Here is a 115,343-nt window from a genome sequence, read left to right on the forward strand (position 1 = left end):
GGGCTCGCCTCGGCGGAGGCCAGCGGAGCCGCGGTGATCGGCGTACAGGCGAAGGTGGCGATCCCCGCCGCCGCGGGCCGTAGCCGGCTGCCGGACCTCGAGGGCGTGACCGTGGCCGACCTCCGGCGGGTGCTGGCCGGTGACGTCATGGACCGGCTCGCCGATGGCTGAACGAACGCCGCCTCGCCCGCGCACCGGGCCGGCCACCCGCGGCTGGCGCATCGGCAGCGTGGGCGGCGCTCCGGTGATCGTCACCGCCGGGTGGCTACTCATCGCCGCCGTCCTGGTGGCGCTGGTCGGTCCGCAGCTGCAGCAGCTCACCGGGGCGGGAGTCCTCGCCTACCTGTGGGCGCTGGCGGTACCGGCCCTGCTGTTCGTCTCGGTCCTCGCCCACGAGCTCGCCCACGGCTGGGCGGCGCGCTCGCGCAGGGTGGCCGTCCGGGAGTACGTCGTCACCCTCTGGGGCGGCCACACCTCCTTCGATCACGGCATGCGCAGCCCTGCCGACTCGGCGATCGTCTCCGTGGCCGGGCCGGCGGCCAATCTTGTGCTCGCCGCCGCGGCGTGGTTCCTCGGGGACGGGTTGCCGGGGCTGCCCGGTCTGGCGATGGGTGCGTTCACCTACACGAACGCCTTCGTGGGCGTGTTCAACCTGCTGCCCGCGCTGCCGCTCGACGGCGGCAAGCTGCTGGAGGCCGCCGTCTGGGCGGTACGCAAGGACCGCATCCTCGGAACGATCGTGGCGGGGCGAGCCGGACAGGTGCTCGCGGTGGCCGTCCTGGCCGGCAGCCTGCTCGTGCCGCTATTGCGCGGGGAGCGTCCCAGCGTCGTCACCGCGGTCTGGGCCGCCCTGGTCGCCGGTGTGCTCTGGACCGGTGCCCAGGCCTCCCTGCGCCAGGCCCGGGCCCAGCGCACGGCGCACGCCGTGGACCTCGCAGCAATTGCCACCGGTGCGCATCTGTTGCGCGCCCGCGGCACCGTGGCCGACGCCGATCGCGTGCTCAGCGCCACGCCCTCGGTGGGGATCGTGCTCGTCGACGATCACGGCAGGCCCGTGGCGCTCGTGGACCGGCAGGCCCTGAGCGCCGTACCGGAGGCCGATCGGCAGCACGTACCCCTGAGCGCTGTCGCTCACGCCGTGCCGGCGGCGGCGCTGGTCACCCGGACCCGCGGACCGGAGGCCGTCGCGCAGGTGGCCCGTGCCGCGCAGGCAGGGGCCGCCGTCGTGGTGCTCGTGGGTCCGCAGGACCCCGCCGGCGACACCCAGGGAGGCCCCCGGACGGCGCAGGTGCTGGGCCTGGTGCCCGTCGCCCAGGTGGTGGAGCTGCTCAACCGGCGGCGCGCGTAGACTGCCCACCCGTGACTTCCGATGCCTCCACCGACCAGCCGACCGGGTCCGAGATGCGCCGGGGGCCGCTGCGCCCGGGCGACAAGGTCCAGCTGACCGACCCCAAGGGCCGGCTGGCGACGATCACCCTCACCGACGGAGGCGTTTACCACACCCACCGCGGATCCTTCGGTCACGACGAGCTGATCGGCGCCCCGGAGGGCACCGTGGTGAGCACGACGGCGGGGATCGAGTACCTCGCGCTGCGGCCGCTGCTCGCGGATTTCGTGCTGTCGATGCCCCGCGGTGCCGCCGTGATCTATCCCAAGGACGCCGGCCAGATCATCACCCAGGCCGACATCTTCCCCGGTGCACGCGTGGTGGAGGCGGGCGTCGGCTCGGGCGCGTTGTCGCTCTCGCTGCTGCGGGCCGTCGGCGATGCCGGCTCGCTGCTCTCGGTCGAGCGTCGCGAGGACTTCGCCGAGATCGCGCGCGGGAACATCGAGGACTTCTTCGGCGGCCCGCACCCGGCGTGGGAGCTGCGCCTGGGTGACCTCGCCGACGTCCTGCCCGAGGCGGCCGGACCCGGCAGCGTCGACCGGATCATCCTGGACATGCTCGCGCCCTGGGAGAACCTGGACGCCGCGGCCCGGGCCCTGGCCCCGGGCGGGGTGCTGCTGGCCTACGTGGCCACCGCCACCCAGCTCTCCCGGTTCGCCGAGGACGCCAAGGCGGACGGGCGCTTCACCGAGCCCGTGGCCTGGGAGTCGATGGTGCGGGGCTGGCACCTCGAGGGTCTGGCGGTGCGTCCCGAGCACCGCATGATCGGCCACACGGGCTTCCTGGTGACGACCCGGCGGATGGCGCCGGACGTCCCGGCCCCGCTGCGCCGGCGCCGGCCCGCCCCCGGGGCCTATGCCGAGGAGGGGGTGAACGTCGATGCGGACGCCCTCGCCGCCGACCTCCGGGAGCGGGAGGTCTCGGCGAAGAAGCTGCGTAAGCTGCGCCGCTCCTTCGACGCCCGCCGCGAGGCCCGCGAGGGCGGCGGCAACGCCGGTGGGCCCGGCCCCGACGCGCACCCCGGTGACCCTGACCTAGAGTAGGCAGGACCGCGCGAGAGGTGCAGGAGGGATGCAGCGATGGCCGAGAACACCACTGCACGGGAGCGCGAGCTCCAGGAGGAGTCGGTCTCGCTGGCGGCGAAGAACGAACGCCTCGTCAGTGCCCTGACCACGGCGCGCTCCCAGCTGGTCGAGATGCGTGCGCAGCTGGAGGAGATGAGCCGGCCGCCGGCCAGCTTCGCCGTCCTCGTGCGCGCCCACACCGACCGCACGGTCGAGGTGATCTCCTCCGGCCGCAAGCTGCGCGTGGGCACGTCCCCGCACGTGAACGTGGACGCGCTGCGGCCCGGACAGGAGGTCCAGCTCAACGAGGCCATGATCGTGGTCGATGCCGCCGGCTTCGAGACCGTCGGTGAGCTGGTCACCGTCAAGGAGATGCTCGACGAGGGGCGGGCGCTGGTGCTCGGCCGCGCCGAGGAGGAGCGCGTGGTCCGCCTCGCCGGACCGCTGGTCGGATCCGGCCTGCGGGTGGGTGACGCGCTCACGGTCGACACCCGCACGGGGTTCGCGTTCGAGAAGATCCCGCGTTCGGAGGTCGAGGACCTGATGCTCGAGGAGGTCCCCGACGTCGCCTACACCGACATCGGCGGCCTGGCACGCCAGATCGAGCAGATCCGGGACGCCGTCGAGCTGCCGTTCGGGCACCCCGACCTCTTCCGCGAGCACGGCCTCAAGCCCCCGAAGGGTCTGCTGCTGTACGGCCCGCCCGGCTGCGGGAAGACCCTGATCGCGAAGGCCGTCGCCACCTCGCTGGCAGAGACCGCCGGCGGCGAAGCGGGCTCGGGCCCCGTGCGCAGCTACTTCCTCAACATCAAGGGTCCCGAGCTGCTCAACAAGTTCGTGGGCGAGACCGAACGTCACATCCGGCTGATCTTCGCCCGCGCCAGGGAGAAGGCCTCGCAGGGGGTACCGGTGGTGGTGTTCTTCGACGAGATGGAATCCCTCTTCCGCACCCGCGGGACCGGCGTCTCCTCGGACGTGGAGACGACGATCGTGCCCCAGCTGCTCGCGGAGATCGACGGTGTGGAACGCCTCGAGAACGTCATCGTCATCGGAGCCTCCAACCGGGAGGACATGATCGATCCGGCGATCCTGCGGCCCGGCCGGCTGGACGTGAAGATCAAGATCGAGCGCCCCGACGCCGAGTCGGCCCGGGACATCTTCAGCAAGTACCTCACGGCCGACCTGCCCATCCACCCCGACGACCTCGCCGAGCACGGCGGTGACGCCGACGCCGCGGTCGCCGCGATGATCGAGCGCACGGTGGGCCGGATGTACGCCGAGGACCCGGAGAACGAGTTCCTCGAGGTCACCTACGCCAGCGGTGACAAGGAGGTCCTCTACTTCAAGGACTTCAACTCCGGCGCGATGGTGGCCAATATCGTCGACCGCGCGAAGAAGGCCGCCATCAAGGATCTGCTCGCCACCGGTGTCCGGGGGATCAGGGTGGAGCACCTGCTCGGCGGGCTGGTCGAGGAGTTCCAGGAGAACGAGGACCTGCCCAACACCACCAACCCCGACGACTGGGCCCGGGTCTCGGGCAAGAAGGGCGAGCGGATCGTCTTCATCCGCACGATCGTCCAGCACAAGAACGCACCGGCGAGCAGTCGCACGATCGAGACCCTCAACCCCACCGGGCAGTACCTGTAGCGCAACACCTAGGCTGGCGTCGTGAGCGTGCGGCGTGTGATGGGCATCGAGACCGAGTACGGGCTGCTGGGCGTGGGCGACCCCGGGGCGAATCCGATGGTCATGTCGGCCCAGCTCGTCACCGCCTACGCCAACGAGGGGATGCCCGGTGCGGCCCGTGCCCGGTGGGACTACCAGGACGAGGATCCGCTGGCCGATGCGCGCGGGTTCCGGCTCGACCGCCGGGCGGCGGACCCGAGCCTGCTCACCGACGACCCCGCACACCCGGCCCCCGAGTCGGGCCTGGATCGCATCACGCAGCGGCGCCGCCCGGGCCGGCAAGCGGAAACGGCCACGGTGGCCAACGTCATCCTCCCCAACGGGGGGCGCTACTACGTCGACCATGCCCATCCCGAGTACTCCAGCCCGGAGGTCACCTCCCCGCGGGATGCGGTGCTCTGGGACCGCGCCGGCGATGAGGTCCTCCTGCGCTCGTCCAGGCTGCTCGCACAGATCGCCGGTATGCCGGACGTGGCGCTGTACAAGAACAACACCGACGGCAAGGGCGCCAGCTACGGCACACACGAGAACTACCTGGTCGAGCGCCGGGTCCCGTTCGAGGACCTCGTCACCGCCCTGACACCGTTCCTGGTGACCAGGCCGGTGATCTGCGGGGCGGGGCGCGTCGGCCGGGGCCAGCGCAACGAGGCGCCCGGCTACCAGCTCAGCCAGCGCGCCGACTTCCTCGAGGCCGAGGTGGGGCTGGAAACCACGCTGCGCCGCCCGATCATCAACACCCGGGACGAGCCGCACGCCGACGCCGACCGCTACCGCCGGCTGCACGTCATCGTGGGCGACGCCAACCGGCTCGAGGTGTCCACCTACCTCAAGGTGGGCACCACCGCGCTGCTGCTGTGGCTGCTCGAGCGGGGTGGCGTGCCGATGGAGCTGGCCGCGTTACGCCTGGCCGATCCCGTGCAGGCCGCCCGGGAGGTCAGCCACGACCTGAGCCTGACCCGCCGGCTCGACCTGGAGGACGGGCGACGGCTCACCGCACTGGAGATCCAGCGCGTCTACTGCGAGGTGATCACCGCCGCTGTCCGGGAGGCGAGGCAGTCCGGCGCCGTCGCGGACCTGCACCAGGAGCAGACGGCGGACGTGCTGGCCCGCTGGTCGGGCCTGCTGAGCGCACTCGCGGAGGATCCCCGCTCCTGCGCCCGGGAGGTGGAGTGGGTGGCGAAGTTGCGGGTGCTGGAGGCGATGCGGAGCCGGGACCGGCTGGGCTGGGATGCGCCGCGGCTCGCCGCGCTCGACCTGCAGTGGTCCGACCTGCGCCCCGAGCGCAGCGTCTACGCCCGCCTCGCGGCGGCCGGCGCCGTCGAGCGGCTGGTCACGGACGAGGAGGTCGACGCCGCGGTCCGCCACCCACCCGAGGACACCCGCGCCTACTTCCGCGGTGAGGCGGTGCGCCGCTATCCGCACGCGGTCACCGCGGCGAGCTGGGACGCCGTCATCTTCGACATCGACGAGGCACCGGCGCTGCAACGTGTGCCGATGAGCGAACCGTTGCGCGGCACCCGTGAACACGTCGGAGCCCTGCTGGACCAGCACCCCGACGCGGCCGACCTGCTGGCTGCGCTCGGCGGGCCGCCGGCCGCGCCGCAGACGTAGGATCGCCACGAGCACCCGTCCGCGCCGACCCACGGAGCCTGCGATGTCGCCACGACAGTTCGACCAGCCCCACCCCGACCGCCGACCGGACGAGGACCCGGCGCCGCCCCCGACCGGTGGCGGGCAGTCCCGCGACACCGAGGTCGACTCGCTGCTGGACGAGATCGACGACGTGCTCGAGACCAATGCCGAGTCGTTCGTGCGCGGATTCGTGCAGAAGGGCGGCCAGTGACCTCGGCCGAGCAGCGCTACCCCGACCGGCTCCCGGCCGCGTTCACCCGGCCGGGGAGCGCGTCGTTCGTGGACTTCCTCTCGGCGCACGCGCCGGAGCTCCTGCCCGCCGGCGCGGCCGCCGGAGACGGTGGCCAGGCCCTGGCGCCCCCGCACGCCACCACGATCGTGGCCGTGGCGGTGGAAGGCGGCATGGTGATGGCCGGTGATCGCCGGGCGACGATGGGATCGACCATCGCGCACCGGCACATGGAGAAGGTCTTCGCCGCGGACGAGTTCTCGGCCATCGGCATCGCCGGCACGGCGGGTGTGGCGGTCGACCTCGTGCGGCTCTTCCAGCTCGAGCTCGAGCACTACGAGAAGATCGAGGGCGCGCGGCTGTCGCTGGAGGGTAAGGCGAACCGGCTCGGGGCGATGGTCCGCGGCAACCTCGGCATGGCGTTGCGAGGGCTGGTCGCCCTGCCGTTGTTCGGCGGTTACGACCCCGGCACCGGGGCGGGCCGGATCTTCTCCTACGACGTCGTGGGCGGTCGCTACGAGGAGATCGAGTACCACAGCATCGGTTCCGGCTCGGTGCACGCCCGCGGGTCGCTGAAGAAGCTCTGGCGCCCTGCCCTGGGCATCGCCGACGGCGTCGAGGTGGTCGTGCACGCGCTCATGGACGCTGCGGACGAGGACTCCGCCACCGGTGGCCCCGACGTCGAGCGTGGCATCTACCCGATCGTGGCGCGCATCGGCTCCGGCGGCTACGAGCGGGTGCCCGACGCCGAGCTGGCGGACGTGGTCGCCAGGCTGCGTGGGCTCCCCGAGCGAAGGAGACAGGCATGACGCAGCCGTTCTACGTCTCGCCCGAGCAGCTGATGAAGGACCGGGCCGATTTCGCCCGCAAGGGGATCGCCCGTGGCCGCTCGGTGGTTGTCCTCGGCTACGACGGCGGAATCGCGTTCGTCACGGAGAACCCGTCCCGGGCGCTGCACAAGATCAGCGAGATCTACGACCGGATCGGCTTCGCCGCCGTGGGCAAGTACAACGAGTTCGAGAACCTACGGGTGGCGGGTATCCGGTATGCCGACCTGCGCGGGTACTCCTACGACCGCAGCGACGTCTCCGCCCGGGGCCTGGCCAACGCCTACGCCCAGACCCTGGGGTCGGTGTTCACCACCGAGTCCAAGCCGCTCGAGGTGGAGATCGCCGTGGCCGAGGTGGGCACGGACCAGGGCAGCGACCAGATCTACCGGCTGGGCTACGACGGCTCCGTCGCAGACGAGTCCGGTTTCGTCGTCATGGGTGGCGCCGCCGATCAGCTCGGCGGCCGTATCGCTGCCGCGTGGCGGCCCGCACTGACACTGGCGGACGCCCTCGTGCTCGCCGTCAGCACCCTCGGCACCGACACCGACGGCGTCCGCCGGCGCATCCCGGCCGCAGACCTGGAGGCGGCCGTGCTCGACCGCACCCGCGGGCGGCGCACCTTCCGCCGGCTCGATGCGGACGCGCTCGACGGCCTGCTGCAGCGGGGCGACGCCGGGTCCGGCGCCGACGCATGAGCCGGCGGATCTTCGGTCTCGAGACCGAGTTCGGGGTCACCTGCGCCGCCCCCGAGGGGCGGGGGCTCTCGGCCGAGGAGGTGGCCCGCTATCTGTTCCGCAAGGTGGTCGCCTGGGGGCGTTCGTCCAACGTCTTCCTCGGCAACGGTGCCCGGCTCTACCTCGACGTCGGCTCCCACCCCGAGTACGCCACGGCCGAGTGCGACGACCTGGCCCAGCTGGTCGCTCACGACCAGGCCGGCATGCGCATCCTCGAGGGGCTCGTGGCCGATGCCCAGGAGCGGCTGGAGGCCGAGGGCATCGAGGGCAGGGTGCACCTGTTCAAGAACAACCTCGACTCCGCCGGGAACTCCTTCGGCTGTCACGAGAACTACCTGATCCGCCGCCGCGGGGACTTCGCCCGCCTCGCCGACGCGCTCGTGCCCTTCCTGATCACGCGGCAGGTGCTCACCGGCGCCGGGCACGTCCAGGTCACCTCCCGGGGTCCGGTCTACTGCTTCTCCCAGCGTGCGGACCACCTCTGGGAGGCGACGAGCTCGGCCACCACCCGTTCGCGGCCCATCATCAACACCCGCGACGAGCCGCACGCAGACGCGGAGCGCTACCGGCGCCTGCATGTGATCTCGGGCGACTCCTCGATGTCGGAGACGACCACCTACCTCAAGGTCGGGATGACCGACCTGCTGCTGCGCATGCTCGAGGCCGGCCGCGTCGTTCCCGACCTCAGCCTGGAGAACCCGGTCCGGGCGTTGCGCGACATCTCCCACGACATCACGGCCACGGCTCCGGTCGCGTTGGCCAGCGGCGCCCGGTACACGGCCGTGGAGGTGCAGCAGGTCTACCTCGACCGGGTCCGTGACTTCCTGTCCGGCACGGACAAGCAGCCGCACGACGACCGCGTGCTCGAGCTGTGGGCCCGCGGCCTGAAGGCCCTGCGCACGCAGGACACCACCCTCGTCGACCGCGATCTGGACTGGGCCATCAAGCAGCGGCTGCTGGACCGCTACGCCGGCGCCCACGGTGTGTCGCTGTCCGACCCGCGGGTGCTCCGCCTCGACCTGGCCTACCACGACATCTCCCGCACGGACGGTCTGTTCGCCCGCCTGGGCGAGCGCGGGCTGGTCACCCGCGTGGTCACCGAGCAGCAGGTCGCCGCGGCGGTCGAGCAACCGCCGCAGACCACCCGGGCCAAGCTCCGCGGGGAGTTCGTGCAGGCGGCGACTGCGCGGCGGCGCGACTACACCGTGGACTGGGTCCACCTCAAGCTCAACGACAGCGCCGGCCGGACGGTGCTGTGCAAGGACCCGTTCCGCTCCGAGGACGAGCGTGTAGCGCGGTTGATCGCGAGCATGGACGGCTCGGGCGGGGGGACGCCCGGGCCGAGCGCGTAGGATCGGCCCTCGTGTTCGCCTGCCGCTCCCGCCCTTCCGTGCCCCCGGCATCGCTCCCGGTGCTCTCGATACCCCGCGCGCTGCTGGCGGGCCTGGCCCTGATGCTGCTGGCCGGATGCACCGAGCCCGACGCCGAACCCGCCCCGCCCGCGGCCGAGCAGGTGGAGGTGGCCGGTGAGCTCGGGGCCCGCCCGAACGTGCAGTTCGAGGCGCCGCTGGAGGTCACCGAGACCTCGACGCGCACCGTGGTCGAGGGAACCGGGCCGGAGCTCGCCGAGGGCGACCTCGCCCTCGTGTCCTTCCTGGCGGTCGACGCCGAGACCGGCGAGGTGGAGTCGAGCAACTTCGGGTCCCAGCCGCAGACGATCATGATCACCGAGAACGACGCCGGGCCGCTGTACGAGGACCTGCTCGGGACCCCCGAGGGCTCCCGGCTGCTGCGGGTCGAGCTCGGGACCGACGAGCGACCGGCGCCCGCGGTGCTCGTCTACGACGTGCGCCACACCCGGGCCTGGGGGGAGCCGGTCGAACCACCGCCCGGTGCCCCCGCGGTGACGCTGGACGAGACCGGCGCGCCGACGGTGGAGATCCCCGACGACGACCCGCCCTCCGAGCTGGAGGTCGTGACGCTCAAGCGCGGGGACGGGCCGCAGGTGCAGGCCGAGCTCGCCGTCACCGTCCGCTACACGGCGGTCTCGTGGGAGACCGGCGAGGTCGTCGACGGCACGTGGGCGAGCGGGGAGGGTCCGACGACGATCGCGTTCACCGGGCTGATCGAGGGCTGGCAGAACGGACTGGTCGATGCTCCCGTGGGCTCGCAGGTGATGCTCATCGTCCCGCCGTCGCAGGCGTTCGGGGAGGATACCCTCGTGTACGTGATCGATGTGCTCGCTGTCTCCGCGCTGGACGGGACCGAGGGGTCGGCGGGTGCCGACCCCGGTGCCAGGGCGGAGGAGTCGTGACCGTCGCGATCCGGGTGGTGCCGTGCCTGGACGTCGACGCCGGCCGCGTGGTCAAGGGCGTCAACTTCGAGAACCTCCGTGACGCCGGGGACCCGGTCGAGCTGGCCCGCAGCTACGACGCCGCGACGGCGGATGAGGTCACCTTCCTCGACGTCAGCGCCTCCACCCAGGGTCGGGCGACGACGCTGGAGATGGTCTCGCGCACCGCGGAGCAGGTCTTCGTCCCGCTCACCGTGGGCGGCGGGGTGCGCAGCGTCGCGGACGTCGATGCCCTGCTGCGTGCGGGCGCGGACAAGGTCGGCGTGAACACCGCCGCGATCGCCCGTCCGGAGCTGATCCGGGAGGTCGCCGAGCGGTTCGGTTCGCAGGTGCTGGTGCTCTCGGTCGACGCGCGTCGCACCCGCGAGGGCACCACCACCGACTCCGGCTTCGAGGTCACCACCCACGGCGGCCGCCGGGGGACCGGCCTGGACGCGCTCGCGTGGGTACGCCAGGCCGAGGATCTCGGCGTGGGCGAGGTGCTCCTGAACTCGATCGACGCCGACGGCACCACCGCCGGCTTCGACCTGGAGATGATCACCCGCGTCCGCGAGCAGGTCGGCGTCCCGCTGATCGCCAGCGGGGGCGCCGGGACCGTCGAGCACTTCGTGGCCGCCGCGCGCGCCGGAGCGGACGCGTTGCTGGCGGCGAGCGTGTTCCACTTCGCCACCCTGACCATCGGGCAGGTCAAGGACGCGCTGCGGGCCGAGGGGCTGCCCGTCCGCTAGGTCCGCTGGGCCCCGCTAGACCCCGCGGGCCCAGTCCTGCATCCGCGCGACCGAGTGTGCCTCACCCTCGAGGCGGATGTCGGCGTGGTCGCGACGCCCGAACGCCCACAGCGCCTGCTCCACCGGCGCGCCGACCAGGACGACGCTGTCACTGTCACGGCGGACCTGGGCGCGCCTGCCTCCGGGCCACAGGAGCACCACACCCACCGGCGCCCTGCGGTAGGCGAGCCGGCCCAGCTGCACCACCGAGTCCCAGATCGCTCGCTCCTGCGCGGCGTCGAGCTCTCGTGGCCCGGCCGGGGCGTCCCCGCCGCGGCGCACGTCCTCGTGGTGGACGAGGTACTCGAGATGGTTGGCGGTGTCGTCGAGGCGCGCACCGACCAGCGGTAGCGCCGGCAGTCCGGACAGGCCCGGGCCGCGACCGGCGAAGTCGGCCAGCACTCTCTCGTAGGCGTCGGCCCCGGTGAGCGTGTCCGCGAGCTCGTCGGTGGCGGCGTCTGCGCCCCGCGCCAGTGCCCACGGCCGGTGACCACGCAGGTACAGGTGCGCGGCGAGGTGGCGCGTCAGCCATCCCTCGCAGAGGGTCGGTGCCTCGGGCCCGGCGGCTCGCATCGTCGCCAGGAGGTCACGCTGTTCACGTTGTGCCCACATGGCCTCAGCCTGGCACACCGGCGCCGGGCGCCGTGGGGAGCGTCACCTGGGACCGTTTTCACACGGCCGGTGGCGTATGGAAGGATTGGCGCGTCCGTCCCCGCCGGGCGCTCCGTCGCCGAGCGGCCCCAGCCTGCATCCCCCGAGGGAGTCGTTCCTGCATGCCCACCGTGCCTCCCGGCCCGGCCCGCACCCCTCCCGATCGGCCCCACACCCTCACCGGCGGCGCCGTACGTCGTTCCTTCCTGCTGCTGGGCCGTGGGCTGAGGACCCAGCCGCGCGCGTTCGCGATCGCGATCGGCGCCAGCGTCGGCTACGGCCTGGCCATGGTCGCCTCCGGGTGGGCCCTGGGTCAGGTCACCGACCGGGTGATCGTGCCCGCGCTGAGCGGGGGCGAGGTACCCACGGGAGCCGTCTGGCGGGCAGGGCTGGCGCTGCTCGCGATCGCTGCCGCCACGGCGGTCGGGGTGGCGCTGCGCCGGACCTTTGCCGGCGTGGCGGCCCTCGGCGTGCAGGCGGGACATCGCCGCGCCGTCACCCGGCAGTACCTGCGGCTGCCGATGACCTGGCACCGCCGGCACCCGGCGGGTCAGCTGCTCTCGAACGCCAACGCCGACGCGGAGACGGCCGGGTTCGTCTTCGGTCCGCTGCCGTTCGCGCTCGGCGTGGTCGCGATGATCCTGGTGGCCAGCGGCGCGATGCTCGCAGCCGACCCCGTGCTGGGGGCCATCGGCGTCAGCATGCTCCCGGTGATCCTGCTGGTCAATGCGGTCTACCGCCGCCGGATGGCGCCGGCGGTGACGCGGGTCCAGCACGAGCGCGCCGTGGTCTCCGACGTCGCGCACGAGAGCTTCGAGGCGGCCGCCGTCGTGAAGTCGCTGGGAACGGTCGAGGTCGAGGAGGAGCGGTTCGCGGCCGCGGCCGACCGGCTGCGTGCCGCCAACGTCGGTGTGGGCCGGATCCGCTCGGTGTTCGACCCGGTGATCGATCTCCTCCCCGCCCTGGCGACCCTGCTCGTGCTCGCGCTCGGAGCTGCCCGGGTGGCGGCCGGCCACATCGAGACCGGTGACGTGGTCACCGCCTCCTACCTCCTCACGGTCCTGGCCATCCCGGTGCGTGCCATCGGCTTCGTGCTCGGCGACCTCCCGCGGTCCCTGGTCGGTCACGACCGGATCTCGCGCGTGATCGATGCGCGGGGTTATCTGCCCGACGGGGCGTTCCCGCTGCCCGGCACCTCCGGGCTGGCGGTGCAGGTGCGCGCGGCCACCCTGCGCGTGCCCGACGCCGACTCCCCGGAGGGCCACCGCACGATCCTGCGGGACGTGAGCCTCGACGTGCCGGCCGGTCGGACCCTGGCCGTGGTCGGTTCCACCGGCTCCGGGAAGTCCAGCCTGGTGGACCTGCTGGCCCGGCTGCGGGACCCCTCGGAGGGGGTGGTGCGCTACGACGGTGTCGACGTCACGCAGTTGAGCGGTGCCCAGCGCACGGCCGGCGTCGCCCTGGTGTCCCAGCAGGCGTTCGTGTTCGAGGACAGCGTCCGCGACAACGTCACCCTGGGGGAGGGCGCCGCGAGCGACTTCTCCGACGAGGAGGTGTGGACGGCGCTGCGCATCGCCTGCGCGGACGGCTTCGTGGACGCACTCCCGCACGGTCTCGACACCGTCATCGGCGAGCGCGGTGCCTCCCTGTCCGGGGGCCAGCGGCAGCGTCTGGCGATCGCTCGCGCCCTGATCCGGCGCCCCCGGTTGCTCCTGCTCGACGACGCGACCTCGGCCCTGGACCCGGTGGTGGAGCAGTCGATCCTGACGGGGCTGCGGGAGCTGGCCACCGGGGTGACGGTGGTGATGGTCGCCTACCGCAACGCCACGATCGCCCTCGCCGATACGGTGCTGCACCTGGACCGCGGTCAGGTCACCGGCGTGGGCCCGCACGCCCGGCTGCTCGCCGAGGATCCCGGCTATCGCCAGCTGGTGACCGCCTACCAGCGCGGTCGCGACGAGCGTGCGGAGGTGGGGCCGTGAACCGCGAGAGCGCGCAGATCGAGCAGACCTCCTCGCTCGGGGTCCTGGCCACCGTCCGCGAAGGGATCCGCCTGTCCCCGGCCATCAAGAACGGCATCGTCGTCTCCGCTCTGCTGGCGATCGTCGCGACCGCCGGCAAGGTGATCGTGCCGATGGCCGTCCAGCTCACGACCGATCGCGGGCTGTTCGCCGACGGCGGTGTGGATGTGGCCCTCGCGGTCCAGCTGTGCGCGGTGGCCGCCGTCGGCCTCGTGCTCACCTCCGCCTGCACCACCTGGGTCAACGTCCGGCTCTTCCGCGCCGCGGAGGCCGGTCTGGCCCAGTTGCGGGTGAAGGCATTCCGGCACGTGCACGACCTGTCCGTGCTGACGCAGAACTCCGAGCGTCGCGGAGCCCTCGTCGCGCGGGTCACCTCCGACGTCGACACCATCTCGATGTTCGTGCAGTGGGGCGGCATGATGTTGCTGCTCTCCTCGCTGCAGATCGTGGCTGCCACCGTGGCGATGGCGATCTACTCCTGGCAGCTGGCGCTGGTGGTCTGGCTGGCGATGGCACCGATGCTGATCCTCGCCCCGCGTGCGCAACGGCACCTGAGCCGTGCCTACGGCGGGGTCCGTGAGCGCGTCGGCCTCATGCTGGGTCGGATCTCGGAGGCCGTGGTCGGGGCGCAGACGATCCGTGCCTACGGCGCCGGCGAGCGCACCCAGCGCCGCCTCGACTCCGCGATCGAGGATCATCGCGCCGCAGCCGTGCGCGCGCAGACGCTGGCGGCCCTGGCCTTCTCCACCGGGGTTCTGTTGTCGGGCCTGGCGCTCAGCGCGGTCGTCGTCCTGGGCACCATGCTCGGCCTGGCCGGCGAGATCACGGTCGGTGAGCTGCTCGCGTTCCTCTTCCTGGTCCAGCTCTTCGTCGGGCCGGTGCAGTCGGCCACCGAGGTGCTCAACGAGATGCAGAACGCGGTCGCCGGCTGGCGCCGGGTGATCAGTGTGCTCCACACGCCGCTGGACGTGACCGACCCGGACAGCCCGGAGCCGGCGGGCCCCCGCGGCCCCGCACGGCTGCACTTCCAGGACGTCTCCTTCGCCTACCCGGGCACCGAGCGCGTCCTCAAGGACGTGACGCTGACGATCGAGCCCGGGACGCGGGTCGCCGTCGTGGGCGAGACCGGGTCGGGCAAGACCACCCTTGCCAAGCTCCTCACCCGGATGATGGATCCGGCCGCCGGGTCGGTGCGGCTGAACGACACCGACCTGCGCGACCTCGCCCTTGCGGAGCTGCGGGACCGCGTCGTGATGGTGCCCCAGGAGGGTTTCCTGTTCGAGGGCACCATCGAGCAGAACATCGCCTACGGTGCACGGCGCCGGTCCGGATCCGGTTCCGACGCCGTCGACGAGCTCGATGTCGAGGAGGTGCTGCGCACCCTCGGGGTCCAGGACTGGGTCCGGACCCTCCCGGGCGGGGTCGGCACGCAGGTCGGGCAGCGCGGGGAGGCGCTCTCGGCGGGGGAGCGCCAGCTGGTCGCGATCGCCCGCGCCTACCTGGCCGACGCCGACGTCCTGGTCCTGGACGAGGCGACCTCCGCCGTCGATCCGGCGACCGAGCAGCGCATCAGCACCGCGCTGGCACGGCTCACCGAGGGCCGCACCTCGGTCGCGATCGCCCACCGCCTCTCCACCGCCGAGGCCGCGGATCTGGTCGTGGTGGTCGATGCGGGCCGGGTGGTCGAGGTCGGGCCGCACGCAGACCTGGTCGGTGCGGGGGGCACCTACGCGCGGATGCACGCCTCGTGGATCGTGGCGAGCGCGTGAGCCCGGCGCCGCGGACGTGGCAGGATCGAGGGGTGTTGGATGCGAGTCTCACCCTGGATCCCGAGGTCGCCGAGCGGCTGGCGCGCAACGAGCAGGGCCTCGTGTGCGTCGTCGTGCAGGACGATGACAACGACGAGGTGCTGATGGTGGCGTGGATGGACGACGAGGCGCTGCGCCGCACGCTCACCGAGGGCCGGGTGACGTACTGGTCCCGGTCACGGCAGGAGTACTGGCGCAAGGGCGATACGTCGGGCCACGTGCAGCACGTGCGCTCGGCGTCGATCGACTGTGACGGCGACGCGCTGCTGCTGCGGGTCGAGCAGATCGGCCCCGCGTGTCACACCGGGGCCCGCAGCTGCTTCCGGGCCGGCGGGCTGCTGCCGCTGGGGCGGCCGGAATGACCGCGACCCCCGCCGCTCCCGAGCTCACCGGTCCGCCCGAGTGGGGGACCACCTGGCCGTCGCTGGAGCAGTTCCGCCGGATGGCCCCGGACCGGCGCGTGATCCCCGTGGTCCGGCGCCTCCTCGCCGACGACGTGACGCCGGTGGGCCTGTACCGGCAGTTGTCCTCGGGCAGGCCCGGCACCTTTGTGCTCGAGTCCGCCTCCGACGGCGCATGGTCACGCTGGTCGTTCATCGGCGTCTCCGCCCGGGCGATCCTCACCGAGCGCGACGGCCGGGCGCACTGGTCCGGTGATGTGCCGGTCTCGGTCCCCACCGACGGTGACGTGCTCGAGGTGCTGCGCCGGACGCTGGCGGTGCTGCACACGCCGGCCCTGCCCCATCTGCCCCCGCTCACCGGCGGACTGGTCGGCTCCCTGGGCTGGGACGTGGTGCATCACTGGGAGCCGACGCTCCCGTCGGTGCCACCGGACGAGCTCGACGTCCCCGACGTGGCGCTGTGCCTGGTCGGCGACATGGCGGCCATCGACCACCACACCGGCGACGTGTGGCTGATCGCCAACGCGATCAACGGTGACGACAGCGACCAACGCGTGGACCAGGCCCACCACGACGCGCTCGCCCGCCTCGACGAGATGGAGCGCCGGCTGGTGGCGCCGGCCCGCTCGCGCGCGCTGCGGCTGACGCAGGCCGAGCAGCCCGAGCTGCAGTTCCGGACCACCCGCGAGGACTACGCGGCCGGGGTGCAGGCCGCCAAGGAGGCCATCCGGGACGGTGAGGTGTTCCAGGTGGTGCTCTCCCAGCGGCTCGACCTGGAGTGCCCAGCCGACCCGCTCGACGTCTACCGGGTGCTGCGCACGATCAACCCGAGCCCATACATGTACTTCCTGCACCTGGCCGATGCCGACGGCGGGGAGTTCCACGTGGTCGGCTCGAGCCCGGAGACCCTGGTGAAGGTGAGCGGGAGGGAGGTGCAGAGCTTCCCGATCGCCGGTTCCCGTCCGCGGGGCCAGAACCCGGCCGAGGACCGGGCGCACGCGGAAGAGCTGCTCGCCGACCCGAAGGAGCGCGCCGAGCACCTGATGCTGGTCGACCTCGCCCGCAACGACCTCGGCCGGGTGTGCGAGGCGGGCTCGGTGGCCGTCGTCGAGTTCATGGAGATCAAGCGCTTCAGCCACATCATGCACATGAGCTCCACGGTGGTGGGGACCGTGCGGGCCGGTACCAGCGCCGTCGACGTCTTCACCGCGACCTTCCCGGCCGGCACGCTCTCGGGGGCACCCAAGCCACGGGCCATCGCCCTGATCGACGAGCTGGAGCCGGCCAGGCGCGGGATCTACGGCGGGACGGTCGGATACTTCGACCTCGCCGGCGATCTCGACATGGCGATCGCGATCCGGACCGCGCTCATCCGCGGCGGGCGTGCGAGCGTGCAGGCCGGGGGCGGCCTCGTCGCCGACTCCGACCCGGAAGCCGAGTACTGGGAGACGCGGAACAAGGCAGCAGCAGCGGTGCGCGCCGTCCAGGTCGCCGCCCGCGTGGGCGAGGTGGAGTGAGCCGATGAGCGGTGACTCCACCGGCGACCGGCAGGCACCCGCCAGCGGAGTGGGGAGGCGCTCGGCCGTGCTGTCCCTGCTCGTGGGTGGCGCCCTGCTGCTCGTGCTCAGCCTGCCGACGTGGGCGCAGGCGCCGGTGCGCACCGCGATCGGTTCCGGGGGCACGGCCTCGATCTCCGGGGCCGACGGCGCCCCGCTCGTGCCCAGCCTGGCGCTCCTCGTCGTCGTGGCGGGACTGGCGATCGGTCTCGCGGGCCGGGTGGCCCGCGTGGTCGCGGCGTTCGCTGCCGCGCTCGGAGGCCTCGGAGCCGTGGCTGCGATCGTGATCTTCCTGCGCGACCCGCAGACATCGCTGCAGTCCGTGGCGGCGGAGATGACCGGTGTCCGCGAGCTCGGCGGTGCGGTCTCGACCACGTTCTGGCCCTGGCCCGCGATCGCTGCGGCCGCCGCTGTGGCGGTGCTGGGCGCGGTGCTGCCCTGGCGGATGGGACGGTGGCAGCCGGCCGCGCGCCGCTACGAGCGTGGATCCTCCGGGCAGGCGGCGGACGCAGGCGGGCGTGAGGGTGGCGGCGCCGAGCCGGGCTCGCGGACGACGCGGATGTCGGACTGGGACGCGCTGAGCCGCGGTGAGGATCCGTCCGACCGGTAGGCTGACCCCAGATCGTCGGACGGAACGAAGGGCACGAACATGACCACCTCTGGACACCCCGGTGCGGCACAGTCCGCTGCGGTGACCGGGCCGGCGGACCGGATCCGCCCGCTCGCCTCCCCGCCCCAGAACCACGGCCGCACCGTGGCCGCGTGGGCGTTCTTCTGGGGCGGCGTGATCGCGGCCACGCTGGCCGGTGTCGGTGTCGTCCTGGTCTCCGTGCCTCTGATGGTGGGTGGTGGGGCGGCTCTCGTCGTCGGTGCCGTCGTGAGCCTCTGCCTCCGGGCCGTCGGCCTGGGCCAGGTGCGGCGCTCGCGCTGATGAGCGACCTGGGCACCGATGCCGGCCACGCAGCCGGCGCCGGCGCGCCCCGCCTGGCCAGGGACCGGGTCTCGCCGGCGGTGATCGGTGCCGTGACGGCTGCGGCCACCGCCGTGGTGGTGATGCTCCGGCCGGGGGCGGGGGGACCGGTGCTCTGCCCGCTGCTGGCGGTGACGGGCCTGTACTGCCCCATGTGTGGCGGGCTGCGCACCACGGCTGCCCTCGCCGGCGGTGACCTCGCGGCTGCGTGGTCGGTCAACCCCCTGCTCACCCTGCTGCTCCCGGCGGCAGCGCTCGCCTGGCTCGTGTGGATGGTGCGGTCCTGGCGAGGCCAGCGCCCGCTGCGGATCCCGGGCGCGCTGTTCCCGGCCCTCGCGTCCGCCATCCTCGTCTTCGGCGTGCTTCGCAACGTGCCTGTTCTGTCCACCTATCTGGCCCCGTAATCAGGAGCGAACGTGACTGGTCCCGGCAATCCCTACGGCCCCTACTCCGAGCGCCCCGGCGGCTTCGACGACTCATCCACCCCGACCTCCGGGCAGGAGCCCTACGGGCACCAGCAGCCCGGGTCGAGTCCCTGGAGTGCGCCCTACGGCGAGCCCGCCCCCTACGGCGGGACGCCCTCCTACGGCGGACCGCCGTCCTACGGTGGCACGCCCGGCGTGCCGGGCCCGCCCGCGGCACCCGCGGGCCCCTACGACCAGCCGCCGAGCGGCTACGGCCCGCCTGGGGGCTACGGCGCTCCGGGCGACCATCGCGCCCAGGTCGGTGGGTACGGGGCCTACCCGGCACTCACCGGTCCCGACAACACTCTCGGTGGCTGGTCGCTGGGACTGGGGATCGGCGCGATCGTGCTGAGCTGCGTCTGGATCGGCTGGCTGGTCGGCATCGGCGCGGTGGTCACCGGGTTCATGGCACGCAAGGCGGTCGCCCAGGGCCGTGCCACCAACGGGGGCATGGCGCTCGCCGGCCTCATCCTGGGCTTCGCCTCGATCGCGATCGCCATCGGGCTGCTGGCGCTCCTGATCGGCGGCGCCTTCTTCTCGGAGTCGATGTACGCCTTCTGACGTGTCCGCCGTGACCGGGCACCGCCGCGCAGGTCCTACGATGGTGCTCGAACCGAGGAGAGGCGGATCGTGACCGTTCTGGAAGACATCGTCGCCGGTGTCCGCGAGGACCTGGCCGCCCGGGAGGCCGCCATCCCGCTGGACGACCTCAGACGCCAGGCCGAGGCGCGTACCGGTGCCCTCAACGCCGTCGACGCGCTGCGGCGCGAGGACGCGGTGACCGTCATCGGCGAGGTGAAGCGCTCGAGCCCGTCCAAGGGCGCGCTCGCCGAGATCGCCGATCCCGCCGGGCTCGCCGCCGACTACGAGGCCGGCGGTGCCAGCGTCATCAGCGTGCTGACCGAGCGGCGCCGTTTCGGCGGCTCGCTCGAGGACCTCGCCGACGTCCGGGCCCGCGTCGACATCCCGGTACTGCGCAAGGACTTCGTCGTCACGCCGTACCAGGTCTGGGAGGCTCGCGCCCACGGCGCCGACCTCGTGCTGCTCATCGTGGCGGCGCTGGAGCAGACGGTGCTCACCTCGCTGGTCGAACGCATCCACTCCCTGGGGATGACGGCCCTGGTGGAGGCCCACACCGCCGAGGAGGTGGCGCGGGCTGCCGACGCCGGTGCGCGCGTGATCGGCGTGAACGCCCGGGACCTGCACACCCTGGAGGTGCATCGAGGGGTCTTCGCCGAGCTGGCGCCGCGCGTGCCTGCCGGTGTGGTGACCGTGGCCGAATCGGGGGTGCGCGGTCCGCACGACGTGCTCGAGTACGCCCGCGCGGGCGCCGACGCCGTGCTGGTCGGCGAGGCACTGGTCACCCAGCGTGACCCCCGCGTCGCGGTGGCGGACATGGTCGCGGCCGGGGCCCACCCGGCGCTGCGGGCGGTGCGTTCGCGATGACCGCCAGCAGCCGGCGCCTACGCGAGCAGCTCGGACCCTACTTCGGCGAGTTCGGCGGACGGTTCGTCCCCGAGGCACTGATCGCCGCGCTGGACGACCTGACGGCCGCCTGGGAGAAGGCGCGCACGGACCCGGAGTTCACCGATCGCCTCGCGGCGCTGCACCGCGACTACACCGGCCGGCCCAGCCCGATCACCGAGGTGCCGCGATTCGCCGCGCACGCCGGCGGCGTGAGGATCCTGCTCAAGCGCGAGGACCTCAACCACACCGGCTCGCACAAGATCAACAACGTCCTGGGCCAGGCGCTGCTGACGCAACTCGTGGGCAAGACGCGCGTCATCGCCGAGACCGGCGCCGGCCAGCACGGGGTGGCGACGGCGACGGCGGCGGCGCTCTTCGGGCTCGAGTGCACGATCTACATGGGCGCCGAGGACACCCGGCGGCAGGCGCTGAACGTCGCGCGGATGCGGTTGCTCGGCGCCGAGGTGGTCCCCGTCGAGACCGGTTCGCAGACCCTCAAGGACGCCATCAACGAGGCGTTCCGCGACTGGGTCGCCAACGTCGACACCACGAACTACGTGTTCGGGACCGTCGCCGGGCCCCACCCCTTCCCGACGCTCGTACGCGACCTACAGAAGATCATCGGCGAGGAGGCGCGCGGACAGGTCCTCGATCGCATCGGCCGGCTGCCGGACGTCGCGGTGGCCTGCGTAGGCGGCGGGTCGAACGCGATGGGCCTCTTCCACGCCTTCCTCGACGACGACGTCCGCCTCGTCGGGTGCGAGGCAGCCGGTGACGGCGTCGAGACCGGGCGCCACGCGGCCACGATCACGGCCGGTGACCCGGGCGTGCTCCACGGCGCGCGCTCGTACCTGCTCCAGGACGAGGACGGCCAGACGATCGAGTCCCACTCCATCTCCGCCGGCCTGGACTACCCCGGTGTCGGCCCCGAACACTCGTGGCTGGCGAGCATCGGACGGGCCGAGTACTGGCCGGTCACCGATGCCGAGGCGATGGAGGCCTTCCGGCTGCTGTGCCGCACCGAGGGCATCATCCCGGCGATCGAGAGCGCCCACGCCCTCGCCGGCGCGCTGCGCCTGGGCCACCAGCTGCTGGCCTCGGCGCCCGCGGGCAGCGACCCGACCGAGACGGTGCTGCTGGTCTCGCTGTCCGGCCGCGGGGACAAGGACGTAGCCACCGCCGCGAGCTGGTTCGATCTGGTCGACGCCGAGGAGCTGCGCGAGGAGGGGACCTCATGACCGAGGCGATCGCCTCACGGACCGCCCAGGTCATCGATGCGGCGCGGGCCGAGGGGCGCGCCGTGCTGGTGGCCTACCTCCCGGTGGGCTATCCCGACGTCGACTCCTCGATCGCCGCGGCCCAGGCCGCGGTCGAGGCGGGCGCGGACATCATCGAGCTGGGTCTGCCCTACTCCGATCCCGGCATGGACGGGCCGGTCATCCAGGACGCCGTCCAGGCGGCCCTGGATCAGGGCACGCGCACCGCCGACGTGCTGCGCGCGGTGGGCGAGGTCGCCGCGACCGGTGCGCCGACGCTCGTGATGACCTACATCAACCCCGTGCTGCGCTACGGGGTCGAACGGTTCGCCGCCGCGCTCGCCCACGCGGGCGGCGCCGGCCTGATCACGCCGGACCTCATCCCCGACGAGGCGGGGGAGTGGATCGCCGCGGCCGACCGGCACGGCCTCGACAAGGTCTTCCTGGTCGCACCCAGCTCGACCACCGAGCGGCTCCACCTCACGGCCTCGGCAGCGCGCGGTTTCGTCTATGCGGCCTCCACGATGGGCGTCACCGGAGCGCGCGCGAGCGTCGGCGAGAAGGCCCGCGATCTCGTGGCGGCCACCCGGACCGCCGGAGCCGAGCGGGTCTGCGTCGGCCTCGGCGTCTCGACCGCCGAGCAGGCGCGGGAGGTGGCCGGCTATGCCGACGGCGTCATCGTCGGCTCGGCGCTGGTGCGGACCCTGCAGCGCCCGGACGGGGACCGCGAGGCGGCGCTGGCGTCCCTGCGCGGCCTGACGCGTGAGCTCGCGGCGGGCGTCCGCGGCGCCCGCGACGTCGAGAGCGGCACCGCGTGAGCGCCTGGGCGGTGGCGGCCGACCCGTCGGCGTGGGGTACGGTGGCCGCCGGGATCCCGAGCCCCTCGCAGGGGACCTGGGAGCTGGGGCCGATCCCGGTCCGGGCCTATGCCCTCGCCATCCTGTCCGGGATCGCGATCGCGACCTGGATCTCGGTCCGGCGCTACCGCGACCGAGGTGGTCCGACCGGCGTCCTGATGGACGCGGTCTTCCTCGCGGTGCCACTGGGCATCATCGGGGCGCGCATCTACCACGTCTTCTCGTCCCCGGATGCCTACTTCGGCCCCGAGGGTAATCCGTGGAACGCCTTCGCGATCTGGAACGGGGGCCTGGGCATCTGGGGGGCGATCCCGGCCGGGGCGCTCGGGGCGTGGATCGTGCTGCGTCGTGCAGGCCTGCGGCTGTCGACGGTGGCCGACGCGATGGCGCCGGCCATCCTGGTCGCCCAGGCCGTGGGCCGGCTCGGCAACTACTTCAACCAGGAGCTCTTCGGCGCGCCGACGGATCTGCCCTGGGGTCTGCAGATTGATCCGGCGGTGGTCGCCGCCCAGGGCCTGGATTACCCCGACGGCACGCTGTTCCACCCGACGTTCCTGTACGAACTGGTCTGGAACCTCGCCCTCGCCGGGCTCCTGGTCTGGCTCGACCGGCGCTACCGCCTCGGTCACGGGCGCGTCTTCTGGCTGTACGTGCTGGGATACACCCTCGGCCGGGTGTGGATCGAGATGCTGCGCATCGACGAGGCCGAGACGGTCCTGGGTCTGCGCCTCAACGTGTGGACCTCCATCCTCGTCGGGGTCGCCGCACTGGTGATCTTCCTCGTGCTCTCGCGGCGCCATCCGCAGCGGGAGGACTCGCCGTGGCTGCCGGGCCGCGAACCGTCCGAGGCCGCGGGACAGGAAGCCCCGGGGCCGGCTGAGCCGGAGACCACGGCGGCCCCCGCGGCGGCGGAGGAGGACGACCCCGGGGACGGCGCGGCGCAGGAGCGGGAGCCCGGCTCCACGTTCGACAGGTGAGATCGCCGGGCCCGAGCGGCCCGGTTCGCCGCTCCCGCGGCGACAGTACGCTATCGTCCCCGATGCACCGGCGCCGCGCACCTGCCGTCACCCTCATGGCCCCGGCCGCTTTTCGTGCCTGGGTCGCGACACGGTAAACTGAAGGTAGTACGTGGGTCGACGGCGTCCCAGCAGAACGCAATCGATGCCGCAGGATCTCCCCCGAAGTCCTTGCGGTGGTGAGGATGGTCGGATGAACGGCACCCCCCAGGGCGGGAGCCCCTACCAGCGCTTCAGCGCAGCCCCTGCCAAGCACGGGCTGTACGACCCGGCGCAGGACAAGGATGCCTGCGGTGTCGCCTTCGTCGCCACGATGCGCGGGACCCCCGGGCGCGACATCGTCGACGCCGCGCTGACGGCACTGGCGAACCTCGACCACCGTGGCGCGGTCGGGGCCGAGGAGAACTCCGGGGACGGTGCGGGGATCCTGACGCAGATCCCGGACGCCTTCCTGCGCGACGTGGTCGATGCCGAGTTGCCCGCCCCCGGCCACTACGCCATCGGGCTGACGTTTCTGCCGGCCGATGAGCAGGAGGCAGCACAGGCGGCTCGCCTGATCGGCGAGATCGCGGCCGAGGAGCAGCTCGAGGTGCTCGCCTGGCGGGACGTGCCGGTCACCACCGAGCTCGTGGGCCAGATGGCACGTGACTGCATGCCCATCTTCCGCCAGCTGGTCGTGGCGGCACCCGGACGCGACGTCGCGGACGTGGAGCTGGACCGCCGCGCCTACCGGCTGCGCAAGCGCGCCGAGCACACCGCAGGCGTGTACTTCGCCTCGTTGTCGAGCCGGACCCTCGTCTACAAGGGCATGCTCACCACCGGCCAGCTCGAGCCGTTCTTCCCCGACCTGTCCGACCCGCGCTTCGCGAGCGAGCTGGCGCTGGTGCACTCACGCTTCTCGACGAACACCTTCCCGTCGTGGCCGCTGGCCCATCCGTTCCGGATGGTGGCCCACAACGGTGAGATCAACACCGTGCGCGGCAACCGGAACTGGATGGCCGCCCGCCAGGGAACGATCTCCTCGGACGTGCTCGGTGAGTTGGCGCCGCTCCTGCCCATCTGTGATGAGGAGCAGAGCGACTCGGCGAGCTTCGACGAGGTCCTCGAGCTGCTGCACCTGGGTGGTCGTTCGCTGCCGCACGCCGTGCTGATGATGATCCCGGAGGCCTGGGAGAACCACGGCTCGATGGACGCCAAGCGCAGGGCGTTCTACGAGTACAACTCGACCATCATGGAGCCGTGGGACGGCCCGGCCGCGATGTGCTTCACCGACGGCCGCTACATCGGCGCCGTGCTCGACCGCAACGGCCTGCGCCCGGGGCGCTACTGGATCACCGACGACGGCCTGGTGGTGCTCGCCAGCGAGGCGGGCGTGCTGGACCTGGAGCCGGCCCGTATCGCCCGCAAGGGCAGGCTCGCACCGGGCAAGATGTTCCTCGTCGACACCGGTTCGGGCCGAGTGGTCGAGGACGCCCAGATCAAGAGCCAGCTCTCCGACGCCTACCCGTACAGCCAATGGCTCGAGGACAACCTCGTGCGCCTCGAGGACCTGCCCGCGCGCGAGCACGTGGACCACTCCCGCAACTCGGTCGCCCGGCGTCAGCAGACGTTCGGCTACACCGAGGAGGAGCTGCGGATCCTGCTGCGCCCGATGGCCGCCACCGGCGCCGAGGCGCTGGGCTCGATGGGGACCGACACCCCGATCGCGGTCCTCTCCTCGCGTCCGCGCATGCTCTTCGACTACTTCATCCAGATGTTCGCCCAGGTGACCAACCCCCCGCTGGACGCCATCCGCGAAGAGCTCGTCACCTCCCTCGGTGGGGCCATCGGCCCCGAGCCGAACCTGCTCTCGGACATCCCCGACCACGCGCGCAAGCTCATCGTGCCCTTCCCCACGATCGACAACGACGATCTGGCGAAGATCAAGCACATCCACCGCACCCGCGGGCCGGGCAAGGAGTTCAAGTCCGTCACCATCCGCGGTCTGTACCGCGTGGCCGGCGGGGCCCAGGCGCTGGAGGAGCGGCTGGAGGAGATCTTCGCCGAGGTGGACGCCGCGATCGCCGACGGCGCGAGCTTCATCGTGCTCTCCGATCGTGAGTCCGACTCCGAGCTCGCCCCGATCCCGTCGCTGCTGCTCACCGGTGCGGTGCACCACCACACCATCCGCCGGCAGACCAGGACGCGGATCTCGCTGCTGGTCGAGGCCGGGGACGTACGCGAGGTGCACCATGTCGCACTGCTCATCGGCTACGGGGCGGCCGCCGTCAACCCGTACCTGGCGATGGAGAGCGTCGAGGAGCTGGTGCGCTCCGGCGTCGTGGAGGGCGTCACGCCCGAGCAGGCCGTGAAGAACCTCATCAAGGGCCTGGGCAAGGGGGTGCTCAAGGTGATGAGCAAGATGGGCATCTCCACGGTGCACTCCTACCGGGGTGCCCAGGTGTTCCAGGCGATCGGCCTCTCGCAGCGCCTCGTCGACAGGTACTTCACCGCCACGGCCAGCCCGCTCGGGGGCGTCGACCTCGACGTCATCGCGGCGGAGGCGGCCGCGCGGCACGCCACCGCGTACCCGCCGAGCGGGATCGCCCCGGCACACCGCCGGCTGGAGGTGGGCGGCGAGTACCAGTGGCGCCGTGAGGGTGACCCGCACCTGTTCGACCCGGAGACGGTCTTCCGACTCCAGCACTCCACCCGCAACCGCCGCTTCGATGTCTTCCGCGACTACACCTCCCGCGTGGACGAGCAGGCACGGCGGCTGATGACGTTGCGTGGGCTGTTCGAGTTCAAGCAGGGCGCGCGTGCGCCGATCCCCATCGAGGAGGTGGAGCCGGCTAGCGAGATCGTCAAGCGGTTCTCCACCGGTGCGATGAGCTACGGCTCGATCTCCGTGGAGGCCCACGAGACGCTCGCCATCGCGATGAACCAGCTCGGCGCCAAGTCGAACACGGGTGAGGGCGGCGAGGACGAGGACCGGCTGTACGACCCGCGGCGCCGCAGTGCCATCAAGCAGGTCGCCTCCGGCCGGTTCGGTGTGACCTCGGACTACCTGGTCAACGCCGACGACATCCAGATCAAGATGGCCCAGGGCGCCAAGCCCGGTGAGGGCGGGCAGCTGCCCGGCGCGAAGGTCTACCCGTGGGTGGCCAAGACCCGGCACGCCACCCCGGGCGTCGGGCTCATCTCCCCACCGCCGCACCACGACATCTACTCGATTGAGGACATCGCTCAGCTCATCCACGACCTGAAGAACGCCAACCCGCAGGCGCGGGTGCACGTGAAGCTGGTCTCCGAGGTCGGGGTCGGCACCGTGGCCACCGGTGTGTCCAAGGCGCACGCGGATGTCGTGCTGATCTCGGGCCACGACGGCGGAACGGGCGCCAGCCCGCTCACCTCGCTCAAGCACGCGGGCGGGCCCTGGGAGATCGGCCTCGCCGAGACCCAGCAGACGCTGGTGGCCAACAACCTGCGCGACCGGATCGTGGTCCAGACCGACGGCCAGCTGAAGACGGGGCGCGACGTCATCATCGCCGCCCTGCTGGGCGCGGAGGAGTACGGCTTCGCGACCGCCCCGCTGGTGGTCTCCGGCTGCGTGATGATGCGGGTGTGCCACATGGACACCTGTCCGGTGGGTGTGGCCACCCAGAACCCCGAGCTCCGGTCCCGTTTCTCGGGTAAGGCCGAGTACGTGGTGACCTTCTTCGAGTACATCGCCGAGGAGGTGCGCGAGTACCTTGCGCAGCTCGGGTTCCGGTCCCTGGACGAGGCGATCGGCGCCGTCGACGCGCTCGACACCCGCGCGGCCGTCGAGCACTGGAAGGCCTCGGGCCTGGACCTGTCCCCGATCCTGGTCAAGCCGACCTTGCCGGCGGGATCGGCGCCGCGCCAGGTCAAGGCCCAGGACCACGCCCTGGACCGGGCGCTGGACAACGTGCTCATCGCCCAGGCGCAGGGCGCCATCGACAGTGGCGAACCCGTCACGATCGAGGAGAACGTGCGCAACGTCAACCGCACGGTCGGGACGATGCTCGGCAACGCCGTCACCCGCTCCCGGGGTGCCGCCGGACTGCCCGACGGCACCATCGACGTCACGCTGCACGGATCAGCCGGTCAGTCCTTCGCCGCGTTCGTCCCTCGCGGGGTGACGCTGCGGCTGCTGGGTGACGCCAACGACTACGTCGGCAAGGGACTCTCCGGCGGCCGCGTGATCGTGCGGCCGGACGCGGCAGCCACGTTCGAGGCGGGCGAGAACGTCATCGCCGGCAACGTCATCGGCTACGGCGCCACCGCGGGCGAGATCTACCTGCGTGGCATCGTCGGCGAGCGCTTCTGCGTGCGCAACTCCGGTGCGACCGCCGTCGTGGAAGGCGTCGGGGACCACGGGTGTGAGTACATGACCGGCGGAACCGTGCTGGTGCTCGGACCGACCGGGCGCAACTTCGGCGCGGGGATGTCCGGCGGGACCGCCTACGTGCTCGACCTGGACCCGGATCTGGTCAACGCCGCCGCCCTGGCGACCGGTGATCTCTCCCTCGACCGGATGGACGAGGAGGACCTGAACATCGTCATGGACCTGCTGGCCCGCCACCACGAGCACACCGGCTCACGTGTGGCCGAGGCGCTGCTGGCCGACCGCGAGCAGGTGCGGCGCCGGATGACCCGCGTGCTGCCGCCGGCCTACGCCCGCGTCAACGCCGTGCTCTCCCAGGCACGAGCCGACGGCGTGGACGTGGCCGAACCCGATGTGTGGAACCGAGTGATGGAGGCGACCCGTGGCTGATCCCAAGGGATTCCTGAAGGTCCGGGAACGCGAGCTGCCCACCAGGCGGCCCGTCCCGGTGCGGATCATGGACTGGAGCGAGGTCTACGAGAAGCGCGAGGAGGACGCAGCGGCGCTGGAGCGCCAGGCGGGACGCTGCATGGACTGCGGCATCCCGTTCTGCCACAACGGCTGCCCGCTGGGCAACCTGATCCCCGAGTGGAACGACCTCACCCGGACCGGTCGGTGGGACGAGGCGATCGAGCGCCTCCACGCGACGAACAACTTCCCGGACTTCACCGGCCGGCTCTGCCCGGCTCCGTGCGAGACCTCCTGCGTGCTCGGTATCAACCAGCCCCCGGTCACCATCAAGAACATCGAGCTGTCGATCATCGACGAGGCCTTCGAACGTGGCCTCGTCACCCCGCTGGTCCCGGAGCGACTGACCGGTCAGACCGTGGCCGTGATCGGATCCGGCCCGGCCGGTCTGGCGACGGCGCAGCAGCTCACCCGCGCCGGGCACACCGTCGCCGTGTTCGAGCGTGACGACCGGATCGGCGGGCTGCTGCGCTATGGCATCCCGGAGTTCAAGATGGAGAAGCGGCACCTGGATGCCCGACTGCAGCAGATGGAGGCCGAGGGCACCCGCTTCCGCCCCGGCGTCGAGATCGGCGCCGACGGCCAGCTGACCGGTTCCGAGCTGCTGGAGCGGTACGACGCCGTCGTGCTGGCGACCGGTGCGACGATCCGGCGTGAGCTGCCGGTGACCGGCCGGGAGCTGGTGGGGATCCACCAGGCGATGGACTACCTGCCGCAGGGCAACCGTGCGGCGCTCGGCGAGCACGTCCCCGACCAGATCACGGCGGAGGGCAAGGACGTCGTCGTCATCGGTGGCGGCGACACCGGCGCTGACTGCCTCGGCACGGCGCTGCGGCAGGGTGCGAAGAACGTGATCCAGCTCGAGATCATGCCTCGTCCCACCGAGGAGCGCCCCGCCGGCCAGCCGTGGCCGACCTACCCGATGACCTACCGGGTCTCCTCGGCGCACGAGGAGGGCGGCGAGCGTGTCTACGCCACCTCCACGGTCGAGTTCGTCGGTGACGAGAACGGGGCCGTCAAGGAGCTCCGCGTCGTCGAGGTGGACATGTCGGGTGGTCGCCCGGAGCCGATCGAGGGCACCGAGCGGGTCATCCCCGCTCAGCTCGTGCTCCTCGCGATGGGCTTCACCAGCGTCCAGGCGGATGGGCTGGTCGAGCAGCTGGGGCTCGAGGTCGACCAGCGTGGTCGCCTGGTGCGCAGCAGCGAGTTCCAGACCTCCAACGAGCAGGTCTTCGTGGCCGGTGACGCCGGGCGCGGTCAGTCCCTGATCGTGTGGGCGATCGCCGAGGGACGGTCCGCCGCGGCTGCGGTGGACCAGTACCTGCGGGGGGAGACGGAGCTGCCCGCCCCGATCGAGCCGACCACGGTCTCGATCACCGTCTGAGAGCAGATGCCCGCGTTCCGGCGCGGTGCGCGAGGCTCGAGAAGCAAGCCATCCGGGCGAACGGATGGGTAATCGAGGACGAACATCCGGCGAGCGGTGGCGGGTGCGGAGTCCTCCGGTGGCCGTGATGCGCCTGCGCGACGGTCGGAAGGCATAAGGTTTGAGACATGCGTAGAGCCAAGATTGTGTGCACGTTGGGACCGGCCACGGAGTCCCCGGAGATGGTCCAGGCGTTGGTCGACGCCGGGATGGACGTAGCGCGGATCAACCGCAGCCACGGTGACGCGGACGCGCACGCCGCGGTGATCCGCCGCGTGCGTGAGGCGGCCGAGGCCTCCGGACGCGCGGTCGCGGTGCTCGTGGACCTGCAGGGCCCGAAGATCCGGCTGGGCCGCTTCGTCGACGGCAAGCACTACCTCGCCGAGGGGGACACCTTCACCATCACCACCGAGGACGTGGAGGGCACCAAGGAACTCGTCTCCACGACGTTCAAGGGCCTGCCGCAGGACGTCAACCCGGGCGATGCGATCCTCATCGACGACGGCCGCGTCACCGTCCGCGTGACCGCCGTCGAGGGACCGCGGGTGGTCACCCGCGTCGAGGTCCCCGGCCCGGTCTCGAACAACAAGGGCCTGAACCTGCCCGGCGTGGCGGTGAACGTCCCGGCGCTGTCGGAGAAGGATGGCGAGGACCTGCGCTGGGCACTCGCCCAGGGTGCGGACTTCATCGCCCTGTCCTTCGTGCGTAGCGCCGAGGACTACGAGGACGTGGCGCGGATCATGGACGAGGAGGGACGGCGCGTCCCGGTCGTGGCCAAGATCGAGAAGCCCCAGGCGGTCGACAACCTGCCCGAGATCGTCGATGCCTTCGACGGCATCATGGTCGCGCGCGGTGACCTCGGGGTGGAGCTCCCGCTGGAGGAGGTCCCGCTCGTGCAGAAGCGCGCGACCGAGCTGGCCCTGCGCAACGCCAAGCCGGTCATCGTCGCCACGCAGGTGCTGGAGTCGATGATCAGCTCACCCCGCCCGACGCGCGCCGAGGCCTCCGACTGCGCCAACGCGGTGCTCGACGGTGCCGACGCGGTGATGCTCTCCGGTGAGACCAGCGTGGGGGAGTACCCGATCGAGTGCGTGCGGACCATGGCACGGATCATCGAGAACACCGAGGAGCACGGTCTCGACCGGATCGCCAAGCTCCGTGCCACCCCGCACACGCGCGGCGGTGTGATCACCAAGGCGGCGGCACAGATCGGTGAGACGCTCGGCGTGAAGTACCTCGCCTGCTTCACCCAGTCCGGCGACTCGGCCCGGCGGATGTCCCGGCTGCGCTCGGCCATCCCGCTGCTCGCGTTCACCCCGATGCCCGAGGTGCGCAACCAGCTCGCCCTCAGCTGGGGTGTGCAGACCTACACGGTGCCGCGCGTGCACCACACCGACGACATGATCAACCAGGTCGACGTGGTCCTCAAGGGTGCCGATCAGGTCGAGGAGGGCGACAGCCTCGTCGTCGTGGCGGGCATGCCCCCGGGCGTCTCCGGCAGCACGAACTCGATCCGCGTGCACGCCGTCGGCGAGGAGCTGGGCGGCTGAGCCCAGCACGCCCGCTCGGTGAGGGCGCCCGTCCCGCCGCGTGCGGGGCGGGCGCCTCGTCGTCCGCCCGGCCCAGGCGCGGTAGCGTTCGCCCAGGACGAGTCCGCAGACAGGAGTGATGGCGGTGCGCATGGGGATCACGCGAGCAGTACCGGTGCTCGCTCTCGCTCTGGTCGCGGCGACGGGGTGCCAGCCCGATGGCGGCGGTGACGGCGCGGGTGGCAGCGACGGATCTGGTTCACCGGGCTCGTCGGGTTCGTCCTCGGACGGCTCCGGACCCGGTGGGCCGGCGACCATTCCGCCACAGCTGCTGGAGTGCGGTGACCCGTCGGCCGACAGCAAGGACGACGGCGGCAAGGACGGTACGGACGCGCAGAACCTGTTGCTCACCGACACGGACCTGACGCAGGCGACCTGGACCATGCCGGAGGGCTTCGAGGAGGCGTTCGGTTACGTGGAGGACAACCCGGTCGAGACCCTCGAGCAGATCTGGGTGGCTGAGCCGGCCGGCGACGCGGCCCCCTCCCTGAACGTGATCAACGTGGTCGTCTACAGCGGTCTCGACTGGGGAGCGCTCTCGCAGGAGTGCGCGCAGGTGCCGCTGTCGGCTGTCGAGGAACGCCTCGCGGGCTATCGTGAGCAGATCGACGCCGAACCGCTGACCGACGCCGAGATGACCGAGGTGGCGGGTCTGCCCGCGATCACCCAACAGGTGGGCCTGTCCGACTACGACTACCTCGGGTACTGGCTCTTCTCACGATCGGATCTGGTGCATGTGTACTGCCAGTGGACGGCGCCGGAGCACCGGTCCGTGATCGAGGACGGCTGCGCCGACCTCGTCGCCAGCGTGAGGCTCGGATGAGCGGCGGACGTGGCCGGCGCCTCGGGACGGCGCTCGTACTCGCCACGGTGCTGAGCGGATGCCAGGTGCTCGGCGGGGGCCCCGACGGGCCCGGACTGCCGACCGGGCCGGGTGGTACCGACAGCCCGACCGGCACCGACGGTACCGGCCAGGAGCCGCCGCGCACCATCCCGCCACAGTTGCTGGAGTGCGGCGATCCGCAGGCCCGTGAGAAGGGCGGCGACGGCGAACAGGTCGATCTCACCGAGATCGCGGTCGCGTCCGAGGCGACGTGGACGGTGCCGGCCGGCTACATGGACGCCGATGGCTACTACGACGATCTGGCCTACGAGACGCAGACCTTCATGGTCACGCTCGTGCCGCAGGACCCCTCCTACGACACCCTCGACCTGCTCGGTGTTCTCGGCTACGAGGGCCTGGACTGGGGTGAGCTCGCGCGCGAGTGCGGCGAGGTGCCGGTGGAGGCGATGCTCGAGCGGGTGCAGCAGTACCAGGAGGCGCTCGGTTCACAGGCACTGGGTGAGGCCGAGCTCACCGAGGTCGCCGGGCTGCCTGCGGTCACGCAGGAGATGCGGATACCGCGCTACGACTTCCGTGGGTACTGGTTGTTCTCGCAGACCGAGCTGTTGTTCATCGGTTGCCAGTGGACCTCACCAGGGGCCCGGACGGAGATCATCCGGGCGTGCGAGGAGCTGGTCGCGGGCGTGCAGGTGGACTGAGCCCGCAACCGCACGTGGCACAGTGGAGCGAGGTGCCGAGCGACGAAGGAGACGGTGTGGACGGATCGCAGCTCGTGGTCGGGGTGGACATCGACGACGTCCTCTACGACTGGTCGGGACAGGCCCATCAGCTCACCGTGCAGGCAGGACTGGCGGGGAGCGTGCAGGCGGTCACCTCCTGGGCGCCGCACCAGGAGTACGGATGCACCGCGGAGCAGTGGTGGAGCGTGATCGAGGGCTGTATCCACGACGGCCGGCTGTTCGGGGCACCGCCCATCGACGGAGCGCTCGAGGCCCTGGATCGCCTGCGCAGTGCCGGCCACCACATCCATCTCGTCACGGCCCGCGGCAGCGGCGGCTTCAGCCCCTACGAGGCGGCGGTCCAGGAGCAGACCCACGCGTGGGTGAGCCGACACGGCGTGCCGCACGACGAGTTGACCTTCACCGCCGACAAGGCGCTCGTCCGCACGGACTACTTCGTCGACGACAGCGCCGAGAACGTGGTGGCCATCCGCCGCACGGGATCACGCGTGTACCTGATGGACCGGCCCTGGAACGCCCACCTGGACCACCCGGACCGCGTGCAGCACGTGCGGGAGTTCGCTGCGGCCGTCCTCGCGGGATGAGCATCGCCCACGGGGTGCACTCCGAGGTCGGCAGGCTGCGCAAGGTCCTCGTCTGCGCACCGGGGCGTGCGCACGAACGACTGACGCCCTCGACGGCCGATGACCTGCTCTTCGACGATGTGATGTGGGTGCAGGCGGCCCAGCGCGATCACGCCGACTTCGTCGAGCAGCTGAGCGACCGGGGTGTGGAGGTGGTCGAGCTGCGCCGCCTGCTGGGCGAGACGTTGCAGATCCCCTCGGCCCGGGAGTGGCTGCTCGAGCGCACGATCGTCCCCAATCGCGTGGGTCTGGGCCTGGTCGCCGACACCCGCGCGTATCTGGCCACCGTCCCCGCCGGTGTGCTCGCCGACCATGTCATCGGCGGCCTGGCCACAGCGGATCTGCCGGCCGAGTTCCGCCCTCACTATGTCGCGCTGGCCGAGGTGAACGGCTCACCGCGCTCGGAGTACCTGCTGCCGCCACTGCCGAACATGCTCTACACGCGCGACACCACCAGCTGGCTGTACGGAGGCCTCACGCTGAACCCGCTGTCCTGGGGTGCCCGGCGCGAGGAGACGCTGCTGATGAAGGCGATCTACACCTTCCATCCGGACTATCGCGGGAGCCGGCGGTGGTGGGGCGACCCGGAACTGGACTGGGGGCAGGCCACGCTCGAGGGTGGGGACGTGATGCCGGTCGGTGACGGTGTCGTGCTGCTCGGGATGGGCGAGCGCACGTCCCGGCAGGCGATCACCCAGCTCGCCGCCGTGCTGTTCGAGGCCGGGGCGGCGCGCCAGGTCGTCGTGGCCGGGATGCCGAAGCTGCGGTCGGCGATGCATCTGGACACCGTCTTCACCTTCGCCGACCGCGACGTCGTGACGGTCTACCCGGCCATCGTCGACGGTATCCGGACGTTCACCCTGCATCCCAGCGACCGTCCGCCCGGCCTCGAGGTGGTGGACGAGGGGATCGGGACGTTCACCGAGGTCGTGGCGCGGGCGATGGGCCTGCCGCGGCTGCGCACCATCGAGACCGGCGGCGACTCCTACGCGTCCGAGCGTCAGCAGTGGGACAGCGCCAACAATGCGGTGGCCGTGGAGCCGGGTGTGGTCTTCACCTACGACCGCAACACGGTGACGAACTCGCTCCTGCGCGAGGCGGGGATCGAGGTGCTGGAGATCCGTGGCGGCGAGCTGGGGCGCGGCCGTGGGGGAGGTCACTGCATGACCTGCCCGCTCATCCGTGACCCGGTCCGGGACTGAGGTGGCGGTGCACGGGCGTGCCCGTGGATCGCGCTACCATGGCTGGTCGCGGCCCGGGCACGGGCCGGCGCCCCGTTGGCGGAATAGGCAGACGCGGTCGGCTCAAACCCGGCTGCCCTCACGGGCGTCCCGGTTCGAGTCCGGGACGGGGCACGAGGAATGCAGGTGCATCGGCGTCCTGTCCACGCGCGTTAGGATCGCCTCGTGAGCACGGACGAGACCACCGGCGGGACGCCGGAGACGCCTGACAGCCTGCTGGACCTCGATATGCCCGAGGCCGCACCCGAGGAGAAGCCCGAGCACGGCCGGGCCCGCCGGGCCGTGGTGGCCGAGGACGAGGCGCTCATCCGCCTCGACGTCGTCGAGACCCTGGCCGAGGCCGGGTATGACGTCGTGGGGGAGGCCGGGGACGGCGAGACCGCGATCCGGCTCGCCACCGAGCTCAAGCCCGACGTGGTCGTCATGGACGTGAAGATGCCCGTGCTCGACGGCATCTCGGCGGCCGAGAAGATCACGAAGGAGCGAATCGCCCCGGTCGTGCTCCTCACCGCCTTCTCCCAGACCGAGCTCGTCGAGCGTGCCAGGGACGCCGGTGCGATGGCCTACGTCGTCAAGCCCTTCACCCCGGGCGACCTGCTCCCGGCCCTGGAGATCGCGATCTCGCGGCACCAGGAGATCTCCGCGCTGGAGTCGGAGGTGGCCGACCTGACCGACCGGTTCGAGACCCGCAAGCGGGTGGATCGGGCCAAGGGACTGCTGATGACGAAGATGGGTCTGTCCGAGCCGGAGGCGTTCCGATGGATCCAGAAGACCTCGATGGACCGGCGCCTGACGATGCGCGAGGTCGCCGACGCCGTGATCGATCAGGTCGGCGCCAAGTAAGGTCTACGCTGGGCCCACGTCGGTGACGTGGCAGTCACGGCTCATGCGGATGTGAGCGAGACCTCAGACCGTGGGAGGAGGGTGATGACGGTGAGTTTCGCGACCGTGCGTGCCCGCCTCGCGGCGGTCGAGGACCTGCCGTCGGTCCTGCCCGTGCTGCGGTCGGCCCGGGAGGACTCCCCGCTCGGCCCGCAGTTCGTCGCGCCCGAGGTGGCCGGCCTCGACAGCCACCTCGCGGCCTGGTTCGAGATGCCGGAGAGCCGGCTGGTGCTCGCCGAGTCCGACGGCGTCACGGTCGGGGTGGCGCTCATGCAGTGCCTGCCGCCGGGACTGCTGTGTGACGTCGCCTACGCGCGCATCGAGGCCGTCTACGTCGATGCCGCGCACCGGCGTCGCGGGGTCGGGCGGGCGCTCCTGCACCAGGGGGCGATCGAGGCGGCCCGGTGCGGGGCGGAGCGGATCGTCACCTCACCGCTGACCGGTGCGCGCAGTGAGCAGCGATTCCTGGCCGGACTGGGTTTCCTGCCCGCGGGAGCGCGGCGCGTGGCCGAGACCGCCTCGCTGCTGCGGCGGATCGATCCGGCGGCCACACCTGTGCGCGCCCGGCGCCCGCGTGGCCTGGAGGAACTGATCGCGCGCCGTCGGCGTAGCCGGGGGCTCCCCGAGACACCGGCCCGCGGGGTGGACCTGGGCGCCCTGGTCGAGCGGTCTCAGGCCGAGTCCAGGAGCAGGCAGGTCAGCCGCGCGGTGCAGACCCGCCGGCCGGACTCCTCCTCGAGCACCGCGATCTCGTAGGCCGCGGTGGTCCGCCCGAGGTGGATCGCCCGTGCCTCACCGCGCACCCATCCCTGCCGGACGCCGCGGTGATGCGTCGCGTTGAGATCGAGGCCGACGGCGGACCGGCCCGGGCCGGCATGCAGCATCGCCGCGATCGAGGCGAGCGTCTCCGCCAGGGCGGCCGAGGCTCCGCCGTGCAGCAGACCCGCCGGCTGGGTGTTGCCCTCGACCGGCATGCGGCCGGTGGTGCGTTCGGGGCCCTGGTCGAGCAGTTCGATGCCCAGGCGCTCGATCAGGGTGCCGGTCAGGGTGATCGCCGGGCCGTTCCCGCTCGATCCGGGACGGGTGCCCGCAGTGTCGGTCATGCGTCCTAGGCTGTCAGGTGTGAGTGACACTGCGCGACCCCGCCTCCTGCTCATCGACGGACACTCGATGGCCTACCGTGCCTTCTTCGCCCTTCCGGCGGAGAACTTCTCCACCTCCACGGGCCAGACCACGAATGCCGTGTACGGCTTCACCTCGATGCTGATCAACCTGCTGCGGGACGAAGACCCCACGCACGTGGCCGTGGCCTTCGACGTCTCCAGCCAGACGTTCCGCAAGGAGACCTACGCCGAGTACAAGGGCACGCGGGAGGAGACCCCGCAGGAGTTCCGTGGGCAGATTCCGCTCATCGAGGAGGTGCTCGCGGCGCTGGACGTGACCACGCTGGGTCGCGAGGGCTTCGAGGCGGACGACATCCTCGCCACGCTGGCGACGCAGGCCTCCGCCGCCGGCTACGAGGTGCTGATCTGTTCCGGCGACCGGGACACCTATCAGCTCGTCAACCCTGGCGTCACCGTGCTCTACCCCCGCAAGGGCGTCTCGGATCTGGTGCGCATGACGCCCACGGCCGTGGAGGAGAAGTACGGTGTCCGGCCCGACCAGTACAGCGATCTCGCGGCGCTGGTGGGGGAGAGCAGCGACAACCTGCCCGGCGTGCCGGGCGTGGGTCCGAAGACGGCCGCGAAGTGGATCCTCGCCCACGGCGGTCTCGAGGGGATCGTCGCCCAGGCGCCGGCCCTGACGGGCAAAGCCGGCCAGTCGCTGCGCGACCACCTCGACCAGGTGCTGCTCAACCGTCAGCTGAACGAGCTCCTGCGGGACATGGAGCTGCCGGTCGGTCCGGACGATCTCGCCCGCCGGCCGTTCGAGCGCGAGCGGGTGCACCAGGTCTTCGACGCGCTCGAGTTCCGGGTACTACGGGACCGGCTGTTCGAGATGGACCCGCAGGACACCGAGTCCGCCACCGCGGCGGCCTTCGATCTCTCGATCACGCCCCTGCAACCGGGTGCGCTCGGCGACTGGCTGGACGAGCGCCGCGGTGATCGACTGGGCGTGGACGTACGGGGCAGCGTGAGTGAGGGCTCCGGTGACGCCTGGGGGATGGCGATCGCGGCGCCCGGCGGCGATGTGCTGACCCTGGACCTCACCGACCTCGCGCCCCAGGACGAGGTCGCGCTGGCCTCCTGGCTCACGGACGAGGCCAGCGAGAAGGTCCTGCACGACGCCAAGACCGCCTGGCACGCGTTGGACGGACGCGGTCTCGCGCTGGCCGGCGTCACCTTCGACACGGCGACCGCCGCGTACCTGTGCCACCCCGACCAGCGCTCGTACGCCCTGTCCGACCTCACCCTGCGCTTCCTCGGACGCGAGCTCAAGGCCGGGGACGAGGCCGAGGGGTCGGGGCAGCAGATGCTGATCCTGGACGGCCCCGACGAAGCCGAGCTCTCCGCCGTCCGGGCGGCCGCCGCGGCCGAGCTGGCGCAGGTGCTGACCGAGCAGCTCCAGGAGCGCGCGTCGGTGGCCCTCCTGAGCGATCTCGAGCTTCCCGTCGCCGGCGTCCTGGCGGGCATGGAGAAGGTGGGGATCGCCGCGGACGAGCCGTACCTGCGCGACCTCGAGCGGCAGTTCGACGAGCACGTGCGGGCAGCGGCGGCCCAGGCCTACGAGGTGATCGGGCGGGAGGTGAACCTCAGCTCGCCCAAGCAGCTGCAGGAGGTGCTCTTCACCGAGCTGGAGATGCCGAAGACCCGCAAGACGAAGACGGGCTACACCACCGACGCCGAGGCGCTCGCCGACCTCTACACCAAGACCGAGCACCCCTTCCTGGAGCATCTGCTCACCCACCGCGACCAGATCAGGCTGCGTCAGACGGTCGAGGGCCTGCTGCGGACCGTGGCCGCGGACGGGCGGATCCACACCACGTACTCCCAGACGATCGCGGCCACGGGGCGCCTGTCCTCCTCCGACCCCAACCTGCAGAACATCCCGATCCGCACCGAGGAAGGGCACCGCATCCGGGCCGCCTTCGTGGTCGGCGGTGGGTACGAGTCGCTCCTGACGGCCGACTACTCCCAGATCGAGATGCGGATCATGGCCCACCTCTCCGAGGACGCGGGCCTGATCGAGGCATTCCGCTCGGGGGAGGACCTGCACTCCTTCGTGGGTTCGCGCGTCTTCGACGTGGAGCCGGCCCAGGTCACCGCGACCATGCGCTCGAAGATCAAGGCGATGTCCTACGGCCTGGCCTACGGGCTGAGCGCCTTCGGCCTCTCCCGGCAGCTGACGATCCCCACCGCGGAGGCCAAGGAACTGATGGAGGAGTACTTCCAGCGGTTCGGCGGCGTCCGCGACTACCTGGGCTCCGTGGTCGACCAGGCGCGGGTGCAGGGATACACCCAGACCATCCTCGGGCGCCGGCGCTACCTGCCCGACCTGACCAGTGACAACCGTCAGCGGCGCGAGATGGCCGAGCGGATGGCGTTGAACGCTCCGATCCAGGGCAGCGCCGCCGACCTCATCAAGGTCGCCATGATCGGGGTGCAACGCCAGTTCTCCGAGCGGCGGCTGCGATCGCGGATGCTGCTGCAGGTCCACGACGAGCTCGTCGTCGAGGTGGCCCCGGGGGAGGCGGCCGAGGCCGAGAGCATCCTGCGCGAGCAGATGGCTGCGGCCGCGGACCTGACCGTCCCCCTGGAGGTCAGCGTCGGGACCGGCGCGAACTGGCGCGACGCCGGCCACTGAGCCTCACGCTGTGCCTGATCCTGGTCACCGCAACTCGGCCACCAGGATCATCGTGCCGGGCAGCAGGGCGCCACGTTCGGGGCCCCAGCCGCCCCACACGTGGGTGTTGCCCGGCTGCCACTCCGGCTCGACCAGGTCCACCACGGTGAATCCGGCAGCGACCAGGTCGCGGACGTGGTCGCCGACCGTCCGGTGGAACTCGGCGTACAGCGGCCGGCCGGAGGCATCGAGCTCGGCGTACGGGGTCCGGTCGAAGTACGGGCGGACCACGGTCAGTCCCGCCGAGGTGGGATCGTCCGGGAAGGCCCATCGCATCGGGTGGACCACGGCGCACACCCACCTCCCACCGGGGCGGAGCACCCGCGCCGCCTCGGCATGCACCCGATGGGCGTCGGGGACGAACGGGATCGCGCCGAAGGCGGTGAAGACGACGTCGACGGAGCCATCGCGCAGCGGGAGAGCGCGCGCATCGGCCACCACATAGGGCACCGGAACGCCGGTACGCCGATCGAGTTCCGCTGCCGCGCGCGCCATCCCCGGCGCCACGTCCGAGGCGGTCACCTCGACGCCGCGTGAGCGCAGCCACCGTGAACACTGCGCCGCCCCGGCGCCGATCTCGAGCACCCGGGACGCCCGGAGCGAGGCGAGATCGCCCAGTAGCGCGGCCTCGGACTCGCGCAGCCCCTCCGGGCACCACCGGAAGTCGGCATCCCCGAGGAAATCGCCGTGCTCACCCAGATAGTCCGCGGCCTCCTCGGACCACCAGCGGGCGTTCGCCCCGGCCGCGGCCGCGGGATCGACCACCTCGTACCCGGCCCGCGTGGCGCCCTGGCGGCCCTCGCGATCGTGCTCGCTCATGCGCCCATCATCGCCTTTGCCACCACTTCCGATGTCGGGGTAGGATTGACGCGGTTATTCGTGCGTTCGTGCGCCCTGGGCGCATGTCGCGAGGGTAGCCACCGCGAGCGGCTTGTTCCGGACGAACCGCTCGTTGCTGTCCTGTGTCCGACCCACTATCCCTGTCCGCATCGGAGTCCAACACTCAATGACTATCACCAGCCCGGCCTCGACGAACACACCGCAGGTCGCGATCAACGACATCGGCTCGGAAGAGGACTTCCTCGCAGCCGTCGACGCGACCATCAAGTACTTCAATGACGGTGACATCGTCGAGGGCACGGTCGTCAAGGTCGACCGAGACGAGGTTCTCCTCGACATCGGTTACAAGACCGAAGGCGTCATCCTCTCGCGCGAGCTCTCCATCAAGCACGACGTCGACCCCGACGAGGTCGTCGCCGTCGGGGACGCCGTCGAGGCTCTCGTCCTCCAGAAGGAGGACAAGGAGGGCCGTCTACTGCTGTCCAAGAAGCGCGCCCAGTACGAGCGCGCCTGGGGCACCATCGAGAAGGTCAAGGAAGAGGACGGGGTCGTCACCGGCACCGTCATCGAGGTCGTCAAGGGCGGCCTGATCCTCGACATCGGCCTGCGCGGCTTCCTGCCCGCCTCCCTGGTCGAGATGCGCCGCGTGCGCGACCTGCAGCCGTACATCGGCCAGGAGATCGAGGCCAAGATCATCGAGCTCGACAAGAACCGCAACAACGTCGTGCTCTCCCGCCGCGCCTGGCTCGAGCAGACCCAGTCGGAGGTGCGCTCGACCTTCCTGCAGACGCTGCAGAAGGGCCAGGTGCGCCCCGGTGTGGTCTCCTCGATCGTCAACTTCGGTGCGTTCGTGGACCTGGGCGGCGTGGACGGCCTCGTGCACGTCTCCGAGCTGTCCTGGAAGCACATCGACCACCCGAACGAGATCGTGGAGGTCGGCCAGGAGGTCACCGTCGAGGTGCTCGACGTGGACTTCGACCGCGAGCGTGTCTCCCTCTCGCTCAAGGCCACCCAGGAGGACCCGTGGCAGGCCTTCGCCCGCACGCACGCCATCGGGCAGGTCGTGCCGGGTAAGGTCACCAAGCTCGTTCCTTTCGGTGCGTTCGTGCGCGTCGAGGACGGTATCGAGGGTCTGGTGCACATCTCCGAGCTGGCCCAGCGCCACGTCGAGGTGCCCGAGCAGGTCGCCAAGGTCGACGACGAGGTCTTCGTCAAGGTCATCGACATCGACCTGGAGCGTCGCCGGATCTCGCTGTCGCTGAAGCAGGCGAACGAGGGCTTCGACCCGACCAGCGACGACTTCGACCCGTCGCTGTACGGGATGGCCGCCGAGTACGACGAGCAGGGGAACTACAAGTACCCCGAGGGCTTCGACCCCGAGACCAACGAATGGCTCGAGGGCTACGAGACCCAGCGCGAGGCCTGGGAGGGCCAGTACGCGGCCGCCCACGAGCGCTGGGAGGCGCACAAGGCTCAGGTGCTGCGGGCCATCGAGGCCGACGCCGAGTCGGCGACGTCCTCGTCCTCCAGCTCGTCCTCGTCCAGCTCGAGCAGCAGTGCGGTGGAGTCCCCGGATTCCTCCTACACCTCGGCCCCGGTCGAGGCAGGCGGCACGCTGGCCTCCGACGAGGCGCTCGCCGCGCTGCGGGAGAAGCTCACCGGCAACTGATCGCCCCGATCGCCGGCGCATCCGGCCCGTCGCCTCTCCCGAGGCGGCGGGCCGGTCCGCGTCCGGGCCCCGAAGGGCCGGGCTACGGGCATCGAGTTACGCTGATTCGGTGACCGACGCCCCCGCCACGGTGCTGCTGACCGGCTTCGAACCCTTCGACGGCGCCGCCTCCAATCCGTCGATGGAGGCGGTACGGCTCGTGGCCGGCGCGTGGGAGCGGCCCGAAGCGCTCGTCGTGGCCGAGCTCCCGGTCTCCTACCGGCGCGCCGGGCAGGACCTGGACAAGCTGCTCCATGTGCACCGGCCGCAGGTCGCACTCGCCACCGGACTGGCGGCGGGCAGGAGCGAACTGAGCCTGGAACGGCTCGCCGTCAATCTCCGGGACGCGCGCATCCCCGACAACGACGGCGAGCAGCCCGTCGACACACCGGTCCAGGACGGGCCTGCCGCACGCTGGGCGACGCTGCCCCTCAAGCGCGCGCTGGCGGCGCTGACCGGCGCCGGTATCCCCGCCGCGCTGTCGATGACAGCCGGCACCTACGTGTGCAACGCCGTGGCCTACCGGCTGGCGGCGTGGGCGCAGCAGCGCCTCCCGGCGGCCGGCACCGCGCCACAGGCCGGGTTCGTGCACGTGCCCGGCGCCGACGTGCTCGCCCCCGCCACGGTGGCCGCCGGGCTCCGGATCGTGCTCGAGACCGCCCTGGCGGGCGGTCCCGACCTCGCGACGCCGGCGGGGAGCACATCGTGACGGCGCACGGGGTGCTGAGCGTGGGCCTGACCGGAGGAATCGGGGCAGGCAAGTCCACGGTGACGCGCATGCTCGAGGCGAGGGGCGCCGTCGTGATCGATGCCGACCTCCTCGCCCGGGAGGTCCTGGCACCCGGTACCCCGGGACTGGACGAGGTCTTCGCGACGTTCGGGGAGGCGGTGCGGGCCGGCGACGGCAGCCTGGACCGTGCCGCGCTCGCGCGGGTGGTCTTCGGCGACGAGGACGCGCGGCAGCGCCTGAACGCCATCGTGCACCCCCGCGTGCGCAGTGCCGCTGCCGAACGTGAGGCCACCCTGGGGCCCGGTGCGGTGGTGGTGCACGACATCCCGCTGCTGGTGGAGAACGATCTGGCTGCCGATCACCACCTCGTGATCGTCGTCGGGGCGCCGCAACGGGTACGGCTCGAGCGGCTCGGCGCGCGCGGGATGCCTGCCGAGGACGCGCGCGCTCGCATGGCCGCGCAGGCCGACGACACCGAGCGCCGGCGCGTGGCCGACGTATGGATCGACAACGGCGGTGCGCAGGATGAGACCGAGCGGCAGGTGGCCGAGCTGTGGGTGCACCGGATCGACACCTACGCCCACAACCTCCAGATGGCTGCCCTCGCCGAGCGACCCGTCGGTGCCACGCCGGTCCCCGACCCCGGCGGGCCACGCTCGTGGGCGGCCCAGGCGGCGGTGCTCGGCGAGCGGATACGCCGGGCCGGTGGCCCGCACATCCTCACGGTGGAGCACATCGGTTCCACGGCGGTCCCGGCGCTGGAGGCCAAGGACGTCCTGGACCTGCAGGTGGGCGTCGCCGACCTCGCCACGGCCCACGCCCTCGCCGGCCGGCTCACGGACGCCGGCTTCCCACCGGTACCGGGCGAGTGGTCCGATCGGCCCGAGGCGGGGGCCGATGACGAGGCGAGCGCCTGGACGAAGCTGTTGCACGCCAACGCCGACCCCGGCCGTCACGTCAACGCGCACGTGCGCGTGGCCGACGGCCCGGGCTGGCGGTACGCGCTGCTCTTCCGGGACTGGTTGCGCGCCGTCCCGTCCGAGCGGGAGGAGTACGCGCGCCTGAAGCGCTCGCTCGCGGCCCGGACCGCCACCACCGGCGCCTACGCCGAGGCGAAGGAGCCCTGGTTCGATCGGGCGTGGCCGCGGATGCAGGCATGGGCGCAGGCGACCGGGTGGCATCCGCCGACGCGCTAGGTGCACCTCGCCGGCGTCGGTGCCGAGCACCGACGTTGGCGGGCCGGGCCGCGTGCGAGGGTCTGCGGCTCAGGCGGCGAGGGTGGCGGCGAGCGTGATCGGGGTGGCCTTGAGGGCCTGGGAGACCGGGCAGCCCTCCTTCGCGGCGGCTGCGATGCGCTGGAAGTCCTCCTCCGTGATCCCCACCACCACGGCCGAGACCGTCAGCGCGATGCCGGTGATGCCGGTTCCCGGCTCGAAGGTGACCTCGGCGGCCGTGCTGACCGACTCCGGCGGTGTGCCGTGGCCGGCGAGCTCGTGGGAGAAGGCCATCGAGAAGCAGGAGGCGTGCGCGGCGGCGATGAGCTCCTCCGGGGTGGTGGTGCCGGCGCCGGGCTCGGTCCGGGCCTTCCAGGACACGTCGAACGTGCCGAGCCCCGAGGTCTCGAAGGTGGTCCGGCCGGAGCCGTTGGCCAGGTCCCCGGTCCAGGCGGTGGTGGCGTTGCTGACGACTGCCATGATCTCTCCTCAGGTGGTGCGGGTGGTCACCCCCATCCTGCCTCCTGGGTGCTCACCCGCGCAGGTGGCGCTCCAGGAATTCCGCGACGGCGGCCACCTCGACCGGTGAGACACCGTGTCCGAGACCGGGGTACCGGGTCACGGTCAGGTCGGTGTGGGCGGTGAGGAACGCCGTCGTGGTCTCGAACACCTCGGGCGGCAGCAACGGGTCGGCGGAGCCGTAACCGGAGAAGACCGGAGGGCGGATCTGTGCCAGCGCCTCATCGCCTGCCACCAGGCCGGGCACGAGGAAACCCGAGAGCACCACACCGCAGGCGAACAGCTCCGGATGGTGGCGCAGCAGCTGGGTCACCATCGCCCCACCCTGGGAGAAGCCGAGGAGTCCGACCGGGCCGGGCGTGCGCGCCAGCGCCTGCACCCCCTCCAGCCACCGCATCACCCCGGCGGTGGCGGCGGCCGCGATGCCCGGGTCCGGCGACCCGGCGCGGGCGATGTCCTCGATCGGGAACCACGCGTAGCCCGGATGGGCGGGCAGCGGGGCGCGCACGCTGGCCACGACGGCGTCCGGTGCCACCTGCGGTGCCAGGCCCGCCAGGTCGTGCTCGTCCGCCCCGTATCCGTGCAGGAGCACGAGCAGCGGACGCCGGTCGATGGCCTCGGCGCGCTCCTGCGGGGAGTACGGCGCAGGCAGGTGCCAGCGGACGGCATCGTCGTCGATCGGCAGACGGGTCGGTCGCGCGGAGGAGGCCACGGGGGCACCATGTCACACCCTGCGCGTACCGTAGTCCCCATGCGTCCCGTGACCGATCTGCAGCGCATCGTCGCCCCCTTCGAGGTGATCTCCGAGTACTCCCCGGCCGGGGATCAGCCCGCCGCCATCGCCGACCTGACCCAGCGGTTGCAGGCAGGCGAGAAGGACGTCGTGCTGCTGGGCGCCACCGGCACCGGGAAGTCGGCCACGACCGCCTGGCTGATCGAGCAGGTGCAGCGGCCGACGCTGGTGATGGCACCGAACAAGACCCTCGCTGCGCAGCTGGCCACGGAGTTCCGTGAGCTGCTGCCGAACAACGCGGTCGAGTACTTCGTCTCCTACTACGACTACTACCAGCCCGAGGCCTACGTCCCGCAGACCGATACCTATATCGAGAAGGACTCCTCCATCAACGACGAGGTGGAGCGGCTGCGTCACTCGGCCACCAACAACCTGCTGACCCGCCGGGACGTCGTGGTGGTCGCCTCGGTCTCCTGCATCTACGGCCTCGGGACCCCGCAGGAGTACGTGGACCGGATGGTGCCGCTGCGGGTGGGGGATCAGATGGAGCGGGACGACCTGCTCCGTCAGTTCGTCACGATGCAGTACACCCGCAACGACATGGCCTTCACGCGTGGCACCTTCCGGGTGCGCGGGGACACCATCGAGATCATCCCGGTCTACGAGGAGATGGCCGTCCGGATCGAGATGTTCGGGGACGAGATCGAATCCCTGGCCACGTTGCACCCGCTCACCGGCGAGGTGGTGCGTACCGAGTCCGAGCTCTACCTGTTCCCCGCCACCCACTACGTCGCGGGTCCCGAGCGGATGGAACGCGCGATCACCACGATCGAGGCCGAGCTGGAGGAGCGCCTGGCCGAGCTGGAGCGGCAGAACAAGCTGCTGGAGGCCCAGCGGCTGCGGATGCGCACCACCTACGACATCGAGATGATGCGCGAGATCGGCTCGTGCTCGGGCATCGAGAACTACTCCCGGCACATCGACGGGCGCGAGGGCGGCACGGCTCCGCACACGTTGCTGGACTACTTCCCCGAGGACTTCCTGCTCGTCATCGACGAGTCGCACGTGACCGTGCCGCAGATCGGTGCGATGTACGAGGGCGACATGTCGCGCAAGCGCACCCTCGTCGATCACGGGTTCCGTCTTCCCAGCGCGATGGACAACCGGCCGCTGCGCTGGGAGGAGTTCCTCGAGCGGATCGGCCAGACCGTGTACCTGTCCGCCACGCCGGGCAACTACGAACTCGGCCAGTCCGACGGCGTGGTCGAGCAGATCATCCGGCCGACCGGACTCATCGATCCGGAGGTCGTGGTCAAGCCCACCCAGGGTCAGATCGACGACCTGCTCGCCGAGATCACCGAGCGCACGCAGCGTGATGAGCGCGTGCTCGTGACCACCCTGACGAAGAAGATGTCCGAGGACCTCACCGACTACCTGCTCGAGCGCGGGGTGCAGGTGCGCTACCTGCACTCCGAGGTCGACACCCTCCGGCGCGTCGAGCTGCTCCGGGAGCTGCGGATGGGGACATTCGACGTGCTGGTCGGCATCAACCTGCTGCGGGAGGGGCTTGACCTGCCGGAGGTCTCGCTGGTCAGCATCCTGGACGCGGACAAGGAGGGGTTCCTGCGCTCGGGAACCTCGCTGATCCAGACCATCGGCCGGGCGGCGCGCAACGTCTCCGGGCAGGTGCACATGTACGCGGACACGATCACCGCCTCGATGCAGCACGCGATCGAGGAGACCAATCGTAGGCGGGACAAGCAGCTGGCCTACAACGCCGAGATGGGGATCGACCCGACGCCGTTGCGCAAGCGCATCGGCGACATCACCGACATGCTCACCCGCGAGGACATCGACACCAAGGAACTCCTCGAGGGTGGCTACCGGCAGGCCAAGGGCGGCAGGAAGCAGGCGGGCGCGGGCGGAGCCCGGGAGAAGCTGGCCGGTGCCGCCGCCAGCGACCTGGCGGACCTGATCCAGCAGCTGAACGAGCAGATGCTGTCCGCGGCGGACGAGCTGCAGTTCGAGCTGGCCGCCCGGCTGCGGGACGAGATCTCCGACCTGAAGAAGGAGCTGCGGCAGATGACCCAGGCCACCGCCTGAGCGAGGGCCGGCTGATCGGCCCCCGCCGCCACCGTCAGCGGCGGGCGCCCACCGTCTCGGTCAACCGGTCGAAGACGGGCTCGGTGACCGTGACCCCACCGCGGCGCAGGGCGAGATTGGCCGCGCCGACCAGCCCGTCGGAGGTGAGGAGCGGCTCCTGCTCCGGCAGCGCCGCGCCGACGAGCGCCGCGACGGCCGGCTGCTGGACCAGCACACTGCCACCGAAGACGACGGGGCCGGGGATGTCCTCGACCAGCATCGCCTCGAGCGCTGCACGCAGCGCCGTCCCCGCCTCCTCCACGATGGCGGCCGCCGTCGCGTCCCCCGCCGTCGCGGCCTCGAAGGCGAGCGGTGCCAGGCGTGCCAGCTCGACCGGGCGCCAGGTGTAGAGCACGTCGACCGCGTGCTGGATCGCTCCCGGGCGTCCCTCCACCTCGGCGGGGGCAGCGGGGTCGACCTCGAGGGCGTCGAAGAGGGCAGCGGTGAGGGTGGTCGGCGCGGCCCGGCCGTCCAGCGCGGCCAGGCCGGCGCGCACGACCTGGTGCCCGACCCAGAATCCCGAACCGGCATCGCCTAGGAGCCAGCCGAGACCGTCGGTGACCGACTCGAGCTCGAAGCCGCGCACCCGCACCGCGACGGCGCCGGTCCCGGCGACCACCCCGTACCCGTCCGGCTGCGGAGTGGCCGAAAGGAAGGCGGCGAGCAGGTCAGGCTCGAGCGACAGCGAGATCCCGATGCCCGCCTCGTGCAGCGGGCCATTCAGCCAGTCGACCCGCCGCGCGACGCGACCGCCGGCCATCGCTGCGATCCCGCCGGCGAGCGTCCCGGCGCCGAGCTCGGCGTCGGCCAGCGCCGCGCGGGTCGCGGCCAGCACGTTCTGGGCGGCCAGCTCGGGCCCGGCGCTGATCGGGTTGCCCGTTCCGGCGCGGCCGAGGCCGAGGCATGTCCCATCCGCGAGCACCAGTGCCGCACGTGTGGACGTACCCCCGGCATCGATGCCGAGATAACAGTTGGTCACGATTCCTCCGAGACGCTTGACGAAGCTCGAACCTGAGAATACCTTTCACGTACTTCAGCGGACAAGCGAGAGGGATTTTCAGTGGCGAGCACGGTGACCGAGGTCGACCGGAACCTCCGCGTGACCGAGCGTATCCATGCCAACCGGGCATTGATGTCGGTGGCGATGCGCAAGATCGCCGATGTCGTGCTGGCCGACCCCACCGCACCGCTGGAGCTCTCGATCACCGAGCTGGCCGATCGCGCGGGTACCTCCCCGGCGACCGTCACCCGATTCTGCCGCCAGCTCGGGTACCCCGGCTACGTGCAGTTCCGCGTCGGCGTGGCCACCGACTCCGGTCGCGGTGAGGATCCCGACGCCGAGACCTGGCGCCTGGAGATGGGACGCACGCTCGACCCGGACGACTCTCCTGACGACGTGCTGCGCGCGCTGCTCAATGCGCACGTGCGGTCGTTGCGCGCCACGGCGGACGTGCTCGACCTCGCACGGGTCACCGAGGTCGCCCGGCGGATCACCGGCGCGGCGCACCTCGACATCTATGGCACCGGCGGGAGCTTCTCGATGGCCGACGAGATGCGCACCCGGCTCTACCGCATCGGCGTCAACGCCCACTCCTGGGGAGACGTGCACGCCGGCCTGGCGAGCGCCTCGATCCAGGGGCCGCGGACCACCGCGATCGGGATCTCGAACAGCGGCCGTACCCGCGAGACGATCGACATGCTCGCGCGCGCCCAGCGTTCGGGGGCGTTCACGGTGGCCATCACCAGTTTCCCGTCCTCGCCGCTGGCACAGCTCGCCGACGTGAGCCTGCTCGCCTCGGTCCCGGAGCAATACCTGCACCCGGCGGATCTGTCCGCCAAGCACTCCCAGCTGTTCGTCCTCGATGTGCTCTATCTCATCGTGGCTCAGCAGGACTACAGCGGTGCGGCGGCGAAGATCGCGGCCTCGGCCGACGCCGTGGCGGCACGGCGACGCCCCGACTGACCCAGGCCACCTGACGACCCCCGACCACGACCGAGAGGAACCCGATGATCGACACCGTGTCCGACTTCCACCGAGAGGTGACCGGCCGGCTGGACACCCTGGCCCAGCGTGCTGCCGACGGCGCATTCGACCCCGCCGTCGACCTGCTGGTCTCCTCGCTCGACGCCGGTGGTGTGATCCAGGCCTTCGGCACGGGGCACTCCGAGGCGTTCGCGATGGAGATCGCCGGCCGCGCCGGCGGCCTCATCCCGACCACCCGGATCTCGTTGCGCGATGTCGTGCTGCACGGTGACCGCCCGGTGGCCGATCTCGAGGGCGCGACCATGGAGCGCGACCCCGACGTCGTGTCCGAGCTGCTGGCGGCCTCGCCGCTGCACCCGGAGGACATCTTCGTCATCGCGTCGAACTCGGGTGTGAACGGCTCCATCGTCGGGTTGGCCCTGGCGGTCAAGGAGCGCGGGCACAAGGTCATCGCGGTCACGAGCATGGAGCACACCATGGCGGTGCCCGTGAAGCACCCGAGCGGGCAGCGCCTCGCCGACGTGGCCGACGTGGTCATCGACAACCTGGCCCCGTTCGGTGACGCGACGCTCACTCTCGGTGAGACCTACGGCGTCGGCGCGGTCTCCTCGCTGACCGCCGCGTTCATCGCCCAGGCACTCACGCTCGGCGTCACGGAGCGGATGCTGGCGGCGGGTTCGGTACCGCCGCTGTACATCTCGGCGAACTCCCCTGGAGGTGACGAGCACAACCATGCACTCGAGGAGCGATACCGCGGCCGGATCCGGCGTGCCGGCTGACCAGGCCCCGACCCATGCACTTCCCCCCACCCCCACCACAGAAAGGTCGATGACGACATGAACACCAAGCTGACCACCACCACCACCACCGACCGCCGGACCGTGCTCCGCGGCGGACTCATCACGGCCGCCAGCCTCCCGCTCGGCGTCACCCTGGCCTCGTGCGCCACCGGCGGTGGCGACGAGGAGGAGACCACCGACGGCGGCGAGGAGCCGGGCGGCGAGACCTCGGCGGACAACCCGTTCGGCATGGCGGCGGACACCACCGTCGACGCCGTCATCTTCGACGGCGGCTACGGGGTCGACTACGTCGAGTTCGCGGCCGAGATCTTCGCCGAGAACCACGAGGGCTCCTCCGTGGAGGTCTCCCCGTCCACCCAGATCGCCACCGAGCTGCAGCCGCGGTTCGTCGGCGGGAACCCGCCCGACCTGGTCGACAACTCCGGGGCCGGCTCCATCGGCTTCAACGCCATCCTGGACCAGCTCGAGGACCTCAACGCGGTCATCGACGCGCCGAACCTCGAGGGCACCACGATCCGGGACACCCTCTACGATGGCGTGCTGGCCCCCAGCACCTACGGTGACAAGCTCGCCGCGATCAACTACGTGCTGACCGTCTACGGCGTCTGGTACTCCGCCAGCCTGTTCGAGGAGAACGGCTGGACCCCGCCCACTACGTGGGACGAGGCGCTGGAGCTCGGTGCCGCGGCGCAGGAGCAGGATCTGTACCTGTTCGGCTGGGGTACCGAGGCCTCCACCTACTACCAGACGCTGGCGATCGAGTCGGCGATCAAGGAGGGTGGCGACGAGGTCCGCCTGGCGCTGGAGAACCTGGAGCCCGACTGCTGGTCGCAGGAGGCGGTCCAGGGTGTGTTCTCGGCGATGAAGGAGGCCGTGGACGCCGGGTACTTCAAGCCCGGTGGCTCGGGCACACAGTTCACCGCGGCGCAGGCGCAGTGGTCCAACACCCAAGAGTTCCTGCTCTACCCCTCCGGGTCCTGGATCGAGAACGAGATGCGCGACCAGACCACCGAAGGCTTCGAGATGATGGGCATCTCGTCGATGAGCCTCACCTCCGACCCGGCCCTGGGCCCCGACGCGCTGCACTCCACCGCGGGCGAGCCGTTCATCGTCCCCTCCGACGGCAACACCGCCGCCGGGATGGAGCTCCTGCGGACCATGCTGTCGAAGGAGTCGGCGGAGAACTTCGCCGCCACCAAGCTCGCCCCGACCATCGTGCGTGACACGGTCCCCGAGGACGGCTTCGGCTCCACCGCGCTGGTGTCCCAGACCGACCTGCTCTCGGCGGCGGGGGAGAACATCTTCACGTTCAACTTCGTCAACACCTACGGGATGAACCCCGAGCAGCTGCCGATCTGGAACTCCTTCCTCGACGGCAGCAAGTCCGTCGAGGACCTGACCAGCGAGCTCCAGGCCATCACCGACCGGATCCGGGAGGATGACACGATCGACAAGGTCGAGGTCTCATGACCCTCTCCGGCTCCGTCATCGACGGGCAGCCGCCGAACCAGACCACTCCGACGGGGCCCGTTCCCGGGCCCCGTCGGGGGCGCAAGAAGTGGACGCTGGACCGCGTCAGCTTCTTCGTGGTCTTCCTCGGACTGCCGCTGGCGCTCTTCCTCGTCTTCGTCATCAACCCGTTCATCCAGGCGGGGTACTACTCGCTGACGAACTGGTCGGGCTTCTCACCGGAGCAGGAGTTCGTCGGGCTGCAGAACTTCATCACCCTCGCCCAGGATCCGCGGTTCACCAACGCCGTGGGCAACAGCGTGGTGCTCGGCCTGGTGGTGCCCTTCGTGACGCTCTCGATCGCGCTGATCTTCGCAATCCTCATCACCATCGGTGGTGCCGGCCGCGGCCAGATCCGGGGTGTCAAGGGCGCCGGGTTCTACCGGGTGGTCTCGCTGTTTCCGTATGTGATCCCCGGCATCGCGATCGGCCTGATCTGGCGGTTGATCCTCGATCCCAGCAGCGGGCTGGTCAACGGCGTCCTGACAGGCCTGGGGCTGGACCAGTTCCAGTCCTTCGCCTGGCTCGGCAACATCACAACGGCGATGCCCGCCTCGATCTTCGTGATCGTGTGGGGCTTCGTGGGCTTCTACATGCTGCTGTTCATCGCCGCGATCAAGGGCATCCCGGCCGAGACCTACGAGGCGGCCCGTCTCGACGGCGCCGGCCGGGCGCGGATGAGTTGGTCGATCACGCTGCCGCTCATCCGTGACAACGTGCAGACGGCCTACATCTACATCGGCATCATGGCCCTGGACGCCTATGTGTACATGCAGGCGCTGAACCCCCAGGGTGGGCCCGACAGCTCGACGCTGGTGATGTCCCAGCAGCTGTTCCGCACGGCCTTTGCCGAGAGCAAGTTCGGCTACGCGAGCGCGATGGGTGTGGTGATCGCACTGGTCACCCTGGTGTTCGCCGCCCTGGTGTTCACCGTGAACCGGCTCACCGGTGGTCGAGACAGGGGAGGTGCCTCATGAGTGCGACAACCGCGCAGCGACCGAGCCGGAAGGTGGTGCCCGCCAAGGGTGACCGCCCGGTCGCGGCAGCCTCGCACGGGGCACTGGTGCTCTGGTGCGTGCTCGTCATCGCACCGATGCTGTGGACCCTGCTCAGTTCGTTCAAGACCTCGAGCGAGATCTTCGCCTCGCCGTTCGGGCTGCCGGCGGAGTGGAGCTTCACCAACTACGCCAACGCGTGGGTGGACTCCGGCCTCGGCGATGCGTTCATCAACACCGTCATCGTCGTCGGCACCGCCCTGGTGCTGGTGATGCTGCTGGGCTCGATGTGCGCCTACGTGCTCGGGCGGTTCGAGTTCTTCGGGCGCCGGGCGATCTACTACCTGATGCTCGCCGGCCTCACCTTCCCGGTGTTCCTGGCGATCGTGCCGCTGTTCTTCGTGCTGCAGAACCTCGGCCTGCTGGGCACGTTGCCCGGCCTGATCGTCACCTATGTCTCCTTCGCCCTGCCGTTCACGGTCTTCTTCCTCTACTCCTTCTTCCGGGGTCTGCCGGATGAGATCAGCGAGGCGGCGGCGATCGACGGCGCGGGGGAGTGGCGCACCTTCTTCCAGGTGATGTTGCCGATGGCACGCCCGGGCATGGCCTCGGTGGCGATCTTCAACTTCCTCGGGCTGTGGAACCAGTTCCTGCTGCCGGTGGCGCTGAACACCGACCGGGACAACTGGGTGCTCGCGCAGGTGCTGGCGAGCTTCATCTCCTCGGCAGGCTACGCCGTCGACTTCGGGGCGATGTTCGCCGCCGCCGTGGTGACGATCGTGCCGGTGCTGATCGCCTACATCGTCTTCCAGCGTCAGCTCCAGGGCTCGGTGAGCCAGGGAACGATGAAGTAGCAGCAACGAACCAGCACTGCACCACGCAGTGATTCTCATCTGACCCACCTGGGGCAGACCGAACCACCACCGGTGATCGGTCAGACCGTCCCAGGTGGGTCAGGTGCGTGTGGGGCGTGAACGAGGCGGGCCTGTTACGCTCGGCCGTTGGAGGGGAGTACCCCTTAAGCGGTGACGTCGTCAGTACAGACGAGCCAGTTCGTCTCGGTGTCATCGGCCCACCAGTGGTGGGGGAGACCTCCGGTGTACACCCACACTCACCGGAGGTTTTTCGCATGGACGTTCCCCTGTGGGCATGGATCGCCACGGTCGGCCTGATCGTCGTGATGCTCGCCGTCGACTTCGTCGGCCACGTGCGCAAGGCGCACGCACCGTCGCTGAAGGAGGCGGGCCTGTGGTCGGCCGGCTACGTGCTGATCGCCCTGCTCTTCGGCGTCTTCGTGCTGCTGGAGTGGGGATCGGACTACGGGCTGCAGTACTTCTCCGGCTACATCACCGAGAAGTCGCTCTCGGTGGACAACCTCTTCGTCTTCGTGCTGATCATGGCGAGCTTCCGGGTACCCCGGAAGTACCAGCAGAAGGTGCTGCTGATCGGCATCGTGATCGCGCTCGTGCTCCGCACGCTCTTCATCGTGGCCGGCGCGGCGATCGTCAACCAGTTCGCGTGGATCTTCTACATCTTCGGTGCGTTCCTCATCTACACCGCGATCACGCAGCTCAAGAAGACCGACGACGACGAGGAGTTCAAGGAGAACGCCGTGCTCCGGCTCGTGCGTCGCATCTTCCCGACGACCGAGGGTTACGTCGAGGACAAGATGTTCACCCGCGCCGCCGGCCGGATGCACGTGACGCCGATGTTCATCGTGATCCTCGCGATCGGCAGCGCTGACATCCTCTTCGCGGTCGATTCGATCCCGGCCATCTTCGGGCTGACCCAGGAGGTCTTCCTGATCTTCGCCGCAAACGCGTTCTCGCTGCTGGGGCTGCGCCAGCTGTACTTCCTCATCGACGGTCTGCTCGATCGTCTCGTCTACCTCAACTACGGGCTGGCGGCGATCCTGGCGTTCATCGGGGCCAAGCTGGTCATCCACGCCCTGCACGAGAACGACGTCTGGTTCATCAACTCCGGCGAGGAATGGCACGTGATCCCCGAGGTGGGGACCTACGTCTCGCTGATCGTGATCGTGGGGATCCTCACGATCACGACGGTGACGTCCCTGCTGGCCGGGCGGCGCAGCCACCAGGTGGACCCGGCCGCCCTGCCGCCGACGCAGGAGGACGACGACGAGCGGCGCGACTCCCTCGGCGACCTGTACCGCTGAGCCTGCTCAGGTGCGGTCGGCGAAGGCCCCGAGCACCGGGTTCCACGCCCGCACGGAACGGTGCGAGATCAGGTGGGCCCGGTGGAAGGGGTCCTCGTCGAGGATCTTCTTGACCTCGGTGTCGTTCTCGGCGGACACGAGCAGCAGCGCCCCCGGGGCGGCGTTGTCCAGCCACGGCCCGGAGGCCAGCACGGTGCCCTGCTCCGCCAGCTCGCCCAGGAAGGCGCGATGGTCGGGCCGGAGAGCGTCGATGTCGGCGGTCCGGGAGATGTCGTAGACGTACTCGACGGCGAAGGTACTCATGAGCGCACCCTACCGGGATGCCCGTTCACCAGCCCCGCTCCCGCCAGGCCGGCAGCTGCGGGCGCTGCGTGCCGAGGATCGTGCTGTCGCCGTGGCCCGGGTGGACGAGCGTGGAGTCCGGATGCATATCGAAGACCCGGGCGGTGACGTCCGCGAGCAGCTGCTCGAAGTCCTCCTGGGACCGGGTCTTGCCGACCCCGCCGGGGAACAGGCTGTCACCGGTGAACAACCAGGTGACCCCCTGCGGATCCCGCCACGCCAGCGCGATCGATCCGCGGGTGTGCCCGCGCAGGGCGATCACCTCGAACCGGTGCGAGCCGAGGTCGACCACGTCCTGGTGCACCAGGCGCCGGGTGGCGCGCGTCGGCAGCTCGCCGGCGTCGGGCGCACCGGCCAGCACGTCGGCGCCGGTGGCAGCCACCACCTCGGTGAGCGCTCGGTGATGGTCCCAGTGTCGGTGCGTCGTCACCACGGCGGTGAGCCGCCCGTGTGGATGGCACGCGTGCAGGAGCTCCAGCAGCCGGGGGGCGTCGTCGGCGGCATCGATCAGCAACTGATCGCCGCTCACGGCGTCGGTGAGCAGGTAGGCGTTGTTGTCCTGCGAGGAGACGCTCATCTTGGACAGCTGCAGGTCGCCCCGCCGCCAGTGCAGCGCTGGCCCGCCGGCCTCCACATGGGCCGGCACCACCGCGGGCTCGTCGTGGCGGCCAGGCACGGCGGGGCCGGTCATGGCAGCAAACTCTCACCGAGCGCCGTGGGATTGACGGCGATCTCCCACCGGAAGCCGTCGGGGTCGACGGCGTAGCCGGAGTACCCGCCCCAGGTGCGCCACGACGCCGTCCCCACCTGACCTCCGGCCGCGGCTGCGAGCTCGAGCACGGCATCGACCTGGGCCGGTTCGGTGACGTTGTGGGCGAGGGTGAGCGGGGGAGCGCCGCCCGCCGAGACGGGGCCGATCTCGGCCTCGGCGTGCTCGCGCTGCCACAGCGAGAGCAGCAACCGTTCGCCGACGCGGATCATCAGGACCTCCCCGGGCACGTCGACCTCGGCCGTCCAGCCGAGACCGTCGATGTAGAAGGCGCGGGAGCGGTCGAGATCGGTGACGACGAGGGTGACGAGACTGAGTCGCTGATCCATACCGAGAGTGTGGCATCCGCCACCGACGTGTTCGCCGTCGGCAGAGTCGAACGCTTGTACGAGGTCGGTGTCCGGCTTACGATGGCGGGCGTGAGTGACTCCCTCCTCGTGCGCGGTGCCCGCGAGCACAACCTCAAGAACGTCAGTATCGATCTCCCCCGTGACGGTCTCGTCGTCTTCACCGGCCTGTCCGGCTCCGGGAAATCCTCGCTGGCGTTCGACACGATCTTCGCCGAGGGCCAGCGCCGCTACGTGGAGTCGTTGTCGGCCTACGCGCGCCAGTTCCTCGGCCAGATGGACAAGCCCGATGTCGACTTCATCGAAGGGCTCTCTCCGGCGGTCTCCATCGACCAGAAGTCGACCAACCGCAACCCGCGATCGACGGTCGGCACGATCACCGAGGTGTACGACTACCTGCGGCTGCTGTTCGCGCGGGCCGGGATCCAGCACTGCCCGCAGTGCGGGGAGCGGATCGTGGCCCAGACGCCGCAGCAGATCGTCGACCGGCTGCGGGCGATGCCCGAGGGCACGCGGTTCCAGGTCCTCGCTCCGGTGGTGCGCGGCCGCAAGGGGGAGTACGCCGACCTGTTCAAGGACCTGCAGTCCCGCGGGTTCGCGCGAGCCCTGGTCGACGGCGAGCTCGTGCAGCTCAGCGAGCCGCCGGTGCTGGAGAAGAAGCTCAAGCACACCATCAGCGTCGTGGTGGACCGGCTGGTGGTGCGCGAGAACATCCGCCAGCGCCTGACCGACTCCGTCGAGACGGCGCTCGGACTGGCCGACGGCCTCGTCGTGGCCGACTTCGTCGACCTGGAGGCCGACGATCCCGAGCGCACGCGCCGGTTCTCCGAGAAACGTGCCTGCCCCAACGACCACCCGCTCGCGCTGGAGGAGATGGAGCCACGCACCTTCTCCTTCAACGCCCCGTACGGCGCCTGCCCGGACTGCAGCGGTATCGGTACCCGGCTCGAGGTCGACCCCGAACTGGTCATCCCCGACGACGACCTCAGCCTCGTCGAGGGGGCGGTGGCTCCGTGGGCCGGAGCGAACGCCCAGTACTTCGACCGCGTGCTGGTCGCACTGGGGGAGGAGCTGGGCTTCTCGGTCGAGGTGCCCTGGCGGGCACTGCCGCAGCGCGCCAAGGAGGCCGTGCTGCACGGCAAGGACCACAAGGTGCACGTGCGGTACAAGAACCGCTGGGGGCGCGAGCGCGCCTACTCCACCGGTTTCGAGGGCGTCATCTCCTTCCTGCAGCGCCGTCACTCCGAGACTGAGTCGGAGTGGTCGCGCGAGAAGTACGAGGAGTACATGCGCCAGGTGCCGTGCCCCACCTGCCAGGGCGCACGGCTCAAGCCCGAGGTGCTGGCGGTCACGGTGGGCGGCAAGTCGATCGCGGACGTGTGCTTCCTCGCCATCGACGAGGCGAAGCGCTTCCTCGACGGTCTCGAGCTCGGTGAGCGCGAGGCCGCGATCGCCGGGCAGGTGCTCAAGGAGATCCACGCCCGGCTCGGGTTCCTGCTCGACGTCGGACTGGACTACCTCTCCCTGGCCCGCCCCGCCGGCACACTCTCCGGCGGTGAGGCACAGCGGATCCGCCTCGCCACCCAGATCGGCTCCGGCCTGGTCGGTGTGCTGTACGTGCTCGACGAGCCCAGCATCGGCCTCCACCAGCGCGACAACCGCCGTCTGATCGAGACCCTCACCCGGCTGCGCGACCTCGGCAACACGCTCATCGTGGTCGAGCACGACGAAGACACCATCCGCTCGGCCGACTGGATCGTCGACATCGGACCCGGCGCCGGCGAGCACGGCGGTCACATCGTGCACTCCGGTGACTACGCCGGTCTGCTGGAGGCCCCGGACTCCCTCACCGGCGCCTACCTGGCCGGCCGGCGCAGCATCCCGATCCCGGCCGAGCGACGCCAGCCGGAGAAGGGGCGCTGGGTGACCGTGCACCGGGCGCGCGAGAACAACCTTCGCAGCGTCGACGTCTCGTTCCCGCTGGGGACGCTGACCGCCGTGACCGGCGTCTCCGGATCGGGGAAGTCGACGCTGGTCAACGGCATCCTCTACAACGTGCTCGCGAACGAGCTGAACGGCGCCAAGCACGTGCCGGGCCGGCACAAGCGGGTGACGGGGCTGGAGCAGCTGGACAAGGTCGTACACGTCGACCAGAGCCCGATCGGGCGCACGCCGCGCTCCAATCCGGCCACCTACACCGGTGTGTGGGACCACATGCGCAAGCTGTTCGCCCAGACGCAGGAGGCGAAGGTGCGTGGCTACACGCCCGGGCGCTTCTCCTTCAACGTCAAGGGCGGGCGCTGCGAGGCGTGCTCGGGCGACGGCACGCTGAAGATCGAGATGAACTTCCTTCCCGACGTCTACGTCCCGTGCGAGGTCTGCCACGGCGCGCGGTACAACCGCGAGACGCTCGAGGTGCACTACAAGGGCAGGACGGTCGCCGAGGTCCTCGACATGCCGATCTCGGAGGCGGCCGAGTTCTTCGCAGCCGTGCCCGCGATCGCGCGCCACCTGCGGACCCTGGTCGACGTCGGCCTTGGCTACGTCCGGCTCGGGCAGCCCGCGCCCACGCTCTCCGGCGGTGAGGCACAGCGCGTCAAGCTCGCCTCCGAACTGCAGAAGCGCTCCACCGGGCGCACGGTCTACGTGCTGGACGAACCGACCACCGGGCTGCACTTCGAGGACATCAGCCGGCTGATGATCGTGCTGCAGGGACTGGCGGAGAAGGGCAACACGGTCATCGTGATCGAGCACAACCTCGACGTGATCAAGAACGCGGACTGGGTGATCGACATGGGTCCGGAGGGCGGGTCCGGCGGTGGCCTCGTGGTCGCCGAGGGCACCCCGGAGGAGGTGGCGCGCGTCGAGGCCTCGCACACGGGCCGCTTCCTCGCCGAGATCCTCGGGACCGACGCCGTGGCCGATCTGCGTCCGGTGACGGCGGTCGCCCCCCTGAACGCCCCGAAGGCACGATCGGCGCGCCGCTCCGCGCGGGTGGCGAAGGCCAAGAAGGAGAGTGCCTAGGCCTTGTCGGCGGCGGTCGGCGTCCCCGTCCTAGCGAGGCGAGCCGATGCGCAGCAGGTTGCCGCTGGGGTCGACGAGGGCGAACTCCCGCATGCCGTAGGCGGTGTCCTGCGGTGGCGCCAGCCTGCTGCCGGTCACGGGATCGGTCACGACCCCGACGGCCTTCCACTCCGCGAAGAGGGCGTCGGCACCGGTGACGTAGAGGTAGCACGAGGACGCCGTCCGCAACGGGTCGACGTCGGGCGAGTGATGCAGGTGCAACTCGATCCCGCCCCGCCCGATGATCGCGTAGCCGCTGTTCGGCGGCGGGTCGGCGCGCGCGGTGAAACCCAGCGGGGCGTAGAAGGCCATCAGCTCGGCGACGCTGCGTGCCGGAAGCACCGGCACGCTGCGCTCCGCGGGTGGGGTCACGGGGCAGGTGAGGCGACCTGGGTGGTCGCCGGCACGCACCGGACCGGGAAGTTCACCGAGCGGGCGATGTAGCAGTGGTCGTGTGCCTGCTGGTGCAGGTCGGCGATCGTCTCCTGGGCGATCTCCTCGGCGACGCTCACCTTCGGATGCAGCGCGACCTCGGTGAACTGGCCGACGCCGGCCGCCTCCACCCGCATGGTGCCCGTCGCCCGGTCGGAGTATCCGGTCACGACGACCCCGGCGACCGCAGCCCGGTGCAGGAACCACAGCATGTGGCACTGCGCGAGCGCGGCCACGAACAGCTCCTCCGGGGAGTACCCGTGCTCATCACCGCGGAAGGCGGGATCGGCCGACCCGGGCAGGGCGGGTTTGCCGTCGATGACAACCACGTGATCGCGCCCATAGGAGGTGTACGACTCGGTGCCCTTCGTACCGGCTCCGGTCCAGTCGACGCTGACTTGGTACGTATGCAGGGGTCCCATGAACCCACGCTAGCGCGAACTAGGCTGGAGGACATGGCCGACCCCTCCACGTATCGCCCCAAGCCGGGGGAGATCCCGACCTCGCCGGGGGTGTACCGGTTCCGGGACGCCCACCGGCGCGTGATCTACGTGGGCAAGGCGAAGAACCTGCGGGCCCGGCTGAGCAACTACTTCCAGAACGTCGCGGCCCTGCACCCGCGCACCGCGCAGATGGTGACCACCGCGGCCTCGGTGGAGTGGACGGTCGTGGCCACCGAGGTGGAGTCGCTCGCGCTGGAGTACTCCTGGATCAAGGAGTACGACCCTCGGTTCAACGTCAAGTACCGCGACGACAAGTCCTACCCCTACCTCGCCGTCACGATGTCGGAGGAGATCCCGCGGGTGCAGGTCATGCGTGGACAGAAGCGCAAGGGCAACCGCTACTTCGGGCCGTACTCCCACGCCTGGGCCATCCGGGAGACCGTGGACCTGCTGCTGCGGGTCTTCCCGATCCGCTCCTGTTCCAAGGGTGTCTACCGCCGCGCCCAGCAGACCGGCCGGCCGTGCCTGCTCGGCTACATCGACAAGTGCGCGGCCCCCTGCGTCGACCGGATCAGTGCCGAGGACCATCGCGACCTGGCCGAGGACCTGTGCGCGTTCATGGCGGGGGAGACCGGTCAGGCGGTCAAGCGCCTCGAGCGGGAGATGAAGCAGGCCTCCGCCGAGCTGGACTTCGAGCGCGCGGCCCGGCTGCGTGACGATCTCGGCGCGCTGCGGCGGGTCGTGGAGAAGAACGCCGTCGTGCTGCCCGACGGGACGAACGCGGACGTCTTCGCCATGGCCGCGGACGAGCTCGAGGCCTCCGTGCAGGTCTTCCACGTGCGGGGTGGACGCATCCGCGGCCAGCGCGGCTGGGTCACCGAACGGGTCGAGGACGTCACCGATGCCGAGCTGGTGGAACGGCTGCTCGAGCAGGTCTACGGCGATCTGACCGAGGACGAGGATGCCGGCACCGACGCCGTGCCGAAGGAGATCGTGGTGCCGGTCCTGCCGGAGAACCTCTCCGAGATCGAGGCGTGGCTGCGCGGGATCCGGGGGGCGGCGGTGCGCATCCACGTCGCCCAGCGGGGGGACAAGCGCGCCCTCGCCGAGACCGTGGAGCAGAACGCCAAGCAGGCGCTGGCGCTGCACAAGACGCGACGCGCCGGCGACCTCACCGCCCGCTCGGCCGCGCTCTCGGAACTGACCGAGCACCTGGGCCTGGCGGAGTCGCCGCTGCGGATCGAGTGCTACGACATCTCCCACACCTCCGGGACCGAACAGGTGGGCTCGATGGTCGTCTTCGAAGACGGGATACCGCGCAAGAGCGAGTACCGGCACTTCGTGGTGCGGGGCCCGGACGGCACCGGCGCCCGCGACGACACGGAGGCGATGAACGAGGTGCTCACGCGCCGGTTCCGGCGCTACCTGGCCGAACGGGACGGGATGAGCGCGGACGAGCTCGACGCCGTCGAGGACGGTGAGCAGGTCGGCGGGCCCGTCCCTGCCACCCGTGAGAAGCGCCGGTTCGCCTACCCGCCCCAGCTCGTGGTCGTCGACGGCGGAGCCCCCCAGGTCGCGGCGGCCCACCAGGCCCTGGCCGACCTCGGCATCACCGATGTGGCCGTGGTCGGGCTCGCGAAGCGGCTCGAGGAGGTCTGGCTGCCGGGCGAGGACTTCCCGGCGGTGCTTCCCCGCACCAGCGACGGGCTCTTTTTGCTGCAGCGGCTGCGCGATGAGGCACACCGGTTCGCGATCACCCATCACCGCAAGCGGCGTGGCAAGGGCATGACGCGCTCCGCGCTGGACGCCGTGCCAGGCCTGGGACCCAGCCGGCAGGCCTCGCTGCTGAAGGAGTTCGGCTCCGTCCGCGCCCTGCGTGAGGCCGAGGTGGAGGAGATCGCCCGGGTGAAGGGCATCGGGCCGGCTCTCGCGGCCTCGGTCGCCGCGCACCTGGGCGAGCGGTAGCACGTCCGTGCGCCGCCGCCGTCTGCCATCCTTGCACCATGAGCTCGAGTGATCCGGACCAGCCCACCACGGTGCCCTACGGCATCCCGCTGCTGGAGGAGTCCTCGCCACCGCCGGCCGACGACCGGCCCGAGATCCTGCTCATCACCGGCATGTCCGGCGCCGGGCGCAGCCGGACCGCGGCGGTGCTGGAGGACCTCGACTGGTACGTGGTCGACAACCTCCCACCCAAGATGCTGCTGGCCCTGGCGGGCATGATGACCCAGGCCGACGGCGGCGTACGCCGGCTGGCCGCCGTCGTGGACGTGCGCTCGCGCGAGTTCTTCTCCGACCTGGTGCAGGTGCTCGAAGATCTGCGCCGGGCGCAGATCACCTATCGGATCGTCTTCCTCGATGCCTCCGACGAGGTGCTGGTGCGCCGGTTCGAGCAGGTCCGGCGGCCCCACCCGCTGCAGGGGGATGGGCGCATGCTCGACGGGATCGCGCAGGAGCGGCGGCTTCTGAGCCATCTGCGGTCGCGGGCCGACGTGACCCTGGACAGCAGCGACCTCTCGGTTCACGATCTCGCCCGTGCCGTGCGGGATGTGGTGGCCAGCGATGCGGAGACCGATCTGCGCATCACCACCGTCTCGTTCGGCTTCAAGTACGGGCTGCCGCTGGACGCCGACCACGTCGTCGACGTGCGGTTCCTGAAGAACCCCTACTGGGTCAACGAGCTGCGGCATCTCACCGGCAAGGACGCGCCGGTCAGCGAGTACGTGCTCGGCCTTCCCGGGGCGGAGGAGTTCGTCGAGCGCTGGGTCGCCGCGATCGAGCCCGTCCTGGACGGCTACCTCCAGGAGCAGAAACCGTACGTGACCATCGCCGTCGGGTGCACCGGCGGTAAGCACCGCTCGGTCGCGCTGTCGGAGGCGATCGCCACCCGGTTGCGCAGCCAGGGCCGCGTCGTGCGGACCATCCACCGGGACCTGGGCCGCGAATGAACGCGCTGACGCCTCCCATGGGTTGGCTGCCCACCGGCGGCTACGGCGGGCGTGAGCGCCGGCCCCGGGTGGTCGCGCTCGGCGGCGGGCACGGACTGGCCGCCACGCTGGGCGCGTTGCGCCACGTCACCACGGCACTGACGGCGGTCGTGACCGTCGCCGACGACGGCGGCTCCTCGGGCCGGCTGCGCCAGGAGCTCGGGGTCCTTCCCCCGGGTGACCTGCGGATGGCCCTGTCGGCGCTGTGCGACGAGTCCGACTGGGGCCACACCTGGCGTGACGTGCTCCAGCACCGGTTCACCTCGTCCGGATCGCTGGACGGTCACGCCGTCGGCAACCTGCTGATCGCGACCGTCTGGGAGCTGCTCGGCGACCAGGTCGCGGGCCTCGATCTCGTCGGTCAGCTGCTCGGTGCCAAGGGACGGGTGCTGCCGATGGCCGCCGTGCCGCTGGACATCGAGGCCGACGTCGCGCACGGCGACGGCGAGACCGCCCAGCGCAGCCTGGTCCGCGGGCAGAGCCGGGTGGCCGTCACCGCGGGCCGGGTCGAGCGCCTCCGGCTGCTCCCGGCTGAGCCGCCGGCCCATCCGGAGGCGATCGCGGCCGTCCGGGAGGCGGACTGGGTGATCCTCGGGCCGGGCTCCTGGTACACCTCGGTGATGCCGCATCTGCTGGTGCCCGAGCTCGCCGAGGCCCTCCACACCACACCGGCACGCCGGGCACTCACGCTGAATCTGTCCGCCCAGCTGGGGGAGACGTCCGGATTCAGCGCCGCCGACCACCTACGGTCGCTGCACGAGCTCGCCCCCGACCTCCGCCTGGACGTGGTGATCGCCGACCCGAGCGCCGTCGAGGACATCGACGACCTCTCCAGCTGTGCGGGTACGGTCGGCGCCGACCTGGTGCTGCGCCAGGTCAGTGAGGGCGACGGGACGCCGCGCCATGACACGCTGCGCCTCGCCGGCGCCTACCGGGACGCCTTCGAGCGCTTCCTCGGCGACGTCGGGGAGAAGGCGTGATGGGTGGCAGGATGGCGCTCATGTCTCTGACCGCCGATGTGAAGGACGAGCTCGCCCGACTCAAGGTCGACAAGCTCTCCGCCAGGAAGGCCGAAGTCGCCGCGACCCTCCGGTTCGCCGGCGGGCTGCACATCATCGCCGGGCGACCGGTGGTGGAGGCGGAGGTCGATGCCGGGATCACCGCCCGCCGGCTGCGGCAGGCGATCCACGAGGTCTACGGCCACACCAGCGAGGTCATCGTCGTCTCCGGCGGCGGACTGCGGCGGGGGAACCGCTACGTGGTGCGGGTCGTGGCCGGAGGTGAGCAGCTCGCACGCCAGACCGGTCTGCTGGACAACCGCGGCCGGCCGGTGCGCGGGCTCCCGCCCCACGTGGTCAACTCCACGATCGCCGACGCCGTGGCCGCCTGGCGCGGCGCCTTCCTCGCCCACGGCTCGCTCACCGAGCCGGGACGGTCCTCGGCGCTGGAGGTCACGTGCCCCGGGCCCGAGGCCGCACTGGCGCTCGTCGGTGCGGCGCGGCGGCTGGGCATCCAGGCCAAGGCGCGGGAGGTGCGGGGCATCGACCGGGTCGTGATCCGGGACGGCGACGCCATCAGCGCGATGCTCACGCGGATGGGCGCCCACGACGCCGTCATGGCGTGGGAGGAGCGCCGGATGCGCCGCGAGGTGCGCGGCACCGCCAACCGGCTCGCCAACTTCGACGACGCCAACCTGCGCCGCTCCGCGCAGGCGGCGGTCGCGGCCGGGGCCCGGGTCGAGCGGGCGTTCGAGATCCTCGGTGAGGAGATGCCCGACCATCTGCGTCAGGCCGGACGGCTGCGGCTCGAGCACAAGCAGGCCAGCCTCGAGGAGCTCGGCCAGCTCTCCGACCCCCAGCTCACCAAGGACGCGGTGGCCGGCCGGATCCGGCGACTGCTCGCCATGGCCGACAAGCGCGCCGGCGAGCTCGGGATCCCGGACACCGAGAGCAACCTCACCCAGGACATGCTCGACATGTGAGGAGGGGGCGCCTCCGGCCCGAGCGGGCCACCCTTTGCCCGTGGCGGGTGTACCGTTGACTACTGGCGAGGAACGCGCCCGCACGTCGGGACCGGACCTCCCCGGTCGCCTCGGTGCGACCGACCTCGCGACACGCGAATCCCCGACACCCCAGACGCTATGCGCGCAGCGAGCGCGCCAGGAGGAAAACGTGACCATCCGCGTCGGTATCAACGGCTTCGGCCGCATCGGACGAAACTTCTTTCGTGCCGTCCTCGCCAGTGGCGCAGACATCGAGATCGTCGGTGTCAACGACCTGACGAGCAACGAGTCCCTGGCCCACCTGCTCAAGTACGACTCCATCCTCGGCAAGCTCGCCGAGGACGTCACCTTCGACGAGACGTCGATCACGGTGGGCAAGCAGACCTTCAAGGCCCTCGCCGAGCGCGACCCGGCCGCGCTCCCGTGGGGCGAGCTCGGCGCCGACATCGTGATCGAGTCCACCGGCATCTTCACCGACGGGACCAAGGCGAAGGCCCACCTGGACGCCGGTGCCAAGAAGGTCATCATCTCCGCTCCGGCGAAGAACGAGGACGCCACCTTCGTCATCGGTGTGAACCACACCGACTACGACCCGGCCAACCACCACATCATCTCCAACGCCTCCTGCACCACGAACTGCCTCGCCCCGCTGGCCAAGGTGCTGGACGAGAAGTTCGGGATCGTGCGCGGCCTGATGACCACGGTCCACGCCTACACGGCTGACCAGAACCTGCAGGACGGCCCCCACAAGGACCCGCGTCGCGCCCGCGCCGCGGCCCTGAACATCGTCCCCACCTCCACCGGTGCGGCGAAGGCCGTCTCCCTGGTGCTGCCGCAGCTGGCCGGCAAGCTCGACGGCTACGCCCTGCGCGTGCCGACCCCCACGGGCTCGGCCACCGACCTCACCTTCACCGCCTCCCGCGAGGTGACGGTGGACGAGGTCAACGCCGCGATCAAGGAGGCCGCCGCGACCGAGGAGCTCAAGGGCATCCTGGTCTACACCGAGGACCCGCTGGTCTCCACCGACATCGCCGGCGACCCGGCCTCGAGCGTGTTCGACTCCGGCCTGACGAAGGTCATCGGCGACCAGGTGAAGGTCGTCTCCTGGTACGACAACGAGTGGGGCTACTCCAACCGGCTCGTGGACCTCACGGTCTACGTCGGCGAGAAGCTCTGAGAAACGTCTCGTGACCTGCGCCCGCGTGCTCGCCTGAGCACGCGGGCGCGGTCGTGCCCGAAGTCCCGCCCGGCAGAGGAGTCCCCATGAAGACCATCGACGACCTCGGCGAGCTGCGCGGCAAGCGCGTGCTCGTCCGATCCGACTTCAACGTGCCGCTGGACGGCACCACGATCACCGACGACGGCCGGATCCGCGCCGCGCTGCCCACCATCCGCCGGCTCGCCGACGCCGGCGCGAAGGTCGTCGTCACCGCCCACCTCGGACGCCCCAAGGGTGAGCCCGACCCGGCGTTCTCCCTCGCCCCGGTGGCCGACCGGCTGGGCGAGCTGCTCCAGGCCGGCGTCACCCTCGCCTCCGACACCGCCGGTGAGGGCGCGCGCTCGGCCGTGGCCGCCATGCAGCCCGGCGACGTCGTGCTGCTGGAGAACATCCGCTTCGACGCCCGTGAGACCTCCAAGGACGACGCCGAGCGCGCCTCGCTGGCCGACGACCTGGCCGCCCTCGCCGACCTCTACGTCTCGGACGGGTTCGGCGTGGTGCACCGCAAGCAGGCCAGCGTCTACGACGTCGCGCTCGAGCTGCCGCACGCCGTCGGCGGACTGGTGCAGGCCGAGATCGAGGCGCTGAGCAAGGCCACCGAGAACCCCGAGCGGCCCTACGCCGTCGTGCTGGGCGGATCCAAGGTCTCCGACAAGCTCGGTGTCATCGAGAACCTGCTGACGAAGGCGGACCGCCTGCTCATCGGTGGCGGGATGGTGTTCACCTTCCTGGCCGCCCAGGGCTACTCGGTGGGCTCCTCGCTGCTGGAGTCCGACCAGATCGAGACCGTCAAGGGCTACCTGGAGGCGGCCGCTGCGCGCGGGGTCGAGATCGTGCTGCCCACCGACATCGTGGTGGCTCCCTCGTTCTCGGCCGACGCGCCCGCCACGGTGGTGGCCACGGACGCGATCCCGTCGGACCAGATCGGTCTGGACATCGGTCCGGACTCCGCCCGCGCGTTCGCCGCCTCGATCGCCGAGGCCAGGACCGTCGTGTGGAACGGTCCGATGGGGGTCTTCGAGTTCCCGGCTTTCGCCGAGGGCACCAAGGCCGTCGCCCAGGCGATGATCGACGCCACGGCGGCCGGCGCCTTCACCATCGTCGGCGGTGGCGACTCCGCGGCTGCGGTCCGCCGGCTCGGGTTCGACGAGGCCGGGTTCAGCCACATCTCCACCGGCGGTGGGGCCTCCCTGGAGTACCTCGAGGGCAAGACCCTGCCCGGTATCGACGTCCTGACCGACTGAAAGGCACGACATGGCAGCTCGTACCCCGCTGATGGCGGGTAACTGGAAGATGAACCTCGACCACCACGAGGCCACGCACCTCGTGCAGAAGCTCGCGTGGACGCTCAAGGACGCCAAGCACGCCTTCTCCGACGTCGAGGTGGTGGTCTGCCCGCCGTTCACCGATCTGCGCTCGGTGCAGACCCTGGTCGACGCCGACAAGCTCGGGATCGGCTACGCCTCGCAGGACATCTCGGCACACGAGAAGGGCGCCTACACCGGTGAGGTCTCGGCGGCCATGCTCAGCAAGCTGGGCGTGAGCTACGCCGTCGTGGGCCACTCCGAGCGGCGCGAGCAGCACCACGAGGACGACGCCCTGGTGGGGGCCAAGGCGAAGGCCGCACTGGGTGCCGGCATCGTGCCGATCATCTGCGTCGGTGAGGGGCTCGAGGTGCGCCAGGCCGGACAGCAGGTCGCCCACACCCTCGCCCAGGTCGAGGGTGCACTCGAGGGGATCTCGGCCGAGGATGCCGCCACGGTGGTCATCGCCTACGAGCCCGTCTGGGCCATCGGTACCGGTGAGGTGGCGACGCCGGAGGACGCCCAGGAGGTGTGCGGTGCGATCCGCGCCCGGCTGGCCGAGCTCTACTCCACCGAGGTCTCCGAATCGGTACGCGTGCTCTACGGCGGGTCGGTGAAGTCCGCCAACGTCGCCTCGATCATGGCCCAGCCGGACGTGGACGGCGCCCTCGTGGGCGGCGCGAGCCTGCAGGCCGAGGAGTTCGCAGCCATCGCGCGCTACCAGTCCCACTCCGTGGGTCTGTGAGCTCCGCCCGGCGAGGGCAGCACCCCTGACGTGATCGGTGCGGGAGGCACCGCCCGCCCGCACCGATCACGTACACTCGACCGAGCCGGCCCCGGTGACGGTGGCCGCCGCACGATCCGCTGACGAGGAAAGAAAGCTCACACGTGACCGTACTGACGATCATCCTGCAGGTGCTGCTGGTCCTGACCAGCTTCATGCTGGTGCTCTCCGTCCTCATGCACAAGGGCAAGGGAGGCGGGCTCTCGGACATGTTCGGCGGCGGCATCTCCACCAGCCTGGGATCCTCGGGTGTGGCCGAGCGCAACCTCAACCGCATCACCGTCGGATCGGCGATCGTCTGGGGAGTCGTCATCGTCCTCCTCGGCCTCATCCAGCGATTCACGTTCTGAGCAAGGAGTACGTTCTCGATGGCAGGCGGTAGTGCAATCCGGGGTTCGCGCGTAGGTGCCGGCCCGATGGGCGAGGCGGAGCGCGGCGAGTCCGCCCCCAGGGTGTGGATCTCCTATTGGTGCGCCACCGGCCACGAGACCCGGCCCAGTTTCGCCCAGGACCAGGGTCTGGCCGTTCCCGAGACGTGGGACTGCCCGCGCTGCGGGCTCCCGGCCGGCCAGGATCAGCAGAACCCCCCTGCTGCTCCGCGGAACGAGCCCTACAAGACCCACCTGGCGTACGTGAAGGAGCGGCGCACCGAGGCCGACGGCGCCGCCCTGCTGGACGAGGCGCTCTCCGCGCTGCGGGCCCGTCGCGGCGGCTGAGGGCAACATCCGGCAGTCGCCGCCGGGACCACCTGCCGGCGCCGGTCAGGACTCGGCGAGCGCGGCCAGCCGCCGGATCGAGGCGGCCAGGCTGAGGCTGGTGGTCGCCCGGGCGCGGGCCAGCCGCTGCGGATCGGTGAGCCGGGACCAGTCGTAGGTGTGCCGCACCCGGCATCGGCCGGGTTCCAGCGGTTCGATCTCCCAGCGCCACAGGTGGCCGGGCGGGGACAGACCCACCTCCGAGGGCAGCCAGGCGATGCGGCGCCCCTCCTCGAACTCGACCACGTGGTTCTCCCGTACCGCTCCGCCTGTCAGCGTGGTGCGGAAGACCGCGCCCGTGGCGCGTACCCGCTGCCCGCCGGCGGCCTCGGCGAGGTTGTCGTTGCCGTCCCACTCCGGCTGGCGCGCAGGATCGGCGATGAGCTCGAAGACCGCCGCCGCCGCAGCGCCGACGAGCTGGTCGGCCTGGACCACCAGCGATCCGGTCACCGCCCGGCCGCCTCGGCGTCCAGAAGCCAGAGCGTGAGGTCCCGGCCCTGCGCGGCCGCTGCGGGGATCTCGTCGGGGTCGGCCCCGTGCAACGCCCGGGCGACGGCGTCGGCCTTGGCGGCTCCGGCCGCGACCACCCACACCTGCCGTGCCTGGGTGAGCACCGGCAGGGTCAGCGAGATCCGCCGGGCCGGGGGCTTGGGGGAGTTGGGCACGCCGATCACCGTGCGGTCATCGATCGTTACGGTGCCATGCCCGGGGAACAGCGAGGCGATATGGCCGTCGGGGCCCATCCCCAGCAGCACGACGTCGAACTCCGGAGCCCGGACAGCCTCGGTGCCGGACGGGGCGAATGCCGCGAGCTCGGTGGCGTAATCGGCCGCCGCAGCGTGCGGGTCGCCGGCACCGTCGGCGCCGTCGGAGGAGGGCATGCGGTGCACGTTGGCGGCGGGGATGTCGAGACCGCCGAGCAGCGCCTCGCTCGCCTGGCCCTCGTTGCGGTCCGGATCGCCGCACGGCACGAAGCGTTCGTCGACCCACCACACGTGCAGGCCGGTCAGATCGAGGTTCTCCAGCAGGGGAGAGGTGGCGACCTCGGCGAGCACCTGCGTGCCGACGCTGCCTCCCGCGATCGCGAGATGGACGGGCCGCCGGAGCGCCTGCGCATCGGCCAGTGCCAGCAGCAGCCGGGCAGCGCTCGCGCGTGCCAGCGCGTCTGCGCTCGGGTGGACCAGGACGGCGCGCTGGCCGCTCACGAGGCGACCCTCACCCGGGGCAGGCCGTGCAGCACGGCCCGCTGATACGTGGCGTCCGGATCCATGCGCCGCAGATCCTCCATCAGGCAGTCCTGCAGGGGCCGCTTCGGCATCGCCAGCTGGTGGTCGGGCTGTCCGGGCTGGTCGATCGTGACGACCACCTCGCCCTCCGGCCGGCGCATCGTGATGCGGCCGTCGGCGAGCTCGATGTCCAGTCCGGTGATCGCCGAGGCCTCCGGCTCGTCCACCACGCTCACGTCCAGGTCCAGCGCGGTGGCCAGCCAGGCGGCGAACAGGTGGGTCGAGGGGCGATGCCCGGCCCCGCGCACCGTCACCGCCCGGACCGAGGAGGTCACCCCGTCCATGGCGGCGGCCGTGATGCCCCGCCAGAGCGTCGTCCGGGCCCAGGACAGGTCGGTGTCCCCCGGGGTGTACTTCTCGCCGAGCCGCGCGAGCTGGGCGATCGCGTCGGCGGACTCGCCCACGTCGCTGATCCGCCGTTGTGCCATCCGGCCGAGGGGGTCCTCGCCCGGGTGCTCCGGCGGTTGCGCCGGCCACCACACCACGATCGGGGCGTCCGGGAGCAGCAGCGGGATGACGAGCGTGTCCAGCTCGGCGCGGGCATCACCGGTCGGGTGCAGCAGGACCACCTCGGAGGCGCCCGCGTCACCGCCGATGCGGATCTCGGCGTTCAGGCCCGCCCGGCCGTGCTCGCCGTCGCTGTCGACCACGATCACCCGGCACGGGTGCTCCTTGCTGGCCTGGTTGGCCGCGTCGATGAGCGTGTCGGTGCCCACCGGCGAACCCGAGGCCACGATGACCAGCGTGAGGACGCGGCCGAGCGCCACGGCTCCGCCCTCCTCGCGCAGGGCCACCAGGCGGGCGCCGATCTCGGCGGTGGTCGTCTCGGACATGGTGATGATCAAGGCCGCCTCCAGGTGCGTCCATCCTGCGCGAGCATCTCGTCCGCCGAGGCCGGGCCCCAGGTTCCGGCCCGGTACTGGTCCGGCTGCCCGAACTCCGACCATGCCTCGATGATCGGGTCGAGGATCTCCCAGGAGAGCTCGACCTCACGCTGGTGCGGGAACAGCGGCGGGTCGCCGAGGAGCACGTCCAGCAGCAGCCGCTCGTAGGCCTCCGGGGAGGACTCGGTGAAGGAGTGGCCGTACCCGAAGTCCATCGTCACATCGCGCACCTCCATCGCCGTGCCGGGAACCTTCGAGCCGAAGCGGATGGTGACGCCCTCGTCGGGCTGGACCCGGATCACCAGCGCGTTGTGCCCGAGCTCCTGGGTCTCGTTGAGATCGAACGGCAGGTGCGGAGCCCGCTTGAACACCACCGCGATCTCGGTGACCCGCCGGCCGAGGCGCTTGCCGGCCCGCAGATAGAACGGCACCCCGGCCCATCGCCGGGTGTCCAGGTCGAGCCGGATGGCCGCATAGGTCTCCGTGAGGGAGTCGGGCGGGACGCCGTCCTCCTGCAGGTAGCCGGCCACCTGCTCCCCGCCCTGCCAGCCGGCCGCGTACTGACCGCGTGCGGTGTGGCGGCTGAGGTCAGCCGGTAGGCGGACCGAGGAGAGCACCTTCTCCTTCTCGGTCCGCAGAGCGTCGGCGTCGAAGGAGACCGGCTCCTCCATCGCCGTCAGGGCCAGCAGCTGCAGCAGGTGGTTCTGGATGACGTCCCTGGCGGCGCCGATACCGTCGTAGTACCCGGCACGGGAGCCGATGCCGATGTCCTCGGCCATGGTGATCTGGACGTGATCGACGTAGTTGGCGTTCCAGATCGGCTCGAAGAGCTGGTTGGCGAACCGCATCGCCAGCAGGTTCTGCACCGTCTCCTTGCCGAGGTAGTGGTCGATCCGGAAGACCGCGTCGGCGGGGAAGACCTGCTCGACGACGTCGTTGAGCTCGCGGGCCGATTCGAGGTCGGAGCCGAACGGCTTCTCGATCACCACTCGCCGCCATGTCCCGGGCTGTGCGGTGGACAGCCCCGAGCGCGAGAGCTGCTCGCACACCTGCGGGAACTTGTCGGGCGGGATCGAGAGGTAGAAGGCGTGGTTGCCCCCGGTGCCCCGCTCGGCGTCGAGCTCGGCGACGGTCCGGGCCAGGTTCGTGAAGCCCTCCTCGTCATCGAACGTGCCCTGCACGAAGCGGAAGCCCTTGGCCAACTGCGCCCAGACGTGCTCGTCGAAGGGGGTCCGGCAGTGCGCCTCGATCGCCTCCCGGGCCACCGACCGGAAATGGTCGTGGTCCCAGTCGCGCCGGCCGTAGCCGGTGAGGCCGAAGCCCGGGGGCAGCAGCCCCCGGTTGGCGAGGTCGTAGATGGCCGGCAGCAACTTCTTGCGGGCCAGATCGCCGGTGACTCCGAAGAGCACCAACCCTCCGGGGCCGGCGATACGGGGCAGCCGGCGGTCGGCAGGATCGCGGAGCGGATTCTGTGTGGTCGGCATCGGCGTCCGTTCAGTGGGCGGCGCTGAGGCCGGTGCGTACGGTCTCGAGCAGCTCGTCCCAGCTCTTCTCGAAGGAGGCGACGCCCGCCGTCTCCAGGTCGGTGAGGATCTGCTCGTAGGGCACGCCGAGTCGCACGATCGCGTCGAGCACCTCACGGGACTCGTCGTAGGTGCCGTGGACGACGTCGGCGCCCGTGGCGGGGGAGTGCTCGTGCACGGCCTCGAGCGTCTTGCGCGGCACAGTGCTGACCACATCGGCGACGACGAGTTCGTCGACGTACATGGTGTCGGGGTAGTCGGGGTCCTTCGTGCCGGTCGAGGCCCACAGCGGCCGCTGACGGTGGGCACCGTCGTCGGCGAGGGCAGCGAAGCGAGGCGTGGCGAAGACCTCCTCGAACACCTCGTAGCACAGCCGGGCCCCGGCGATCGCAGCGCGTCCTCGCAGGGCCAGCGCCTCCGGGGAGCCGATGCGCTCGAGCTCGGCGTCGACCTTGGCGTCGATCCGGGAGAGGAAGACCGAGGCCACCGAGCGGATCGCGGTGATGTCCAGGCCGGCGCGCTGTGCGCGCTCGAGCCCGTCCACGTAGGCCTGGGCGACGGCGCGGTAGCGGTCGACGCTGAAGATCAGGGTGACGTTGACACTGATCCCGGCGGCGATCGCGGCCGTGATCGCGGGCAGCCCCTCGTTGGTCGCGGGGATCTTCACGCACAGGTTGGGCCGGTCGACGGTGTTCCACAGCCGGTGGGCCGCCTCGATGGTGGCGTCGGTGTCGTGGGCCAGCCGCGGGTCGACCTCGATGGAGACCCGGCCGTCCTGGCCCGCGGTCGCGTCGTAGACGGGGCGGAAGATGTCGCAGGCGAGGCGGACGTCGTCGGTGGTGAGGGCGTGGACGGCGTCCTCGACGCCGGCGCCGGCTGCCGCCAGCTCACGGACCTGCTCGTCGTAGGCGGTACCGGCGGAGAGGGCGCCGGCGAAGATCGTCGGGTTGGTGGTCACACCGACCACGTGCCGGTCCGCGATCAGCGCGGCGAGATCGCCGGAGGCGATGCCCTCGCGCGAGAGGTCGTCGATCCAGAGAGCGACTCCTGCCTGGCTGATGGCGGACAGGGGGGACGGGGCGGCGGGGGAGGAGGGGGTGGCGTCGGTCATCGTGAGCTCCCGGTGCTGGAGGTGACGGTGGCAGGTCGGGCGGGGTGGCTCCGCCCGACCTGCACGGGTGGTCAGGAGGCGGCGGCCAGGGATTCCTTGGCGGCGGCCACGGTCGCGTCCGCGGTGATCCCGAACTCGGTGTAGAGGGTCTTGTAGTCGGCCGAGGCGCCGAAGTGCTCGAGCGAGACCGCACGACCGGCGTCACCGAGGTAGCGGTACCAGGACATCGCCACACCGGCCTCGACGCTGACCCGGGCGCGGACCGCCGGTGGCAGCACCGACTCGCGGTAGGTGGCGTCCTGGGCGTCGAACCACTCCAGGCACGGTGCCGAGACCACCCGGGTACCGATGCCCTCGGCCTCGAGCTTCTCGCGCGCCTCGACGGCCAGCTGGACCTCGGAGCCGGTGCCGATGAGGATCACCTGCGGCACCGCGGTGGAGGACTCCAGCAGCACGTAGGCACCGCGCGCGACGCCCTCGGTGGTGGCGAACCCCTCGGTCCCGCGCGGGAACGTCGGCACGCCCTGGCGGGTGAGCGCGAGCCCGACCGGTCCATCGCGACGCTCGAGCACGGCCTTCCAGGCGGCAGCGGTCTCGTTCGCGTCGGCCGGGCGGACCACGGCCAGGCCCGGGATGGCGCGCAGCGCAGCAAGGTGCTCCACCGGCTGGTGGGTGGGCCCGTCCTCGCCCAGGCCGATCGAATCGTGCGTCCACACGAAGATCGACGGCGCCTCCATGACCGCGCCGAGACGTACCGCTCCGCGCATGTAGTCGCTGAACGTCAGGAAGGTGCCGCCGTAGGGGCGGGTCAGCCCGTCCATGGCGATGCCGTTGACGATGGCACCCATCGCGTGCTCGCGGATGCCGAAGTGCAGGGTGCGCCCGTAGGGGTTGCCCTCGAACTTGTCGGTGGAACGGTCCGCCGGGATGAAGGACGGCTCGCCCTTCATGGTGGTGTTGTTCGATCCGGCGAGGTCGGCGGATCCGCCCCACAACTCGGGCAGCACCGGCGCCAGTGCGCCGAGCACCTTGCCGGAGGCCGCGCGGGTGGCCAGCGACTCACCGGCCTCGAAGACCGGCAGCGCCTCATCCCAGTTCTCGGGGAAGGCATGGGTGCGCATCCGCTCCAGCAAGGCGGCACGCTCGGGGTTGTCGGCCGCCCACGAGGCCACCTTCTCGTCCCACTGCGCCCGTGCCGCGGCACCGCGCTCACCCACCTTGCGGGTGTGTGCCAGCACCTCGGGGTCGACGGCGAAGTGCTGCTCGGGGTCGAAGCCGACGGCTTCCTTGAGGCCCTTGACCTCCTCCGCACCGAGCGCGGAGCCGTGCGCCTCACCGGTTCCCTGCTTGCCCGGGGTGGGCCAGGCGATGATCGTGCGCAGCGCGATGAAGGACGGGCGGTCGGTGACCTGCTTGGCCTCCTCGATGGCTGCGGCCAGCGCGTCGACGTCCTCGACGTAGCCGTCCTTGCTCGCCCAGTCCACGCGCTGGGTGTGCCAGCCGTAGGCCTCGTAGCGTGCGACGACGTCCTCGGTGAACGCGACGTTCGTATCGCCCTCGATGGAGATGTGGTTGTCGTCCCAGAGCAGGATCAGGTTGCCCAGCTCCTGGGTGCCTGCGATGGAGGAGGCCTCGCTGCTGATGCCCTCCTGCAGGTCGCCGTCGGAGGCGATGACGTAGACATGGTGGTCGAAGGGTGAGGTCCCGGCTGCTGCGTCCGGGTCGAGCAGGCCGCGCACGCGTCGCTGGGCCATGGCCATGCCGACGGCGGTGCCCACGCCCTGGCCGAGCGGCCCGGTGGTGGTCTCGACGCCCTTGGTGTGGTGCACCTCGGGGTGGCCCGGGGTCAGGGAGTTCCAGGTACGCAGCGCGGCGAGGTCCTCGACCTCGAGGCCGTAGCCGGCGAGGAAGAGCTGGATGTACTGGGTGAGGGAGGAGTGGCCGGCGGAGAGCACGAACCGGTCCCGTCCGAGCCAGTGCGGATCGGCCGGGTCCAGGTGCATCACGTTCTGGTAGAGCAGGTAGGCCGCCGGGGCGAGGGAGATCGCCGTCCCGGGGTGGCCGCTGCCGCACTTCTCGACGGCATCCGCGGCGAGGACGCGGACGGTGTCGACCGCCTTCGCGTCCAGCTCGTTCCAACCTACGGTGCTCGCTCGGGGGGAGGGGGCGTTCAACTGGACCTCATCTCTCTTGTCCGCACGCGGTGCGGACATGCTCGGGCGTGGTCATGCGTCGGCTCGCGCGGAACCGGCTCCATGACTGAGCCTACTCACTCCGAGCCGGTGGCGGGCGGTGGGACTCCGGCTCCGACCACAGGACGGACTGACGGCCTACACTGGTGACAGGGTCATGACCTGCCCTACCCTCCGCGCGACTCCACTTCGACCCGACCGAAAGACCAGTTGCCTCGTGCCCGATGCCCCGATGTCTGCCGATCTGAGCACCCCCGACGCCGCCCTCGAAGGCCGGCGCCCTCATGGCACCCGGGTGCGCGACCGCGTGCGGGCCTACCTCGCGCTCACCAAGCCGCGGGTCATCGAGCTGCTGCTCATCACCACCGTGCCTACCATGATCCTCGCGCACGGCGGATTCCCCTCGTGGTGGCTGATCATCGCGACGCTCGTCGGCGGTAGCGCCGCGGCAGGATCGGCCAACACGCTCAACATGGTCTACGACCGCGACATCGACGCCGTCATGAACCGCACCCGGAACCGGCCGCTGGTCACCGGCGAGATCACCCCGCGTGCTGGATTGCTGTTCGGTCTGACACTCGGCGCCTTCTCGGTGGCGTGGTTGTGGCTGACGGTGAACTGGGTGGCCGCCGCGCTCGCCCTCGCCGCCAACCTGATGTACACAATCGGCTACACGATGTTGCTCAAGCGGCACACCTCCCAGAACATCGTCTGGGGTGGGGCCGCCGGGTGTATGCCGGTGCTCATCGGGTGGGCCGCTGTCACGGGCAGCCTCGCCTGGGCGCCGGTGTTGCTGTTCGGGATCATCTTCTTCTGGACCCCGCCGCACTACTGGCCGCTGTCGATGAAGTTCCGCAAGGACTACGCCGACGCGGGCGTGCCGATGCTCCCCGTGGTGGCGGCCGACGCACGGGTGGCCCGGCAGATGATCGCCTACTGCGCGGCGATGGTGCTGTGCTCGCTCGCCCTGATCCCGGTGGCGGGCATGGGCTGGTTCTACACCGCCGCCGCGGTGGCTTCGGGAGCCTGGTTCGCCGGCTCGTGCGTGGCGCTCTACCGCAGAGCGGTGACGGGTACCACCCGCAAGCTCGGGGCGATGAAGGTCTTCCACGCCTCGATCACCTATCTGACGCTGGTGTTCGTGGCCATCTCGATCGATCCCTTCCTGCCGTTCTGAGCCGATGACCGAGCCCGAGCCGTCGGCCCCGGAGGTCTCCCCGTTCCGCGCGGAGCTGCGTGAGTACCTGGCGCACCTGGGGGTCGAGCGGGGGCTGTCCGAGCACACGCTGGCGGCGTACCGGCGGGATCTGAGCCGGTACGCACGGTTCCTGGCGGCGCGCGGGCGGGAGCAGGTCGAGGAGGTCACCGAGGCGGACGTGAGCGCCTACGTCGAGGCGCTGCGCGCAGGATCGGACGGCGGCCACCCGCTGTCCACCTCTTCCACCACCCGCGCGGTCGTCGCGGTGCGGGGATGGCACCGCTTCGTCACGCTTGAGGGTCGCAGCGAGCATGACCCGGCCGCGACGGTGCGGCCGCCCTCCGGGGTGAAACGCCTGCCGAAGGCCATCTCCGTGGCGGAGGTGGACAAGCTCCTGGCCGGTGCGTCGATGGCCGAGGGGGTGCTCGGCCTGCGCGACCGCGCCCTGGTCGAGGTGCTCTACGGCACCGGCGCGCGCATCTCGGAGGCCGTCGGGCTGCACGTGGATGACGTCGGCCTCGACCGGGGAGCGCCGTCGTTGCGGTTGTTCGGCAAGGGGCGCAAGGAGCGGGTGGTGCCCATGGGGCGCTACGCCGTCGAGGCGCTGGAGGCCTACCTGGTCAGGGCCCGGCCCGTACTCGCGCAGACGGGGCGGGGCACGTCCCTGGCGTTCCTGAATCAGCGCGGCAACCCGCTGAGCCGGCAGAGCGCCTGGGCGGTACTGCAGGCAGCGGCCGAGCGTGGAGGAGTGCAGGCCCACATCTCCCCGCACACGCTGCGCCACTCCTATGCGACCCATCTGCTCAACGGCGGGGCGGACGTCCGGGTGGTGCAGGAACTGCTCGGGCATGCGTCCGTCACGACCACCCAGATCTACACGCTCGTCACCCCGGACACGCTGCGCGAGGTCTACACCGCCAGCCATCCCCGCGCCCGCGGCTGAGCCGGGCCGCAGGCTACTCCGGACGCTGCTGCTGGTCCTGCGCCGTGTCCTGTTGCGTGGGCTCCGTGCCCTGAGCCGGGCCGGGCTGGGCAGCGGCAGGGCGTGCCGTGCGCTCTCCGTGCCCCTCGGCGAAGGCGCGGCCCACCGCGCGGCCCTGGATGACCTCAGTGAGGTCGATCCCGGTCGCCGCGCGGACGGAGTCGAAGACGCCCCGCATGGCCACCGAGCTCTCACCGGCGAGCATGCCGCTCGGGCCGGAGTCCGAGCCGCCACCGCTGACGAGTGTGACCTCGCCGATCGTGGCGTAGCCCTTCGCGAACTCGGCCATCAGGTTGGGCAGGGCGTCGACGACGCGCTGCATGAGCAGGGCCTCCTGGTGGGTCGACAGCGCCTCGGCCTCGGCTCGGATCGACTGGGCACGGGCCTCGCCCTCGAGGCGCGTCGCCTCGGCGTCGGCCTCGGCGCGAACCCGCGTGGCCTCCGCCTCGCGCGCGGCGATCGCGGCCTGGGCCTCGGCCTGCTTGGTGACCCGGTAGGCGTCGGCGTCGGCGTCCTTGGAGGCACGGTAGAGCTCGGCATCGGCCACCCGCTTGACCTCGGAGTCGAGCCGCGCCTGGGTGTTCTCGGCCTCCTGCTTGAGGACCTGCTGCTCGGCCTCGGCCTTCGCGAGTGCCTCCGCCTGGAGAGCCTGGGCATTCGCCCGGCCGACCTCGGACTTGGACGCGGCCAGGTTCTTGTCGTAGGCGGTCTGCTCGACGAGGTTGGCTTCCTCGTTGGTGATCTGCTGCTGCCGGACCGCGCGCTCGGCGTTGGTCTCGGAGATCTCCGCGGCCTGGCGCTTCGACTGGATCTCGGGCGCTCCGAGGGACTGGATGTAGCCGACGTCGTCGGTGATGCCCTTGATCTGGAAGGAGTCCAGGATGAGGCCCTGCTCATCCAGCTCCACGGAGACGTCGGTGGCGATCTGTTCGGAGAATCGCTTGCGGTCCCGCATGAGGTCGATCACAGGGAGCTTCGCGACGACGCCGCGGAGGGCACCTTCGAGCTGCTCGGTGGTGAACACCTCGATGGCCGAGTCCTGGGAGGCGAACCGCTCAGCGGCCCGCTTCACCGATCCGGGGTGCGAACCGATCTTGACGATGGCGACGGCCTCGACGTCGAGGGTGACCCCGTCCTCGGACTGCGCCTCGGCGTTCATGGTCACCTGCCGCGAGCGCAGCGAGATGACCTCGTGCCGCTGGGTCATCGGGTTGACGACGGCGCGGCCGTTGACGACCACCCGGACCGAGCTCTCGGGTTCGCCCTCGGCCCCGCGCTGCTTCACACCGGAGACGACCAGCGCCTCGTCGGCACGGGCCACCTTCACCCACGAGCGGAAGATGAGCAGTCCGATGATGAGCGCGACCACAGCGATCGCGGCGATCACCGCCGCGAGCGTGAGTGCCCCGATTCCTACAGCAACGTCCATCGCAGATGTCCCCTTCGATCCCCTGGTGGCGAGACGGTCGTCACTGACGCTATCAGCCCGCCGGCGGGCGACTCAGAAGTGGTTGCGGATCTGCACCTGGGGTCCGGTGAGGAGGCGGTCCAGCACGGCATCCGTCTGCGGCCCGCCACCGTCGAGATGGCCGAGCATGCGAAGCGTCGCGCAGTTCTGGACACCAGACCAGGCCAGCGCGAGGCCCTGCGGGGTGAAGGTACCCGCGTCCGCGGGCGTCGAGGAGGGCACCTGCTCGCACCGGGATTCCTCCCCTTCCACCGCGAGCCGGTAGGTGCCGTCCAGCACCCCGAGCCGGTCGCCGGCCACGGCGAACGTCAGGTCGGCATAGCCGCGCAGGCGACGTGCCGCGAAGGCCCCGGGCACGTCGTCGACCCGGAGCATGTAGTCCTGCCTTCCGATGAGATCCCAGTCCGTGGTGGGCAGCAGCAGGCGTGCCGGATCGGCGCCGGAGGTCTTCAGGTGCAGGGAGGGCATGACGCTGGCATGCGAGCCGAGGCTGTGCCACAGAGTGCGGTAGGCATGCCGGTCGAGTGCGACCAGCTCGGCCACCTCCAGTGCGCCGTCCTCCTGCGGGCCCCGCCTCCACGCGGCATAGCCGAGGACGGCGCCGCTCGGGTTCTCCACGACGCTCACCCCGGTGAACCGGTCGAGATGGTGCTGGTCGGAGCCGGTGAAGGTCGTGCCGCGGCGGCTCAGCGGACCGGACTGGGTGGCCGCCCAGGTCTCGTAGAGGCCGCGCAGGGCCGGGACGTCGTCGGGTCCGGCGCGCCGGATCCGGGTGCCCTCGCCGCTGGGAACCCGTGCTGCCACCGCGGTGGGCACCCGGACCGTGTCGAAGCCGCCGATGAGTTCGTATCCGAACGACCGGTAGATGCCCGGAGCGCTCGGGAAGAGTGTGGAGACGACCCCGCCCCGGTCGCGGGCGTCTGCGAGCGAGGCGCGGAAGAGGTCCTCGACCAGTCCGCGGCCGCGGTATTCGGCGGCCACGGTCACGCCCGCGATACCGATGGTGGGCACGAGCGAGCCCGCCCACCAGGAGTGGAAGTCCTTGGCGATCATCTGGCCGGCGAGCACGGCACCGTCGAAGGAGCCCCAGTGATGCTCGCCCGGCAGTGGCCACTGCTCGTCCGCCGCGGGTGCCGGCCCACCGGCGGGCATCCCGAAGGCCTCCGCGCTGATCCGCCGCCCGGCGGCTCGGTCCTCGCGGGTGAAGCGGCGGACCACGGGCGGCATGTCGGGAGCAGGCATGCTGAAGAGCCTAGAGCCCCACGTGCGCCCCGGCCGGAGCCGGGCTGCCGGCAACTCCGAGGCGATGCCCCGGTGTGCGCGGTTGGTAAAGGCTCCGGAGGCCAGTAGTTTGGCGGGGTGAGTACCGATGCACCTGAGCTGCGCACCAGCCGTGACTTCCCCGTGCCGGAACCGCTGAGCGGGCACGGCCCGGCACGCATCATCGCCATGTGCAACCAGAAGGGTGGGGTGGGCAAGACGACCACCACCATCAACCTCGGCGCGGCGCTGGCCGAGTACGGCCGCAAGGTGCTCATCGTCGACTTCGACCCCCAGGGCGCGGCCTCGGCGGGGCTGGGCTTCAACGCCCACGAGCTGGACCGGACCGTCTACACCGAGATCATGGCGGACAAGCCGGACATCACCGCGGTCATCCAGGAGACGGCAGTACCGGGCCTGGACGTCGTGCCGGCGAACATCGATCTCTCCGCGGCCGAGGTGCAGCTGGTGAACGAGGTCGCGCGCGAGCAGGCCCTCACCCGGGTGCTGCGGCCGGTGGCCGACGTCTACGACGTGATTCTCATCGACTGCCAGCCCTCGCTGGGGCTTCTCACCGTGAATGCGCTCACGGCCGCGCACGGGGTCATCATCCCGCTGGAGACGGAGTTCTTCGCGCTGCGTGGGGTGGCGCTGCTGGTGGAGACGATCGACAAGGTCCGTGACCGGCTCAACCCGCGTCTGCACACCGACGGGATCCTGGCCACCATGGTCGATGCCCGCACGCTGCACTCGCGGGAGGTGCTCGCTCGGGTGCGGGAGGCCTTCGGCGACACGGTCTTCGACACGGTCATCACCCGGACCGTGAAGTTCCCGGATGCCTCCGTGGCGACCGAGCCGATCACCACCTACGCGCCCAACCACGCCGGTGCCTACAACTATCGCAAGCTGGCCCGTGAGCTCATCGCCCGTGGCGACGTGGCCTGAGGCCGCGCCGGCGGCAGAACGCGACGCCGGGGACCCCGGCGAGGCCCTCGCGCCCTCGCGCAGCATCTTCGAGGTCCGGCTGACGAACTTCACCGGACCGTTCGACCTGCTGCTGTCCCTGATCGCCAAGCACAAGATGGACGTCACGGAGGTGGCGCTGGCCGTCGTCACCGACGACTTCATCGCCTACATCCGGGCGCAGGAGGAGTGGGACCTGTCCCAGGCGAGTGAGTTCCTCGTGATCGCCTCGACGCTGCTGGATCTCAAGGCGGCGCGGTTGCTGCCGCGGGGAACGGTGGAGGACAGCGAGGACCTGGAGCTGCTGGAGGCCCGGGACCTGCTGTTCGCCCGGCTCCTGCAGTACCGGGCCTACAAGGAGGTCGCGGCCCACCTGGCCGGAGCGTGGGAGCGTGCGGGGCGGTCACACCCGCGGCAGGCGCCACTGGAGCCCCGCTTCGCAGCCTTGCTGCCCGAGCTGGTCATGCAGATCGGTCCCGAGGAGCTGGCGATGCTGGCCGCACAGGCCTTGACGCCCAGGCCGGCGCCGGCCGGGGTGGACCTGACCCACCTGCACAATCCCGCGGTCAGTGTGCGCGAGCAGGCCGCCCACATCGTCGACCGGCTGCGACGTGCGCGCAGCCTCACCTTCCGCTCGCTGACCGACGACGCCGACGGCACCGCCGTCGTGGTGGCCCGCTTCCTAGCGCTGCTCGAGCTCTTCCGCGAAGGCGCGGTGGGCTTCGACCAGGCCGGCCCGCTGGGCGATCTCACAGTGCGCTGGACCGGCGCCGAGGACGGCGAGGTGGACGTCGACGACGATTACGAGGACCCGGCCGAGCCGGGCCCCTCCGACCCAGTCACGAGCGAGGACCACACATGAGCACGTCCGAGTCCGTTGCCGACCAGGCCGGCGTTGCTGAGCAGACGCCGGTGCAGGAGGTGCTCGCCCGGCCCGGCGGGCTCGAGGCCGCGCTGGAGGCCATCCTCATGGTCGCCGAGGCGCCCCTGCCCGCCGACCGGATCGCCAGCGTGCTCGAGGTCCCGACGGCGCAGGTCACCGAGGCGTTGCACTCCCTGCGCGCCGAGTACGCCGGCGACGAGCGGCAGCGGCAACGCGGCTTCGAGCTCCGCGAGGCCGGCGGCGGCTGGCGGTTCTACTCCCACCCCGCCGTCAGCGCGGTGGTGGATGCGTTCGTGCTCGAGGGGCAGACGGCCCGCCTGACCCAGGCGGCGCTGGAGACGCTGGCGGTGATCGCCTACCGGCAACCCGTCTCGCGTGGGCGGATCTCAGCGATCCGGGGCGTCAATGTGGATTCCGTGGTGCGCACCCTCCTCACCCGGGGCCTGGTCGAGGATGCGGGCAGGGACGAGGAGGGCGGCGCCGTCCTCTACCGGACCACGTCGTATTTCCTGGAGCGGCTCGGGCTGCGTACGCTGGACGATCTGCCACCGCTGGCGCCCTACCTGCCTGACATCGACGCATTCGACGACATCGACGGAGCCTCCTCATGACCGACCGCCGCGCCCGCGCCCAGGCACGCCAGGACGTGCACGACCCCGACGGCGTCCGGCTGCAGAAGGTGCTCGCCGGCGCCGGGTTCGGATCCCGTCGTGCCTGCGAGGGTCTGATCGCGGACGGCCGCGTCAGTGTGGACGGGGTGCAGGTGAGCGAGCTCGGGGTTCGGGTGGACCCGCAGCGGGCGGTGATCCACGTCAACGGGCTGCGGGTGCAGCTCGACGACTCGGTGGTGACCCTGGCGCTGCACAAGCCGGCCGGGGTGTACTCCTCGATGTCGGACGAGAACGGCCGCCCGGATCTGTCGCAGTTCGTCGCCGACCGCACCGAGCGGCTCTTCCACGTCGGCCGGCTCGACGCGGAGACCACCGGCCTGATGCTGCTGACCAACGACGGTGAGCTCGCCCATCGGCTGACCCACCCGTCCTTCGAGGTGCCCAAGACCTACGTGGCGCAGGTCGAGGGCAAGGTGGCGCGCGGTCTGGGCCACCAGCTCAAGCAGGGCACCGAGCTCGAGGACGGTCCGGTACGCGTGGACGAGTTCACGGTGATCGAGACCACGCCGCAGGCCAGTGTGGTCGAGGTGGTCCTGCACGAGGGCCGCAACCACATCGTGCGGCGGCTGCTGGCGGAGGTGGGCCACCCCGTCACGCACCTGAGCCGGACCAGCATCGGCCCGATCCGGTTGGGTCACCTCAAGGTCGGGCGTACCCGGGTGATCGAGGGACGGGAGCTCGGCAGGTTGATGTCCTCCGTCGGCCTCTGAGGTGGAGACCAGGGCGCCGGACACGGCGGCGTTCTACCGGCGGTGGGCGGAGGTCGAGGCCGACGGCTCGTCGCCCCAGTACGCCGCGCTCGCCCGCGCCGTCGCCGGCTCGCCCTCGGCCCTCGCGCTGCTCGACTCACTCCCGGCCGACAAGCGCCAGCCCAACCTCCTCCTCGGCGCGCTGCGATGGTCCGGCGCCCCTGTGCACGATCCGGCGGCGGCGCTCCGGCACCTCGAGCAGCGCGCCGGTGAGGTGACCCGCCTCATGCGCTGCCGGGCCACACAGACGAACGAGGTGGCGCGCTGCGGTGCACTGCTGCCCGCGCTGTCACTGCTGCACGCCCGCACCGGGCGTCCGTTGGCCCTGCTCGAGCTCGGTGCCAGCGCCGGCCTGTGCCTGGTGCCGGAGCGATGGAGCTACCGCTGGCGAGGGCCGGAGCACAGCACCGACCTCGACGGCCCGACGACGTCCTTCCGCGTGGACGTCACGGTCACCGGCCCCTTCCCGCCGCCGGCGATGCCCCCGATCGAGGCCAGGCTCGGCATCGACGCCACTCCGGTGGACCTCACCGATGACGAGGCCCTGCGCTGGCTGGAGTGCCTGGTCTGGCCCGAGCACGAGGACCGGGCGCAACGGCTGCGCGCGGCACTGTCGCAACTGACCACGAACCCCCCTGCCGTGCGGGCCGGGTTCTTTCCGCAGGACGTGGCGGCTGCGGTCGCCGAGCTGCGCGCCGCCGCCCCCGCAGCGAGCGTCGTGGTCATGCACAGCGCCGCCGCGGCCTACCTCGACGCCGGCGGGCGGCGCCGCCTCGCGCAGGTGCTCGCCGACCTCGGCGTGCACCACCTCGGCCTGGAGGGCGCCGCCGTCAGCGCCGACCTCGGGATCCGGGGGCCGGCGGGGCTCACGAGCGACCACCGTTTCGTGCTGAGCCTGGACGCAGAGGTGCTCGCCACCGCGCACCCGCACGGGCGTGACCTGCACTGGCTCGCCGGTAGGGTGTGACGTCGTGAGCGCCGACGACCCGACCGCGACCGCAGGACCGGTCCACATCGTCGGCACGGGCCTGCTGGGGACCAGCATCGGCCTGGCGCTGAGCGTGCGAGGGGTCGAGGTCACGCTCGCCGACACCTCGCCCTCGATGCTCGCCCTCGCCCGCGACCTCGGCGCCGGAACGATCCCCGCGCACCCGCCGATGCCGCAGCTGGTGGTGGTAGCCGTACCGCCCGACGTCACCTCGGAGGAGGTGGCGGCCGCCCTGCGGAGGTTCCCGGACGCCGTCGTGACGGACGTGGCGAGCGTGAAGTCGGTGCTGCTGCGCGAGCTGCGCGCCGAGGCCGGCCCGGAGCTGGACCTGAGCCGCTACGTCGGCTCCCACCCGATGGCCGGACGCGAGCGGTCCGGTGCGGCGGCCGCCTCGGCGGACCTGTTCACCGGCCGCCCCTGGGTGGTGGCCGCCCACGGGGAGACGGGTGAGCATGCGGTGCTCGCCGTCCGTGCGCTCGCCGCCGACGTCGGCGCCGCCGTCGTGAGCATGGACGCGGCCGAGCACGACGACGCCGTGGCACTGGTCTCTCACGTCCCGCAGCTGGTGGCCTCGTTGATGGCAGCCCAGCTCGTGGGCGCCCCCGAACGGGCGCTCGCCCTCGCAGGCCAGGGCGTGCGCGATGTCACCCGGATCGCTGCGTCCGACCCCAGGCTCTGGTCCGCGATCCTCACGGGCAACGCCCCGGCCGTCAGCGGGCTCCTGCGCGGCATCCGTGAGGACCTCGACCTCCTCGTGCAGGCCGTGGACCGCGCGGCTGCCGAGGGCCCGCTCGCTCCGGGCGCGGTGGCGGGCATCTCCTCGGTGATCGCGGCCGGCAACGACGGCGTCGCCCGGGTCCCCGGCAAGCACGGCGGGGTCCGCCGCCGCTACGCCGAGGTGATCGTGCTGGTCCCGGACGAACCGGGCGAGCTCGGCCGGCTCTTCTCCGAGGTCGGGGAGATCGGCGTCAACATCGAGGACTTCCAGATGGAGCACTCCCCGAAGCAGAAGGTCGGTATGGCGATCGTGTCCGTGACCCCGCAGTCCGCGCCGCCGCTGGAGCAGGCGCTCGAGAGTCGTGGCTGGCGGGTGGTGGCTCCATGAGCGGGATCGTGGTCGCCATCGACGGGCCCAGCGGATCGGGCAAGTCGACCATCAGCCGTCGGGTCGCGGCCGCGGAGGGGCTGGGCTATCTCGACACCGGCGCGATGTACCGGGCCGCGACCTGGTGGTGCATCCGCCAGGGCGTGGAGCTGACCGATACCGAGGCCGTGGCCGAGCTGGTGCGGGAGATGCCGCTGGAGATCGGCACGGATCCGGCCGGGCCGGTCTTCGCCGTGGGCGGCGAGGATGTCGGGGTGGTCATCCGCAGCACCGAGATCTCCAGCCTCGTCAGCGCGGTCGCGACCAACCTGCAGGTGCGACCGGAGCTGCAGCGTCGCCAGCGCGAGGTGATCGCGGCAGAGAGCGGTCGCGCACCCGGCAGTGGCCACCGGTGCCACAGCGACGGGCGCGGGATCGTCGCCGAAGGTCGGGACCTGACGACCGTGGTCGCCCCCGACGCCGACGTCCGGATCCTGCTGCTGGCCTCGGAGGAGGCACGGCTGGCGCGCCGCGCGCAGGAGCTGCACGGCAGCGTCGACCAGGAGACGCTGGCGGCCACGCGCGACCAGGTCGTGCGGCGTGACGCGGACGATTCCACCGTCTCCAACTTCACCACCGCCGCCGACGGGGTGGTCACGGTCGACACCTCGGCACTGAGCCTGGAGGAAGCCGTCGCCACCGTGCACCGGATCGTCACGACCGCTCGGAGGCAGGCGCGATGAGCGAGGAACGACCCGCCTCACCGGGCCAGACCATCACCGCCGACCAGATCAAGCGGTGGGGTCCGACTTGGTCGCGCCGGGTGGGCACGATGCTGGCCAAGGGAGTCTGGAACACCCGCGTGGTGGGCGCCGAGCGAGTCCCTCGCACCGGCCGGCTGCTGGTGGCCGCCAACCACACCGGCATCATCGACGGCCCGCTGCTGCACGGGGTCATCCCGCGCGAGTCGCACATGATCATCAAGGAGGAGATGTTCTCCGGGGTCATCGGATTCCTGATGCGCGGCGCCGGTCAGATCCCGGTGGACCGGCGCAACGGCCGGGCCGCGCTCCAGACCGCGCTGACGCTGCTGCAGGAGGACAGGCTCGTCGGGGTCTTCCCCGAGGGAACCCGTGGTGGGGGCGACGTGAAGCAGACCAAGGCCGGGATCGCCTGGCTGGCGGTGCGCTCCGGGGCGCCCGTCCTGCCGGTGGCGATCCTCGGCACACGGCCGGCCGGGAAGAAGCCCGGGTACATCCCCGGGTTCCGTGGCCGGCTGCTGGTGGAGTTCGGGGAGCCGTTCGTGGCAGTGGACCCGGGCGCGGGGGTGGGCCGTGCGGCGGTGACCGAGGCGATGGGTCGCATCCAGCAGGAACTCGGCGCCCACGTGCACGGCGCGTCCGAGCGACACGACATCCCGCTGCCCAGGAGCACCGAGATCTGAGGGCAGGGTCGGCGCTGCGCGAGTCCCGGTTGGGCAGATCGCGCTCGGGCGGGGACAATGGCGGGCGTGACCGACGAGCCGAACCTTCCCACGCCCGCTGACGGCGACCCTGATGCCCCCGCCGACCCCGAGTCCTGGGAGCGGCCCGTCGCCGACCTGACCGAGACCGAGGACGACGCCCGGCGCGCCGACGCGCTCCGTGCCGGCCTCAGCGAGTACGACCTCGAGGACGAGGATCTCGCCCTGCTGGAGAGCCCCGAGGGCGAGGCCGATCATGCCGGGCCCGCCGGCCCGCCGCCCGTGCTGGCGGTGGTCGGTCGCCCGAACGTGGGCAAGTCGACGCTGGTCAACCGCATCCTCGGGCGTCGGGAGGCCGTCGTCCAGGACACCCCGGGGGTCACGCGCGACCGGGTGAGCTATCCCGCCGAGTGGGCGGGCCGGGACTTCACGGTGGTCGACACCGGCGGGTGGGAGCGCGACGCCCGCGGGCTGGGCAGCCGGGTGGCGGACCAGGCGGAGATCGCGATCGCGCTGGCGGATGCGGTGCTCTTCGTGGTCGACGCGGTGGTCGGACCCACCGACGAGGACGAGTACGTGGTCCGGATGCTGCGCCGGGCGGGCAAGCCGACCATCCTGGTGGCCAACAAGGTCGACGACCAGCGCGGTGAGGCGGATGCGGCGCTGCTGTGGTCCCTGGGCCTGGGCGAGCCGTTCGCCATCTCAGCCCTGCACGGGCGCGGGTCCGGCGATCTGCTGGACGCCGCACTGGCGCTGATGCCGCTGACCTCGGAGGTCGCGGGCGAGATCCCGGAGGGCGGCCCCCGCAGGGTCGCGCTCGTCGGGCGGCCCAACGTGGGCAAGTCCTCGCTGCTCAACTCCGTCTCCGGGGGCGAGCGGGTGGTCGTCGACGAGGTCGCGGGCACCACCCGGGACCCGGTGGACGAGCTGGTCGTGCTCGGTGGCCGGCCGTGGTGGTTCGTCGACACCGCGGGGATCCGGCGGCGGGTCCACCAGACCTCGGGAGCCGACTTCTATGCCTCCTTGCGCACCCAGGGCGCGCTGGAGAAGGCGGAGGTGGCCGTCGTCCTCATCGACGCCAGCGTCCCGATGACCGAGCAGGACATCCGAGTCGTCCAGCAGGTGATCGACGCCGGGCGCGCCCTGGTGATCGCCTACAACAAGTGGGACCTGATGGACGAGGACCGTCGCTCCTTCCTCGAGCGCGAGATCGAGCAGCAGCTGGTCCAGGTGCCGTGGGCCCCGCGCGTCAACCTCGCCGCACGCACCGGGTGGCACACGAACCGGTTGGTGTCCGCCCTCGACGTGGCGCTGCGGTCCTGGGACACGCGAGTGCCCACCGGGCGGCTGAACGCCTTCCTCGGGGAGCTGACGGCGGCCAACCCGCACCCGGTGCGCAGCGGCAAGCAGCCCCGGATCCTCTTCGCCACGCAGGCGAGCACCCGCCCGCCCCGGTTCGTGCTGTTCGCCACCGGTTTTCTCGACCCCGCCTACCGGCGGTTCGTCGAGCGCCGGCTTCGGGAGACGTTCGGTTTCGAGGGGACGCCGATCTCGATCGGTGTGCGGGTGCGGGAGAAGCGCCGCCGCTGAGATCCCGCCCCTGTGCCACGCCCGCACATGAGGACGGCGCCGGGCCTGCTCCCGCAGACCCGGCGCCGTTCTCGTTCGTGGCAGTGGCTGACTGCTCAGCCGCCGGCGGTGATGTTCTCGTAGGCGCGCATCGCTGCCGCCTGCGCGTCGGCGAGGGCTTCCTCGGGCTCGGCCTCACCCAGGAGCGTGGTGGTGATGGCGTTGTTGAGCTCGTTCTGGATGTCCTGACCGGCGGGGGAGGCCCCGAACGTCTGACCGTACTCGAGCACGTCGTAGTAGGTGGAGATCGTCTGGTCGAGGCCCTCGTTGCCGGTAGGGACGACCCACTCCTCGCGGATGGCGGCATCCGCCTCCGGTGAGCCGGTGAACAGCCCGGTGTTGATGCCACCGTCGGCCTCACGGGTCTCGCCACGGGCCTGACCCGCGGCCTCCCAGGCCTCGAAGGAGGTCAGGTTGAGCATCCACGCGCAGGCGGCGGCGGGGTTCTCGGCACCGGCCGGGACCACGAAGGCGGTACCGGAGGCCACCGAGAAGGGCTCGCCGTCAGCATCGCGGAACGGCACGGCCTGCAGCTCGAGGTCATCGACATAGGGCACCAGCACGTTGGGGTACCACTGCGCGTTGATCTGGGCACCGACCTGGTTGGCCACGTACTGGTTGTTCTCCCCGAAGGTGTCGAAGGAGTCCGTGAAGCTCTTCACCTCGGCGAAACCACCCTGAGCCTCGGTGACCTCCCGCAGCATCTCCAGGCCCGGGATGTTCGCGGGGTCGTCGAGCGTGGGAACGCCGTCGGCGTCGGTCAGCTGACCGCCCATGCCGAGGATCCACAGCTCGCCCTGACCGGTGGCCACGGGGTCGAAGCCCAACCGGGTGGGGACGCCGCCGTCCTCCTCGTACATCGCCTCGATGGCCTCGAGCAGCACCTCCGGCTGGGAGGTGTCGATGTCCTCGGGGCTGACACCGGCCTCGTCCAGGACCTCCATGTTCAGCAGGATGGCCGGCGGCTGGAAGAACTGCCCCACACCCCAGATCTGATCGTCCAGGCGCATGTCGTCGATGACGAAGGGGTAGTAGTCCTCCTCCGGAGCGACCTCATGGGCGTCGTAGCACTCGTCGAGCGGCATCAGCAGATCCTGCGCCGCATAGGTGGCGACGTACCGGCGGTCCATCTGGACCACGTCGGGAACGTCGCCGCTGGCGAGGCGGGTGGTGAACTTCTGGGCGTCGAAGCCGGTGGCGTCGAGCTCGATCTCCAGGTCCGAGAGCTGCTCCTCCGCGTAGTCCAGTCGCGACTGGCCGACGTCGTCGGCATTGTTGAAGCCCCAGGCGGATAGTGTCCCGGTGGGTTCGGCGCTCCAGTCGACGCCGGCGTCGCCGCCACCAGCGCCCTCGCCCCCGCCGCCGCTCTCGCCGCCGCAGGCGGACAGGAGCAGCGCCGCGGGGAGTACGGCGGCGAAGATCATGCGCTTTCTCGTCATCTCACAGGTCCCTTCGTGTGACAGCCCGGCGACCATGCCGGGAGGTCGGTACCCGCCGCGCCGTCGTCGGAGCGACGTATGGAATCCTTCCCACACAAAACGGTAGATCACTGACGTGATCACCACAAGGGCAGTGATCAACCCGTGACCTAGCAACCGGGACAACCTGGGACGTAGCGCCGCGTTCGTCGGCGGTTCGGCCTTGCCGAGCGTTCCGAGCTAGGGCTAAGGTCTGTATGGCAACGTTGCCAGATAGTGAAGGGGTCACGGCTCTCCTGATGAGCACCATCCGACACCTCCACCTGGTGGGACACACCCACCACGATGTGGGGTACACCCTCAGTCCGCGGCTCGTGGACGGCCTGCACTGCGAGATCGTCGGGCGCGTGCTCGACCTCTGCGACGCCCACGACGGCGACGCACCCGGTGCATTCCGCTGGACGTTCGAAGCGGCCAGACCGGTGCTGCGGTTCGTCGCCGAGGCGCCCGCGCGGGACGTGGACCGTCTCGCCGAGCGGATACGGCAGGGGCGGATCAGCGTCACCGGCGGGTATCTGAACATGACGCAGCTGCCGGGCGAGGCGGAACTGGATGTGGCCTACGACGCGTTGGCGGGCCTGCGCCGTCGCGGCATCGACCTGCGCACCGAGCAGCACGGGGATGTCAACGGCATCGCGTGGGGCACGGTCGAGCAGATGCGCCGGGCCGGCCTGTCGCGACTGGTGATGGCGCTCAACCCGGACCACGGCCGCCCGCCGGCGCCGCAGCCCTCGGGCTTCTGGTGGGAGGGGATCAGTGGCCACCGGATCTTCGTCTGGCTCTCGACTCACTACGGCATCGTTGAGGAGTGGGGGATCATCGACGCCGACGTCGAGGAGGCGATCGCGCGGATCGAACGCTTCGTGGCCGAGCTCGAGGCGCGGGAGGACTATCCCTACGACGCGGCGCTCGTGCACGCCGCCAACGACAACCGATGGCCCACCGCGCTGTTCCTCGAGGTGGTCCGACGGTGGAACGAGCGGCACCCCGATCGCCCGATGAGGACGGCGACGATCGACCAGGCCCTGGACGCGCTGCTGGCCTCGGTCGACCCGGACGCCCTACCGGTGATGCGCGGCGAGTGGTCGGACTGGTGGTCGCACGGTCACGGATCGACCGCACGCGAGGTGGCGGTCTACCGGGAAGCCCGGTCCTTCGCCCGCGCCGCCGGTGCGCACCACGCCCTGACGATGCTGCGCGGGGACGGGCCGGTGGCCCACGCCGACGTCATCGGCTACCGGCGCGCTCCGGTGCGCTCCCGGTCGGCCGCGCGCGTCGTGGACGACCTCGACGCCGTCGACGAGCAGCTCCTGCTCTTCGGCGAGCACACCTGGGGGTCGTGGGAGACCTACCGCAAGCCTCACTCGACGTTCTCCCACTCCCATTGGAACGCCAAGGCCGGGTTCGCCTACACGGCGTGGGACCACGGGCGTGACCTGGCGGTCGAAGGCATGCATCGCCTGATCGCCAGCGGCACCGAGCAGGCCGGGACGGCCGGCGAGCCGCAGGATCCGGCGCGCGTGGTCGTCCTCAACCCGACCGAGAGCGAGCGCACCGAACCGGTGGAGGTGGAGGTCGACGGCGCGAGCAGGGTGCGCCTGGTGGCCACCGTGCCTGCCTTCGGCATCGCGCTCCTGCCGCTCCCGGGCGCGGGAGAGGCGCGGACCGAGACAGATCGCGCCGAGGTCTCCTTCGGCGCCTACGACGTCACGGTGAGCAGGTCGGGCGGGGGAGTGGTCTCGCTGGTGGAGCGGCGCAGTGGACGCGAGCTCGTGGACACCGGCGCACCGCACGCGCTGGGTGCCGTCGTGATCGAGTCGGTCTGCGCAGGCAGTACGCATCCGATGCTGACCCGTGACCCGAAGGACTTCCATCCCGACAACCCCGGGCCGGAGTTCGACCGAACCCCCGCGGCCGTGAGCTCACCCATCACGGTGACCACGCGCGCGGATGCCGTGACGCTGGAGTGGGAGACGACGCCGGCGGAGCTGCCCGCCGCCCGGAGCACGCTGACCCTCTACCGCGACAGCGAGGCGATCGACTACGCCGTGCACCTGGTCAAGCCGGAGCGGTTCGGGCCGGAGAGCATCTTCGTGGCCTTCCCGTTCGCCTTCGACGAGCCGGACTACCTGCTCGAGACCGCCGGCGCCATCTACCGCCCCGACTCCGAGCAGCTCCCGGACACCTCGAAGGACTGGTTCTCCATCCAGCACGCGATCGGCGTCGGTGACGGGAGGTCCGGACTGCTCTGGTCGAGCGCCGACGCCCCGTTGGTCCAGCTGGGCGGCTTCCACACCGGGACCTGGGCGCGGACGCTGACACCCCGGACCGGTCACATCAACAGCTGGCTGATGAACAATCTGCACTTCACGAACTTCCAGGCACGCCAGGAGGGCACGCGGACCTATCGGTACCGCTTCGTCCCGACGTCGACCCCACCCTCCCCTGCGCAGGTGGCACGCTTCGGGCGCGATGCCGGGCTGCCACTGCAGGCACGCGCCACCCGGGTCCCGGTGCCCTGGCAGGGGCCGAGCGGCCTGAGTGTGCACACCGACGGCGATGTCCTCTGTGAGCTGCGGCCCGTCAGCGCCGACACCGTGCGCGTGCGCCTGCGTGAGATCGCCGGGGAGCGCGCCACGGTGGAGGTCCGGACGCCGGGCGGCCACCACGACGCCCGCCTGCAGCCGTACGGGCGCGAGGACGTGATCGCCGGCGTCGCGCAGCAGACCGCGTGGCACGGGAGCGCGGCGGAGATCGATACCATGCCTGACAATCACCTGTTCAGAGGCACGGTCGAGGAGGGAGCGCCATGGTGAGCAGACGTCCTCAGCCGAGCGCCGGGGGGAGAAGCCGGTGAGCGCCCCGTCGCGGCGGCCCACGATCCGCGACGTGGCCGAGACTGCCGGGGTGTCCCGGTCGACCGCCTCGCGTGCCCTGACCGGCCGGGGCTACGTCGCCCCGGCGGTGCGCGAGCGCGTCCGGACCGTGGCGCAGCAGCTCGGCTACGTCCCGGACATCACCGCCCGGTTCCTCAAGCAGCAGACCAGCCGTTCCATCGGTGTGCTGGTCTGGGACATGCGCAACTCCTTCTACGGTGAGCTCGCCTCGGGCATCAGCCAGGAGTCGCGCAAGCACGGTTACAGCATCATCCTCGCCGACGACCTCACCGGCCCCGAGGCCAAGGTCGAGGTGGCCGAGCGGTTCCTGTCCATGCGGGTGGCCGGGGTCATCATCACCCCGACCAGCCCGGAGGTGACCACCTACCTCGCCGAGCGCCACGTCCCGGTGGTGGAGGTGGACCGGCAGTTCGCCGCCGGCCAGGTGGACGCGGTGGTGGTCGACAACATGGCTGCCTCGCGGCGCGCGACGGAGAGTCTGCTCGCCCTGGGCCACGAGCGGATCGCCCTGGTCATCGACGAGATGGACTGGACCACCGGGCGCGACCGGCTGGCGGGCTACCAGGCGGCCCTCGCCGAGGCGGGTCACGACCCTGACCACGTCCTGGTGATCAGCGCCGGCTGGGACGTGCCGAACGTCTACCGGACGGCCCGTGAGCTGCTCAGCAGACCCGACGCGCCGACGGCGGTGTTCGCCGCCAACAACGTGCTCGCCGAAGGCGTGTGGCGGGCCGCGGCGGATCTGGGAATCGTGATCCCGCAGGACCTGAGCCTGGTCGCCTTCGACGACGCGCCGTGGATGACGCTGGTCTCACCGCGGGTGACGGCGGTGGCGCAGGATGCGGTGGCACTGGGCGAGATCGCCGTACGGCAGCTGCTCGAACGCATCGAGCGGCCGGACGTGCCCGCACGCACGATCATGCTCTCGGCGTTGCTGCGCGAACGCGAGTCCATCGCCCCGCCGGCGGCCGCTGCGCGGACGGTCCCGGCCGCGCGTACGACCCAGCAGCCCGTACTCAGGGCCCCGGGCGGCGCCTGAGGCCCAGCTCTGCCGCTACACCCCGGACCGAGGAGGGCCCGACACCGGAACCGGTGCCGGGCCCTCCGCGGTGTGCCTACCCCTTGCGGCCGGTGGTGGCCACTCCCTCGATGAAGTAGCGCTGACCGAAGGCGAACAGCGCCAGCATCGGGAGGGTGACCATGAGGGAGGCCACCATCACGTACTGGTAGTCGCCCTGGCCGCCGGCGGTGGGGGAGTACTTGGTCATCGCGTAGGCGATCCCGAGCGGACCGGTGAAGTCCTCGACGCTGCCGGCGTTGAGGTAGATCAGGGCCTGCTGGAGGTTGTTCCACGAGGCCTGGAACTCGAAGAGCAGGACGATCACCACCGACGGCACGGACAGCGGCATGGCGATCTTCGTGAACAGCCGCCAGTAGCTGGCACCGTCGATGCGGGCCGCCTCGAACAGCTCCCGGGGCAGCCCGAGGAAGAACTGGCGCTGCAGGAAGATGTAGAAGGCGGACCCGAACAGGTTGTAGGCCCACAGCGGCGCCCAGGTGCCCAGCAGGCCGATCTCCTTCCAGATGAGGTAGATCGGGATCATCGTCACCGCACCCGGAAGCATCATCGTGGCCAGCACGAGACCGAAGAGGATCTTGCGGCCCGGGAAGCGGAAATAGGCGAACCCGAAGGCCACGAGCGAGCTCGAGAAGGCCACGGCCACGGAGGCGAGGACGGCGATGCTGACGCTGTTGAAGAGCCAGCTCAACAGCGGCAGCTCCTCCCAGACGGTGATGTAGTTGCCCCAGTTGAACGTCTCCGGCACCAGCGAGTTGTCGAAGACCTGTCCGCGCCCCTTCAGGCTCGCCGAGATGAGCCAGATCAGGGGGTACATGAACGCGGCGGTGAAGATCAGCAGCAGCACCCAGCTGGTGCCCTTCCCGATCCGTGTGCTCAACCGGGGCTTCTCGCGGATGATCTGCCGTTCGGGCTGCGGCTCCTCGGGAGCTGCGGCGCTCTGCCGCGCCGGGATGTTCACGCTCATCAGTTGCCTCCCTCGTAGTACACGAACCGGTTGCCGAACTTCATCTGGATGAACGTGACGCACATGATGATCACGAACATCAGCCACGCCATCGCGGCGGCGAAGCCGAAGTTGAACTGACGGAACGCCTGCTGGAAGAGGTACACGGCGTAGAACAGCGACGCCTCCGGGGAGGAGTTGGACTGGTCGCGCCAGAAGAGCAGGTAGGCCTGGTCGAAGGTCTGGAACGCCGCGATCGAGAGCACGATGACGTTGAAGAACATCGCCGCGGAGATCATCGGCAGGGTGATGGTGGTGAACTTGCGCACCGCGCCGGCGCCGTCCAGGGAGGCCACCTCGTAGAGCTCCCGGGGCACATTCTTCAGTGCGGCCAGGAAGATCACCATGGTGCCGCTGACGGCCCACAGGCCCATCAGCACGATCGAGGGCTTGATCCAGTCCGGGTCGACCAGCCATTGGGGACCGGGAAGGCCGAAGAAGCGCAGGAACTCGTTGATCGCCCCCGAGTTGCCGTTCAGGAGCAGGAAGAAGATCGCCGCGGTGGCCACCACCGGCGTCATCTTCGGCAAGTAGAAGACGGTCCGGAAGAAGCCCGCCCCCCGGCCGAGGCGGTTCAGCAGGGTGGCGAGGAAGAGCGCGAAGGCGATCTCGAGCGGGACCGAGAGCAGGGCGAAGAACAGGGTGTTGCCGAGCGAGGTAGCCACCCGGGGGTCGGCGAACAAGTTCTCGTAGTTCGCCAGCCCCACAGGGGTCTGCGCGTTGGTGGCGAGGTTGTACCGGCTGAAGGAGAGCACCAGGCTCCAGATCATCGCCCCGGCCGTGAAGATGCAGAAGCCGAGGATCCAGGGCGTGATGAACAGATACCCGGCGATCGCTTCGCGCCGGTTGTACTTGCGGGCTTTGGGCGGCTTCGAAGGCGGTGCCTTCGAACCCTCGGCGGTCCCCGCCGTGGTCTGTGTCATCGCGTCCTCCTGGCCGTCGACATGTCCGGTGCCCATGCGCACCCTCGTGGTGCCGCAGGCCTGGGCCGGCGTGTGGCATCGTTACCACATGCGTTGATAGTAGCCACCTTCCCTAGTGTGTGCAACGGCGAACATCTGCGCCGAGGGCTCAGGGCGCCACCACGACGCGGGGCACGAGCTCGCGCCACTGGCTGAGCGCCGGCTCGTCCGCGCCCCGGTCGGTGACGACCACGTCGATCTGGTCCCAGCGCAGGAACCTCAGGGGAGCGCGCGCGGTCGCCTTGGAGTGGTCGACCAGAAGGATGGTGCGCTCGGCGCGCTCGGAGAGGATCTGTTTGACCTCCGCATCCCAGGCGGCCGTGCAGTACAGGCCGTCCGCGGCAACGGCCACCGCGGAGATCAGTGCCACATCGGCCGCCAGATCGGCGGCGCCCGCGCGGGTGGCGGGCCCGCCGAAGGAGCGCGTGGGCGAGTGGTAGGTGCCACCGAGCCCGATGAGTTCGAGGTCGCTGCGATGCTCGCAGGCGCTCAGGACCGGCATCGAGTGGGAGATCACCCGGTATCCGCCGGGCAGCAGCGCGGCGAGCGCGGCGACGGTGGTGCCGGCGTCCAGTGCCAGCGTGTCGGCCTCCTCCAGGAGCGGCAACACGGCTCGCGCGATGGCCTGTTTGGGGGCCTGTGAGCGACGTTCTCGCCGGTCGAAGGTCTCCAGTCCGGTGGCGTCGGGCGCAGTGGCCCCTCCCGGCACGCGCCGGGCCAGGCCGTCGGTGTCGAGCTGGGTCAGGTCGCGGCGGATGGTCATCTCCGAGACGCCGAGCTCGGCCGCGACGTCCTTGGAGGCCACGTAACCGCGATCGCGCAGCCGCCGGAGCAGGTCCTCGCGGCGGGTCGGGGCGTCGGTGTAGCGCACGCGCACAGTTCAGCGGGCCGCACACTGCTTTGTCAATAGGTGAACATCCTTGACCTATGTGTTCACATCCGAACAGAATGGTCACGTGACCACACCGACGTTGAACGCCATCGCCCGCCCGAGCGGCACCCTCGCGATGGTTGCCATGGACCAGCGCGAGAGCCTGCGCACGATGTTCGCCGATGCGGGCGCCGGCACGGTCGGCGACCAGACGCTGGTCGACTTCAAACTCGCCGTCGCCCAGACCCTCGGCACCCGTGCCTCCGGCTTCCTCATCGACCGGCAGTTCGGCCACGACCAGGCCCGTGACCTGCTCGGAGGGCGCACCGGTTTCATCCTGGCGGCCGACGCGCTCACCCAGGAGCCCGGGGGACCGGTGGAGGAGACCGGCCTCGATGACGTCATCCTCGCCCCCGACTTCGACCTCACCGGCATCGACGCGCTGAAGCTGCTCGTCATCTGGCGCCGGGACGACAAGCGTGAGGAGCGGGTGCGGCTGGCCGAGCGCTTCATCGCAGCGGCCGCCGAGCGCGGTGTCCTCTCGGTGCTCGAGCCGGTGGTCCGGCAGTCCACCGAGTCCGACGCCGACTGGGACCAGACCGCCGCCATCCGCGAGGCCGCCCGCGAACTCTCCCCGCTCGGGCCGAGCCTGTACAAGGTGCAGGTCCCGATGGCGGGTGCCGGTGATCCCGCTGCGCTGCGCGAGGCGTGCGAGGACCTCGCGCGCGACATCACCGGCCCCTGGGTGGTGCTCTCCCAGGGCGTGGCGCTACACGACTTCCACGACGCCGTCGCCACCGCCTGTGCTGCCGGCGCCAGCGGCTTCCTTGCCGGCCGCGCGCTGTGGAGCGACGTCGTCGGGGTCGAGGACGTACCGAGCCGGCTGCGTGAGGTCTCCCTGCCGCGCCTCGAGCGCCTGGTCGAAACGGTCGAGACCACCGCCCGTCCGTGGACCCAGGCGTAAGCGGCACGCCGATGACCACACGGGTCGGATTCGTGCACACGGCCCCCGCCCTGACGCCGGTGTTCGAGGACCTGCTCGCGGAGTACAGCGGCGAGGTCGGAGCCGAGGCGCTGCACGTGGCCGACGCCTGGCTGCTGCGCACCGCGATGGCCACCGGTGTCAACCCGGGCGTTCACGCGCGCGTCCGGGCCCACGTGGAGCACCTGGCCGCCCTCGGCGCCGACGCCGTGCTGATCACCTGCTCCTCGATCGGGGAGACGATCGACTCGGCCGCTGCGCACGTGTCGGTCCCGGTGCTCCGGGTGGATGCGGCCATGGCCCAGCAGGCCCGCGCACTGGCGGCCGGTGGCACCCACCACCGCATCGCGGCGCTGGCCACGTTCGAGTCCACCCTCGGGCCGACCCGCCGGTTGCTCGAGGCCGCGGCCGGCCCCGGTGTCGAGGTGACCGCTGAGGTGGTGGCCGGTGCCGCCGACGCCAAAGCCGCCGGAGACATCGCCGGACATGACTCTGCCATCCGTGCCGCCGCCCGACGGCTGGCCGCGGCGGCCGACGTCATCGTGGTGGCCCAGGCCTCGATGGCCTCCGCCGTGGCCGACGCCGACCTGCCCGTACCGGTGCTCACCTCTCCCCGCACCGGGGTGGAGGCGGTGCTTGCTGCCGCTCGCTGACACCGGCCCTCGCCCGCAGCTCCGCTGATCCTCCCCTGACCCCGGAAGGTCTCATGCATCGCACCATCACCGACGTCGGAGCGCGCGTCGCGCGCGCGCTGGCCGAGCGCATCACCCCCGCCGTCCACTCCTACCGCACCCCGGTCACCGTCGAGGCACACGCGCTGCCCGGCGAACCCGCGCCGTTCGCGGAGGGCGTGGCCGGCGCGTTCATCCCGTTCGCGGTCGGGTCCGAGTGGGGCCGGCCCTGGGGCACCACCTGGTTCCGGTTCACCGGGACGGTTCCGGCGCCGATGCTCGCCCAGGCCGACCAGCAGCGGATCGAGCTGCTGGTCGATCTCGGCTTCGGGTCGGGTGGGCCGGGCTTCCGTTCCGAGGGCCTGGCCTATACCGCGGCGGGCACCATCCTCAAGGCTGTCGAGCCGCGCACCGCCTACGTCCCGGTCGGGGGTACCCACGGCGCCCCGATCGCCTCCGACGGTTCCTTCGAGATCTACCTCGAAGCCGCCTCCAACCCCCGCTTCGACGGCACCGTCTCCACCCTCGGGGATCTCGACACCGCGGGGGACGAGCCGTTGTACCGGCTCGAGCGCGCCGAGCTCGCGCTGCGTGAACCCGAGGTATACCACCTCCTCGTCGAGGCCCGGCTGCTGCACCAGCTCGCGATCACCACACCCGAGAGCGACCCGCGCCATCACGAGCTGCGCCAGGCGCTGGACCGGATGGTCGACGAGATCGACGCCGGCGGCTTCGACCGGGTGGCCACCTCCGCCCCCGCCGCCCGGGCCCAGCTCGCCGCCGTGCTGGCCGACCGTGCCCGGACCAGCGCGCACTCCATCAGTGCCGTGGGGCATGCCCACATCGACTCCGCCTGGCTGTGGCCGGTCCGGGAGACGATCCGTAAGTGCTCGCGCACGTTCTCCAATGTGGTGGCGCTGGCGCAGGAGTACCCGGAGTTCCTCTTCGCCTGCTCCTCGGCTCAGCAGTACGCCTGGATGCGCGACCACCACCCGCAGGTGTGGGACCGGATCACCGAGGCCGTCGCCGCCGGCACATTCATCCCCGTGGGCGGCATGTGGGTGGAGTCCGATACCAACCTGCCCGGCGGCGAGGCGCTGGTGCGCCAGTTCACCGCCGGCAAGCGGTTCTTCGCCGAGCACTTCGGCACCGAGTCACGCGAGGTGTGGCTGCCGGACTCCTTCGGCTACTCCGGCTCCCTGCCCCAGCTGGCCCGGCTGGCCGGGTTCGACTGGTTCCTCTCCCAGAAGATGTCCTGGAACTCCACCAACCCCTTCCCCCACCACACGTTCTGGTGGGAGGGCATCGACGGCACCCGCGTCTTCACCCACTTCCCGCCCTCGGACACCTACTCCTCGGAGTTCAACGGCCAGGAACTGGCTCGCTCCACCACGAACTTCCGTGAGAACGGCCGCGCCACCCGCTCCCTGATGCCGTTCGGCTACGGCGACGGCGGCGGCGGGCCGACCCGGGAGATGCTCGAGACGGCCCGCCGGCTGGCCGACCTGGACGGCGCCCCGCGGGTGCGGATCGAGACCCCGGAGCAGTTCTTCACCGACGCCCACGCCGAGTACGGCGAGCACGCCCCGGTGTGGTCGGGGGAGATGTACCTGGAGTTCCACCGCGGCACCTACACCAGCCAGCGGGCCATGAAGGAGGGCAACCGCCGCACCGAGCACCTGCTGCACGAGGCCGAGCTGTGGTCCGCCACGGCCACCGTGCGCCGCGGCGCCCCCTACCCGGCCGAGCAGCTGCAGCGCCTCTGGGAGGAGGTGTTGCTGCTGCAGTTCCACGACATTCTGCCCGGCTCCTCCATCGCCTGGGTGCACCGCGAGGCCCGCCAGCGCTACGCCGACCTGACCGCGCAGCTGGAGACGATCATCGGCACCGCCCTGGACGCACTCGCCGGATCGGGTGACGTCCCGCTCGCGTTCAACGCCACCCCGCACGCCCACGACGGCGTCCCCTCCCACGGCGCGGCGGCTCGCCGGAGGGACACGACCGCCGTCGAGGCCGTGGCCTCCGGCGGCGAGGTGCACCTGGACAACGGGCTGCTGGGCGTGCGTATCGGCGCCGACGGCACCCTCGCCTCCGTCTGGGACCACCGCGCGGGCCGCGAGGTCCTCGCCGGCCCCGGCAATGTGCTTTGGCTGCACCCCGACACGCCCAACCGGTTCGACGCCTGGGACCTGGACGAGTTCTACCGGCACTCCGGCCACGCCCTCACCGGGGTGGACCGGCTCGAGCTGGACACCTCCGACCCGGCGCGCCCCGAGGTGCGCATCACCCGCTCCGACGGCGACTCCACCTACGTCCAGCACCTCGCCCTGGCAGCCGGCTCGATGTCGATCGAGTGCACCACCGAGGTGGACTGGCGCGAGCGCGAGCGCATCCTCAAGGTCGCCTTCCCGCTGGACGTCCACGCTCGTGAGTCCACGGCCGAGACCCAGTTCGGGCACGTGCAGCGCCCCACCCACACCAACACCTCCTGGGACGCCGCGAAGTTCGAGGTCCCGGCGCACAAATGGCTGCACGTGGGCGAACCCGGCTACGGCGTCGCCGTGGCGAACGAGACCACCTACGGCCACGAGGCCACCCGCCCCGGGCCGGGCGAGGCCCACGGCGCCGGCGCCACCACCGTGCGGCTGTCGCTGCTGCGGGCTCCGCGCTACCCGGACCCGCAGACCGACCAGGGCCGTCACGTGCTGCGCTACCGGCTGGTCTGTGGCGCCGACCTGCCCGAGGCGATCCGGGCCGGCTACGCCGCCGGCCGGCCACTGCGGGAACGCCTGGGCTCGGGCCCGGTGGACCCGCTGGTCCGCCTGGACGAGGGCCCGGTGCTGCTGGAGACGGTCAAGCTCGCCGACGACGGTTCCAGGGACCTCGTCCTGCGTCTGTACGAGTCACGCGGGGGCCGCGGCCGCGCCGTGCTCACCGTGGCCGAGGGCGTGATGAGTGAGGCGATGGTCACCGACCTGCTGGAGCGCGAGGACGAGCAGATCGCCGCACTGGCACCACTGGCGCGCGACGGCGCTCGACTCACCCTGGACCTGGCCCCCTTCCAAGTGGTCACCCTCCGCATCGCCCGCCCGGAAGGAGCCCGCACATGAGGATCCAGACCCACGACGGCGTGATCACGGTGGCCACCGACGCCTACCGCCTCGAGGTCCACCCGGTCGGCGTGACGCCGCCGCGGGCGCTGCTGTACGCCCCGGACGGCACCGAGATCTCCCAGCTCTCCCTGTTCGCCTCACTCGACCGGGTGGGAGCGGCGGACGAGACCTTCCGCGTGGAGCCACCGAGGGTGCGCGAGACGACTCCCGGCGTCGAGGCGGACCGGGTCGAGATCGAGGTGCGCCGCTCGTCCTCCGCGTGGCAGGAGGCGGCCGTCGTGCTCAGCGCGGGCCCCGACGACGTGCGCATCCGTGCCGAGGTGACCGGCACGGGCACGCTGACCACCGCCCGGGTGCTCGGCGGCTCGGCCGTGCTGCCCAGCGGCGCCTGCGGCCACTTCTACTCGCGCACCGCCGGGGCATCCATGGTCACCCCGAACCCGACCGAACCGGTGCAGTGGGAGCGCCCCGCCACCTCCGCATCCGTGCTCGGGATCCTGGGCGATGCCCACCCGGGGCGACTGCACGCCGTGTTCTCCCCGCCCCCGCTGGCCGTGGCGATCGGCGAGCGGGACCGGTGGCTGAGCGCGTGGGTACGTGCCGGCATCGAGGGGTGCACCTTCACCGAGTGGCGCTACGAGCCGCTCGACTCCGGCTTCCGGTTCGCCTTCGACTACGACGCCCACACCGTGGTCGAGGGCGCCTTCGCCACACCGGAGATCGCGCTGCGACTCACCAATGACCCGTGGGACTGCGTCGGCGCTTCCCAGCGCGATCTGGTCGACTCGGGACTGGCGCCGCAGCCATCGGCGCGGCCCGCTGGCACGCCTGACTGGTGGCATGAGCCGATCTTCTGCGGCTGGGGCGCCCAGTGCGCCCGCGCCCGCTGGGGACCCCCGGGCGGGCCGGCCGCCGACGGCGTGAGTGGCGCGGCGCTGGCCCGCCAGGACGTCTACGACGAGCTGCTCGGGACCCTCGCCTCTCACGACATCACCCCCGGCACCGTGGTCATCGACGACAAGTGGCAGGCCGAGTACGGCACCGCCGCCGTGGACACCGAGAAGTGGCCGGACCTGCCGGGATGGATCGCCGGACGGCACGCCGCCGGTCAACGGGTGCTGCTGTGGTGGAAGGCCTGGGACCCCGAGGGACTGCCGGCCGCCGAGTGCATCCTCGACCCGGCCGGGCGGCCGGTGGCCGCCGATCCGTCGAACCCGGCCTACCGGGAACGGCTGCGACGTGTGGTCGCCCACCTGCTCACCCCGGTGGCCGACGGCGGGCTCGGCGCCGACGGCTTCAAGGTGGACTTCACCCAGCGTGCCCCGGCCGGGCACCACCTGCGCGGCACCCCAGGAGCGCCCTGGGGGATCGCCGGCCTGCACGCGCTGCTGGCCGAGCTGTACGCGGCCACCAAGACGGTCCGGCCGGACGCGCTGGTCGTCACCCATACCCCGAACCCGCTGTTCGCCGGCGTCACCGACATGGTGCGGCTCAACGACGTCCTCGAACGCGACCCGGCCGGGACGTTCGTGCCGGTGGCCGACCAGGTCCGCACCCGCGCCCGGATCGCCGCCGCAGCCCTCCCGGGCCTCCCACTGGACACCGATCAGTGGCCGATGCCGGATCGGGAGCAGTGGCGCGGCTACACCGCCGCCCAGCCGGACCTCGGCGTGCCCGCCCTGTACTACGCCGAGCGGATCGACGGCAGCGGCGAGCTCCTCACCGACGACGACTACGCTCTGGTCCGTGGCACCTGGGCGCAGTACCAGCGCGATCGAGCCGGCCGCAGGCCGGTACCGGAGCGATGACCGCGGTGTCGGCGTCCACCGAGGTCCTCGTCTACGGCGCCACCTCGGCGGGCGTGTGCGCCGCCGTGGCCGCCGCCCGTGCGGGAGCCCAGGTGGTCCTCGCCGAGCCGGGCCGGCACGTGGGCGGGATGACCTCCGGAGGGCTCGGCTACACCGACGTCGGTGACGTGCGCGCCCTGGGTGGCCCCGCGGCGCGGTTCCGGCAGGCGATCGCCGATCACTACGGCGTGCTGGTGGGCCACTTCGCCGGCCCGGAGCCACACGTGGCCGAGGCGATCTTCACGAGGTGGCTCGAGGAGTCCGGGGTGGACGTGCGCTTCGGCCGCCGCCTGAGCGGTGCCTCCACTCGCGAGGGCACCATCACCGAGGTCACCTTCGACCTCGCCCCGCCGGATACCCACCTGGGCGCCCACGCGGCCCACGGCAGCGAACGGGTGCGCCCCGCCGTCGTGATCGATGCCTCCTACGAGGGAGACCTGCTCGCCGCGGCCGGGGTGAGCTACGCCGTCGGACGGGACGCGGTGAGCACCTATGGGGAGGCCCATGCGGGCCGGCAGGAGCTTCTCCCGGGCCGGCACACCATGCCGGCCTGGATCTCCCCGTTCGCCGGCGACCCCACCGGTCGCGTCGAGGGGCCGCTGCTGCCGCAGGTCAAGCCCGAGCCGATGGTCCCGGTGGGGGCGGCCGACGGCGGAGTGATGTCCTACGGCTACCGGGTGTGCCTGTCCAGCGCGGTCGACCGGGTGCCGTTCACCCCGAGCCCGGGCTACGACGACACCTACTGGGAGCTCTACCGCCGGGTCTTCGCCCACTGGCAGGCCCACGGCGGCAGCCCCGCGGCGGGCAGGCTGCTCGGGCTCCAGCCGAACCTGCCCGGGGGGATGGCCGACGGCAACTCCCTCGGCCCGATCTCGTTGAGCGTGCTCGACGGCACCGCCTGGGAGTACCCGGACGCCTCGCCGCATCGGCGCGAGCAGATCCGCACCCACCACCTGGACCACACCCGCGATTTCCTGTTCTTCCTCAGCCACGACCCGGCCGTGCCGGAGCATGTGCGCACCGAGATGCAGCGGTGGGGTCTGCCGGCGGGGGAGTTCACCGACACCGAGCACCTCCCGCACCAGCTGTACGTGCGCGAGGCGCGGCGGATGCTCGGCGAGCACGTGCTCACCGCCCACGACCTGCTCGGCGCCACACCCGCCGAGGACGTGATCGCGCTGGGTTCGTATCACCTGGACGTCCGCGAGGTGCAGCGCACCTGGCGGTGGGCGCATGAGCACCCCGACCCGATCGCCATGACGGTCACCGAGGGATACCTGTCCATCGGCGTGCCCGCCTACCCGATCCCGTACCGGAGCCTGCTGCCACGGCGGACCGAGTGCACCAACCTGATCGCCCCCGTGTGCCTGTCCGCCTCCCACCTGGCGTTCAGCTCGGTGCGGATGGAGCCGCAGTACCAGATGCTGGGGGAGGCGGCCGGCTTCGCCGCGGCCGCCGCCGCGCGCGATGCGGTGGCGGTGCAGGATGTGCCCGTGCCGGCCCTGCAGGACCAGCTGCGCGCGGCCGGCGCCGTGCTCGCCCGCTGAGAGGAGAGCCAGATGACCGACGACGTCCCTTCCACCCCCCACGAGGACGTGACCGAGGTGGCACCCGGGGTGTTCCGGGTGCGCGACACCTGCCACGTCTACGTGATCCGTGCCGCCGAGAGCACCGATGGCCGCCGCACCGGCATCTCGATCGACTTCGGGTCCGGGCGCGTGCTCGACCTGCTGGACGAGCTCGGGCTGGAGGCGATCACCGATGTGCTGATGACCCACCACCACCGCGATCAGGCCCAGGGACTCCCGCGGGCCGTCGCCGCCGGCATCGCCGTGCACGTGCCACCGGTGGAGGCCGAGCTGTTCTCCGACGTGGACGCGATGTGGGCCGCGCGGGAGGTGGGCAACAACTACAACCTGCGCACCGACCGGTTCTCGCTGCTGGAACCGGTCCCGATCACCTCGACCGTGCCCGAGTACCGCAGCGCCGAGTACGGCGGCATCACGGTGCACACCCTGCCCACGCCGGGGCACACGCCGGGTTCGGTGACCTACCTGGTGGAGGCGGGCGGTCGCCGGCTGGCCTTCACCGGTGACCTGCTCTATGGCCCCGGCAAGGTGTGGTCGCTGCTGGCCACGCAGTGGTCCTACACCGAGAACGAGGGGCCGACGATGGCGGTGCTCGCCTGCGACCTTCTCGCCGCCGAGGAACCGGACGTGCTGCTGCCCTCGCACGGGGAGGTGATGGACCCGGGCTCCCCGGCGCTCACGCTCACCGGGGACCGGCTGCTGCAGTACGTGAACCAGCGCCGCCCCGAGCCGACTCGGATCCGGGAGAAGCTGGCGAACCCGTACCGCAACCTCACCGAGCATCTCCTCGTCAACGAATCGAGTGAGTCCCGCAGCTATGTGCTCGTCTCCGAGACCGGCGCGGCGATGGTGATCGACTACGGCTACGACATGACCACCGGCCTGCCACCCGGTCACGAGCGCGCCGCCCGCCGCCCCTGGCTGGCGAGCCTGCCCGGGCTGAAGGCGCACCACCCGGTCGACCGGGTGGAGGTGGCGCTGCCCACCCACTACCACGACGACCACGTGGCGGGGATGAACCTGCTTCGCGACGTCGAGGGCACGCAGGTGTGGAGCCCGGCGAACGTGGCCCCGATCCTGGCCGACCCGCTGCGCTACGACCTGCCGTGCCTGTGGCACGACCCGATCCCGAGCGACCGCGAGCTCCCGATCGGGGAGACCTTCACCTGGCACGAGTACGAGATCACCGTGCACGAGCTGCCCGGGCACACCCTGTTCGCCGCCGCCTTCGAGTTCGTCGTGGACGGCGTGCGGGTACTGGTCACCGGTGACCAGCAGGACGGTCAGGGGGTCCCCGGGAAGACGCGCGAGACGCGGAACTACCAGTACCACAACAGATTCCGCATCACCGACTACCGCGACAGCGCCGCCCTGTACCAGCGGGTGGAGCCGGGGCTGATGATCACCGGTCACTGGCAGGAACGCTGGGTCACCGAGGACTACCTGCAGATGCTGGCCACCGAAGCCGAGGAACTGGTGCAGATCCACCACGACCTGCTGCCGCTGACCGAGCTGGACACCGGCGCCGACGGCGTCTTCGCCCGGATCGAGCCCTACCGGTCCACGGTGGGCTCCGGGCGGAGCGCCACCTACGAGATCTGGGTCCGCAACCCCCTCCGGGAGGAGGCCACGGCCCACCTGACGCCGGTGCTGCCCGAGGGGTGGACCGCCGTCGGGCCGGAGCCGGTCACGCTCGCCCCGGGCGGCACGGCCCGGGTCACCTTCACCGTGACCGCCACCGGCCCACGACGGCGCCGCGCCCGGATCGCCGTGGACGTCACCGTCGATCACCTGCGCCTCGGCCAGCATGCGGAGGCCCTCGTGGACGTGATCTGACGTTGCCACCGCCGGACCGATCCCGTACCGTCGGATGTGGGAACGATGCCACGTTCGATGATGCACGCACCTGACCGCCCCTTCACCTCCCCAGGAGCACCTCTCCCATGAGCGACGCTGCGGACGCCTCCGCCGCCCCGATGTCGAACGCCCCCTCCGGCGCCCAGCCGGCCGGACTGGACGGGCGCCGCCCGCCCGCCACCGTGGACCGCACGCTGTACATGATCGGCGCGACCCACCTGGACCCGGTGTGGCTGTGGCCCTGGCAGGAGGGCTACCAGGAGGCCCGTGCGACCTTCCGCTCCGCCCTGGACCGGATGGAGGAGTACGAGGACTTCGTCTTCACCTGCGATCAGGTGGTGCTGCTCGCCTGGGTGGAGGAGCAGGACCCGGAGCTCTTCGAGCGCATCCGGGCCCGCGTGGCCGAGGGGCGGTGGGTGAACGCCGGCGGCTGGTGGGTCGAGCCCGACTGCAACCTGCCCACGGGGGAGTCCTTCGCACGTCAGGGCCTGATCGGCCAGCGCTACCTCGACGAGAAGTTCGGCAAGCCCGCCACGGTGGGGATGAACGTGGACCCGTTCGGCCACCACGCCATGATCCCGGCGATCCTGCGCGGGCAGGGCATGGACACCTACATGTTCCTGCGCCCCGGGCCCGCCGAGGACGGGCGCCTGCGCACGGCCTTCTGGTGGGAGTCCCCGGACGGGTCGCGGGTGCTCGGCTACCGCATCCCGCACGAGTACTGCAGCCCGCCCGGGGATGTCTCCGGGCACACGGACAAGTCCCTCGGCGCGCTGGACCGTTCCCTGGGCGACCTGATGGTCCTGTTCGGCGTCGGAAACCACGGCGGCGGACCCACCAGGGCGAACATCGACTCCATCCACCGCTTCGACCGCATGGGATCCTTCGGAAGGCTGATCATGAGCTCACCACGGGAGTACTTCGACGAGTTCATCGCCCGCCGGGGCGGCATCGACAGCGACGAGATGGCCGCGCTGCCGGTGTGGAAGGACGATCTGCAGCACCACGCCTCGGGCTGCTACTCCGCCCACTCGGGCATCAAAGCCTGGCAGCGGCGCGCCCAGAACGCGGTGCTCTCCGCCGAGCGGTGGGCGGCGGTCGGCACGGTGCAGCACGGCCTGGAGCACCCCGGCGAGGACCTCTACCGGGCCTGGCAGCAGGTGCTGTTCAACCAGTTCCACGACATCCTGCCCGGGTCGGCGATCGAACCCTCCTACGAGGACTCCCGGGACCAGCTCGGAGAGGCGATCGCGATCTCCAAGCGGATCATCACCCGGGTGCACAACGTGATCGCCCGCAAGGTGGACATTCCCTTCGACGAGAGCAGCCAGCCGGTGCTCGTGTTCAACCCGCACGCCTGGCCGGTGCGCCAGGTGGTCGAGCTGCAGTACGGCGCCCAGCCGCTCGGCGTGCACGTGGTGGACGAGGCCGGCCGCCCGGTGGCCGCGCAGAAGGTGCAGTCGGTGGCCACCACCGATGACAAGGGCCGGGCCGCGTGCGCCTTCGAGACCGAGATCCCGGCGTTCGGGTACCGCCTCTACCGGTTGCTGCGTGGACCGCAGGAGATCGAGGACGCCGGCCTGAGCGTGTCCGAGTCCGACGGCGCCACCGCGGTCGAGAACGAGCACCTGCGCCTCGAGGTCGATCACGGCACCGGCTGGGTCCGCTCGCTGCTGGACAAGCGCACCGGAGCGGATGTGCTCGCCGGAGCCACCGGCCCGCACACGCAGGTCTGTGACGACCCCACCGACACCTGGGGCCACCGGGTGGTCTCCTACGCCTGGCCGGGTGAGGAGATGCCGGTGACCCGCACCGTGGTGCGCGAGCGCGGACCGGTGCGCGCGATCGTGCGGGTGGAGCGCGAGTGGGGCCGGTCCCGGCTGATCGAGGAGTTCGTGCTCACCCGGGACGCGACCGCCGTGCAGGTGCGCACCACCCTGGACTGGCGTGAGGAGCACCACCTGCTCAAGCTCCGCTTCCCGGTGGCCCTCGACGAGCCCGAGGCCACCTACGAGATCCCCTACGCTGCGATCGAGCGCCCCGTGGACGGCGCCGAGGAGCCCGCCCAGCAGTGGGTCAGCGTCAGCGGCCGCCTGCGGGGCGAGCACAGCGGCGGGCAGCGGGCCGGTCTTGCCGTGGTGACCACCACCAAGCACGGCTACGACGTCTCCCCGCCCGAGAGCGGCGCGGACCCGAGCATCGGCGTGACGGCGGTGCGCAGCCCCGTCTACTCCTGGCACGACCCGCGCCTGCTCGACCCGGAGGGCTTCTACTCCTTCCAGGACCAGGGCGCGCAGACGTTCAGCTACCTGCTGGTGCCACACGCCGGCGACTGGCGCGAGGCGGATCTGACCCGCCGCGGGAACGAGCTGAGCGCCCCGGTGCGGGCGATGCTGGAGTCCTTCCACGACGGCGAGCTCGCCCCGGTCGGCTCCTTCGCCGCCGACGGTGGCGAGCAGGTGATGATCACCGCCGTGAAGATCACCGAGGACGCCCGGGGCGGGGGTGCGCCCGACGTGATCGTGCGTGCGGTGGAGACCACCGGCCGGCCCGCGCGAGCGCGACTGGAGCTGCCGATCACCGGGCAGGTGCTCGAGACCGACTTCGGCCCGCACCAGGTCCGTACCTTCCGGATCGCCGCCGACGGCGCCGTCACCGAGACCGATCTGGTCGAGTGGCCGCTCCCCGACGGGCCGGTCGCCGAGATCAACACGCATCCGCTGGGGCAGTGATGGCGGGTCCGCACGTGGAGGTGGTCGTCGAGACGGCCGATGGCGGCTCCTCCGACGGATTCGAGGCCTCGGTGGCCGTGGCGGAGCCCGGTACCGCCGGACTGCGCCCGGTGACGGTCACCGTGCGGCACACCGGAGCGGAGCCCGTCGCTGCCTCGGTCCGGCTGAGCGCCGTGGTGGCCGGATGGAGCCCCGGCGGCCAGGATCCGTGGTGGCTGATCCCGGGCGCGTTCTACGGCGAGAACCGCCCGGCCGAGTGCGAGCGGACCTTCCCGCGCTTCGCCCTGGGCGCGGTCGATCCCGAGGCTATGGTGAGCCCGGCGTGGGAGCTCCGCGCCGACCGTGCGGCCACTCCGGCCGTCTTCGGCTGGAGCGAGACCGGCGGTGTGGCCCTCGTGGCCCCGGAGTCCTCCCCGCTGGGGATGACCGGGCTGGGGCTTGCCGCGGACGAGGCCGGTGCGCGGGTGCACCTGCGGTTCCCGTTCTCCGAGCACCCGGTCTCCTACGACGGCTCCCAGGTGGCGGCACCGGCGGAGCAGGCCAGCCACACCTGGCAGCCCGGCGAGAGCCACGAGCTGACGGCGTGGGTGGCCGAGCTCGACGCAGACCGCCACGGGTACGCCGGGGTGCTGCGCGCCGTGCACGGGCGCTGGGCCGGCGAGGCGCCGATCGAGCCATGGGTGAGCATTCCCGAGGCCGCGCACATCGCCGCCGAAGGGCTCGTGCGATGGCACTACGACCCCGATCCGGGCGTGCTGCTGGAGACGATGGGCTTCGACCGCGGTATCGGCGGCACCGATCGGCAGGCCATGCACATCGGCTGGATCAGCGGTATCCCGTGGGCGCAGGCACTGCTCGGGTACGGGTACCGGGCCGGCGACGCGGCCGCGGTGGGCGCGGCCGAGCGGGTGATCGACTTCTGCACGGCCGAGCTCGCCCCGTGCGGGACCTTCTGGGGCACCTGGTACCGCGCAAGCGGGTGGGCGCAGTCCTGGTCACCGGTCAAGGGGGCCCTGCACGCCCGCACCCTTGGGGAGGCGGCACTGTTCCTGGTCCGTGCCCTCGGTAGCCCCTCCGGGGCGAGCCACCCGCAGTGGCGCGCGGCCGCCGTCGGCAATCTCGACGTGATGACCGGGCGCCAGCGCGCGGACGGCAACCTCGGCACGCTGCACCACATGCAGACCGGGCAGGTGATGAGCTGGTCCGGGGCCGCCGGGCTGACCTGGGTCGCAGCGCTGTGCGAGGCGGGCGAGCAGGGCCTGGACGAGGGCGGTCGCTACCTGGCGGCGGCCGAACGTGCGGGGGAGTACTACGCGCAATTCGTCGAGGCGGAGTTCCTCTACGGTGCGCCGGAGGATGTGGACCTGGCCCCGAGCTCGGAGGACGGCTATGCGGCCGTGCTCGCCTACGTGGCGCTGCACCGGCGGACCGGTGAGGGGCGGTGGCTGGACCTGGCCCGCCGCGCCGCGGACTGGTTGCTGACCTTCCGCTACACCTACAACACCGCCTTCGATCCGCGCACCCCGCTCGGGATGTACGGATTCGCGAGGCGGGGCGCCGACAACGCCTCCCCGTCGAACCCGCACCTGCACGCCTACGGCCTGGTCTGCACCGCCGAGATGCTCCAGCTCGCCGAGGCGCTCGGGGACAGCTACTACGCCGAGCGCGCGTTGGAGCACCTGGCCTGCTTCCGCCAGTGCGTGCCGCGCGTGGACGGGGAGATGAACGCCTATCGCGGCATGATCACCGAGCGGTACTACCAGACGGCGGCATTCCAGCCGAAGGGCATGATCCTCGGCCTCTCGCACGCCTGGTGCGTGGGAGTGCTGTTGCTGGGGGCCGAGCAGGCGCTGGGTGCCGGGCACGCTGACGCGTGAGCCCGCGTTGCCCCGAATCGTCGGGGGCGGCGAGCGTGAGCCGACAGAGCGAGGCAACGCGGCACCAGGCGAGGAGCGATGACGAGGTTCCGGGCGGAGGACGTCGCACTGCTGACCCGGCGAGGCTCAGCCCAGCACGCTGACCAGGAGCATGACCATTCCGAGCACGACGCCGAGCGCCCCGAGCAGGAACGTCCCGCGCTGCCACCCGACCGGCGGGCCGGCACCGCGGGGGCGGCTGCGGTCGGCCGAACCGCCGAGAGCCAGCGCGCCGAAGACGACCGCGGCGATGCGCAGGTCGGTGGCGGCGATGACCTCGCCGTAGGCAGCGGGGGAGAGGAGTCGCAGGATCAGCGCGGCCACGCCCGATCCGGCGCTGACGAGGGCGACGGCGGTCACGAGCCACCGCGCGTGCAGGATGCCGGCGCGCTGCTCACTCATCGAGCCCGACACTACCGCTCCCCCTCAGCCGTTCAGGTCGAGAACCTCGAAGGTGGTGGCATGGCGCACGCCGAGGGCGGGCCCGGCGGCTGAGCACAGCTCGTCGAGGAAAGCCACCGGGTCGAACTCCCAGCTCAGGCCCTCGATGTAGGCGCGATGCTCCTGCAGCGAGGCGACGCCGTCGTCGAAGGTGGCGGTGACGTCGACCGCGTGGGTGGACTGAGGGGAGACCGCCAGCCAGACCTGACGGACGCCGTTCCACGGCTCGAGCCCGTCGGTGAGCTCCTCGGGGAAGATCCAGCGATTGCCCGCATCCCGCACGGCGTCGAGCGTGGCGCGCCCGGTGGCGATGTGGTCGGCCTGGTTGAGCGACCCACCGGGCCAGGTGTCGCGGAAGTTGCCGGTGATCACGATCTCCGGGCGATGCTTGCGGACCTGGGCGGCGATGGCCCGCCGCAGCGCGACGCCGTACTCGAGGACGCCGTCGGGCAGGCGGAGGAACTCCACCTGGTCGACGCCGACGACCTTCGCCGAGGCGATCTCCTCCTGCTCGCGCAGCGGTCCCGACTCGGCCGGGTCGAGGGCGTCGATCCCGGCCTCGCCGGAGGTCACCATGCAGTAGACGATGTGCTTGCCCTGCCCGGTCCAGCGGGCGATGGCGGCCGCGGTGCCGAACTCGAGGTCGTCCGGGTGGGCGACGACGGCCAGGGCGGTGGTCCAGTCCTCATCGATCTCGGGCAGGCGGGGCTGATCGGTCATCGCAGGCTCCTTCGGCTCTGGTCGGTGGTCGGGAACGGGTCGCCCTCCAGCCGGGCGCCGCTGATCCAGCGCACCCCGGCGGTGCCGGCCCGGCCCGCGAGGAGCGAGAGGCGGCGGGCGGGATGGGGCAGGCCGAGCGGTTCGCGCGCCCAGGCGGGCAGGCTCACGACGGCGCCGCGTGCCAGCAGCGCGTAGCCGGGCCGGACGGCGGCGGGAACCGGCGGGCGGTGCAGCAGGAACTGCGCCACCTCGCGGGCCTCGGCGGTGGCGGCGAGCTCGGGCCGGTAGCGCTCGAGGGCGTCCTCGAGCTCGGCCACGGTGGTCGGGACGTCGGCGGCACCCAGCCGGGCGGCGACCGTGCCGGCCTGCTGGACGTAGGTGTCCTGCTCGGCGGGGGAGAGGCGGCGGGCGCCGAACAGACGATGGGAGGTGAGGAAGGAGTCGATCTCGGCGATGTGCACCCAGGTCAGCAGGTGCGGATCGTCGGCGCGGTAGGCGCGCCCGTCCGGGGCGACGCCACGGATGCGGGCGTGGACGGCCTGCACGATCGCGATCGCTTCCTCGGCGTGTTCGACCGTCGCATAGGTGGTGGTGGCGATGTAGGTGGCGGTGCGCGCCAGCCGGCCCCAGACGTCCTCCCGGTAGCGCGAGTGCTGCGCCACACCGGCCATCGCCAGCGGATGCAGGGCCTGCAGCAGCAGTGCGCGGATGCCGCCGACGTACATCGAGGTGTCCCCGTGCACCACCCCGATCGGGGAGTCCGGCGCGAACCAGCGCGGGCCGGGTGTGGCGTGGATCCTCCGGCGGGCGCCGACCGGGTCCGGCCCGGCCACGCGCTGCATCAACGCGGTGTTCAGCCGGCGGCGGGCCTGATCGAGCGGGTGCACCTTCCCAGTGTGACCTATGGCCCACCCGCGGCGCTCGCTGCGATTGGGAGGTTGCGCCTGGGCTGCGGTAGTCTCGACCCCGGCTCGTACAGCGGGCCTTCGGGCTGTGGCGCAGCTTGGTAGCGCACTTGACTGGGGGTCAAGGGGTCGTGGGTTCGAATCCCGCCAGCCCGACTGATTGTGATGTCGCAAGACATCGGAATAGCCCGAACCCACGGATTGTGGGTTCGGGCTAGTTCTTCGTGGGGGCTGGTCCTGGGGGGCGTCCGGTGGGTTGGTAGCGCTTGGTGGGGTCGAGGGTGAGCTCGCGCAGGATCTCGCCGGTGGCGGCATTGATGATGGTGATGTCGAGGTCGGCGATGAGGAGGATCACGGGGGTTCGGGCGTGGGTTCGTCCGATGCCGATGTGGTGGAGGGTGCCGCCGTGGCGGAGGGTGACTTTGCCGGCGTTATCGACGCGGTCGTGGCGCACGCGGTGGTGAGGTTCGCCGGGTGTGGTGGCGGGGGTGGCCTTGGGGCGGGTGGTGTAGGCGGTGGCCGGGGTTGCCCGGTGGGGTAGGGACCGGTGGGGGCGTCGGTGGTTGTACTCGGTGGTGAACTCATCGAGCAGCGCTTGCAGGGCGGTGATGGTGGTGGGCTGGTCGGGGCGGGCGCGTAGCCACTTCTTGAGGGTCTGCTGGAAGCGCTCGACTTTGCCCTGGGTGGTGGGGTGGCCAGGCTTGCCGTTCTTCTGGATGATGCCGCGTCGGTGCAGGTCGGTCTCCAGTGCGGTGCGTCCACCGCGGCGCTTCTTGCTGGCCAGGCGCACGGTGTAGACCAGGCCGTTGTCGGTCAGGGTGGAGGCGGGGTAGCCGTGTTCGCGGGCGGTCTGGGCGAAGGTGGCGGCCACGATGGTGGAGGTGATCGCTTTGTGGGCGCTCAGGTGCAGCACGGCGCGGGAGTGGTCATCGAGCCAGGTGATGATCTCGGTGTCGGCG

Annotated in this window: 101 protein-coding genes and 2 tRNA genes (2 of these 103 cut by a window edge); 76 read left to right on the forward strand and 27 right to left on the reverse strand. The window is 71.3% G+C overall.

Going from position 1 to position 115,343, the window contains the following annotated elements; translation table 11 throughout:
* The 11 genes in view from LQF12_RS07365 to hisF are tightly spaced (at most 53 nt apart) and all read left to right on the forward strand, a layout consistent with a single transcriptional unit that may run on beyond the window.
* Positions 1–171, forward strand: partial view of an HAD family hydrolase gene (locus tag LQF12_RS07365; RefSeq protein ID WP_231055313.1) — the end only. 531 nt of this gene lie to the left of the window's left edge; only the last 171 of its 702 coding nucleotides appear in the window; its start codon lies off the left edge, out of view; the stop codon is at positions 169–171.
* The gene (locus tag LQF12_RS07370; protein ID WP_231055314.1) at positions 164–1,348 is read left to right on the forward strand and encodes a site-2 protease family protein; all 1,185 of its coding nucleotides are present in this window, start codon (positions 164–166) and stop codon (positions 1,346–1,348) included. The genes LQF12_RS07365 and LQF12_RS07370 overlap by 8 nt, the downstream gene beginning before the upstream one ends.
* Positions 1,349–1,401: 53 nt before the next feature.
* A complete protein-coding gene (locus LQF12_RS07375) occupies positions 1,402–2,430 on the forward strand; it encodes a tRNA (adenine-N1)-methyltransferase (RefSeq protein WP_231055551.1) in 1,029 nt (342 codons plus the stop codon).
* 36 nt (positions 2,431–2,466) lie between these two features.
* A complete protein-coding gene (gene arc, locus LQF12_RS07380; protein ID WP_231055315.1) occupies positions 2,467–4,098 on the forward strand; it encodes a proteasome ATPase in 1,632 nt (543 codons plus the stop codon).
* A gap of 21 nt (positions 4,099–4,119) precedes the next feature.
* Positions 4,120–5,748, forward strand: a complete 1,629-nt coding sequence (dop, locus tag LQF12_RS07385) for a depupylase/deamidase Dop (RefSeq protein WP_290370746.1) — start codon at positions 4,120–4,122, stop codon at positions 5,746–5,748.
* Between the two features lie 43 nt (positions 5,749–5,791).
* Complete coding sequence (locus tag LQF12_RS07390) at positions 5,792–5,980, forward strand: ubiquitin-like protein Pup (protein WP_231055316.1); 189 nt, start codon at positions 5,792–5,794, stop codon at positions 5,978–5,980.
* Positions 5,977–6,807: a proteasome subunit beta gene (gene prcB / locus LQF12_RS07395; protein ID WP_231055317.1), complete on the forward strand. Its 831-nt coding sequence runs from the start codon at positions 5,977–5,979 to the stop codon at positions 6,805–6,807. Before LQF12_RS07390 ends, prcB begins: the two co-directional genes overlap by 4 nt.
* A complete protein-coding gene (gene prcA / locus LQF12_RS07400; protein WP_231055318.1) occupies positions 6,804–7,523 on the forward strand; it encodes a proteasome subunit alpha in 720 nt (239 codons plus the stop codon). The genes prcB and prcA overlap by 4 nt, the downstream gene beginning before the upstream one ends.
* A complete protein-coding gene (pafA, locus tag LQF12_RS07405) occupies positions 7,520–8,914 on the forward strand; it encodes a Pup--protein ligase (protein WP_231055319.1) in 1,395 nt (464 codons plus the stop codon). Before prcA ends, pafA begins: the two co-directional genes overlap by 4 nt.
* 38 nt (positions 8,915–8,952) lie before the next feature.
* Entirely contained in the window at positions 8,953–9,876 is a 924-nt protein-coding gene (locus LQF12_RS07410; protein WP_231055320.1) for an FKBP-type peptidyl-prolyl cis-trans isomerase, read from the forward strand.
* Complete coding sequence (hisF, locus tag LQF12_RS07415) at positions 9,873–10,643, forward strand: imidazole glycerol phosphate synthase subunit HisF (protein ID WP_231055321.1); 771 nt, start codon at positions 9,873–9,875, stop codon at positions 10,641–10,643. The genes LQF12_RS07410 and hisF overlap by 4 nt, the downstream gene beginning before the upstream one ends.
* A 15-nt stretch (positions 10,644–10,658) precedes the next feature.
* On the opposite strand, the gene LQF12_RS07420 is transcribed toward hisF, so the two are convergent.
* On the reverse strand, positions 10,659–11,294 hold the full coding sequence (locus LQF12_RS07420) for a TIGR03085 family metal-binding protein (protein WP_290370747.1): 636 nt from the start codon (positions 11,292–11,294) through the stop codon (positions 10,659–10,661).
* A gap of 161 nt (positions 11,295–11,455) precedes the next feature.
* Between LQF12_RS07420 and LQF12_RS07425 the strand changes: the two genes are divergently transcribed.
* The 22 genes from LQF12_RS07425 (at position 11,456) to LQF12_RS07530 (ending at position 36,102) form a co-directional block, all read left to right on the forward strand.
* Positions 11,456–13,315 (forward strand): ABC transporter ATP-binding protein, encoded by a 1,860-nt coding sequence (locus LQF12_RS07425; RefSeq protein WP_231055322.1) that lies wholly within the window; start codon positions 11,456–11,458, stop codon positions 13,313–13,315.
* Complete coding sequence (locus tag LQF12_RS07430) at positions 13,312–15,123, forward strand: ABC transporter ATP-binding protein (RefSeq protein ID WP_231055323.1); 1,812 nt, start codon at positions 13,312–13,314, stop codon at positions 15,121–15,123. The genes LQF12_RS07425 and LQF12_RS07430 overlap by 4 nt, the downstream gene beginning before the upstream one ends.
* Before the next feature lie 35 nt (positions 15,124–15,158).
* A complete protein-coding gene (gene hisI, locus LQF12_RS07435) occupies positions 15,159–15,524 on the forward strand; it encodes a phosphoribosyl-AMP cyclohydrolase (protein WP_435531236.1) in 366 nt (121 codons plus the stop codon).
* Positions 15,521–17,080 (forward strand): anthranilate synthase component I, encoded by a 1,560-nt coding sequence (locus LQF12_RS07440; RefSeq protein WP_231055325.1) that lies wholly within the window; start codon positions 15,521–15,523, stop codon positions 17,078–17,080. The genes hisI and LQF12_RS07440 overlap by 4 nt, the downstream gene beginning before the upstream one ends.
* 4 nt (positions 17,081–17,084) lie before the next feature.
* The gene (locus tag LQF12_RS07445) at positions 17,085–17,729 is read left to right on the forward strand and encodes a Trp biosynthesis-associated membrane protein (protein ID WP_231055326.1); all 645 of its coding nucleotides are present in this window, start codon (positions 17,085–17,087) and stop codon (positions 17,727–17,729) included.
* A 39-nt stretch (positions 17,730–17,768) separates the two neighbouring features.
* Entirely contained in the window at positions 17,769–18,050 is a 282-nt protein-coding gene (locus LQF12_RS07450; protein WP_231055327.1) for an HGxxPAAW family protein, read from the forward strand.
* A complete protein-coding gene (locus LQF12_RS07455) occupies positions 18,050–18,493 on the forward strand; it encodes a DUF2752 domain-containing protein (protein ID WP_231055328.1) in 444 nt (147 codons plus the stop codon). The genes LQF12_RS07450 and LQF12_RS07455 overlap by 1 nt, the downstream gene beginning before the upstream one ends.
* Before the next feature lie 12 nt (positions 18,494–18,505).
* Positions 18,506–19,114, forward strand: a complete 609-nt coding sequence (locus LQF12_RS07460; protein ID WP_231055329.1) for a DUF4190 domain-containing protein — start codon at positions 18,506–18,508, stop codon at positions 19,112–19,114.
* A gap of 69 nt (positions 19,115–19,183) precedes the next feature.
* Complete coding sequence (gene trpC / locus LQF12_RS07465) at positions 19,184–19,999, forward strand: indole-3-glycerol phosphate synthase TrpC (RefSeq protein WP_231055330.1); 816 nt, start codon at positions 19,184–19,186, stop codon at positions 19,997–19,999.
* Positions 19,996–21,258: a tryptophan synthase subunit beta gene (trpB, locus tag LQF12_RS07470; protein ID WP_231055331.1), complete on the forward strand. Its 1,263-nt coding sequence runs from the start codon at positions 19,996–19,998 to the stop codon at positions 21,256–21,258. Before trpC ends, trpB begins: the two co-directional genes overlap by 4 nt.
* On the forward strand, positions 21,255–22,094 hold the full coding sequence (trpA, locus tag LQF12_RS07475; protein WP_231055332.1) for a tryptophan synthase subunit alpha: 840 nt from the start codon (positions 21,255–21,257) through the stop codon (positions 22,092–22,094). The genes trpB and trpA overlap by 4 nt, the downstream gene beginning before the upstream one ends.
* Positions 22,091–23,110, forward strand: coding sequence for a prolipoprotein diacylglyceryl transferase (gene lgt, locus LQF12_RS07480; protein WP_231055333.1), 1,020 nt, complete (start codon positions 22,091–22,093; stop codon positions 23,108–23,110). Before trpA ends, lgt begins: the two co-directional genes overlap by 4 nt.
* Positions 23,111–23,342: 232 nt before the next feature.
* Positions 23,343–27,926: a glutamate synthase large subunit gene (gene gltB, locus LQF12_RS07485; protein ID WP_231055334.1), complete on the forward strand. Its 4,584-nt coding sequence runs from the start codon at positions 23,343–23,345 to the stop codon at positions 27,924–27,926.
* Entirely contained in the window at positions 27,919–29,388 is a 1,470-nt protein-coding gene (locus LQF12_RS07490; protein WP_231055335.1) for a glutamate synthase subunit beta, read from the forward strand. The genes gltB and LQF12_RS07490 overlap by 8 nt, the downstream gene beginning before the upstream one ends.
* A 167-nt stretch (positions 29,389–29,555) precedes the next feature.
* Positions 29,556–30,977 carry a pyruvate kinase gene (pyk, locus tag LQF12_RS07495; protein WP_231055336.1) on the forward strand — a complete coding sequence of 474 codons (1,422 nt, stop codon included), beginning with the start codon at positions 29,556–29,558 and terminating at the stop codon, positions 30,975–30,977.
* A 118-nt stretch (positions 30,978–31,095) separates the two neighbouring features.
* Positions 31,096–31,839, forward strand: coding sequence for a hypothetical protein (locus LQF12_RS07500; RefSeq protein ID WP_231055337.1), 744 nt, complete (start codon positions 31,096–31,098; stop codon positions 31,837–31,839).
* Entirely contained in the window at positions 31,836–32,558 is a 723-nt protein-coding gene (locus LQF12_RS07505) for a hypothetical protein (RefSeq protein ID WP_231055338.1), read from the forward strand. The genes LQF12_RS07500 and LQF12_RS07505 overlap by 4 nt, the downstream gene beginning before the upstream one ends.
* 56 nt (positions 32,559–32,614) lie before the next feature.
* Positions 32,615–33,184: a 5' nucleotidase, NT5C type gene (locus LQF12_RS07510; RefSeq protein WP_231055339.1), complete on the forward strand. Its 570-nt coding sequence runs from the start codon at positions 32,615–32,617 to the stop codon at positions 33,182–33,184.
* Entirely contained in the window at positions 33,181–34,425 is a 1,245-nt protein-coding gene (locus tag LQF12_RS07515; protein WP_231055340.1) for an arginine deiminase, read from the forward strand. Before LQF12_RS07510 ends, LQF12_RS07515 begins: the two co-directional genes overlap by 4 nt.
* 69 nt (positions 34,426–34,494) lie before the next feature.
* Positions 34,495–34,578, forward strand: a tRNA-Leu gene (locus LQF12_RS07520).
* A 114-nt stretch (positions 34,579–34,692) separates the two neighbouring features.
* Positions 34,693–35,307, forward strand: coding sequence for an ANTAR domain-containing response regulator (locus tag LQF12_RS07525; protein WP_231055553.1), 615 nt, complete (start codon positions 34,693–34,695; stop codon positions 35,305–35,307).
* Between the two features lie 84 nt (positions 35,308–35,391).
* A complete protein-coding gene (locus LQF12_RS07530; protein ID WP_231055341.1) occupies positions 35,392–36,102 on the forward strand; it encodes a GNAT family N-acetyltransferase in 711 nt (236 codons plus the stop codon).
* Here LQF12_RS07530 and LQF12_RS07535 read toward each other — a convergent pair.
* On the reverse strand, positions 36,018–36,449 hold the full coding sequence (locus tag LQF12_RS07535; RefSeq protein ID WP_231055342.1) for a hotdog fold thioesterase: 432 nt from the start codon (positions 36,447–36,449) through the stop codon (positions 36,018–36,020). The two genes, LQF12_RS07530 and LQF12_RS07535, sit on opposite strands and share 85 nt — an antisense overlap.
* Between LQF12_RS07535 and polA the strand changes: the two genes are divergently transcribed.
* Positions 36,448–39,150 (forward strand): DNA polymerase I, encoded by a 2,703-nt coding sequence (gene polA, locus LQF12_RS07540; protein WP_231055343.1) that lies wholly within the window; start codon positions 36,448–36,450, stop codon positions 39,148–39,150. The genes LQF12_RS07535 and polA overlap by 2 nt on opposite strands.
* A 24-nt stretch (positions 39,151–39,174) precedes the next feature.
* On the opposite strand, the gene LQF12_RS07545 is transcribed toward polA, so the two are convergent.
* Complete coding sequence (locus LQF12_RS07545) at positions 39,175–40,008, reverse strand: class I SAM-dependent methyltransferase (protein WP_231055344.1); 834 nt, start codon at positions 40,006–40,008, stop codon at positions 39,175–39,177.
* A 187-nt stretch (positions 40,009–40,195) separates the two neighbouring features.
* On the opposite strand from LQF12_RS07545, the gene rpsA reads away from it, so the two are divergent.
* The 3 genes from rpsA to coaE all read left to right on the forward strand — a co-directional run bounded on the left by rpsA (position 40,196) and on the right by coaE (position 43,663).
* Entirely contained in the window at positions 40,196–41,698 is a 1,503-nt protein-coding gene (rpsA, locus tag LQF12_RS07550; RefSeq protein ID WP_231055345.1) for a 30S ribosomal protein S1, read from the forward strand.
* 109 nt (positions 41,699–41,807) lie between these two features.
* Complete coding sequence (locus LQF12_RS07555; protein ID WP_231055346.1) at positions 41,808–42,446, forward strand: pyroglutamyl-peptidase I; 639 nt, start codon at positions 41,808–41,810, stop codon at positions 42,444–42,446.
* Positions 42,443–43,663, forward strand: a complete 1,221-nt coding sequence (gene coaE, locus LQF12_RS07560; protein WP_290370748.1) for a dephospho-CoA kinase — start codon at positions 42,443–42,445, stop codon at positions 43,661–43,663. The genes LQF12_RS07555 and coaE overlap by 4 nt, the downstream gene beginning before the upstream one ends.
* Before the next feature lie 69 nt (positions 43,664–43,732).
* Here coaE and LQF12_RS07565 read toward each other — a convergent pair whose 3' ends face one another.
* Both LQF12_RS07565 and LQF12_RS07570 read right to left on the reverse strand, forming a co-directional pair.
* The gene (locus LQF12_RS07565) at positions 43,733–44,161 is read right to left on the reverse strand and encodes an OsmC family peroxiredoxin (protein WP_231055347.1); all 429 of its coding nucleotides are present in this window, start codon (positions 44,159–44,161) and stop codon (positions 43,733–43,735) included.
* A 52-nt stretch (positions 44,162–44,213) separates the two neighbouring features.
* On the reverse strand, positions 44,214–44,912 hold the full coding sequence (locus tag LQF12_RS07570) for an alpha/beta hydrolase (RefSeq protein ID WP_231055348.1): 699 nt from the start codon (positions 44,910–44,912) through the stop codon (positions 44,214–44,216).
* A gap of 39 nt (positions 44,913–44,951) precedes the next feature.
* On the opposite strand from LQF12_RS07570, the gene uvrB reads away from it, so the two are divergent.
* Positions 44,952–47,036: an excinuclease ABC subunit UvrB gene (uvrB, locus tag LQF12_RS07575; RefSeq protein WP_290370749.1), complete on the forward strand. Its 2,085-nt coding sequence runs from the start codon at positions 44,952–44,954 to the stop codon at positions 47,034–47,036.
* A 34-nt stretch (positions 47,037–47,070) separates the two neighbouring features.
* Here the strand turns inward: uvrB and LQF12_RS07580 are convergent, their stop codons facing one another.
* Positions 47,071–48,054, reverse strand: a complete 984-nt coding sequence (locus LQF12_RS07580; RefSeq protein WP_231055349.1) for an N-acetylglucosamine kinase — start codon at positions 48,052–48,054, stop codon at positions 47,071–47,073.
* A gap of 81 nt (positions 48,055–48,135) precedes the next feature.
* Here LQF12_RS07580 and LQF12_RS07585 point away from each other — a divergent pair, with 81 nt between their 5' ends.
* The 6 genes from LQF12_RS07585 (at position 48,136) to LQF12_RS07610 (ending at position 54,539) form a co-directional block, all read left to right on the forward strand.
* The gene (locus LQF12_RS07585) at positions 48,136–49,038 is read left to right on the forward strand and encodes a MurR/RpiR family transcriptional regulator (RefSeq protein WP_231055350.1); all 903 of its coding nucleotides are present in this window, start codon (positions 48,136–48,138) and stop codon (positions 49,036–49,038) included.
* Between the two features lie 44 nt (positions 49,039–49,082).
* Positions 49,083–49,838: a sugar isomerase domain-containing protein gene (locus LQF12_RS07590; protein WP_231055351.1), complete on the forward strand. Its 756-nt coding sequence runs from the start codon at positions 49,083–49,085 to the stop codon at positions 49,836–49,838.
* 57 nt (positions 49,839–49,895) lie between these two features.
* Positions 49,896–51,329, forward strand: coding sequence for an N-acetylglucosamine/diacetylchitobiose ABC transporter substrate-binding protein (gene ngcE, locus LQF12_RS07595; protein ID WP_231055352.1), 1,434 nt, complete (start codon positions 49,896–49,898; stop codon positions 51,327–51,329).
* Positions 51,326–52,345 carry a carbohydrate ABC transporter permease gene (locus LQF12_RS07600; RefSeq protein ID WP_231055353.1) on the forward strand — a complete coding sequence of 340 codons (1,020 nt, stop codon included), beginning with the start codon at positions 51,326–51,328 and terminating at the stop codon, positions 52,343–52,345. Before ngcE ends, LQF12_RS07600 begins: the two co-directional genes overlap by 4 nt.
* Positions 52,342–53,217, forward strand: coding sequence for a carbohydrate ABC transporter permease (locus tag LQF12_RS07605; RefSeq protein ID WP_231055354.1), 876 nt, complete (start codon positions 52,342–52,344; stop codon positions 53,215–53,217). The genes LQF12_RS07600 and LQF12_RS07605 overlap by 4 nt, the downstream gene beginning before the upstream one ends.
* A gap of 275 nt (positions 53,218–53,492) precedes the next feature.
* Positions 53,493–54,539, forward strand: coding sequence for a TerC family protein (locus tag LQF12_RS07610; protein ID WP_231055355.1), 1,047 nt, complete (start codon positions 53,493–53,495; stop codon positions 54,537–54,539).
* A 6-nt stretch (positions 54,540–54,545) separates the two neighbouring features.
* Here LQF12_RS07610 and LQF12_RS07615 read toward each other — a convergent pair whose 3' ends face one another.
* From LQF12_RS07615 to LQF12_RS07625, 3 genes are read right to left on the reverse strand one after another with little or no spacing between them, the layout of a single operon-like run.
* Positions 54,546–54,842, reverse strand: a complete 297-nt coding sequence (locus tag LQF12_RS07615) for a YciI family protein (RefSeq protein WP_231055356.1) — start codon at positions 54,840–54,842, stop codon at positions 54,546–54,548.
* A 25-nt stretch (positions 54,843–54,867) separates the two neighbouring features.
* The gene (locus LQF12_RS07620) at positions 54,868–55,572 is read right to left on the reverse strand and encodes an MBL fold metallo-hydrolase (protein WP_231055357.1); all 705 of its coding nucleotides are present in this window, start codon (positions 55,570–55,572) and stop codon (positions 54,868–54,870) included.
* A complete protein-coding gene (locus LQF12_RS07625; RefSeq protein WP_231055358.1) occupies positions 55,569–55,979 on the reverse strand; it encodes a VOC family protein in 411 nt (136 codons plus the stop codon). Before LQF12_RS07625 ends, LQF12_RS07620 begins: the two co-directional genes overlap by 4 nt.
* 81 nt (positions 55,980–56,060) lie before the next feature.
* Between LQF12_RS07625 and uvrA the strand changes: the two genes are divergently transcribed.
* Positions 56,061–59,021, forward strand: coding sequence for an excinuclease ABC subunit UvrA (gene uvrA, locus LQF12_RS07630; RefSeq protein WP_435531227.1), 2,961 nt, complete (start codon positions 56,061–56,063; stop codon positions 59,019–59,021).
* 30 nt (positions 59,022–59,051) lie between these two features.
* Here the strand turns inward: uvrA and LQF12_RS07635 are convergent, their stop codons facing one another.
* Positions 59,052–59,432: a bleomycin resistance protein gene (locus LQF12_RS07635; RefSeq protein WP_231055360.1), complete on the reverse strand. Its 381-nt coding sequence runs from the start codon at positions 59,430–59,432 to the stop codon at positions 59,052–59,054.
* Positions 59,429–59,914 carry an OsmC family protein gene (locus LQF12_RS07640; RefSeq protein ID WP_231055361.1) on the reverse strand — a complete coding sequence of 162 codons (486 nt, stop codon included), beginning with the start codon at positions 59,912–59,914 and terminating at the stop codon, positions 59,429–59,431. Before LQF12_RS07640 ends, LQF12_RS07635 begins: the two co-directional genes overlap by 4 nt.
* A gap of 33 nt (positions 59,915–59,947) precedes the next feature.
* Here LQF12_RS07640 and uvrC point away from each other — a divergent pair, with 33 nt between their 5' ends.
* The 9 genes from uvrC to LQF12_RS07685 all read left to right on the forward strand — a co-directional run bounded on the left by uvrC (position 59,948) and on the right by LQF12_RS07685 (position 68,947).
* Positions 59,948–61,900: an excinuclease ABC subunit UvrC gene (gene uvrC, locus LQF12_RS07645; RefSeq protein WP_231055362.1), complete on the forward strand. Its 1,953-nt coding sequence runs from the start codon at positions 59,948–59,950 to the stop codon at positions 61,898–61,900.
* A gap of 38 nt (positions 61,901–61,938) precedes the next feature.
* Entirely contained in the window at positions 61,939–62,883 is a 945-nt protein-coding gene (rapZ, locus tag LQF12_RS07650) for an RNase adapter RapZ (protein ID WP_231055363.1), read from the forward strand.
* On the forward strand, positions 62,880–63,902 hold the full coding sequence (locus tag LQF12_RS07655) for a gluconeogenesis factor YvcK family protein (protein WP_435531228.1): 1,023 nt from the start codon (positions 62,880–62,882) through the stop codon (positions 63,900–63,902). Before rapZ ends, LQF12_RS07655 begins: the two co-directional genes overlap by 4 nt.
* Positions 63,903–63,922: 20 nt before the next feature.
* A complete protein-coding gene (gene whiA, locus LQF12_RS07660) occupies positions 63,923–64,903 on the forward strand; it encodes a DNA-binding protein WhiA (RefSeq protein WP_231055365.1) in 981 nt (326 codons plus the stop codon).
* A gap of 190 nt (positions 64,904–65,093) precedes the next feature.
* Entirely contained in the window at positions 65,094–66,101 is a 1,008-nt protein-coding gene (gene gap / locus LQF12_RS07665; RefSeq protein WP_231055366.1) for a type I glyceraldehyde-3-phosphate dehydrogenase, read from the forward strand.
* 86 nt (positions 66,102–66,187) lie between these two features.
* On the forward strand, positions 66,188–67,387 hold the full coding sequence (locus LQF12_RS07670; protein WP_231055367.1) for a phosphoglycerate kinase: 1,200 nt from the start codon (positions 66,188–66,190) through the stop codon (positions 67,385–67,387).
* Positions 67,388–67,397: 10 nt separating this feature from the next.
* Positions 67,398–68,192, forward strand: a complete 795-nt coding sequence (gene tpiA, locus LQF12_RS07675; RefSeq protein WP_231055368.1) for a triose-phosphate isomerase — start codon at positions 67,398–67,400, stop codon at positions 68,190–68,192.
* 143 nt (positions 68,193–68,335) lie between these two features.
* Positions 68,336–68,581 (forward strand): preprotein translocase subunit SecG, encoded by a 246-nt coding sequence (gene secG, locus LQF12_RS07680; protein ID WP_231055369.1) that lies wholly within the window; start codon positions 68,336–68,338, stop codon positions 68,579–68,581.
* 18 nt (positions 68,582–68,599) lie between these two features.
* Entirely contained in the window at positions 68,600–68,947 is a 348-nt protein-coding gene (locus tag LQF12_RS07685) for an RNA polymerase-binding protein RbpA (RefSeq protein ID WP_231055370.1), read from the forward strand.
* A 45-nt stretch (positions 68,948–68,992) separates the two neighbouring features.
* On the opposite strand, the gene LQF12_RS07690 is transcribed toward LQF12_RS07685, so the two are convergent.
* The 6 genes from LQF12_RS07690 to tkt all read right to left on the reverse strand — a co-directional run bounded on the left by LQF12_RS07690 (position 68,993) and on the right by tkt (position 75,964).
* Positions 68,993–69,436, reverse strand: coding sequence for an SRPBCC family protein (locus tag LQF12_RS07690; protein WP_231055371.1), 444 nt, complete (start codon positions 69,434–69,436; stop codon positions 68,993–68,995).
* On the reverse strand, positions 69,433–70,191 hold the full coding sequence (pgl, locus tag LQF12_RS07695; protein WP_231055372.1) for a 6-phosphogluconolactonase: 759 nt from the start codon (positions 70,189–70,191) through the stop codon (positions 69,433–69,435). Before pgl ends, LQF12_RS07690 begins: the two co-directional genes overlap by 4 nt.
* Positions 70,188–71,105 (reverse strand): glucose-6-phosphate dehydrogenase assembly protein OpcA, encoded by a 918-nt coding sequence (locus LQF12_RS07700; protein ID WP_231055373.1) that lies wholly within the window; start codon positions 71,103–71,105, stop codon positions 70,188–70,190. Before LQF12_RS07700 ends, pgl begins: the two co-directional genes overlap by 4 nt.
* An 8-nt stretch (positions 71,106–71,113) precedes the next feature.
* On the reverse strand, positions 71,114–72,640 hold the full coding sequence (zwf, locus tag LQF12_RS07705) for a glucose-6-phosphate dehydrogenase (protein WP_231055374.1): 1,527 nt from the start codon (positions 72,638–72,640) through the stop codon (positions 71,114–71,116).
* Positions 72,641–72,650: 10 nt separating this feature from the next.
* Entirely contained in the window at positions 72,651–73,790 is a 1,140-nt protein-coding gene (tal, locus tag LQF12_RS07710) for a transaldolase (protein ID WP_231055375.1), read from the reverse strand.
* A 71-nt stretch (positions 73,791–73,861) separates the two neighbouring features.
* On the reverse strand, positions 73,862–75,964 hold the full coding sequence (gene tkt / locus LQF12_RS07715; protein WP_231055376.1) for a transketolase: 2,103 nt from the start codon (positions 75,962–75,964) through the stop codon (positions 73,862–73,864).
* A gap of 250 nt (positions 75,965–76,214) precedes the next feature.
* Between tkt and LQF12_RS07720 the strand changes: the two genes are divergently transcribed.
* Positions 76,215–77,159 carry a heme o synthase gene (locus LQF12_RS07720; protein ID WP_231055377.1) on the forward strand — a complete coding sequence of 315 codons (945 nt, stop codon included), beginning with the start codon at positions 76,215–76,217 and terminating at the stop codon, positions 77,157–77,159.
* Positions 77,160–77,163: 4 nt separating this feature from the next.
* Entirely contained in the window at positions 77,164–78,123 is a 960-nt protein-coding gene (gene xerD / locus LQF12_RS07725) for a site-specific tyrosine recombinase XerD (RefSeq protein WP_231055378.1), read from the forward strand.
* Between the two features lie 13 nt (positions 78,124–78,136).
* Here the strand turns inward: xerD and LQF12_RS07730 are convergent, their stop codons facing one another.
* Together LQF12_RS07730 and LQF12_RS07735 are read right to left on the reverse strand one after the other, a co-directional pair.
* Positions 78,137–79,591: an SPFH domain-containing protein gene (locus LQF12_RS07730; protein WP_231055379.1), complete on the reverse strand. Its 1,455-nt coding sequence runs from the start codon at positions 79,589–79,591 to the stop codon at positions 78,137–78,139.
* Between the two features lie 72 nt (positions 79,592–79,663).
* Positions 79,664–80,872: a GNAT family N-acetyltransferase gene (locus LQF12_RS07735; RefSeq protein ID WP_231055380.1), complete on the reverse strand. Its 1,209-nt coding sequence runs from the start codon at positions 80,870–80,872 to the stop codon at positions 79,664–79,666.
* Between the two features lie 117 nt (positions 80,873–80,989).
* On the opposite strand from LQF12_RS07735, the gene LQF12_RS07740 reads away from it, so the two are divergent.
* From LQF12_RS07740 to der, 9 genes are read left to right on the forward strand one after another with little or no spacing between them, the layout of a single operon-like run.
* Positions 80,990–81,835: a ParA family protein gene (locus LQF12_RS07740; RefSeq protein ID WP_231055381.1), complete on the forward strand. Its 846-nt coding sequence runs from the start codon at positions 80,990–80,992 to the stop codon at positions 81,833–81,835.
* Positions 81,804–82,715 carry a segregation and condensation protein A gene (locus tag LQF12_RS07745; RefSeq protein WP_435531229.1) on the forward strand — a complete coding sequence of 304 codons (912 nt, stop codon included), beginning with the start codon at positions 81,804–81,806 and terminating at the stop codon, positions 82,713–82,715. Before LQF12_RS07740 ends, LQF12_RS07745 begins: the two co-directional genes overlap by 32 nt.
* On the forward strand, positions 82,712–83,347 hold the full coding sequence (gene scpB, locus LQF12_RS07750) for an SMC-Scp complex subunit ScpB (RefSeq protein ID WP_231055382.1): 636 nt from the start codon (positions 82,712–82,714) through the stop codon (positions 83,345–83,347). Before LQF12_RS07745 ends, scpB begins: the two co-directional genes overlap by 4 nt.
* Positions 83,344–84,117 carry a pseudouridine synthase gene (locus LQF12_RS07755; RefSeq protein WP_231055383.1) on the forward strand — a complete coding sequence of 258 codons (774 nt, stop codon included), beginning with the start codon at positions 83,344–83,346 and terminating at the stop codon, positions 84,115–84,117. Before scpB ends, LQF12_RS07755 begins: the two co-directional genes overlap by 4 nt.
* A 1-nt stretch (position 84,118) precedes the next feature.
* Complete coding sequence (locus LQF12_RS07760) at positions 84,119–85,123, forward strand: DUF2332 domain-containing protein (protein WP_231055384.1); 1,005 nt, start codon at positions 84,119–84,121, stop codon at positions 85,121–85,123.
* A gap of 4 nt (positions 85,124–85,127) precedes the next feature.
* Entirely contained in the window at positions 85,128–86,249 is a 1,122-nt protein-coding gene (locus tag LQF12_RS07765; protein WP_231055385.1) for a prephenate dehydrogenase, read from the forward strand.
* The gene (gene cmk / locus LQF12_RS07770; protein WP_231055386.1) at positions 86,246–86,971 is read left to right on the forward strand and encodes a (d)CMP kinase; all 726 of its coding nucleotides are present in this window, start codon (positions 86,246–86,248) and stop codon (positions 86,969–86,971) included. The genes LQF12_RS07765 and cmk overlap by 4 nt, the downstream gene beginning before the upstream one ends.
* The gene (locus tag LQF12_RS07775) at positions 86,968–87,672 is read left to right on the forward strand and encodes a lysophospholipid acyltransferase family protein (RefSeq protein ID WP_231055387.1); all 705 of its coding nucleotides are present in this window, start codon (positions 86,968–86,970) and stop codon (positions 87,670–87,672) included. Before cmk ends, LQF12_RS07775 begins: the two co-directional genes overlap by 4 nt.
* A 57-nt stretch (positions 87,673–87,729) precedes the next feature.
* Positions 87,730–89,280 (forward strand): ribosome biogenesis GTPase Der, encoded by a 1,551-nt coding sequence (der, locus tag LQF12_RS07780; RefSeq protein WP_435531230.1) that lies wholly within the window; start codon positions 87,730–87,732, stop codon positions 89,278–89,280.
* A 95-nt stretch (positions 89,281–89,375) separates the two neighbouring features.
* Here der and LQF12_RS07785 read toward each other — a convergent pair whose 3' ends face one another.
* A complete protein-coding gene (locus tag LQF12_RS07785) occupies positions 89,376–90,758 on the reverse strand; it encodes an ABC transporter substrate-binding protein (protein ID WP_231055388.1) in 1,383 nt (460 codons plus the stop codon).
* A 278-nt stretch (positions 90,759–91,036) separates the two neighbouring features.
* Between LQF12_RS07785 and LQF12_RS07790 the strand changes: the two genes are divergently transcribed.
* Positions 91,037–93,613, forward strand: coding sequence for a glycoside hydrolase family 38 N-terminal domain-containing protein (locus LQF12_RS07790; protein ID WP_231055389.1), 2,577 nt, complete (start codon positions 91,037–91,039; stop codon positions 93,611–93,613).
* 37 nt (positions 93,614–93,650) lie between these two features.
* Positions 93,651–94,733 (forward strand): LacI family DNA-binding transcriptional regulator, encoded by a 1,083-nt coding sequence (locus LQF12_RS07795; RefSeq protein WP_231055390.1) that lies wholly within the window; start codon positions 93,651–93,653, stop codon positions 94,731–94,733.
* Between the two features lie 76 nt (positions 94,734–94,809).
* Here the strand turns inward: LQF12_RS07795 and LQF12_RS07800 are convergent, their stop codons facing one another.
* The 3 genes from LQF12_RS07800 to LQF12_RS07810 form a co-directional block, all read right to left on the reverse strand.
* Positions 94,810–95,739 carry a carbohydrate ABC transporter permease gene (locus LQF12_RS07800; RefSeq protein WP_231055391.1) on the reverse strand — a complete coding sequence of 310 codons (930 nt, stop codon included), beginning with the start codon at positions 95,737–95,739 and terminating at the stop codon, positions 94,810–94,812.
* On the reverse strand, positions 95,739–96,701 hold the full coding sequence (locus LQF12_RS07805; protein WP_231055392.1) for a carbohydrate ABC transporter permease: 963 nt from the start codon (positions 96,699–96,701) through the stop codon (positions 95,739–95,741). The genes LQF12_RS07800 and LQF12_RS07805 overlap by 1 nt, the downstream gene beginning before the upstream one ends.
* Positions 96,702–96,849: 148 nt before the next feature.
* Complete coding sequence (locus LQF12_RS07810) at positions 96,850–97,611, reverse strand: DeoR/GlpR family DNA-binding transcription regulator (RefSeq protein ID WP_231055393.1); 762 nt, start codon at positions 97,609–97,611, stop codon at positions 96,850–96,852.
* Between the two features lie 85 nt (positions 97,612–97,696).
* Between LQF12_RS07810 and LQF12_RS07815 the strand changes: the two genes are divergently transcribed.
* From LQF12_RS07815 to LQF12_RS07850, 8 genes are all read left to right on the forward strand, one after another.
* Positions 97,697–98,575 (forward strand): hypothetical protein, encoded by an 879-nt coding sequence (locus tag LQF12_RS07815; RefSeq protein WP_231055394.1) that lies wholly within the window; start codon positions 97,697–97,699, stop codon positions 98,573–98,575.
* Between the two features lie 11 nt (positions 98,576–98,586).
* Positions 98,587–99,246: an aspartate/glutamate racemase family protein gene (locus tag LQF12_RS07820; protein WP_231055395.1), complete on the forward strand. Its 660-nt coding sequence runs from the start codon at positions 98,587–98,589 to the stop codon at positions 99,244–99,246.
* Between the two features lie 53 nt (positions 99,247–99,299).
* Positions 99,300–102,374 carry an alpha-mannosidase gene (locus LQF12_RS07825; protein ID WP_231055396.1) on the forward strand — a complete coding sequence of 1,025 codons (3,075 nt, stop codon included), beginning with the start codon at positions 99,300–99,302 and terminating at the stop codon, positions 102,372–102,374.
* Positions 102,371–104,185, forward strand: coding sequence for an alpha-amylase family protein (locus tag LQF12_RS07830; protein ID WP_231055397.1), 1,815 nt, complete (start codon positions 102,371–102,373; stop codon positions 104,183–104,185). Before LQF12_RS07825 ends, LQF12_RS07830 begins: the two co-directional genes overlap by 4 nt.
* Positions 104,182–105,771, forward strand: a complete 1,590-nt coding sequence (locus LQF12_RS07835; protein ID WP_231055398.1) for an FAD-dependent oxidoreductase — start codon at positions 104,182–104,184, stop codon at positions 105,769–105,771. Before LQF12_RS07830 ends, LQF12_RS07835 begins: the two co-directional genes overlap by 4 nt.
* Before the next feature lie 12 nt (positions 105,772–105,783).
* Positions 105,784–107,649, forward strand: coding sequence for an MBL fold metallo-hydrolase (locus tag LQF12_RS07840; RefSeq protein ID WP_231055399.1), 1,866 nt, complete (start codon positions 105,784–105,786; stop codon positions 107,647–107,649).
* Positions 107,650–107,756: 107 nt separating this feature from the next.
* A complete protein-coding gene (locus LQF12_RS07845; protein WP_231055400.1) occupies positions 107,757–110,402 on the forward strand; it encodes an alpha-mannosidase in 2,646 nt (881 codons plus the stop codon).
* Positions 110,402–112,279: a YyaL domain-containing protein gene (locus LQF12_RS07850; RefSeq protein ID WP_231055401.1), complete on the forward strand. Its 1,878-nt coding sequence runs from the start codon at positions 110,402–110,404 to the stop codon at positions 112,277–112,279. Before LQF12_RS07845 ends, LQF12_RS07850 begins: the two co-directional genes overlap by 1 nt.
* Before the next feature lie 126 nt (positions 112,280–112,405).
* Here the strand turns inward: LQF12_RS07850 and LQF12_RS07855 are convergent, their stop codons facing one another.
* From LQF12_RS07855 to LQF12_RS07865, 3 genes are read right to left on the reverse strand one after another with little or no spacing between them, the layout of a single operon-like run.
* Positions 112,406–112,720 carry a hypothetical protein gene (locus tag LQF12_RS07855; RefSeq protein WP_231055402.1) on the reverse strand — a complete coding sequence of 105 codons (315 nt, stop codon included), beginning with the start codon at positions 112,718–112,720 and terminating at the stop codon, positions 112,406–112,408.
* A gap of 24 nt (positions 112,721–112,744) precedes the next feature.
* A complete protein-coding gene (locus LQF12_RS07860; RefSeq protein ID WP_231055403.1) occupies positions 112,745–113,479 on the reverse strand; it encodes a PIG-L deacetylase family protein in 735 nt (244 codons plus the stop codon).
* Entirely contained in the window at positions 113,476–114,366 is an 891-nt protein-coding gene (locus tag LQF12_RS07865) for an oxygenase MpaB family protein (RefSeq protein ID WP_231055404.1), read from the reverse strand. Before LQF12_RS07865 ends, LQF12_RS07860 begins: the two co-directional genes overlap by 4 nt.
* 100 nt (positions 114,367–114,466) lie before the next feature.
* On the opposite strand from LQF12_RS07865, the gene LQF12_RS07870 reads away from it, so the two are divergent.
* Positions 114,467–114,540 (forward strand) — tRNA-Pro (locus LQF12_RS07870).
* 58 nt (positions 114,541–114,598) lie between these two features.
* On the opposite strand, the gene LQF12_RS07875 is transcribed toward LQF12_RS07870, so the two are convergent.
* Positions 114,599–115,343, reverse strand: partial view of an IS481 family transposase gene (locus LQF12_RS07875; RefSeq protein WP_231055405.1) — the 3' portion only. Its footprint extends 467 nt past the window's final position; 745 of the gene's 1,212 nt are visible here — the last part of the coding sequence; its start codon lies off the right edge, out of view; the stop codon is at positions 114,599–114,601.

This window comes from Ruania suaedae, from assembly GCF_021049265.1.
Classification (GTDB): domain Bacteria; phylum Actinomycetota; class Actinomycetes; order Actinomycetales; family Beutenbergiaceae; genus Ruania; species Ruania suaedae.

What these genes read in the sequence shown, in the direction of transcription:
- ngcE (WP_231055352.1), top strand. Translation starts at nt 49,896, where the DNA reads ATGAACACCAAGCTGACCACCACCACCACCACCGACCGCCGGACCGTG.
- LQF12_RS07855 (WP_231055402.1), bottom strand. Translation starts at nt 112,720, where the DNA reads ATGAGTGAGCAGCGCGCCGGCATCCTGCACGCGCGGTGGCTCGTGACC.
- LQF12_RS07545 (WP_231055344.1), bottom strand. Translation starts at nt 40,008, where the DNA reads ATGAGCGAGCACGATCGCGAGGGCCGCCAGGGCGCCACGCGGGCCGGG.
- LQF12_RS07840 (WP_231055399.1), top strand. Translation starts at nt 105,784, where the DNA reads ATGACCGACGACGTCCCTTCCACCCCCCACGAGGACGTGACCGAGGTG.
- LQF12_RS07420 (WP_290370747.1), bottom strand. Translation starts at nt 11,294, where the DNA reads ATGTGGGCACAACGTGAACAGCGTGACCTCCTGGCGACGATGCGAGCC.
- LQF12_RS07830 (WP_231055397.1), top strand. Translation starts at nt 102,371, where the DNA reads ATGAGGATCCAGACCCACGACGGCGTGATCACGGTGGCCACCGACGCC.
- rpsA (WP_231055345.1), top strand. Translation starts at nt 40,196, where the DNA reads ATGACTATCACCAGCCCGGCCTCGACGAACACACCGCAGGTCGCGATC.
- LQF12_RS07370 (WP_231055314.1), top strand. Translation starts at nt 164, where the DNA reads ATGGCTGAACGAACGCCGCCTCGCCCGCGCACCGGGCCGGCCACCCGC.
- uvrC (WP_231055362.1), top strand. Translation starts at nt 59,948, where the DNA reads ATGGCCGACCCCTCCACGTATCGCCCCAAGCCGGGGGAGATCCCGACC.
- trpB (WP_231055331.1), top strand. Translation starts at nt 19,996, where the DNA reads ATGACCGCCAGCAGCCGGCGCCTACGCGAGCAGCTCGGACCCTACTTC.
- LQF12_RS07655 (WP_435531228.1), top strand. Translation starts at nt 62,880, where the DNA reads ATGAACGCGCTGACGCCTCCCATGGGTTGGCTGCCCACCGGCGGCTAC.
- pyk (WP_231055336.1), top strand. Translation starts at nt 29,556, where the DNA reads ATGCGTAGAGCCAAGATTGTGTGCACGTTGGGACCGGCCACGGAGTCC.
- zwf (WP_231055374.1), bottom strand. Translation starts at nt 72,640, where the DNA reads ATGCCGACCACACAGAATCCGCTCCGCGATCCTGCCGACCGCCGGCTG.
- cmk (WP_231055386.1), top strand. Translation starts at nt 86,246, where the DNA reads ATGAGCGGGATCGTGGTCGCCATCGACGGGCCCAGCGGATCGGGCAAG.
- LQF12_RS07670 (WP_231055367.1), top strand. Translation starts at nt 66,188, where the DNA reads ATGAAGACCATCGACGACCTCGGCGAGCTGCGCGGCAAGCGCGTGCTC.
- LQF12_RS07730 (WP_231055379.1), bottom strand. Translation starts at nt 79,591, where the DNA reads ATGGACGTTGCTGTAGGAATCGGGGCACTCACGCTCGCGGCGGTGATC.
- LQF12_RS07445 (WP_231055326.1), top strand. Translation starts at nt 17,085, where the DNA reads ATGAGCGGTGACTCCACCGGCGACCGGCAGGCACCCGCCAGCGGAGTG.
- LQF12_RS07860 (WP_231055403.1), bottom strand. Translation starts at nt 113,479, where the DNA reads ATGACCGATCAGCCCCGCCTGCCCGAGATCGATGAGGACTGGACCACC.
- uvrA (WP_435531227.1), top strand. Translation starts at nt 56,061, where the DNA reads ATGGCGGGCGTGAGTGACTCCCTCCTCGTGCGCGGTGCCCGCGAGCAC.
- LQF12_RS07535 (WP_231055342.1), bottom strand. Translation starts at nt 36,449, where the DNA reads ATGACCGACACTGCGGGCACCCGTCCCGGATCGAGCGGGAACGGCCCG.
- LQF12_RS07505 (WP_231055338.1), top strand. Translation starts at nt 31,836, where the DNA reads ATGAGCGGCGGACGTGGCCGGCGCCTCGGGACGGCGCTCGTACTCGCC.
- trpA (WP_231055332.1), top strand. Translation starts at nt 21,255, where the DNA reads ATGACCGAGGCGATCGCCTCACGGACCGCCCAGGTCATCGATGCGGCG.
- prcA (WP_231055318.1), top strand. Translation starts at nt 6,804, where the DNA reads ATGACGCAGCCGTTCTACGTCTCGCCCGAGCAGCTGATGAAGGACCGG.
- LQF12_RS07700 (WP_231055373.1), bottom strand. Translation starts at nt 71,105, where the DNA reads ATGTCCGAGACGACCACCGCCGAGATCGGCGCCCGCCTGGTGGCCCTG.
- LQF12_RS07625 (WP_231055358.1), bottom strand. Translation starts at nt 55,979, where the DNA reads ATGGATCAGCGACTCAGTCTCGTCACCCTCGTCGTCACCGATCTCGAC.
- scpB (WP_231055382.1), top strand. Translation starts at nt 82,712, where the DNA reads ATGAGCACGTCCGAGTCCGTTGCCGACCAGGCCGGCGTTGCTGAGCAG.
- LQF12_RS07565 (WP_231055347.1), bottom strand. Translation starts at nt 44,161, where the DNA reads ATGGCAGTCGTCAGCAACGCCACCACCGCCTGGACCGGGGACCTGGCC.
- LQF12_RS07610 (WP_231055355.1), top strand. Translation starts at nt 53,493, where the DNA reads ATGGACGTTCCCCTGTGGGCATGGATCGCCACGGTCGGCCTGATCGTC.
- LQF12_RS07775 (WP_231055387.1), top strand. Translation starts at nt 86,968, where the DNA reads ATGAGCGAGGAACGACCCGCCTCACCGGGCCAGACCATCACCGCCGAC.
- LQF12_RS07845 (WP_231055400.1), top strand. Translation starts at nt 107,757, where the DNA reads ATGAGCGACGCTGCGGACGCCTCCGCCGCCCCGATGTCGAACGCCCCC.
- pafA (WP_231055319.1), top strand. Translation starts at nt 7,520, where the DNA reads ATGAGCCGGCGGATCTTCGGTCTCGAGACCGAGTTCGGGGTCACCTGC.
- LQF12_RS07605 (WP_231055354.1), top strand. Translation starts at nt 52,342, where the DNA reads ATGAGTGCGACAACCGCGCAGCGACCGAGCCGGAAGGTGGTGCCCGCC.
- LQF12_RS07590 (WP_231055351.1), top strand. Translation starts at nt 49,083, where the DNA reads ATGATCGACACCGTGTCCGACTTCCACCGAGAGGTGACCGGCCGGCTG.
- LQF12_RS07425 (WP_231055322.1), top strand. Translation starts at nt 11,456, where the DNA reads ATGCCCACCGTGCCTCCCGGCCCGGCCCGCACCCCTCCCGATCGGCCC.
- arc (WP_231055315.1), top strand. Translation starts at nt 2,467, where the DNA reads ATGGCCGAGAACACCACTGCACGGGAGCGCGAGCTCCAGGAGGAGTCG.
- LQF12_RS07805 (WP_231055392.1), bottom strand. Translation starts at nt 96,701, where the DNA reads ATGACACAGACCACGGCGGGGACCGCCGAGGGTTCGAAGGCACCGCCT.
- LQF12_RS07440 (WP_231055325.1), top strand. Translation starts at nt 15,521, where the DNA reads ATGACCGCGACCCCCGCCGCTCCCGAGCTCACCGGTCCGCCCGAGTGG.
- LQF12_RS07450 (WP_231055327.1), top strand. Translation starts at nt 17,769, where the DNA reads ATGACCACCTCTGGACACCCCGGTGCGGCACAGTCCGCTGCGGTGACC.
- polA (WP_231055343.1), top strand. Translation starts at nt 36,448, where the DNA reads ATGCGTCCTAGGCTGTCAGGTGTGAGTGACACTGCGCGACCCCGCCTC.
- tal (WP_231055375.1), bottom strand. Translation starts at nt 73,790, where the DNA reads ATGACCGACGCCACCCCCTCCTCCCCCGCCGCCCCGTCCCCCCTGTCC.
- LQF12_RS07790 (WP_231055389.1), top strand. Translation starts at nt 91,037, where the DNA reads ATGAGCACCATCCGACACCTCCACCTGGTGGGACACACCCACCACGAT.
- LQF12_RS07685 (WP_231055370.1), top strand. Translation starts at nt 68,600, where the DNA reads ATGGCAGGCGGTAGTGCAATCCGGGGTTCGCGCGTAGGTGCCGGCCCG.
- rapZ (WP_231055363.1), top strand. Translation starts at nt 61,939, where the DNA reads ATGAGCTCGAGTGATCCGGACCAGCCCACCACGGTGCCCTACGGCATC.
- uvrB (WP_290370749.1), top strand. Translation starts at nt 44,952, where the DNA reads ATGCGTCCCGTGACCGATCTGCAGCGCATCGTCGCCCCCTTCGAGGTG.
- LQF12_RS07375 (WP_231055551.1), top strand. Translation starts at nt 1,402, where the DNA reads ATGCGCCGGGGGCCGCTGCGCCCGGGCGACAAGGTCCAGCTGACCGAC.
- gltB (WP_231055334.1), top strand. Translation starts at nt 23,343, where the DNA reads ATGAACGGCACCCCCCAGGGCGGGAGCCCCTACCAGCGCTTCAGCGCA.
- xerD (WP_231055378.1), top strand. Translation starts at nt 77,164, where the DNA reads ATGACCGAGCCCGAGCCGTCGGCCCCGGAGGTCTCCCCGTTCCGCGCG.
- LQF12_RS07850 (WP_231055401.1), top strand. Translation starts at nt 110,402, where the DNA reads ATGGCGGGTCCGCACGTGGAGGTGGTCGTCGAGACGGCCGATGGCGGC.
- LQF12_RS07755 (WP_231055383.1), top strand. Translation starts at nt 83,344, where the DNA reads ATGACCGACCGCCGCGCCCGCGCCCAGGCACGCCAGGACGTGCACGAC.
- whiA (WP_231055365.1), top strand. Translation starts at nt 63,923, where the DNA reads ATGTCTCTGACCGCCGATGTGAAGGACGAGCTCGCCCGACTCAAGGTC.
- LQF12_RS07825 (WP_231055396.1), top strand. Translation starts at nt 99,300, where the DNA reads ATGCATCGCACCATCACCGACGTCGGAGCGCGCGTCGCGCGCGCGCTG.
- LQF12_RS07530 (WP_231055341.1), top strand. Translation starts at nt 35,392, where the DNA reads ATGACGGTGAGTTTCGCGACCGTGCGTGCCCGCCTCGCGGCGGTCGAG.
- LQF12_RS07640 (WP_231055361.1), bottom strand. Translation starts at nt 59,914, where the DNA reads ATGGGACCCCTGCATACGTACCAAGTCAGCGTCGACTGGACCGGAGCC.
- LQF12_RS07390 (WP_231055316.1), top strand. Translation starts at nt 5,792, where the DNA reads ATGTCGCCACGACAGTTCGACCAGCCCCACCCCGACCGCCGACCGGAC.
- LQF12_RS07735 (WP_231055380.1), bottom strand. Translation starts at nt 80,872, where the DNA reads ATGCCTGCTCCCGACATGCCGCCCGTGGTCCGCCGCTTCACCCGCGAG.
- LQF12_RS07515 (WP_231055340.1), top strand. Translation starts at nt 33,181, where the DNA reads ATGAGCATCGCCCACGGGGTGCACTCCGAGGTCGGCAGGCTGCGCAAG.
- LQF12_RS07620 (WP_231055357.1), bottom strand. Translation starts at nt 55,572, where the DNA reads ATGACCGGCCCCGCCGTGCCTGGCCGCCACGACGAGCCCGCGGTGGTG.
- LQF12_RS07455 (WP_231055328.1), top strand. Translation starts at nt 18,050, where the DNA reads ATGAGCGACCTGGGCACCGATGCCGGCCACGCAGCCGGCGCCGGCGCG.
- tpiA (WP_231055368.1), top strand. Translation starts at nt 67,398, where the DNA reads ATGGCAGCTCGTACCCCGCTGATGGCGGGTAACTGGAAGATGAACCTC.
- LQF12_RS07785 (WP_231055388.1), bottom strand. Translation starts at nt 90,758, where the DNA reads ATGACGAGAAAGCGCATGATCTTCGCCGCCGTACTCCCCGCGGCGCTG.
- LQF12_RS07720 (WP_231055377.1), top strand. Translation starts at nt 76,215, where the DNA reads ATGTCTGCCGATCTGAGCACCCCCGACGCCGCCCTCGAAGGCCGGCGC.
- LQF12_RS07600 (WP_231055353.1), top strand. Translation starts at nt 51,326, where the DNA reads ATGACCCTCTCCGGCTCCGTCATCGACGGGCAGCCGCCGAACCAGACC.
- LQF12_RS07500 (WP_231055337.1), top strand. Translation starts at nt 31,096, where the DNA reads ATGGCGGTGCGCATGGGGATCACGCGAGCAGTACCGGTGCTCGCTCTC.
- LQF12_RS07800 (WP_231055391.1), bottom strand. Translation starts at nt 95,739, where the DNA reads ATGAGCGTGAACATCCCGGCGCGGCAGAGCGCCGCAGCTCCCGAGGAG.
- LQF12_RS07820 (WP_231055395.1), top strand. Translation starts at nt 98,587, where the DNA reads ATGACCACACGGGTCGGATTCGTGCACACGGCCCCCGCCCTGACGCCG.
- der (WP_435531230.1), top strand. Translation starts at nt 87,730, where the DNA reads ATGGCGGGCGTGACCGACGAGCCGAACCTTCCCACGCCCGCTGACGGC.
- LQF12_RS07835 (WP_231055398.1), top strand. Translation starts at nt 104,182, where the DNA reads ATGACCGCGGTGTCGGCGTCCACCGAGGTCCTCGTCTACGGCGCCACC.
- LQF12_RS07615 (WP_231055356.1), bottom strand. Translation starts at nt 54,842, where the DNA reads ATGAGTACCTTCGCCGTCGAGTACGTCTACGACATCTCCCGGACCGCC.
- LQF12_RS07525 (WP_231055553.1), top strand. Translation starts at nt 34,693, where the DNA reads ATGCCCGAGGCCGCACCCGAGGAGAAGCCCGAGCACGGCCGGGCCCGC.